The following is a 115,343-nucleotide window of genomic DNA, read 5'->3' on the forward strand; positions in this document are numbered from 1 at the left end:
ATGCCTACAAGGTCGCTGACACAAATTATTAATCTCAAAAGAGAATTATCAGATAAACAACGATTGAAATTATTACCAATTTTGATGAAGTATGGTTATAGCGAGACGTTTAATTTAAAAGCTACCACAATTGCTATTGCTAATAACAAAGGTGGGGTTGGTAAAACAACCACAACGGCTTATTTAGGAGAGGCGTTATCAAATAGAGGGCTGAAAGTACTTTTAGTAGATTTAGATTCTCAGGGAAATTTGAGCCAAATTTTTAATGTAACAACCGATGAGGGGCAGGTTTTCAATTCGTTGATTAATTTTAATGAAACCCTCCATATCAAGCCAATTACGGAAAATCTGCACATTGCTCCATCTGATTTAGAATTGCAAAAGGCCGAGCTCTCTCTGCTCTCTGCTCCTGCCAATCAACAACGTTTACAAAGAGCTTTAGTGCCCTTTTTAGATGTGTATGACTTTATTTTAATAGATTGCCCCCCTTCCCTATCTGTTTTGACGTTAAACGCGCTAAATGCGTCTAATTCATGCATTGTAGCCATGCAACCAGAAATGAATGCTGTAAACGGGTTAAATTCTTTGTTTGGAGTAATTCTTGAAACACAAATTTTATCTAATCCAGGACTGAGAATAGAAGGTATCTTGTTTACGATTGTTGAAAAGAATACTGTTCATATTGGCTTGAAAGAAGCAGTTCGCGAAACGTATAGCAGTGTAAATATTTTTGAAACAGAAATTAAAAAAGGCATAGAAATCAAGAAAGCACAAGCGCTTAAATCACTGATTTTTGACTTTGATAAGAACTCAGCTGCCGCTAAGTCTTATGATCAATTGGCAGTGGAGCTTCTTAATAACTTGAACAATAAAAAGTAATCAGGGAATGGCAAAAAAGATTGATTTTAAAACACAGATGAAATCTAACGTGACGCAGACAGTAACTTCTGGATTGATTTCTAATGAAACGATAAAACAAAAAATAATTATCTTAGAAGAGCTCAAAAACCTTATTGAGCCATTGCAAGAGGAAGAACTACAAGGTTTAGAAAGCAATATCCTTGCAAATGGGTGTAAAGATTCTTTAATAATCTGGCAGACTACTGAGAAAATAATCAATCCTGAGGCTATTACTGATACAGAACGTTTTGTATTAGTAGATGGACATAACCGGTATAAAATTTGCACCAAACATAACATTTCTTTTAATGTTATGCTGATGTTTTTTCATAGCTTACAGGATGTCAAAAACTACATGCTTGACCTTCAGATGGGTAGAAGGAACCTAAGCCAAATTCAGATGGCATATTATCGTGGGCTAAGGTACAATAATGAAAAGATTACGAGCAAAGCTGAAAATTTCAGCAAAGACGCAGGTGAAGAAAAAACATCTCAAAAAATAGCCAAACAATTTAATGTAGATGAAAAAACTATTCGCCGTGATGGTGAATTTGCGATTGGGTTAGAAAAACTTAGTCCTGCTTTTAAGAAGGAAATTCTTGCTGGAAAACAAAAAGTTTCTAAAAAATCGGTACAGCAATTAACGAAAGTAGCCGTAGATAATTCGATTGAATCTATTGAAGATTTAGAAAAGGTTTTGTCTAAGAAAGATAGTACTGAAGCAATGCTTGGGACGGAAAGAAAAATAAATAGAGAGACTATTCTTACTATTCAGCATATGTTAGAAAGAGTATATCAAACGAATAGTTTAGATGATTATCAATCACTAAAAGTAAAAGTAGAAGAATTAGGGAAGGTTCTTTTTGAAGCTTAATCGCAATATTTTCCCAAGCGGACATAATGTCCACTTGGGAAAATGTGAAATATTCCAAATGTTATAATCAAAAAAAGTGGGTCAGAAAATTAATTTTCTGACCCACTTTTTTTGATTGATGAATAGCAAAAGGTTATTCCAAATTTTTATTTCAATACAAAAGTGAGGGAAGAGAACAATCCCCAAAACGTCTCAATTGACTATTGATATTTCAGTTAAAAACGAATAGTTGAATCATGTTTCCCAAGTGGACATTATGTCCGCTTGGGAAAATAAAGCATTTAAATAACTACTATAAATAGGAGGGAAGAGCTGTTTTATCAACCCCTCAAAGGTGATGTCGTATATATTAAAAAGTTAACCTCATCCAGTGAAAATGCTTTATTTCTCAGATGGGATTATAAGAATTTTTTCAGGTATTTAAAGTCTTTTTTTACATACCTAAAATCACCGTTGGCATCATGTGGAGTGCTGTTTAGATACCTTTTTAAATAAGATACTATTCTTTAGATAAATATATGTAACTTCCGAAAGAATCAAACTCGCATAGAAATTTAGTATATACTAATCACTTTGAACCTAAACCTAATAATGATAACACATTTATTTACAAGTGTTTATATACTAAATACATCAAAGGATAAAATTGCTGTAACAGTTTTGTTAATACTCTTATCAGTCACAGCTTTAACAAGCATGGGGCAATTATTCGATAACCTAGAAAGCCAGAAATATTTATCTATCACTGGTAGATTTGAAGCTCCCCAAACCTAGTATAATACAAAGGGAATGTCCAATTGTAACCAAAGTAATGCCTATCTTTTTCGTGGTTCGGCTACCATCAATATTTCTAATCTTAGTATCCCAATTTTAGCTATATACAGTCTAACAGTCCGTTCTTTCAATTAGCCCTTTAATCATCAGTTTGGTATAAGTCCTATTTATAAATAACTTAAAGATGCCTGCTTTTTACTTGGAATAATCCCACGCCAAGGTTATCACAAACAAGCTATACCTAATTAAGAAATGAGATTACTTACTTATTTAACTTTTAACTGTATGAAAAAACTATTACTTAAAGGGTGCCTAATCTGTCTGTTGATGGGTTTGTTTACAAGTTCTTTTGCACAAATTAACGTTAGTGTACAAGTGCTTCCTCCATATCGGTACCGTATAACCGACTATGCGTCGCACCCTGAACAGGTTATGATTACTGTGATGAACACTAGTACTACCGAAAGACGCATTCAGCTTTTAGCAAGTATTGCGGGTGATAACGGCGTTGAAATTCATAGCAGTTTGTCTTTCCGAAGTGGGAGCCCAATCGTCGTGCCAGCTGGTGGATTAGTAGTGCTGAATGCAGGTGACATTTCATCATTCTTAGATTTCGAAAACCTCATTTATACAGGCATCACGAAAAATGAAGCCATCAGGGGCAATGGACTTCCTGAAGCGAATTATAGGTTGTGTGCACGGGCCTATGATTATGATAATAACTTACCATTGAGTGCTGACCAACCAAATGGTTGTAGTAATTCTTTTAGTATAACCAGTCTTGAACCGCCAACGCTTATTTCTCCGTACAACGAGCAAATTGTGTTAGCATCAGGTACACAGGTACTTACTTTAAATTGGAGCACGCCCCCAGGGGCACCGCCAACTGTAATGTACCGTCTCAGGCTAGTAGAGATTGTAGGAAACTTAAATCCTAACGCTGCAATGCAATCTGCTTCTACACCATTCTTTTTTGAAAAGGAAGTGATGGGGAATATGTACATCTATAATCCAGGCGACCCGATATTAGTGGCAGGACGAAGATATGCCCTTATGGTACAGGCTTTTGACCCTACTAATGCTATTACTTTCCGTAACAATGGACAAAGTGCCGTTATCGGTTTTACATACAGTGTACCAATACAATACGGTACAACTCCTACAATTAAAACTCTACCCACTGCTACCGTTGCTACTAATGTTCAGGTTAAGATAGGAGGAACCGTTAACTGGGCTTTCGATGCCACGGAAGCGACCGATGAAACAGGAGGGACACCATTGGTATCCACCACACCAATCATTGAAACCTCACAAGAAATTGTGCCATCGTACAAAGCAGATAGAACTCAGTATCCTTTAAAGGGGGCTGTGGTAATTTTGTATGTGCCTCATTTAGGCTCTCGTTTACAGTCTAGTCCGCTTGGAAGAGCTATGACAGATGCTGAAGGTAAATATGTCATGCCTCCTATTTCAAGTAAACAATGGGAGATAGTAAGAAATCCTTATATAGAAATTTCATCGCCCGAAGGTTTTTTCAACACTATCACTAGAGAAATCGAAGTTCCTAAAGCGGGAGTAGTTGCTATGAATGTTGGGCTTGATGTAGTAACTGCTAATACTATGCAGATAGCAGCAAACGTAGTTAGGCCAACCCTGACTGGAGCGGATCAGGTGTCTGTTAATATCTTATTGAATACTGCTACTTGGAACAAATACAGTTTTTTAAAGAGTGTAAACGCTAGCCTTGAGCATACACAATACAACGGTAAAGATTATGTAATTCTAACTACGCTAAGGTCTGGGAATGCTTATAAAAAGTTGTTTTTAGGTCAGGATGATATAAAATATGTTGCACAAGTAAATGTTACCAATAAGCCACCTGTTTATTACCCAATACAGCAGGTAAGAAGTCTCTATGCTCAAAAACGTATTGTAAGTATTAAACGCAATTTCGCCTATAATCTTAATAACACGCTTGACGGTACTATCACCTTCAAAAACAAAGGGAGAAGTGGCGTAAGGATTACAGCTACACTAAACCCTTCGGATGTATCAGGGCCTTTACCTAACCAAGCTTTAGAAACTGTAACAGACTTTTTTGGATATTACAGCTTCAATTTGCCAGATTTGAAAAAAGGGTCTGTTATTAAGTTAAGTATTACAGACCGCACCATTCAAGATATACCTTTTTCTGAAGAAACAATATATAATGGCACTACGCCTTTTACCAAGAACATTGTGCTGAAAAATATTTACCAAAGTGTGGTAGGGCGATTGGTTGACAATAATAATTTCCCAGTAGCAAATGCCATGGTAAAGGTTATTGGTACTAATATAAGTACTAAAACCACGGCAGAAGGAATATATTATTTGACAACGCTGGCTGCTAGTTCTTTAGCACTGGAGTTTTCTGCGGATGGGTATAACAGTGGCAATGTCACGGTTAATATGGGTAGTCAGGATGGGCTAAAGACCTCTGGTTTATCTCCAAGCGAATGGCAGAGCAAAATGGCTGGAAAAGCTAGTTTAAAAGATTGGATGACCCTTAAAAAAATCCAAGACCTTACTGCCGATAACTTAGGTATTGGAAGTGGGAATCTGTTTGACGTATATAGTTTATTATTTATAGAACAAACTGATATACAAAGAGTTGTTGATAGCGGAAACAATACTATTAGTAATTTGAATGGTATTGTTAGGCTGAATATTAAACTTAACGGACAGGCTATTAAGGCTAAAATTAGCATCAATAGTACAGTCAATCAGGATGTTCCAGTAGGAGCCCCCTTTCAGTATAGCAATACCCCAGGCAATTATAAATTTGCCATTACAGCATTGCCCGACGATAAGCCTTTTGTCCCGTTCCTTGGAGAGTTTAATTTAATAAAGGGAGGTTTAAATGATATTAATATTCAGTTGCAGGATGGCGTGAGGATAAGTGGTAAGATTGCGAATAAAAAAACAGGGATTGGACTAGATTCGGTAGTAATATCGGTGGTTGGAATGCCCTATACTAGTAGCACTGATAAGAGTGGACAGTATGTGCTTTATCTGCCTAAAAACGAATCTTTTACGTATAGCTTTCAACGTAGAGGTTATTATAAATTAGATAGTGTAGCTAAAATTACAGAGTCATCTACGTTTAATGTAGGATTGGAAATAATCGACCTTTCTATTCCCAAAATCACCACTCTTGCTGGCTACCCAGTAGTAATTACCAAACAATTACGCACCGCAGATGCTAATTATAGCATCACAGGTACTTTAACCGTCGCTTCAAACGCATTATTTAGGATTGAAGGTAATACTAAAACACTGACTTTTAAAAATGTAAACGTTAGGATGGGAGCAAAGACAGGGAATGCAGAGCCTATTGCCGATATTAATTTTGAAGAAGCAGTACTCAAAACAACCATGTTTGGTTTTGCACCCGTCGAAGTACAAGGGATGCCCTTTCTACAACTAAAAGCTAATGCTCAGGGTAATTATTCATCAGGTATCATAGGGGGCAATCAACTAGTATTGAAATTAAATGAAAGTAGCGTTGTCAGTAAGTTGCCTGTTAAACTAAATGATGCCATAATAAAGGATGGAGCTAATACTAATAATATTTTTAATGCTGTATTTTCAGCTCCAAGTACAACCGTTAGTGAATTAACTACCGAAAGAAGCTTTAAAGTCAAGTTTTTGGATGCAAACTATGATTACAGCACTATTGTATCTTTCCTTACAACTAGTAGTACTCCAACCAGCTATGTAGAATCAAAAGTAGGTAGTATTAGTAGTCTTTTTATTGATAGAAACTTGGCATTGTTAACTAAGGCTGGCATAGATTTAAACGGATACTTCCAGTTTCCGAAGACGATAGCCATTGATTTGGCAGATGGCGGAAAAATAAAGCTAGAGAAATTCTTAATAAGCTCCGACTTTTCTCTGGGACTGATTAAATTCCCAATAAGTGTAGAAAAACCGCTGGTTGCAAACATGCAAAAGGTTGTGTTGAAACTTACGAAGTTAGAACTGAGCGGTCTTGGTTCAGCCAATGTGGGTGTAACAATGGGAGGCTCAATCGCCTTGAAAAAACAAGATGCTGCTGGAAAAGATGATGATGGTGTACTTACCATTAAAACTTTATCTATCATTAATATGAGAGGTGAGCAAACACTTTCTGGAAGTTTCAACCTGCCAGCAAAAGGGTTAAGCATCAAATCGTTGGTATTTACCACACCAGGTAATACGTCTATCGATATGAGTTATAGTTCGGCAGACAAAAGCTTTAATTTTGCAGCTTCTGGTTTGTTAGACTATAAAAAAGACGGTGCTACCAGTAGTAACTCTTCGCTAACAAGTATTTTTCCCGTCGAAATTCAGAAATTTCAGCTGAGTACCAAAGACTGGGCCGTATTTATGGCCGTTAAGCCAAATATTAAAATTGATTTGAAAGCAGTTAAGATTAGTGTTGACCGCTTTTTGGTAAATATCGGCTATGGCATGACCATGGATAAAATGAATAGCTATTTGGTTAATACTTCTGCTAAGACAGAGGTATCTACTGGACCTGCTAGTACCCCATTCGATGAAGCACAGGGTTCGTGGGCTGTTGGTATCGCTGGGGGTGTGGAATTTCCTATCAAAGGCTTTAAAGCAAATGTAGCAGGGTCTATCTTGGTGGCAAATACAGGAAATGGAATCGATGTAAGGTTGAATGAAATAGCCCTTGCCATCGAGAATCCTACCTTTAAACTAACATCCACCATAAAAATAGCTTATAGTGGGGATAGACAAGGCTTTGAAGGTATTGCTAAAATGACGACACTTAACAAGGTCTTCGATGCAAACTTCAAGTATTATAGCCTAAGTAAGGGTGGATTTGAATTAGGGGCAGGCATTAAAGCAACCGCAGGAATCATTACGGGGCCAATTCAATGGCATAGCATAGGTGGTGGGTTTGATTTTAATACTGGTACAAATATATACAGTGTATATCTGACTGGTGATATTGGCCCAACTGGTACACCTAAAGATGTAGCTTACCTCAAGGACACCAAAATCAGTGTATTGTTTGATGCCAATAATTGTGGTGGCACTCCTGTAATTGAAGGAAGAGCTACCCTAAACATGGAGAAGAAGGATTGGGGTAATATGACCATGAAAGTTGACTTCTGTAAAAAACTGTTACTAGTAACGGTTGATGGTAATGTTCCTTTAATGACAGGTTTAGGCAATGTAAATGTAAAAGGAGTATTATTTGGCTTAGGACCTCAATCAACATCAAGTGGTGCATTATTCTTGGCAGTTAATGCTAATTTAAGCACTTTGGGTGATATGCTCAATGGCAATGCTTTTATAGCATTAGGTATTAATTACAATAATACAGATGCTGATTCTCCTGCTGAAGCAAGAAATATGTTCGGTAATATTAATACTTCCGCTTTAGAAAATGTACAAACAGGAACAAAGGATGTAAGCATGCCTGTATATAAAAATGTAAACTTAGGTTTTATTACCATCCCAATGTTTATGGGGTTTGATATCGTGAAAGTACCTACTTATACGCCTTATTTTAATGCAATTTACGTTAAAGGTTCGTTAAATATGCCATCAAAAAGCGGGGGCTTTAATGTAGGTATAAGCGGTTTCAAAGCATTTGGTTTCAATTATGGTTTCGGGGGGTCAGGTAAAACCGAAATGTACTATAAATACAATAATAAAACGCTGTTTGCTACCGCATCAATCTCTGCTTATGCTAACGCTTCGGCAAGTATTATGGGTTTCTCTTTATATGGAAATGCAAATGCTAACATTAATATAACAGGTGGATACGACGGTAGCTGGTATTTAAACGGCAATGCTAGCCTAGGCTTTAGTTTGTACAATGATAATAGTGTGGGTTGTAATAGTATAAGAGCTACATGGGTGGAATGTTGTTGCTCAACATGGCATCATCCTTGTTGTGGCAACCCCTTTAGAAGTTGTTGCTACGATTGGAGCTGTACTAGCTCAGTGTGTCTTGGTTATCCAAGTGTAGGATTTAAAGTTTGTAAAAATCTTTCAGCATCTTTTGCTTATCGCCAAAATAAAGGGACACAAGTTAATTTCAATTTATTGTAATAGTTAATCAGACATGAAAATATACATATATTTCTTCCTAATAGCCATGTTTGCTCTTTGTCAAACAGGAAAGGCTCAGGCTATCGAGGATGCTGGTCATAGGTTATCGACCGCTACTTCTCCAGCTGGTAATTACATTTATTTACTTGGCTCGGAAGACTTATTTTCTAAGGATTCATCATTGCTTCAAAACATCGATTATTTCATTATTGAAAGAACCGCCTACGACGCCCAGAACCTTGGTAAATCTGAGAAGCTCTTAAAAAAGATAGGTACTGCACAGGCAGTATCTTCCGAAAAAGAGTTAGGAAGATTGCTCTCTCCGTCGGCTATTGATGAAATGAAAAAATACTATAATCTAGCTTCAGATAAAGAGCTGGTTACTTATTTTCAAACACATCAAACCGCAGCATCTTATTCGCTATTTTACAAAATTATTGAAACTCGTATAGCTGCTGGGCAAGTATTTTTTGATAAAGATGTTAATAAAGATGACCTTGTGATTTATAAAGTAACACGTGTTGACAAGGATAAATCTCAACGACCATGGGGATACTCCATTGTACAAAGCAAAGTAGGTAATTATACTTTAGATTATGTAAAACCTATCAAAAAAGGAGTGGTTGTAGCTGATAGCTCTGTTGCTATTACTTGGCAAGTACCAGTTGATGACGATAGGGTTACGATGCTTTTCAAACCAAAAATAAAACTTACTGTCGATGTAGACGGTACTGTTTTTAAAATGCCATTCCCCATCAAAGAATTACGTGCAAAGATACATTTGTTAAAAAATGGAGAATATGTAGATGAACAACAAATGTTCCCTGTATTAAACAACACAGGCGACAGTATTTCTTTCACTTACTATAAAAAAACAATAAGTGAAGAACAAATAAGTGCCTATATTACTTTGCAGGATGAAGTCTATAATCAAGGTTTACCATCGGATACCGTGAATGTATTTTCCATTACTGAAAAAATTGTACCCCTTATTTATGGGATCAATGTAACTGATATTACAGAAGGTATCAGCGTTTCTTGGAAACAACTTCCCGAAAAACCATATTTAACAGGTATCGAGATTATTCGTTATGATAGTCAGGATAAGGCAGATTCATTAGGCGTACTTTCAGTTAGCGATACCTTATTTACTGATTATGCCATACAGGTTGGTCAACATTATCGCTACCAAGTAAAAGCTTTATTTTTACCTAGTACAGGAGTACAACAGCGGATAGCGGCACAAGGTATTGGCACTTACACAAAGTTTTCTAAACCTACAACGCCTTATAACCTTACAACATTGCCCGAAGGCAAAGATGTACGTTTAACTTGGGATGCTTCAGATGCCACGTCATTTTTTGGGTATTATGTTTACCGAGGAACATCGCCTAAGCATATGGGAATAATTGCAGGCCCTATTAAAACCAAGACCTATTTAGATACAGCTCAGTCATTAAGTGGTCGAAGTCGATATTATTATGCTGTTTTAAACCAAAATCTTCGTCAAGATACGAGTGCTTACAGCAATGTAGCTGATATCCGACCACTTCGTAAACTTAATATCACGCCCCCACCAGATTTGCATTTTTACTGTGTGAATGGCAAACTGGATATTAGTTGGAAGGATACTCGTACTCAAGATAATATCGTAGAATCTTATATCTTAGAAAAAAAGAAAAAAGGAGATGACACGTTTACACCCCTTAAAGTATTGCCTAATAGCGTTAGCTATACTGATAGTGATATACAAGCAGGTATTATTTATGAATATCGAGTAGCCGCCGTAGCAGACAACAGCGAAATCAGTCCGTTTAGTGATACAGGAGAATTTATGCTTCCTAAAAAAGAGGTGGAGACTGTGAACGTATTTTATGTACGAGCGGTGCCAGAAGGAGTGGTAGTAAGTCTACCTCAAATGGAATACCCTAATCGTAAAGCCTATAATATTTATAGGCGTGAGGCAACAGGAGGGACATTTGTAAAAAAAGGAACGATAAGTTCATCCACCTTTTCTTTTACGGATGATAAGGTGACACCTAATACTGTGTACATATACACGATTAGTGTAACTGAAATTGACGACCGTGAAAGTGCATTTGGAGATTCTATTTCAGTAAGAAGTAATGCTAAATAGGTAAGTTAAGCCTCTGTTTTACGTATTTATAGTTGCTAATTTACAATATACAAATAAGCATTGGAAATAGAGTAGGGGATGTTAATTTATAACTTATCCTTAGCGAGGGACTTAAGTCCCTCGCTAAGGATAGTGGGGCTATTTTTATATGATGTTTTCTTAAAATGAAGAACTTAATAACCCTGTATAAGATAGTAGCAATAGAGTAGGGGAGAGGGACATTATTGTAATCCTTCTACTACTATTGTACCTTGGTTGTTACCTCAATATTTAGTTGAGCCATCAATTTCTTTAAATATTCTTCGAAACAAGCAGATGTTTTGAAACAGTCATCCGCTAATTCCCAACCTCCAACGGCATAATATTTAATGGGTGTTCCATTTTTTACTTTCAACTTACCATAATAGCTCAAAGCAAAAGAACCAGTTTTAGGTGATTCGCCATAACCTTGGTAAGTTTCTAGCGGTAAAATAATGGCTAGGCCTACAATAAACTCTTTGTTATAAGTTTGGGCATCGTGTGTGTACAAGGCCACAAACTTTCCTTGCTTGATTTCAGTTACAGGATGATTAGTCGCTACTTTGGATAGGCCAATTACCAAGGTTTCATCACCTTTGAGTCCAGCAAACTTAACCGTATTTTGGTAGGCATACATCCCTGGCCAGATAGTCGGATTTTCTAATAATTGGTATGTTCTATCAGCAGTTGGCTTCCAATTATGATAGTTTAAACTAATTTCAGACTTTACTGCTCCTTCACTAACAATTTTAAAATCGGTAGCTTCAATATTATGAACAGTATCATTGGCAGTTACACCAACTCTGTAAAGTTGATTATTGATTAATAATCCCACGCCACCAAGTCCAACAGATAATCCTTCTGTATTACCAGCAGGCAAAATATCGCGTCCCCAGTCTTTCAATACATGGTAATTATCTTGTACAGCACCTGTTTCAGAAATACCCACATTTTCAGGGGAAATAGCAGACGTCCTTTTTCCAAATAAATCTTTAGCGTTTCTGCCATCTAAATAATGTCGAAAAGCTACTTTATCATTTTCCCATGTTGGGCCATCTGTTTGATAAGGCTGATAGCCAATTAATTTTGGTAATTGATTAGCATAAAAAGTATCGCTAGTTTTAGGTTCAACAGGAGTGTTTTTTGAACTTCTTTTCCCAAAACGAACGCTTGTTTTGATAGGGTAGCTAGGTTGACTAGCAATCCATTTTACAGATAGTTTCAAGGTTGTTTTTTGAGGAATATCAGCCACAAAAAATAGCTCATCCCAATTTCCATCTCCATCTAAATCATTTAATTGTGAAGGAATTTCCTTTCCTTTTGCATTGATAATTTGTGGAAAAAGTTGATTAGCAATTTTAGCAGTAAAACTCTTGCGCTGAATACTAATAGGTTTCTCGACTAAATCTGTAGTTGATGGATTCGTTAAAGATATATTATTTATATGCTTATTATGCTGGGCCAGTGCATTAAAAGTAATAATTGAGGTAAGGGTTAATACAAAAAGTCTTTTCATATATGTTGTGGATTTTTATAATTTTAATTTTATCGGTAAAAATAAATCCATTCGCTTTATTTCCAACATCATTTCAAACTATTTAATCCTTACAGATTTTTGTAATAGGCTTTTACTTGTATAAAGTAGATAATTAATGTTTTGTATATTACTTAACATAATAATAATTATATGACATAAAATTTTATTTATTTTTCAAAGCTTTTGAGTAAGTTCATTGTAAATTCAAAGAGATTAAAAAAGAGTAGTCTATCGTATATACTATACCGTTTATGTGTTGGTATATACGACAAACAACTCTTTTTTAATCCAATTATTCCGAATCAGCTAACACTACATTCTTATTGAGCATCACGTATTCAGATGGAGAGATATTGTATTTTGCTTTAAATGCTCTGGCAAAATAATTTGGGTTAGAAAAGCCCACAGAGTACGCAATTTGTGAAATTTTTATATCGTTCTTTTGCAAAAGCGTAATTGCTTTCTTCAATTTTTGCGACCTTACATATTCTACAGGAGTCTCACCAGTAAGGCTTAAGACCTTACTATAAAGTGTTCCTCGGCTAACAAACATCGCTTTACTCAATTCTTCAACGGATAGATTTGGGTTTTCGATATGTTCTTCCACATAACGCGAGAACTTCAACAAAAACTTCTCGTCTTCAGAGACAAACTCTGTTTCTGGAGTTTCCAATTGAATATGTTTGCTATAAGTATTTTTCAATAAACTATTCAAACTAAGCAAGTTCTCTATTTTAATGTTGAGCAAATGAAAATTGAATGGTTTCGATAAATAATCACTCGCACCTGACTCCAATCCTTTCATCTGGTCTGTTTCATCAGATAAAACAGTCAACATAATAACAGGGATATGTTTTGTACGGCTATCACTTTTAATTTTGCGAACCATCTCTACACCGTCCATCCTAGGCATATTAACATCGCTCACTATTACCTGAGGATGGCATGACAATGCCTTTTGCCAACCCTTTATACCATCGGCAGCTTCTATTATTTTATATTTTGTTTTCAAACTTTCAACTAGATAAGCTCTTAAGTCGTCGTCATCATCCACAATCAATACAACAGGCATATCAATTTTAGGAGGCTCGTTTTTAGCAAACTCCCCAATTAAATCAGAAGTTTCATTTGAAACTATTGGAGAAGTAGATTGCTGGAAAGTAATAGGTAAAAGTGGTAGAGAGATGGTGAAAGCACTTCCTATATCTTCCTCACTTTCTACTTTAATGGTTCCGCCATGAAGTTTGATAAACTCCTGAGCGATTGAAAGCCCTATGCCACTTCCCTGATTTAATATGTCAGCATTGTTATTTACTTGGAAAAATCTTTCAAAAATCTTGTCGGTCATATCTTTAGGTAATCCAATTCCAGTATCCCGTAGAATCAACCTAATCCCTGTTTCGCCATCGCCTGCAATTTGAAGGCTAACACTTCCGCCTTCATTTGTGAATTTTATAGCATTAGAAAACAAGTTGATCAGCACCCGCTCTAACTTATCCTTATCAAAGGAAGTATGATAGTTACTATATGAACTTACAAAATGTAGCGAGATATTTTTCCTTACAGCAATGTATTTGAACGAATCTACTATTTCCTGCGTGAAGGTAACCAAATCGCCTTCCGTTTTATGCAAGGTTAATTCATTAGCTTCTACCCTTCTAAAATCAAGCAACTGGTTCACCAAATTCAAAAGCCTTTTGGCATTACGACCTATCAAATTAAGCATTTCTAGTTTTTCAGTACTTTTCTCTTCAAACATCAAGTTCTCAATCGGATTCAAAACGAGCGTTAATGGCGTTTTTAACTCATGACTCAGATTAGTCAGGAATTTAACCTTGATTTGTTCTAGTTCTATTTTCTTCTCTGCCTCGTGTCGTTCCTTTTCAATCATATGTTTTACCTCCAAACGTTCCTGTTCTCTGGCAAATTGATTCTTTAATTTTTGGATTCCTCTTCTTCTAATCAACCAAAGAGAGATTACCAATGTCATTAAATAGAAAAAATAGGCATAATACGTCCGCCAAAACGGAGGTTTTACAATGATATCGATAACTTTTTCGGGTGTCTGCCATGAGCCATCTTCACTGTATGCTTTTAATCTGAAAATATATTTTCCTGGATCAAGATTTGTATAAACGGCCGTATTAGTCGTTCCTACTTGGTTCCAATCTTTGTCAAATCCTTCTAGTTTATAAGAATACCTGTTTTCATGCGGAGCCGTGTAATTGAGGGCTATAAAGTCTAAAGAAAAGTTTTGTTTATAGCTCAATACCATTTCTTTTGCTGTCGAGATATGCTCTGTTATTTCAGCATTTTCACCAGGGTTTATCTGTTTATTATTAATTTTCAGACTAGTAATTACTAGTGTGGGAACATTCTTTTTATGGAAAATAGTAGCAGGATTGAAGTAGTTAAAACCTGCCAATCCACCAAAAAACAATTGCCCATCAGAGGTTTTCAAACCAGACAAGATATTAAAGTTGCTCTGCTGAACCCCATTGTAATGTGTAAAATTTCGAAATACCTTCTTCTCAGGGTCAAATGAACTAATTCCTTTATTGGTACTTATCCATATTTTTCCTTTTTCGTCTTCTAAAATTTTATAAACAACATCATTGGACAAAGAATTGCTTTCATCAAAGCGTTCAAATGTTTTTGTTTGAGGTTTATATAAACAAAGCCCACCGCCCCATGCTCCAACCCATATTTTGCCAGAACGGTCACAGTAAATACTTTGTACTTTGTCCATTGGAAGCCCATTAGTACCGTGATTTAACACTTGAAAACGTTTCTGAGTTGGGTAATATACGGCTATTCCTGAACCGTTTGAGCCAATCCAGATATTCCCCATTTTATCTTGCTCAATAGTGGTGATGAAACCGTTCAAAGGAAATTTCTGGGCAGATGCTAATTGAAAAACTTTATCAGAAGATTCCATAACATCCCGCTGTGGATCATACAAATAAACCCCATTACCGTTTGTCCCCAGCCAAATTTTACCATTCCTATCTGCTTTTATACAATTGATAGGTACGTTTGCAGCGTCCGTTGTGTTTTTGGGAAGGTGAAAATGTCTTAAAGCCCCCGTCGTCATATTAATGCTATATAAGCCAACCTGATAGGTTCCTACCCAAAGGGTGTTACCCACTGATTCTAAAGCGATTATAGAGGCTGTATTTGCTTTTTTGTCTTTTAAATCATAACGTCTTATTAAGCCCGTTTTTCTGTTAAATACATTTAGTCCTGCTCCTTCGGTTCCAATAAAGATATCTCCAGAAGGACTTTCGGAAAAGGACATTATTGAACTGCCCGTCAATCCGTTAGGATCAAAGGGATTAAATTTTTTATAGTTAAAGAAAGTTAGATTAGTATCGTATTTATTTACGCCACCTTGATGAACACTTATCCAATATACACCATTATCATCAATGTAAATATCCCTAATTGATCGCCCAGAAGCACTAGGTGTAAATCCATCTTGTTCTACAAGCGAACTTTTTACACTGATTGCTTTCTCTGTTTGCGGATTAAATATGTCGATGCCTATTTCTGTACCTACCCAAAGTTGCCCGTCTTTATCAAATACTATCTTAATTATATGATTGTTCGAAAGTGAATTAGGGTTGTTTGAATCATGTTTGTAACTACGGAAGGTGCCTTTTTTTATGTCCATTACATTTATGCCACCTTCTTCGGTACCAATCCAAATTTTACCATACTTATCAGCAGTGATACTCTTGATATTATTCCATGAAATACTTGCTGGATTATTCGGATTGTGTAAAAATCTTGTAAATCGTTCGCTCTTTCTGTCATAAACATGTAAACCATCGTTAGTACCAACCCACATGTTGTTGTGACTGTCTTCAAACAGGGAGCGAACCATATTTGAATTTAACTTTGAAGGGTTGGAAGGGTCAGCTTTGAACTCTTTCGTTTTTTTAGAGACAGGGTCAAAAACAAATAATCCAGAATAGGTTCCCACCCAAATTTTACCCGAATGGTCAGCATACAAACATATAATCCACCCGAGATTACTAAAGTCATAATTAATAAATGAGTTCAAATTCAGGTTATAAACAGACAAGGTCAAATTCGTTGCCAACCAGATGTTGCCAGCTTTATCCTGAGTCATTGCTGTTATTGGTCCACTTCCGATACTTGTACTATCATTTTCTTTATGGCGATATTCAGTGAAATTTTGACCATCAAACCTGTTGAGCCCATCTTCAGTACCAAACCACATAAAGCCATTTTTGTCTTTTATAATGGCATTAATAGAATTGGAGGTGAGACCATTCCTGCTACTGAAATTAATAAATTTATATTCTTTCTGTTGCCCATGAATCCAGTGAGCAACAAAAACAAAAATTAATAAAAAGTAACATTTCTTCATTTTTATATTCTTTAACACATCAACCATCGCTTAAATATTCTCATTATAGTAATTACCTAATTCAACATAATGTTGTTTTAGGTCATATCCGATACTACCATTAGTAGTCTCTATAAAAGCTAATTATTCTTAAATCTTACTGATAATACAATGTTTTGTTACAATCTCCCTCAAAAATAAACACAAGAATTAAGGTAAGAACTTATTATTGCATTTAACAAATCAGCTTAATATTCCTTGATTTTTTTAAAAAGTAATTAGGTAAAATACTCATGCCCATTTATTGAAATAATCCCTAACAAATTGCTAGGGATTATAAACAAGTGGTTATATATTAATGGATAGGGTTATATAGTAAATAGGTGCTTATTTTTAAAGGATAAACGCTTTTCCTTATTATTTCATATTTGCTTTGATAGATTCAGCTACGTAAGAATAAGCTACTTTTCTTACATAATCTTTTGTCCAAATACCAATCGGCTCGTCAGTTCTCCAGCTTGAATTCGCAGGACTATCTAGTGGACTCCATATAGTGATACCATATCTTTGTGCAGCAGGTATAAGCTCAAAATATTTGTCTATCACATATTTATACATTTCTGCCTGTGCCTGATACTGTGCTTGTGTTGCATTGGCAGTTTTCACGCTACCTAAACCAATATCCAACTCTGAAATTTTAATCACTTTTCCTGTTGCTGCTAATAGCTTAAACATATCTGCTATCTTGGTTTTATCCGACTTGATGTCAATGTGCATTTGAGTACCAATACCATCAACCTTTACACCTTTTCCTTCGATATAGCCTACATAAGCGATTAATCCACGACATTTATCCAGACTGTATTCCAAGTTGTAATCATTGATAAAAAGTATATCACTAGCATTCCCGTATTTTCTAGCTAACTGGAAAGCAGTTACAGCATAGTCTTTCCCCATGTAATCTTGCCAATAAAACTCATCAGTGGCTAAAGTTTTGCCTACGCCTGTTTTAAGTTCGTAAGGTTTTCCATCGTCCATTGGTTCGTTTACTACATCCCATGCTTTTACATAAGATTTGCTAACGCCTAACATCCCTGACATCCAAGTATCTAGTGCATTGGTAACAAGAATGCTTTTTTCTTGAGCTGTTTTTTCAGCAATTGTTACTGCACCTCCAGTTGCTTTTGAGCTTTTCAGCACTACATTATCGATATACACCGTTCCTGCAAATTCACCATAGCTAAATACAAGTTTATTTCTGTCAGCGGCAGTTGCTGTAGTAGAAACATCAACTAATTTCCATTCTTTCGTTACGGCTATTTGACCGAAGCCATTCGAAGCGTAACTTGGACTTTGAAGTTCTGGTCTAATGATTCCTTCTGCTGTTCCTTTTACCCAAAATGATAAACTGTATGATTCACCATTATTAAGATTTTTACCTAAATCAAGAGCAGTCTGAGCATCCCAATAGTTTGCTGTCTTTGCAGGCATTGTTACATAAAATGCCTTGCCTTTGTTATTATATCCTAGTCCATCAGCAGTGACACCTCTACTTGAGTTACCTCCATAACCTCCCCAGCCTGAACCTGTTTCAAAATCACCATTGGCTACAAGGTTAGTAACAACGGCTGTTCCTTGTGTATCATATACATACAGATTGTTTACATCTATATAGTAGTTTACATTAGGTTTGTACCCTAAGTCAAAATTAAGCTTGATAGACGTTCCCGTAAAATCACTTACTTGAAATCTTACTTCCTTCCAAGAAATACCTGTCGTAAAAGTAGCTGAGGCTTTTCCAGTTTTCATCCAATCTACTTGAGGAGTATTATTGGTTAAACCCTCAAAAGAAATTCTACCTTCTCCTGCCACATCTGATTTAATGTAGCATACTATTTCATATTTGTGTCCAGCTACAACATTAATACTAGGACTTACCAATTGTAAAGCCGTCGCTGACGAAGAGCCAGCGGCAGCAGTCAGTTTTATAGCTTTTGTTCCAGTACCCATTCCAGTATTATTCGCTACCGAAATACCTGCACCATTGTTGGTTGCATTCCAACCCGAAAGTACTCCGCTTTGCAGAGCGGAAGTATTCAGGTCATTAGGAAAAGAAGGAGCCGTAACTGTCAACGGAGCAATCACTCCTTTGAGATAATTAGCATTTTGATTAGCATGCCAACATAATGTATGTCCATATACAGCAATACCACCATCTTTTGCGGTTGCTAATAATTTACTGACGTTATCTAGCGCTAGGCTACCATCGGCTTGTACTACTGCACCATGCTTCATTTCATAGCCTAGGACTATTTCATCAAAGTTTTTATTGGCAAGTCTGTACATTACGCCCTTGTTAACATAGTCAGACAAGGAAAGAGCAACCCCAAATTTAAAATTGGGGTATGTAGTGCGATTGATATAAGATTTTAATGCGGGATAAGCATCAATATCTTCCTGAGCAACAGCGCTTTCAGGTTTGGTGACGCTGAACTCTAGCGCCTCATATTTGGTACAAGAAGTCACCATCAATGTGGTCAGACCTAGTACTACTTTATATAAATTATTCATAAAATAACGGTTCTAGTTAGACAAATTATTATTTTGCCACTGGCGAAAAGGTTTCCATTGTTACTGTACGGTCACGCATTACGAGTGTATCTGTTGAGGATACATTCATACCTGCAAGATTCACTTCATACTTTAGGTATAATGCATCTCTGTCCTTATTCCCCCAACTGTTTTTCTCTCCTTTTTTCACAAATGTGCCACTACCAGTTGCAGTATAACCACTCGTTAATGAAGAAATCGTACACTTGTCGCTTTCAAATTTTAGTGATAGTGTTATATTGATGTTCTTACCATCTTTATCTTTGAAAACTACTGGAAACTCAAGTTCGCTTAACGATTTGGTAGAAAGTTTGTTAACTTCATCTTGCTCTACGTATTGTGCATGGCGAACTATCGTTTTATTCACAGTACCTGTAACAACATCCTTTCCACGTCTAAGGTAATTTCCATGCCAAGTATTCACATATTTGATAGCATACAAAATAAAGTGTTTGCCATATAGTATTGAATCGGCATTAGCTACGCTAGTCATCGTTAAAGGAATGACATAGGTATTTTTGATTGATTTTGGGTCTGCAAAAAATGCATCTGTCAATTGTACATCTACTCCACCTGCTAAGGTCCCTTTAGGAATAATAATCTTATCTGACCCTAATGAATAGTAACTATTAGGCATAGGAAGTACTTCGTCTTTTCCTGTTCCAAACAGTAAACCGCTTTTTAGTAGTGAATTATCAACGGCAATTTTTATTGTTACGTCTTTTCTACTTTCGTAAACCCCACCTGTTGAAGCATAAATCTGACATTTATGTTTATTATCCAAATCAGTATTCACATACGTATCCTCTCCTAAAGTAATGGTTCTTACAGGATACTGATAAGCGAAATATACAGTTTGGTATTTGTAATCCGGGAACTCATTTTCCGTATTGCAGGAAGCAAGTCCAATCAGGATTAGTACCGACATTAAAACTAATTTCTTCATAAATATTAAATTTTGTCAATAATAAAATTATAGCTGATTATTAATTCCACCCTTCATTTTGCTCAAGTGCAGGGAACTTCAGTATTTCTGAATAAGGAATTGGGCCGTATTTCATATAACTCTGGAATACTCTGTCTTGTACAACAGGAATTAAAGTATAAACACCATTTTGGATACTCACTCCTTTTGCTGGTTCGGTAAGTCCTGCATTCCAGCGACGTAAATCCCAGAATCTAAATCCTTCAAAACAAAGTTCTAAGCGACGTTCATTACGAATCAATGTTCGCATCGTTTCCTTATTACCTTTAGCACTTTCCAGATAAGCATCATTGTTGGTTGTACCAATCCCAGCTCTTCTACGGATAGCTCTGATAATATCATAAGCTGAATAAGCATTTGTACCCGTACCCGTAGGTCCCCAAGCCTCGTTAGCTGCTTCTGCATAAGCCAACGCAATTTCTGTATAGCGAATATGCGGTTTGTAATGACGCTGATTGGTGGCAGATGTAGGGTTAAGGTTTACATCTTGACGTAACAGTTTTCGCAAATAATAACCCGTTCTTGTCGAAGTAGCTACTTTGTTAAGTGCATCGTTGGTTGGGCCATTAGCAGTAGTGTTGATGGCCGTATTATTTACCCCAGCGGTTGCACCATTCACCAGCACAAACATTTTCAAGCGTGGGTCACGATTAGTATATGGGTCGGCAGGGTTATAACCACTGTTAGCATCATTAATCGGATACCCATTCAGCATTGGAAAAGCATCTACAAGGTTCTGAGACGGGTTGATACGTCCGTTACCAAATAATGTTGGTGGAAAATTAGCTTGCTCTAAATCTCTATTTTCTCCCCAGTTATTTCTCCACAATATTTCAGGAGGATTAGCCCCGTCCTTAATATTAGCAATCTCTGTAGTATTAGCATACCAAGTAAGACCACTCGCTGCATTACCTGTTACGGCATTCAACCCTCCATTAGAATTCAATACATTGGCGGCATAGTTGGCGGCATCTGTCCACTTACTTGTATTGCCATTATTAAACGATGGGCTGGCTGCCAGCAATGCAGCTTGTGCTCTTACAGCTTTAGCAATACGGCCAGTAAATAAACCACTGAAAGTAACCCCGAATGCACGGTTATATTGCTCAATTGTTACCTGACCATACTTTGTTGGTATCAGAGATTCCTGCCCTAGTGAAAAATTCTGATAGTCTAAAGGAAGCTTGACATCAGCACTGTCTAAATCCTGATAAATTTGTTTCATACAATCCTCAAAAGAAGCTCTTGGAAGATTATAATTATCAGAAGTTGTCTGTGGCTTAAGTAAAATAGGTACGCCAAGCATCGTTCCGCCTACCCCTTTACCTGCGTGTGTAAGCAAAAGATGGTACATCAATAAAGCACGAAGCCCATAAGCTTCACCTTTAATTCTAGTAGTAAACAATCTATTAGCAACAGGATCAGTCACCCATTGAACTTTGTTTACTTCTCCCAACATAATATTTAAGTATTGGATTCCAGCAAAACAATTTGTCCATTGGTTAGTAGGATTATTGTTTGCCGTCCATTGTCCCGTTGCCATTTTTAGATAGCCATTGTCTTGGTCATTACTTACGGCATCATCAGTTGCCACATCATTAAAAGACCATGAGTTCGTCGGAATTCTATTATATCCATTCAGCAATATACCGAATGGAAATCTTGAGTCGCTTGGTAAATAAGCACTAGGGTCTAACTGCCTGTTATTCTCAATAGCAGGCTCTATTAGGTCTTCACATCCGGTCAGCAATACAGCAACGCAAACCAGTAGTTTTAATATTCCTTTATTCATATAAAACATAGTATAATATTCAAAATATAATATTTTCAAAAACTTAGAAAAGGGCTTTTACACCTAAATTGAACAAACGTGTTTGTGGTGCACTTCCCACACTAAGTTCCATGATTTCACGATTGTCTGACACAGTTAGCAGGTTAAAGCCAGTGACATACAATCCAAGTTCACGTACAAAAGATTTCATCTTTAATACATCCGTCAAATCATACGTTATCTGTACTTTACTCAAGTCAAAACGATTCGTTTTATAAATCCAGAAATCAGATGAACGGAAGTTATTATCACTTGTCAAAGTGGTAAGTCTTGGATAGGTGGCTGTTAGTTTTGTTGCTTCTGTCCATCTATCTCTCACTACTGCAGAATACTTATCTTCACCATCCACCCAGAAATAAGAGTTATTACGCATTCCATTAGCCCCAAAACGACCAACACCCATTGCGAAGAAAGTAAGCTTTTTCCACTGAGCAGTAAGGTTTATACCTAAAGTAAGCGGAGCACCGAACCAACCACCTTTTCCTAAAGAGACTTCGTCTCGGCTATTAATAATACCATCACCGTTTTGATCTTTGTATTTAATATCGCCTGGTTTTACTTGTCCGTATGTTTGTGTTGGAGAGTTTGCTATATCGTTTTGATCTTGGAATAATCCCAAACTTTGTAAGCCCCACAGAGCATCAAGTGGTTTTCCTTGACGATTTTGATAAGCATCTTCGTATAATTCTGCTCTTTTAGTAGCAGTAGTTTGGTAGTATGTACCATTCACGCCCAATGTCCAATTTACTTCACCATATTTTTTATTCAAACTAGCACCGAAGTCAAAGCCAACACGTTTGTCTTCATTATAATTTACATAAGGAATAAAAGAAGATACTGGAAAGCCAGTTGTGAAATAACTTGGAAATAAAACAGATGCTTGAATGATATTTCCTGAAATTGTATTGGCAAAGAATGTTCCGTTTAAGGTTAATAATCTTTTGAAAAACGAACCTTCGAATCCAATACTAATTTCTTCTCTTTTAGGAAACTTCATGTTAGGGTTATCACCTCTTCTCGATTCAGTAGCTTGAATACCCGTACCATCTTTCCAACCATACCATGAACCAGCACCAGTATAAACACCTTGATATAAATAGTAATTTGGAATATCAAGATCTGTATGTAAAATACTAGCAGATGCTGTCAACTTCAAATCGTCTACGATATCTGAATTTTTAAGAAACTCTTCTTCACTTAATCTCCAGCCTAAAGTAAGTGACGGAGAAAATGCTTGACGATTACTTGGAGGAAGTTTTGCAGAATGGATATAAGCAGCACTAAAATCCATGTAGTATTTATGCTTGTAATTATAGCTTGCTAAAAAACCTAAATTCGCATTACTGGTTTTATGGTAAATCGCAGATTCTGATTGTTGAAACCCATTAGCTAATAAAATAGCCGATAAATGATGGTCTTCGTTAAAAGTTCTATCATAATTTAACTGTCCTGAAAATGCAATCGTTTGGCGATATCTATTTCCTGATACATTCTGCGTGCCAGATTTTGCATCTTGGCCATACACTGTAAGACTACTAATTAAGTCGGTTCCGCTATACTTATTCCAAGTAGGTGCATAAGTAGCATAAGAATAATTATAAGCCAACGTATATTCTGTAGCATAATCAACAGCAAAACTAGATTTAAAACTCAAGCCTTTCAACACATTTCTAAGGTCTGCTTTAATCCCAGTATTAAACTGGAATTGGCGATTAGCAAATTGGTTACTACCTCCAGAATAAATGGTAGCGATAGGATTCGTTTGGTCTAATTGAGTACCTCCAAGTAAATATTGTCCATCGATAATATTATTACTGTTTTTGATTAAAACCTGTGATGCCGCATCTTCTTGTTCAATCAGACTAAGCGGAATAAGTGGTGAAAAACGATTCGGACGAACTGTTGTTGCACTACTCCAAAAGTTAGCATTTACCCCACGACCAGTATAAAAAATAGCAGTAGCATCAGCATTCAGACTGATAAACTCATTCAAGTTTACATCGATATTTCCACGGAAGTTAAGACGGTCTGAATTATTGTTATTTTTCGCTTCTCCAAAGTTCAACAGTGAGCCTGATGTTGCAAATCCTAAATTTGTATAATATTTAACTCTTTCATTTCCACCTGAAATTTCGGCAGTAGCGTCATAGCTACCATAGCTACTTTTTAGGTATTCTGATGAGTAAAAATCTATATTAGGATAACGATATTTATTGATTCCTGAAGCATGGTTGTAAATATCAGATTCAGAATACAAATTCGTTAATCCGTCATTTCTACGTGCTTCATTATATAAAGTCATATATTCCGCTGAACCTAAGTAACGTGGAAAAGCTTTAGGAACATTTACACCACTGTTAATTCTGAGGTCAAATCTACTTTGACCTGCTACACCTCTTTTTGTAATTACATTCACTACGCCTTTGGCACCACGGCTACCGTATAGTGCCACAGCGTTAGCTCCTTTCAAAAATACGATTTGCTCTATCTCGGTCGGCATTACGTTTCCAGTCTCACGAGGAACACCATCTATCATGAATAGATAACTTCCCATTCCCCAGTTACTGTTTCCATTAAACCCTGGGACTAAAGACTCCATACCATCTAATGGGTAGGTAAAGTAATTCTTCTTAAGAAGCTCCTTTACATTTACAGATGCTACTCCACCAAGCAAATCTTGCTTATCAACATTACGGAAAGGAAGAGCTACTTGTTCTTGGTTTTCCTCGGGTGCGATAATGATTTCACTGATTTGTTGGTTAACAGTGATGTATTTGGTTTTAAAACCTTTCGCAGCAATTGATAATACCTCGTTTTTAGGAACTTCAATACTGAAAGTACCCAAAGCATCTGTGGTGACAGCTTTCCCGATTTCTTCAGAGCTACTTACAATAGCGCCAATAACGGGCTGTTTATTCGAGCCAACAACGGTGGCTTTAATTTTAATCGTCGAGGCATTCTGTGCCATTATCGTAGCTTTTGAAAAAGCCAGTAATGCACATAAAACCATAATTATTTTTATAAACTTCATTTCTTGTTCGTTTATCTATTGATTATCTCATTATATGATTTGCCTCCCATTACCAGCCAGGATTTTGAGCAAATTCCAGATACAAATTCACGTCATTAACCTTTAATGGCAACCAATTATGCTTATCAGTGAACTTGCGCTCTAATATGACAGACTCTCTGATGTTCAAAACTCTATTGTCTTTAGGGTCTTTCGCTGGATCCAATGTAGCTGCTCTATCAAATTCAATTGATTTCTTAAGCGTATAAGGACTTTTAGCAATCATTAACCAACGACGGAGGTCATTGAAGCGATGACCTTCAAAAGAAAGTTCAACAGAACGTTCACGTCTTAATTCTTCCATATAAACATCCAAAGAACCTAAGAACTTAGCATCTACATGTCCTACTCCAGCTCTATCTCTAATGACGTTGATAGCATCTACAGAAGTTTTAGAATAACTTCCTGCTTTACCCATAGCCGAACCATAGCCCTGTGCAGCAGCTTCAGCGTACATTAGATAAATATCTGCCAAGCGCATATATGGCAAGTGAATGTTAAGACTTTTATCATAACCGTATCCTTGGTCATACTTGTTGGCTGTTCTTGGAACAAACTTAAAGAGCAAATATCCTGTACGGCTACCTGTTGAAATATCACGATAAGAACCTCCAGTATGTAAATTGGCATAACGGTTGTTCACTTCAGCGGCATTTGGAATACTTCCTGCTACCATTCTCACGCCATCGAAAATAATATCATTGTAAAAACGTGGGTCTCTTCCTTTCCAAGGATATTCAGGATTATAACCAGACTCTGTGTCAGCTTTTGTAATATCCTTAATTGGTAATCCATTAGCCATTCCGTAGTTGTCAACATAATTGGCTGTTGGCAAAAACTTCACATCGCCTTCACTGATAATCTGTGGGCTATATTGTTTACTCGTTCCCCAGTTTGAATTATTTGCACCATAGTATGGCCCTCTGAAAATGGCTTCAGTTCCACCTGGCATTTGCCAGTTCTGACCAGTCGTATAGAAGTTAGTATAATATTGTGCAAAAGGAACTAAGCGGTAAGGAGCTTCTCCACTCTCACATAAATTAAGTAATTCAGCAAATGCATCAGCCGCCTTTTTGCAATATTCAGCATTGTAAGTAGTACCGCCGCCTGAGACAGAATTCATCAATGGACTACCAGCCCAAAGATAATTTTTCCCCAAATAGCCAAGTGCCATAATCTTGTTGATACGCAATGTGTTTTTGCCCAATGTTCTTTTACCTGCCGTTGTGTTGTCCCAGTTTGTAGGTAATAAGTTGGCCGCTGCTCTGAAATCCGCGGCTGCTTTATCGGCACATTCGCTGTATTTAAGACGAGGTAAGGTTAATTTCTGATCTCCAGGTAATACTTTGTCAATATATGGAAGCCCTCCAAAATACTGCATAAACATAAAGTGATACCAACCTCTAAAAAATAGCAATTGACCTTTAATTAAATCTTTTTCTTCTTGTGTGGCATCAGTCAGTTTGTCTATGTTTTCCAAACCTAAATTAGCCTTACGTATACCGTACCATCCTAGCCCCCAAAGTGATTTTGCAAAGCGGTCATCGTTGGTTACATTACTGTTACGATCCATCCAACCAGCTTGCCAGCCGTCAAAATTGCGTTGCCAGCCCCAAAAATCACCATTATCAATTTTTACACCAAAGTGAAAGTTTTGAGCTGTAGATTGGATTTCATCCTCTCCCCAGTTAAAAGAGTTGGTCCAGTAACCATTAGAAAAGTCTGGAATAGTATGATAGAGTTCTTCGGTAAATCCTTGAAAGTTTACAAAGTTTTTAAAAGCATCTTTTTCAGACACAAGAGATTGAGGATCACGATCCAAAAAATCTGAGCATGAAGTAACTCCAAAAGTCATAGAACAAACTACAGCTACACACAAAAGTTTTATTCTCTTTTTCATGTTTTTATTAATTAATTAGAAAGTAATGTTTAAACCTAAATTATATCTCTTTACTGTTGGGTAAGCTCCTTGTGAAGCCCAACCAGTACCAGCAAAATTAGACTCCCTATCATCTGGCATTTTGCTCCAAGCAATAAGGTTATTACCATTTAGGTAGATTCGCAGACTACTAAGTCCTAATTTTCTACTAAGCTCAGGATTTACAGTGTATGCTATTTCAGCATTTTTTAATCTTACATAAGAGCCATCGTACATATACTGTGTACCTCTATAGTCCCCGAATGGTGTTGTTAACCAACGTGGAATAGGCGTTCCGCCAGTATTCGTTGGCGACCAGTATGCTCCTTCCTGATAAACTGTATGGCTTTGTGAACTTAAACTTGTGAAAACCACTTGACGAGTAGCATTATTCACCGCATAGAATTGTACAAAAGCTGAAAACCCTTTCCAATCAAACCCTAAAGTAGCGTTGTAGGTATTCTGTGGCCAGCCAGTGTGTCCATAAGGAATTCTATCTTGCGTGTCAATAACTCCGTCTCCATTATAATCAACCAAGTAGTAGTTACCTAATAATTTTTGGTTGTCATTTACATTGTGCATTGCACTTCCATACAACTGATCCCAGCTATTATACATCCCTTTGCTTACGAATGAATAAGCTTGATCAATCTGCATTCCTTCTGGTTTCTGATAATCTGGTAACAATTCTGGCGTAGCACGTTCAATAATTTTGTTTTGCGTATGCGTCATGTTAAGGTCTGCCCACAAACGGAACTTCCCTACATTTTTATTGAAATGAAGTTCTAATTCATAACCGCTTGCTTTAACAGCACCTAAGTTGGCAACTGGCGGAGATGCTCCAAAATAGCTTGGTACATCGGCTCTTCCTGTTAACAAAATTTTACTTCTATTATCCTGAAAGAAGTCAGCCTTACCTTTCACAAAACCTCTGAAAAGTTCAAAGTCTAAACCAAGATTGAATTTCTCTGATTGTTCCCATTGAACGGTTGGGTTACCTACTGTAGACTGCGAGTACCAAGTATATGGGCTTTGTTCAGCTCCTTCACCACTTACACCTAATCTTGATGTTCCACCATAAGACCATTGCTCAAGATACGGCCATCTTACACCTAGGTTATCAAACCCTGTTTGTCCGTAAGACATACGAAGTTTCATAGAATTGATGAATTTCACCGAATTCATGAATTTTTCGTTCGATATTACCCAGTTAGCACCCCCAGAAGAGAAAAAGGCAAAACGGTAATCTTTTGCAAATTGCTCAGAACCATTATAAGCACCATTGTATTCTACTGTGTACTTATTGTTGAATGTATAAGTAGTTCTAAATACCCAGTCTTCTCTATATGAAGGAATTGTACTACCGCTGGCATAGACGTTTCTGTTTGTTAAACCCATCAAAGTTACATTGTGTAACCCTGCAAACGTTTTATTGTAATTAAGCTGTAACTGGTAAAACAAACGACGCTGGCTAGCTCCGATAGTCCCTGCTGCTGGAGCCCACTTGATACCTTCTTGAAAATCGAACCCTGTAATACCATCAACAGCGGATTGGTACGTTTCAATGCCCGTTTCAGGATTTACCCACTTACGTTGAGTTCCATTATAAAGGTCATTCACTCCACGATCTGATTCTACAAAAGTATTATCTAACGAGACAGTACCCGAAGCTCTCAAGCCTTTCACAAGCATATCCAAATCTTGGTCTAGCGTAAAATCTGTCGTTATACGGGCAGTGGTTTGATATTGCAGACCACCAATGGCAAGACTTAATGCAGAGTTTTCTGCTTTAGCTTGGTTTGGATAGTAAAAGCCCCATGAACCATCAGAATATTGTGGTAAAAATAAATCTGGAGCAGCATTATAAGCATCAATCCATGGCCCGTACTGACTTCCAGAGAAGCCCCATGGGCTTTTTCTAACGCCATAAGAACCCGAAAGGTTGGTTTTAAAAAGCGTAGTAGGCGTTAATTGAAAATCTAAATTACTACGGACATTCAGCCTATTAAAGCCAAAGCCTTGCTTGTACCCTCTTTTATTATCATAAATTTTAAATAAATCGGCTTCTTGTAAAAAATCTGCACTGGTAAAATATTTCACAAGATTTGTCCCCCCGCTGATGTTCAAATTAGCATTATTAGATATCGCATACGGCTTAAACAATGCTTCTTCCCAGTTAACATTTGGATAACGTTCTGCTTCCGCTAAATTTGCTGGATTACGATACTTATTAATAATCTGTTGAGGTAAGTAATCTCTCCACCCTTCTGGTCTTGTCGCAAGTTCATACTCAATTGCTTCATTTCTAATTCTTAAAGCATCATATGAATCATACTTTTCGGGTAATTTAGACGGAGCTTTTACAATGGTATTTACGACAGCTCTGATTGATGCCTTTCCCATTTTGCCTCTTTTGGTGGTAATTAAGATTACCCCATTCGCACCTCTTGAACCGAAAACGGCTGTAGCTGATGCATCCTTAAGTACAGTAACTGTTTCAACAGAACTGATATCAACGCTGTTCATAGGACGCTCAACGCCATCTACTAGAATTAGTGGGTCTGAATTGTTCCAAGAGCTACGACCACGAATGATAATCTGAGGGTCTTCTGCACCTGGAAGACCAGTACTTGCATTCGTAATTAAGCCTGGTACATTTCCAGTCAAGGCTGCACCAATACTTGAAACACCCCCTGCTCGCTCTAATTCTTTATTTGTTGTTTGGGTAACAGAAGCTACAACACCTTCTTTCTTTTGTTTTCCATAACCCACAACCACTACCTCATCTAATGCAGATTGAAATTCTTCTAATACTACATTAATACTTGTTTGGTTACCTACTAAAACCTCCTGTGTTTTATAGCCAACCGAACTGAAAACCAAAGTTGTCTTTGGCGTAGCAGCAATGGAAAATGCTCCATCTTTACTCGCACTAACTCCACGAGTAGTTCCCTTAACACTAACGGTTGCTCCAGGTATTCCTTCTCCTGAAGCGGACTTAATAGTCCCTTTTACTGTTTGAGCTTTTAATGAAAAGCTCGAAAAACCAATTAAAAGCGATATGCACCATACAACTAAGTACAGCTTTTTTCGCGTAATTGGAATAGATAAGTCAAATTGCTTCATACGACGATAAATATGATTCATTTAATAAATAATATAATATTTTCGTACAAAGTAAGAGAGTAGTATAAGAATACAGTAGCATAAATCTTTAAATATCTATACCAAATGTTCAGCAACGTAAGAAAGTGCTAATTTCACACGATAATTTTCTAAATAGTATACGTACTGATAGGCTTTTGCCAAAAAAAACGGAGAATTGCACGTCTAAAAGAAAAAATTTGAAAGAATTAAGAACTCTCTAAATGAGCAAAAATTCATTGTTTAGTAGATTTTACAGAGAAAAATTGTATGTTTTTAGTACTCTTTAAGTGTTCTTAAGGGGATAATTAGCAAATTTTTGAATATTTTTTGATTTAAAAGTATTATATAAGTAACTCACTAAACATTACTACACATAATGTATGCGTTTGTAGCATAAATTCTCAAAAAGACATTATTGTTGAGCAAATAATTATTTTAAAGACGATATTTAATTCATAAAAAGTATGAAATATATTACTAACACCAAGTAAAAAAAATCAATGGCCAATTAAAAAGTGTATTACCTGCATGATATTTTAGTACTATCTTGTTTTCTTCTCTACAAGCGTTTCATAAATTAAGCATATTGGATGCCTCTTTTGTTGCCCATCATGATTCGATTTTTCATTCAGTTATTCTAGGTAAATACTACCAATGTTTTTCTGAGTAGGAATTTTTTGAAAAAAAAATAGCAATAAGCTAGCCTTAAAATACAAAATAAAAGCCACCCAAAATATGAGTGGCTTTTATGACAAAATAAAAACAGATACTATTTTTTACAAACTATTTTGAATTAAGTAATTCCTTTCTTTTGATGGCAATGCGTACTTTTTCTACGATACTCTGAGCATTCAATCCGTATTTTTCCATTAATTGAGCAGGCGTTCCACTTTCACCAAAAGAATTATCTACACCAATCATTTCAATAGGGGCTATATGATTTCGGCTGAGTAACTGACATACAGCATCGCCCAAACCACCATTCAATTGGTGCTCTTCGGCAGTGACTGCACAACCTGTTTTCTTCACTGAATTCAAAATAGCTTCTTCGTCCAATGGTTTAATCGTATGTATATTGATGATTTCTGCATCAATGCCTTCTTTTGCTAATATTTCACCAGCCTGTATGGCTTCCCATACCAAATGTCCAGTAGCAAAAATGCTTACATCTTTCCCTTCATTCACCATCCACGCTTTACCTATTTCAAACTTTTGGTCAGGGGCTGTAAATACAGGAACGACGGGTCTGCCGAAACGAAGATAAACAGGGCCTTCGTATTCAGCAATTGCGATAGTCGCTGCTTTTGTTTGATTATAATCGCATGGATTGATTACTGTCATGCCTGGCATGGCTCTCATCATCGCAATATCTTCCAAAATCTGGTGTGTTGCTCCATCCTCTCCTAATGTTAATCCAGCGTGTGACACACAAATTTTTACATTACTACCTGAGTAAGCAACACTCTGTCTGATTTGATCGTATACTCTTCCCGAACCAAAATTGGCAAAAGTAGTAGCATAAGGAATATAGCCTGCAATAGCCATCCCTGCAGATACGCCAATCATATTTGCTTCTGCAATACCACATTGAACAAATCTTTCAGGATTATCTTTAATGAATGCATCTAATTTTAAAGATGCTACTAAATCTGCGCAAAGTGCGACAACCTTTGGATTTGATTTGCCCAATTCTGCCATACCTGCTCCAAATCCAGAACGAGTATCTTTTTTTTCTGTGAAACTGTATTCTTTCATCTCTAAAAATTATTTATTAGTAATCACCAATTGTTTCCTCTAATTGCAATAATGCTGTGTTCAACTGTTCATCATTAGGAGCAGCACCATGCCATTTATGCGTACCCATCATGTAGTCAACGCCGTATCCCATTTCTGATTTCATTAGAATCATAATTGGTTTTCCTTGTCCTTTCAACTGTTTAGCTTGGGCTAATGCATCTAATGTTAATTGCATATCGTTGCCATTTTCTAACGTAATCGTAGCCCATCCGAAAGCTTCATATTTTGCTTTCAAATCTTTATTGCTCATTACTTTCTCTGTTGGACCATCTATTTGCTGCTTGTTCCAGTCAATAATAGCAATCAAGTTATCAAGTTGATAATGTGCTGCAAACTGTGCTGCTTCCCATACTTGCCCTTCTTGCTGTTCGCCATCACCCATCAATACATATATATTACGGTCATCGCCTCTTAGTCTCTTGGCTTTTGCTGCTCCAGCCGCTACCGACAAACCTTGTCCTAATGAGCCAGAGGCAATACGAATACCCGGCAAATGTTCATGTGTAGCTGGGTGTCCTTGTAAACGAGAGTTTATTTTTCTGAAAGTAGCCAATTCTGTGGGAGCAAAATATCCACGATGTGCCAAAACAGAATAGAATAATGGAGAAATATGTCCGTTCGATAAAAAGAATAAGTCTTCATTTTGTCCCGCACGAGAAAACGTCAGGTATCCGTCAGTCCCCTTTTCTTCATTAATAGTCATTTCATGAAAATAAAGTGCTACGACCAAATCAGCACATCCTAATGAACCACCAGGGTGTCCTGATTGACAAGCATGTACCATCCGTACAATATCACGGCGCACTTGCGAAGCTGTATTTTGTAATTGTTTTAATTCCATTTTATTTGTTATTACGTTTTCTTTGAGTCTTAGAAAAAACAGGCATTGTCTATAACGGATAGGTATAAACGTTTATGTTCATTTTATCATACTGATGTTCAATACTGAAAGAATTCATGGTTAAATTTTTTTTGCTAAAGTCTTAATCCTAATTACAGTAAGAGACATTGCTGGAGCAGGATAGTCAAAAACTTTGTTTACTTTAACCGTTGAATATACAGGTACAATGTTCTGTGGATGCTCTAAAGTATTTTCAGCATTGGCGTTTCCAGATAGTACAATTTGCGCTGCGTCACTCATATAGTTTTTGAATGTTGAAAGATTTACTTTCATGTTTTTTGCTACATTGCTGTTGTTGACAAATTTTAAAATAATATCCCCCGTCTTGCTATCTTGTACACATGAAGCCGCAAGAGTACTGTCTTTAACATTTTGAGCAATAATATTATCATAATAATAATCACCCTGATTGGTAGTAAACATCTTCTGAACATGATAATTGGGCGTAAGGCTGATTTTTGAGTTATCAAAAAATATCATGTCTGTATTCCACTGAGTATGATTTTTCTTTGCCAATAATGGAGCATACGATGCCATTCTTACGATATCTCCGTTGCGTTCTAGCCCAGTCATATAAGCAGCTTCCGCAATAGCATTATACAATTTATTTCCCCATGAGGCATATTCGCCTAAATAAACGCCAGATTTTTTTCTGTCATAAGAGTCGTAACGATTCATATTTGAAAGAAACCATTTTGGGTCTTTATAATAATGCTCATCAATCATGGGTACATTGCTATTACTAGCAACTGTCCATCCCTTATCAAAATCTTCTCCGTCAGAAAATGGTCCAGAAGTACCAATAATCGTAATTTCTGGATACTTCGCCCTTACAGCATCATAAATCATTTTAAAGCGTGCCTCAAATTCTGGCGTAATTTTATCTTCATTCCCTATGCCCACAAATTCAAGATTGAAAGGTAGTGAATGACCAGCAGCCACACGCTTTGCTCCCCACGTAGATGTTGCAGGACCATTCGCCCATTCTATTAAATCCAGCACTTCCTGAATATATTCCTGCATTTCGTCCATTGGCAGGGCTTTTTGTCCTGTACCACCAATACGCCAAGTACCTCCTGAGTTCTGACAACTAACTGCTGCGGGCAATACGGGAAGTGGTTTTGCACCTATATCTTCGCAAAACTGAAAATATTCATAATATCCCAAACCAGCCGTTTGATGATATCCCCAGATATTTTTTTGTTCTACACGTTGTTCTATAGGACCTACTGTATTTTTCCAACGATACATATTTCCTAGTCCATCGCCATGTGCAAGACAGCCCCCTGGGAAACGGATAAAAGATGGTTTCATATCTGCCAATAATTGGGCTAAGTCTGCTCGAAGTCCATTCTGACGATTCTGGAAAGTCTTCTCAGGAAAAAGGGACACAACATCTAAGGCTAGTTTTCCTTTTGTTGTAGCCAAAATAACTAAGGAAGTACTGTCGTTACTCGCTGAAGCGGTAAGCGTAGTAGTATATTTATTCCAATCTTTAGCGCTAACATTTATTTTACTTTCGGCTACTACTTTCCCTTTTGGGGTTTGCAGGCTAATTGTGATAGCAATGGGGCTTGATGAAAGCTGACGTGCAAACATTGAAAAAGAATATTTGTCACCTTGCTTCATTACTATATTTTCAAATCCATGATTTTTTATGCCAACGCCTGCATCGCCGACGTGCTCAATATTCAATACTGCATAATGTGGATTGTTAGGATGCACTGGAGTGCTAGTCTCAACATTAAGCGAGCCATACGAATACCCCGGAATAGTGTATTCCCAGAAAGAAAGTGAATGCCAATCTGTTCGGTCAGTTGGACTGTATTCAAACGAGCGATTTTGTATTAATTCAGCATATAATCCTCCATCAGCGGCATAGTTGATGTCTTCAAAAAATAATCCGAATAAATAAGGACTAATTTTTTTTCCTGTTTCTGTCTTCTTTTTCTGCGATTGACCAAAACTAATTATCGCAGAAAAAATCAAGAAAGACAACAAGCTTACTCGCATATATTTATACTTTTTACTGTGAGATATCTTTGTGTTTTTTTTCATTTTTAACTAAAAAATTATAATAACCAAAACAAAATAAATGTATAACACAGTAGAACTGTTTAATCAAAAAAAAACGCCTTTCAAACTGTTCTAAGTCAGGCGATAATATATCTCAAAACCTATAACAGACTAGAACAGTATACGCAAAAAAATATTTTTAAAACTCCATCATCATAGATGATTCTCTCTATTTACTAGTGACTTTTTTAGCAAGATATTGAAAAATAAAGTCTAATATATAATAAAATAAATTTATGAACAAACAATATAACTAAAACAAGATAAGTCTATAACACAGTAGAACACATAAAACAAAAAAATATTTTTTTTCAAAGGTAAAAATTAAGTGGTTTTAAATCGTGTTAATTATACACAATTTCTATCGCTTAAATTAACGTAGACAAAGTTATCAATAAAATATAACTTGAACAACTTAAACTTTAATAAATTCAAGAAAAAATAAAAATTTATTAAAGGAAGTACACTTCGCAATTTTATAGAACTGATTATGACGCAGTTCTCTTCAAAATTTCCGTTTTTATATCTTATAAAATAATCCAAATTCCTTTCTCCGCTACATTAATCGTAAGCTCCTCTTTGAGGATGCTTATTTTTTAAAAAGTTTTCAGTGCGATATAAATTACCGATTCGGACGTATGGTGTCATGAAAGTACATGATGGGAAATAAATATACTACAGATATTCTTGTAGGTAGAGATTCAAAAAATGAATTAAATAGCTTAATAACTAAACAAAAATTGTCCTTATATATGCAAATACCTGTTGCGAAGATATAAAATCCTCATTTTCACATTTTTACTATAATTTATGAAGACATTAAATGAGCATTAAAAACATATATTTTCTCATTGTAATGACCCATTAAGTTAGCCATTTAACAATAATGTAATGATAAAAAGAATAATCAACATCAGCAATGTTATTTTATTACTAACCCCTTTTGTAATACTTGCTCAAAACCCTACTTTATCTAACAAAAAGCTTACTATTCTTACTTTAGGAGATAGCAATGGTACATTTCCTATGAGTTGGCCACAACAACTAACAAAAGCATTCCCTAACGCTAAAATTTGTAATATAAGCAAGTCGGGAAGAACAATAGGTTTTCTAAATTTAGGAGATAGTACCTTAAATTCTCTTTTTGTGATTGACCAGAATCTAAAAAAGGCAGCAGCATTTACAGGGAATACACCGTATGATTTTGTGATTATTGAACTTGGTACGAATGATGCGAAGGCAGTTTTTGACAATCAACAAAAGGAAGTGCCTCAGAACCTTAATAAACTAATCAATAAGATAAAAGACTCTCCATATACAACGATAAAGCATGCGAAGATTATCGTCATCTCTCCCCCACCTTACGGAACCAAAGCAGAAAATACTGTTAAATATGCAGGAGGAAATCAGCGGGTGGAAGTAATGAGTAAAGCATTTAAAAAAGTAGCTAACCGTCAGCATTGCTTTTTTGTGAATGGTTTTTCGACACCAGGGCTTAATATCGAAACCATGACTACTGATGGGATACATTTAGACTCGCTTGGTTCTAGAAAGTTAATTGAACCTGTCATATCGCTGCTTGCTAAATAATATGAAAACGTACTAATTAAAAACAACTCATAACTCATGAAGAAAACTTACAAATACCTGATTTTTATACTAATACCTATGATATTTTCTTTTAAAAATGAAGAAAATAAGCTTACTATTACAAAAATAAAAGTGAAAGCTCCTTTCAATATGCCTGTTATTAGTGTTCCTGATTTCAGTCGTTGTAAAAAATTATCGATTGTTGATTTTGGTGCTGTGGTTGGGGATAAAGAGAGAAATGCTACGGCAATCGCCACGGCTATTGAGGAAGCAAATAAATTGGGGGGAGGAACGGTAGTCATTCCCAAAGGAGAATGGTTAACTAGCAAAATACATTTTAAAAGTAATGTAAACCTACACTTAGAAAAAGGAGCAACTTTGGTTTTCTCAGGAAATCCCTCTGACTACCTGCCTGCTGTAAAAAGTACATGGGAAGGTATGGAATGTTATAATTACTCTCCGTTGGTTTATGCGTATCAGTGTAAAAATATTGCCATTACTGGCGAAGGTGAACTCAAGGCTGTCATGGATGTTTGGAAACAGTGGTTTGCACGTCCTAAAGCTCACATGGAAAGTATAAAAAGGTTGTATAATCTAGCGACAGAATATAGCCCGCTTGAAGATAGAAATATGGTCAATGATACGGCTAATCTTCGTCCGCAATTTATTCAATTCAACAGATGTGAAAATGTTTTGATGGAAGGTGTTTCAATCCAGAACAGCCCATTTTGGACTATCCACCCTTATTTGTCAAAGAATGTTGTTATCAAAAATGTTAAAGTGTATGCGCATGGTCATAATAACGATGGGATAGACCCAGAAATGAGTCAGAATGTATTGATAGAAGACTGTGTTTTTGACCAAGGAGATGATGCAATCGCTTTAAAATCAGGACGTAATCCAGAAGGGTGGCGTTTGAAAACGCCGTCTAAAAATATCGTCATTCGTAATTGTTTAGTAAAAAATGGACATCAATTATTAGCGATTGGGAGTGAACTATCTGGCGGAATAGAAAATGTATTCATGGATAACTGTACCGTTGTTGATGGGGCAAAACTAAATCACTTGGTTTTTATAAAAACAAATGAACGAATGGGTGGCTATGTGAATAACATTTATGTCTCTAATATCAAATCAGGCAAAATAGACCTAGGAATATTGGGCATTGAAACGGATGTTTTATACCAATGGAGAAATTTAGTGCCTACTAAAATCCGTAAGCTTACCCCTATCAAAAACATTTTCTTGACTAACATAACAGCTACAAATGTGAAGTTTATATCAAGAGTTCTGGGACAAAAAGAGCTTCCTGTTGAAAATGTATCATTACAAAAAGTACATGCTGATACAATTCTTGAAAAAGAAATGATACATGAGAACTTAATAAACTTTAAAAATTTAAAGTAAACGATTTCAGTTAGGTATGAAGAAGACAGTTATTATTTTAATAGTTACTTTCGTAAAGGCTTTTGGCTTGTATGCACAAACACAAAATGCTATTTATTCGGGTGTTTCTTGGTTTGATAATCGAGGGGAGGTCGTGAGTGCTCACGGAGCCAATATCGTAAAAGACAGAGGGCGTTATTACCTTTTTGGAGAAAAACATACGGATACCAGTAATGTTTTTGTAGGCTTTAACTGTTATTCTTCCAGCGATTTGTATAATTGGAAATTTGAAAGTTTGGCTCTACCAATTCAAAATTCAGGAAAGTTAGGCCCTAATAGGGTTGGTGAACGCGTAAAAGTAATGAAATGCCCAAAAACGGGGGAATATGTAATGTATATGCATGCAGATACGATAAGCTACAAAGATCAATTTGTGGGCTATGCTACCTCAAGCACCATCACGGGGCCTTATACGTTCAAAGGACCATTACTTTATAATAATAAACCTGTTCGCAAATGGGATATGGGTACTTTTCAAGATACGGACGGTACTGGTTATGTATTGATACACGGTGGTGAGATTTATAAACTTAGTGATGATTATAAAAGCATTATCGAACAAACACATAAAAACATGGTCGCAGGGTTTGAGTCACCTACTATTTTCAAGAAAGATAATATTTACTATTTTCTTGGCTCACACCTAACGAGTTGGGAACGAAATGATAATTATTATTATACAGCGAGTGCCTTGAAAGGGCCATGGACTTATCGAGGAATTTTCGCACCAGAAGGAAAACTTACGTGGAATTCACAGACAACATTTGTGTTGCCGATTACGGGTTCAAAAGATACTACGTATATGTTTATGGGTGACCGTTGGTCTTTTCCTCATCAGGCTTCTTCGGCTACTTATATATGGCAACCACTCTCTATTTCAGGCACTTCTCTCTCTATGCCTACTTATCAAGAAGCATGGGAGGTTGATTTGAAAACGGGAAAAGTTTCATTGCCAATCAGCAAGGGAAAAGTAATTGATAACATGGATAAAGATAAAATTTCTTATTCGGGACAATGGCAACAGATCTCTTCAGATACTTTAACCATCAGTAGCTCGAATGTTAAGGGCGCTACGTTCACAATCCAATTCACTGGAAAACAAATAAGATTACACGGGCTTTTAAGACCAGACGGGGGCTATGCAAAAGTAATATTGAAGAATAAGCAAGGGAAAATAGTTCTTTATACCTTAGTAGATATGTATTGCAAATATCCTGTATCGTCCCTTATTTTTATTACACCAGTTCTTGCAAAAGATAATTATACGCTCTCGGTAACAGTTGCGGGAGAACACGGAATGTGGTCTGATAAAAAGAAATCAAATTATGGAAGTACGGATGATTTTGTTTCGCTTGATAAAGTGTTAATTGACTAATTAAATAATACTCGTATTTACAAGATAATTTCCTCTCTAAACGATTGACTTCACTAAGCCAATCGTTTAGAGAGGAAATTGCTATTTTTGTACTCATCTACTAAAAAGGACTTATCAAATAATTAACTGCACAAATCAAGGCTATTTTTTATAACCAAAATTATTCAGAAGCGTATTCAGTCATAAAATAAGAAGAATCTCAAATTTTATCACATTTCTCTTGGCTTGTAAAGAAAGTGGGTAGTATATTTGCTTAATTTATAATTAGTCTAAATAAGGTGGTGTGTGAAAATAGGTAAAATAAAGGAAGTACGAAAGTACGTTACAAGCTTATTACAAGTAGAAATGATAACAATACCAATACTCAACTGTAAAGCTATAATTGTGAGAAAAACGTATAGTATTAAGCGTTCATATTTCCAGAACTTGGATGTCATTTTATCAAGCTAAAATTAGCCATTGATAACACCAATATTTAGTATACACTAAACCTTTTGCTTTTTAAAAAATCTAAAGATTTAGTGAAAAATTTAATATCAATTATAACTACATTAATTTAACATTATTCATTATGAAAAAACTATTTATTGTGGCAATAACTTTATTGACGTTTGCTGCAAAGGCTCAACAAAACACATTGTTAGATCAATCGTTTTGGAGAAATAAACCAACAGCAAGTGCAGTAAAAGCAGAGGTGGAAAAAGGGAATAATCCTGCTCAACTTAATGGAGCGAGTTTTGACCCCGTAGTAATGGCTATTAATGCAAAAGCGCCCAATGAAACAATTTTATATCTTCTGTCTCAGCCTGGCAACGATATTACAAAGATAACGCATGACAGTCGTACCTATTTACACTGGGCAGCTTATGCGGGTAATGTAGAAATTATGGAGTATTTAATAGGCAAAGGTGCAAAAGCTGATATTGAAGATAGTCACGGAGCAACTCCTCTTAATTTTGCAGCTTCTGCTGGTCAGACGAATACACAAATTTTTGACCTATGCTTGAAAGCAGGTGCTAATTTAAAGAAAGACTTAACCAACGACGGAGCGAATGCTTTATTATTAGTGGTAGCCAATGATAAAGACTTAGCATTGACTAACTATTTCATATCAAAAGGACTAGATTTAAAAAGCACTGACGCTAATGGAAATAATGCTTTCAGCTATGCCGCCAGAAGTGGAAATATTGAAATCTTAAAAGCGCTTCTACAAAAAGGAGTACCTGCTACAGACAATGCCATGATTATGGCGGCGCAGGGTACACGCCAAAGTGCTAATACAGTAGAGACATTTCAGTACTTAGAGAGCTTGAAACTAAAGCCGACAGCGACGAATAAAAGTGGAGAAAATGCGTTGCATTTTATTGTTAGAAAGCCGAAGCAACACGATATTATTCAATATTTTTTAAGCAAAGGGGTTGACGTTAACCAAGCAGATAGCGAAGGAAATACCGTATTTATGACTGCTGCCCTTGGTAGCCGTGATACTACAGTATTAGCCTTGTTACTTCCAAAAGTAAAAAATCTCAACCAAGGGAATCAAAAAGGTGCTACAGCATTGGCAATGGCTGTGCGTAGTAACTCTCCTGAAGTAGTTCGTTACCTTATCAATCAAGGAGCTTCTGTACAAGTAGCAGATAAGAGTGGCGACAATTTGGCGGCTTATCTTACTCAATCATATAGCAGTGGAGAAGGAAGAGGTCCGAATGGCCCTAAACCAGAAGATTTTGAAACAAAATTAAAACTATTACAAGCAAAAGGATTGAACGTATTGGCGCCACAAAAAAATGGAAATACACTTTATCACTTAGCCGTAGCTAAAAGTGACTTATCACTTTTGAAACGCCTTCAACCTTTAGGTATTGATATCAACGCTAAAAATAGCGAAGGAATTACAGCATTACATAAAGCTGCGATGATTGCCAAAGATGATAATATCCTTAAATATTTGGTATCAATTGGAGCAGCGAAGGATGCTCAAACTAATTTTAAAGAAACAGCTTTTGACTTAGCAAGTGAAAATGAAACACTTTCTAAGGCTAAAATTTCCATTAATTTTCTTAAATAAACTATGCAATTATTTCGTAAAGCAACCTTACTCGTTGTGATAATGTTTTTTGTTTCATTAGCAACGTCGGCACAAAATACTGGTACCAGCAAGTACAAATGTATGATTCAGATGACAAACTATATGGGTGAAGGAGCCTATTTAGTTGTTTCGCTTGTAGATGCGAAAGATAGTTATCAAAAAACCTTGTATGTACTTGGTTCTGACAAAAAATGGTATCGAAATTTAAAAGAGTGGCATAAAGCTTTTGCTAAAAAACCAACTAATATTAGTGCCATTACTGGAGCATCAGTAACGGGTGGTGATAGAAGTGTGGTAGTATTAGAACTTGACAATGCCACTATTAATTCAAACTATAAATTACGCTTCGAAACAGCGGTGGAAGATAAGCCTTATTATGTAAAAGACTTAGAAATTCCCCTGACAACCGAAAGCCTTTCTGCTAAAAGCGAGGGTACTGGATACATCCGTTACGTGCGTTTTAGCGTTAACCAATAGTAGATATTTATGATAATTTCTCTTTGGAGATACAGCCACTTAGTATTGGCTGTATCTTCTTTTCTATTTTTAACCTTAGCTGCTGTGACGGGTCTTATTTTGGCCTTTGAACCCGTAGTCAATCCTACTAATACCTATCGGGTCAATGATTTTTCACAGATTACGCTTGCTCAGACACTTCCAATCCTTAAAACAAACTATCCAGACCTTATTGAACTAACGGTCGAACCCAATAATGTAGTAAGCATCAATGGTAGCGATGTGGATGGCAAAAATATCCATGCTTATATAAATCCATTAACGGGAAAACTGTTGGGTGATTACCAAGAAAAGAATGCTTTTTTTCAATGGACAACTACCTTACACCGCTCTCTTTTTTTGCATGAAACGGGTCGTTTAATAATGGGCTTTACCGCATTTATCCTATTATTAATTACGCTTTCGGGACTGATGTTATTAATCCAACGACAACGCGGTATCAAGCGGATATTTACGCGTATTGTCCGAGAAGACTTTGCTCAATATTACCACGTAGTACTAAGCAGATGGGCTATTATACCGATTATTATCATTGCCTTTACAGGAGCACATCTATCCCTGAACAGATTTGGAAGCAAAGAGGCTCCTAAAGTAAATCTTGACGTAAACCTTGACGATATCAAAACTCAGCCAGTACAAAAGATAGCAGATTTTACTTTATTTAAAAATATCAAACTTTCAGAAGTAAAGAGTATTGAATTTCCTTTTTCGGAAGATGTAGAAGAGTATTATGTTATCAAACTTAAAGACAAAGAACTTGCAGTAAATCAAATTACGGGAGATGTACTTAGCCAAGTAGTATACCCTACCTCACAGCAACTTGCCGACTTAAGCTTGTTGATACATACAGGTAATATCAATATTGTTTGGGCAATTATTTTAGCCTTGGCGTCTGCCAATATTCTCTTTTTTATTTATTCAGGATTCTGTATTACTTGGAAACGAAGAGCTACGTCTATTAAAAATAAACATTCAGCCAAAGAAAGTAATTTTATCATCTTGGTTGGTTCTGAGAATGGTAGTACTTTCCGCTTTGCTCAAGCTATTTATAATGAACTAGATAGTCAGGGGAAAACAGTTTTTATGGGCAATATGAATCATTATGCTCTTTTTCCTAAAGCTGAACAACTACTGGTTATTACTTCTACCTATGGACTAGGAGAAGCCCCGAGTAATGCACAAAAATTCAAATCATTGCTCGAACAATACCCTCAGAATCAGTCAGTACGATTTTCAGTAGTAGGTTTTGGTTCGCATGCCTATCCAGATTTTTGTAAGTTTGCCTTCGAAGTAAATCATTGGCTATTGCATCAGCAGTGGGCTAAACCATTGGTTGATATACATACTATCAATGATAAATCTGAGCAAGAGTTTAGTATTTGGGCTGAGGCTTGGTCGCAACAAGCAGGCATTCCTCTTTCGCCTAAAATGGTAAAAGCAGAACCAGCATCATTGGAGTCTTTTGAAGTGATGGACACTACTGCTGAGAAGTCTGTTGATGAGACATTTTTAATTCGTTTTGAAGCTAAAAGAAAATTGCGTGCAAAATCTGGCGACTTACTAGCAATATATCCTGCAAACGACCATCGGGAAAGACTTTATTCTGTTGGTGTATGTGAAAAGCAGATACAGCTAAGTGTAAGACTTCATCCTGAAGGACTAGGCTCTGGCTTTTTACATAACTTGAAGCCAGGGGAAACTATTCAAGCACGGGTTATTCAAAATAAGCATTTCCATTTCCCTAAAAAGGCCACTAGCGTAGTGATGATTTGTAACGGAACAGGTATTGCCCCTTTTTTAGGAATGATTAGCCAGAATAAACGAAAGGTTCCTTGTTATCTTTATGGAGGTTTTAGACAGCAAATATCTTTAGAAAAATATGCTCCCATTTTAGAGTCATCTTTAGAAAATAAAAGTCTGGTTCAACTTCATACTGCTTTTTCACGAGAAACGACACTTGATAAACAATACATTGGTGAGTTGATAGCTAGAGACAGTGATTTCATCGCACAAACATTATCTTCAAAAGGAGTGATAATGTTGTGTGGGTCATTATCTATGCAAAAAGGTGTTATTGAGATTATTGATGAAATCTGTCAATCACAACTTGGTAAGGATGTTAGTTTTTATCAGTCTAGAAGCCAGATACTAATGGACTGTTATTAAATAATTGGAAAGAAAGTATGAGAAAAATATTGATATGTCTTCTCCTGATAAATTTTAGTACGACAGCACAAGTGTTGCGAAAAAGGACGGTAAAATTGATGGGAGGTCGATTTGATATTACAATAGTAGCCAAAGATTCCCTATATGCTGAAGAAAATATAGATACTGTTATTGCTGAAATAACACGGATAGAGAATCTTATTTCAGACTGGAAAAGCGATACTCAAATTTCTGAAGTAAACAGAAATGCAGGGATTGCACCAGTAAAAGTTAATCCAGAAGTATTTCGATTGACTGAACGAGCTATCCATTTTTCTGAAATAACCAATGGCGCTTTTGATATTAGCTTTGCAGCGATGGATAGAATCTGGAAGTTTGATGGCTCAATGACACAAATGCCTACTCCTGAAGCCATTAAGAAATCAGTTGAAAAAGTTGGATACCATAATATTATATTAGACCCCAAGAACTCCACTATATTCCTAAAGCTAAAAGGCATGAAAATTGGCTTTGGAGCATTAGGAGAAGGATATGCTGCCGACCGTTGTAGAGATATGATGCTAGCCAAAGGCATTAAGGCTGGTATAGTAAACGGCTCTGGCGATATGAGTACTTGGGGGAAACAACCCAATGGAAAACCTTGGGGCGTAGGGATAACCAACCCCATCCATAAAGACACGATATTTGCTGTTATACCGCTCTATAAAAGTGCCGTAGTCACTTCTGGGAGTTATGAAAAATATGTAATTTTCAACGGCAAGCGATATGCTCATATTATCAATCCCGTTACGGGATATCCAGCTACTGGATTATGCAGTGTAACAGTTTTGGGGCCTAGTGCTGAAATGGCCAATGGTTTTAGCACATCTGTGATGGTGTTGGGCAAAGAACTTGGGCTTACTCTTTTAAAAAAATATCCAGCCTATAAAGCCATACTTATCACAGATAAAGGCAAGATATACTCTACTCCTAATATCGATATCAATAAGTATAAATTGGAATAGGTATTTATATTAAAGTAGAGAGTGAAACTGGTTAAAATAATCCTCTGAATAAGCTAGTAAATAGTCTATTCAGAGGATTTCTTATTGTTATCTAGCCAAAATAATCATTCCTAATCCTAAGAGATAGAAAAGTAACATTATATTGAGTAAAACATTAGTGCTTTTACTCGTATTCTTGAATTCTTTCCAAACATAAATCCCCCAAATAGCGGCTACAATAGTTGCTCCTTGACCAAGTCCATAAGAAATAGCAGGCCCAGCTTTTCCACTAGCAATAATATTGAATGCCATCCCTAAACACCAAATCGTTCCACCCAAAACTCCGATACTATGATTTTTGAAACTCCCTTGCCAATATGCCTTGTAGTTGAGCGAATCGCCCACAAACGGACGATAAATCAATGCTGTATTGAATATAAAGTTGCTTAATAATATTCCGATGGCAAAAAAGAAAATAGCCGTATAGGGACTCAATTTCCCAACTTCTGGTACTTCAAAATCTGGAAACATGGCTTTGGCGACGTATTTATAAAACAAGCCCATCAACAACCCACTTATGACTGATAGCACCAATCCCTTCGTTGAGACCTTAGCACTTTCCGAAGAAGTACGATACACTTTTGCATTGAGCAAAATTGCCAAAGTGATAAACGCTACTCCTATTGCCAAAAGAATTCCATTGCCTAGGGGATGGTCTAAATAATTCACAATTACGCCAATGACTAATGCTAAACCAATGCCTACAGGAAATGCCACCGACATTCCAGCAATGGCCATTGCGGCAGTTAGTAAGATATTCGCAGCGTTAAAAATAATACCGCCAATAATGGCAGAACCAATATTTTCGTTAGAAGCTTGTTGGAAATCACTCAAGAAATCCCTTCCTTTTTCACCGTGACTACCAAGGGTAATTGCCAAAATAAAAGATGTTAGTAGAATCCCTACTACATAATCCCAATAAAAAAGCTCGAAACGCCAGTTGTTTGCCGTGAGTTTTTGAGTATTTGCCCAAGACCCCCAGCAGAGCATCGTAATTAGACAGAAGAATACAGCCGTGGAGTAATTTTCAATGATAAACATGTTTTCTAGTATTGAGTGGTTTATTGTTTTGGCTTGATAGGCTGACCAAATCTAAATACATTTTCATTAGCTGTACTACTAGGTTGATCGCTATAAATTAAAATATCTGTTATCCTACAATCTTGTTCAGCAGAAGGATTCAATAATTTTAGCAATACAGTATGTTTTCCTTTTGGAAGTTTGTACTTCCATGTCAACTCATGTCTTCTGGTGGTAAATGAAGTGGGTAGTTTGGCTGTTTCGAACAATTTCCCGTCGATATATACTTCCATCTCAAAAACATAATTACTGGTTGATGCCCATTTGGCTGTTTCGCCTTTTACAACAAAGCCCGTTCCTTCAAAGTCAAAAGAATATTCATCTTTCAAAGATTTGTACACATACTTTCTGTCGATAGGATAAGTGTTGTCGAAACTTTTTTCAAATGGTACTGCTACTGGAATTTGTAATGGAATAGTTACAGATTCTTTCAAAATCTTTCCTCCGTTGCGTTCTATATTTAAAAGAGCATGTTTGTATCCAACTTCATAAACTTTGTTCAAAGACGTAGAAGTATATTTAAAGTCGATGTCTTCCGCTTCTTTCAAACCCATTTTCCAATAAGCTGGAATGGCATCGTAGCCCAAGATTGTTCCTAAAATTCCTCCTGCCGACGACGGATTGCAATCAGCATCTTGTCCACAACGAGTAGTAATTTCCATGGTTTTGGTAAAATCTCCATTGCCGTACAATAGACCTACTACTACATAGGCAGAATTAATGGTAGCATCAATATTAAAAGGGGCAAAAACGCCATCTGGACAGCCTACGTCTTGCGACCATTTATTTTGAATTTCGTACCAAGTTCTTTTCCAGTCGTTCGGATACATTTTATGCCATTTAATGACATCCGCAATGCATTTATAATAATTGCTTTCTTTCGGAACAGTTTTTAACGCTTCCTGAACTACATAGCGAACATCTTTCGAGACAAAAGCCAAAGCATAACAAGCACCTAAATAAACCCCACCATAATAACCATCGCCATAATTCATAATATGCCCGATTTTATCAGAAATTTTAGAGGCTGTATTTGGCATGGCAGGAGACATCAAGCCTGCGAAATCACATTCGATTTGATAGTCTATACAATCAGCATGTGGGTTGTTTTCCCAATAGCCTGACTGTGGGGGCATGATTCCGTTCAAAATATTGCTTCTTCCTACTTGATTAGCATGCCAAAGAGCATAGCCTGCATTGGCATAAGCTTTGGCATGAGCATTTACTGGAGCATCAAGTCCTTCTTTTTCAAATACTTCTACAAAGGTTAAATCCATGTATAAATCATCGTAGAGTCCGGGGTTTTCTAACATCATTTTTTTGAGATAACCATCATACCAAGGCACAGGTTGGTATTCGTTGATGATTGTCCCATTATATTTGAATTCCATCGGTCCTCCAAAGGTTACGCCAATGGTTTGTCCAGCCCAACCGCCCTTTATTTTATTTTTAAGGTCTTTCTGAGAGAGGGTAATTGTTTTTGCCGTCTGAGCAATGCTACAGCATGCGGTTGAAAGTAAAGCAATGAATAATAGTATTTTTTTCATGTTTATAAATCTGATTTTCAATAGTTTTACGATTAAAGTAGTCATGGAAAAACTCACAACAATTATTAAATCACCATTCACTAACTCACAACTAATTCCTTCCGATATGGAATAGAAGACTGTGCTCCCATTTTTTTCACCGAGGCTGCTGCTGCTTTGCAGGCAAATTGTACTGCTTCTTTCAAAGACATTTTTTCAAATAGTCCTACTGCCAAAGCACCGTTAAAACAATCTCCTGCGGCGGTCGTGTCAACGGCTTCTACCTTTACTGAATCGACCATTCCTTCAAATTCATCAGATAAAATATATGCTCCTTTTGAGCCACGGGTAATCACTACATGCTTCACCCCTTTTTCTCTGAGAATATTAGCGGCTTTTCTGAGTCCGTCTTCATTGACAACAGATATTCCAGTAAGGATTTCTGCCTCCGTTTCGTTAGGAGTGATGACTGTTAAGTATTTTAAAATTTCCTCTTTGAGTGGAGTCGCGGGAGCAGGATTGAGGATAATAGTAGCTTCGGTTTGATGAAATTTATTAACCACGTATTCCACCGTTTCAAGGGGTGTTTCTAATTGCATCAAGATTAAATCATCCTTTTCAAATATGGCACTAGCTTTGTCTATATTGGCTGGTGATAGAAACGCATTTGCCCCAGGAGCAACCGTAATGCAATTTTCTCCTTGCATATCTACATTAATTAAGGCAACACCCGAAGGTTGTTCTGCATCAGTAAACACAAAATCTGTCTGAATACCTTCTTTTTCAAATTGCTGTAAAGCCATTTTACCAAAAACATCATTACCGACTTTGCAGATAAAAACCGTCGGACAGCCTAATCTAGCAGACGTAACTGCCTGATTTGCGCCCTTCCCTCCTGGATTCATCAAAAATTTTCCGCCCATTACTGTTTCTCCTGGCAAGGGTAATTTTGGTGCTTTTATCACCATATCTGTATTTGAACTACCAATTATAATAATCTTACGCATTTGTATTCTTTTTTTTATACAAAAATACCTTTTATTAGTTCAATTAAAAGTAGAATTTTTATCATTTCTAGTTATGGCTAAAATTAAAAATGATAACCTTTATTTGTATTTTTAACATTTAAAGCTAATAATAACTATACAATATAAATATGGCTAAGTCTGAACTCTTACTTTTATATAAATTAATACAATCTTTATCAAAAGCAGAGAAAAGGTATTTCAGGTTAACGACACAGATACAGGAAGGGGCTAAAACTTTTATGCAACTTTATGATATTCTGGATAGTTGTTCAAATTTTGAGGAAGAAGTAACTCAAAGAGTAACAAATGAACTCACATCGAAATCTATAGAACCAGCAAGAAAGTATTTGTATGCCAATATTTTAAAAAGCCTGAGATTATTTGAAGAAGAAAATTCGCTTGAAAGTCAACTTTTAAACATGATTCAGGAATGTAAAATCCTGTTCAATAAAGGGCATATTGATTTGTATAATAAGCGATTAGCCAAAGCGATTCATCTTGCTGTTAAACATGACAAACATCTTTTCTACTTATTACTCAGCAAATTAGAATTACAAAATTTGGTAAGTCTACAGTTTGCAGATATCACGGAAACAGCGCTTATACGTAAGCAGGAACAATTCAAGACCTTATTAAAACAAGAAAATATCCATCATGAGCAAGCGATGCTTTATGAAATCCTCTGGTTTAGGTATCTTAAAAACGGGATGGTGAGAAGTTCGGCAGATATTGAAAAGCTCAATGATTTATTGTTGGAAGAAAGTCAGATTTTACAGCAAGCAAGACAAAAAACATTTGAATCAAAACGATTACACTTACAATTTCAGTCTACGTACTTTTTGGCAGTAGGCAATTCAAAAGGGAGTATCGCTATTTTTTATGAATTGATAGATTTATTTGAGCAACATCAAATACTCTGGATAGATAACCCAATGTATTACATCTATTGCATTGAAGGTATTTTAACCGATTTGAGGGCTATGGAAAAGTGGGAAGAGATGACTTTTTTTATAGAGAAACTCCGAAACATTCCTTCACTCAATGAGAGTACCAGATACTATTTACAAGTACTTATTTTTTCATATCAAGTTAACCTTCATAACGATTTAGAGCAAACCCAACAAGGACTTGAATGGGTAAACAATCAGCTAAACGAAATTCAAAAAAGCATAGTACAAGTACCTGCCAAGCTTCAAGTCAAAGCTTATTATGCCTTGGCTAGGCTTTACTATTTTACAAAAGATTATACCATAGCACTGCAATATGTGAACGAGATTCTAGCTTCTTTTCAAGAAGACCTTGGCACATCATTGTATGCAGAAATCAGGATATTGAATTTATTGATTCATCATCGTTTGGGTAATTTTGATTACTTGAGTTATGATTTGGTATCGCTAGAAAGAAAATTGAAAATAGAAAAGAAATACCATGCTCTTGAAAAAGTAATCATTCTAGTGTTCAGAAATGTATTTACATTGAATGGTCGTTCTCAAAAACTATGGAATACGTTTAATGACCTCTCAAAAATGCCTTATCATCAACCCATTATCAAAAACCTGAAATTAGATAAATGGGTATATCGTCAATTGTTTGAGAAGCATCGAAACGAATAAATCTACCACCAATTAAGCGTTATATCTCTCTTTCAACAAATTCATCATAAACACATTTATTTCCCATTGGTTAGCTACAGGCATTTGGGTATAAGGCAGCACGGGCATATAAGTAGCTGGGCCAAACTCTGTAGTGATAGTCAGCTGTGTTCCTTGCTGTCGATGTGTTGCTACAACTTTGTCCCACCAAGATAAATGTGCTTGTAGTACTTCTTCCCATTCTGGAGCACGTGGGTCATTTACCTGTGGCCCTTCTGGATGACCGACTCTACTATGAATATGATTGGTATGAGCAATGGCCTTGGCTACAGCTTCTTGCTGATCATCTAATAATGATTCGTGGACGTTGCACCAATGAGAAATATCTAAACAAATCCGCAAAGCTGGGATTTGAGTTAGATATTCCTGCGCAATATGGGCTGCAAAAAGACTTTTACCTCGATGAGTTTCATGAATAATTGTAATGCCTGTTTCCTCAGATATTGTACTCGCTAAATCAAATAACTGCTTGTTCTGTTCAAAAGTAAAATAATCTTTCCCTGTTTGGCAGTTAATGAAAATAGGTTTGGCCGAAATAAGGTTTCTCAAATGTTTCTCATAGTTCTCAGCATGTTCGCCTAAATCTTTTTCATGAGATTGCCAATATTGCCCGATAAGCTCAAGCTCAAAATCATTTAAAGTAGCCAGTATTTCAGCTTTTTCTTTTTCATCAAAAGGGAAAGCCATTTCTACACCGTCGTATCCTGCTGTCTTTACATTTTGACAAAAAGTTTCAAATGGAAGTACATTGCCCCATTGAGGAGCATAAAATTTAATATTCATGAGTGATGGTTTACACGTTACTGCCGTTAATTTAGTATTATATTTACTTCAAAGCAACATCTGCTTCTTTTACTAAAAATTCAGCTTCATCTTCCCTCAATCCAGCTGTTTGCCAAGTTAACAATGCTTCATCTGGCACAATATCAATTGGAGTAATGCTCGAATTAGAAGATGCCGAATCGTTATAAGGAATATTAGACGCACGATTATAACAAGAAATCATTGACCAGCGGGGCTTATCTGAAAGGTTAGCTTCTGAACGATGTAAAAGGTTACTATGAAAAAGCAACACATCTCCACCTTGTAACTCCACATAAATTAATTCCATCGTTTTTAAGGCTAAATCCACATATCTTTGCGATGCGCCCACTTGCTCACCCGAAAAACCATGTTCCACTCTCCCCATTTTATGGGAGCCTTTGATAACCTGTAAACAACCATTTTCTTGATTGGCATCTGTAATGGCAACCATTACCGACATCATTTGGTCGGGCAATAAAAACTCATTTTTATACCAATAGCCATAATCTTGGTGCCACTCCCAAGCCCCTCCTACTCGTGGTTCTTTTTGCATCAGCTTAGAATGGAAATGACAAACTGATGCGTCTCCGTCAAGTAATTTATCTACAGTATTAATCAAACTATTGCCTCTGGTTAGCAATCCATATACGTCATCCCCTGGTTTGTACCATAACGAAAGCTTACTCCTTTTTCCTGAACTATCATTTACATTAATAGCATTTTTACTCATTATGCTATCCTCTATCGCTATTTGGTATAGTTTTGAAACTTCCTCTTGGTTAAAGAAACCTTTTAGAATCAAGTATCCATCTTGATTGTATTGCGCTATCTGAGTAGCCGTTAATGTTTGTTTTCCCATGTTCTTATTTTTTAATGTTCCTTTATTGCTTAATTACTTCAAAAAGTTCTCCGTTATATTTTTCATTGATTTTCACCTTAAATCCAATAGAGGATAATTGACTACCTGTCATCTGAGTGATTTTCTTGCCAGAAATTGCTTGTTTGATAAGGTAAGTTTTTTCAGGTTGTAAGAGTGTGATGAATATTTGCCTTTCGGTTTCTAAACTACCATGCTTAAATACTCCGATTATTCCTCCTGATTTTGTTTCTGTATTGATGCGCTGAAATCCATCCCATTGTCCTTCTTTCGGTTCACCCAAACCTGCTAAATCTTGCCTATAGCTCATGATTTGATGTTTGTTTTCCATCAATTGTAACCAATCTGCATAAGTTCTATATCGCTTAAAGTCTGGAGCTGACAGTTTTCTTGGGTCACCTAACATGATGGGCAAAGCACCTGCAAGCGATTTTATGTGCATTTCCCAACCTGTATCTTGCATCTCGGGGTTTCCAATAACTAATGCCGTGGCTGGAATAGCAGGCGAACGCCACCACGCCATATTTCTTACTCTTAAATCGACATTTTCCTGAGGCGGGCCATAAAAATTAGATAGCCAGTTTCCTTCAGCATGTTTCAGCATGGCGTAATCTATCAATTGTAAACCACCCATTGTTTCAAAAGTACAATCGATAAATAGGCTTGGCTTGGTCGCATGCAATTCGTCAAACAACTTCCAAACACGTTCATAGTTTACATAAAATGACTCATGTTGGTCTTTGTGATTAGCGTGATTGGTAGCATAACAACCTGTATTTTTATGACCAAATCTGTAGGGACTGGTAACAACTGTAAAATCGAGTTTTAAATATTCTAGTCCGTATTCTAAGGATAATTTCATCAAAACGTTTTTGATATAATCGTACCAACCTGTACTAAAGCAAGCCGTTCGCATTTTTAAATCATTCTCATGCAAATTGGCAGGTTGTTGATTTTCATCTAATACAAACCATTCTGGATGTTCTTGATACACTTTGCTATCTGGCGAAGCACTACCTACACTTACCCATAAGCCGGGTTTCATCCCTAACGATTTGATGTAATCGAACACAGGTTTTAAACCGTTAGGAAATTTTTCCTTGTCAATAATCCAATCTCCATAGTTATCATTCCAGCCATCATCTATCACAAATTCTTTCATTCCCGCATCAGCGGCAGCTTTTGCCAGTTCCATGACCAATTTCTCATTAATGTCCTTATGAAAAGGTACCCAAGTATTATATACGAACGTTGGCTTTTGTGATAATTCAGAAAGACGCGTGCCTAAATGTTTTCGCACAAAGTCTGGCACAGCCGTATTCAGTATCTCGTCGGGGTCTTTATGATTATTATACACCATCGTAAAGACCTGTGGAGACTCAAAGCTTTCTCCTTGTTGAAGGTATTTTCTGAAAGGAAACTGTGCATCTTTATGGGTCAACCCACTACAAATAGTGGGTTCTTGCCAAAAGACAGATGTATGTTTAATTACTCCAGCAGCTTCATTGCCAATAACCATCCCTTGTTGCCAATCGCTATTATGAACCGTCAGCAAAGCATCTTGCATATTACCATCATAAGGACCAATAGAACGCCTTCTTCCATAATCATGGCAAATCCAACTAAAGGTTGTGGCAAAATACCCCGTAATATTAAACTTCTCAACATCTACAGATTCTAATGAAACACTTTTGGTTGATAAGTTCTTAATAATTAAATTTTTACGAATGACAGGTAAGTTAGGATACAACAAATAGTTAATCGTAAGTTCTACTTGTTTATCTTCACTTAACAACCTGACCGCTACACCCTCGCCTTGTTTAGTATCTGTAATTTTTTGAATACTTCCCAAAGTCCAATTATCTGTACCCGCATAAACTTTGTTATTAACCTCAAATTGAAACTCTGGATTATTTTTTTCGAGGTACTTAAATTCCCCTATTACAGGCTTATAAGAGGTAGTGCCAAAACTGCCTGATAAAGTAGGTAATTTTATATTTCTCTGGACAAATCCATTGTTTAATACCAATTCATCAGTATTCCACTTTGCATACGATTGTTGTGCTTTTACAAAACTTGGGTTGAAAACGTTAAATAGTATTATTACTAACAAGACAGTAATTTTAAGTACGTCGTAATGAACACAATAAGTGTTTTTAGTTCGCTGAAAGCTGTATTTGCTTAAATCCATTTCTTATTTTTGTATATAATATTTTTATATTTTATTGATACAAAATTCGTTTTTTCAAAGAAATAATAACTAAACAATTTTATTAATTACATGGATTATTTTACTTTTATCAAAACTGACTAACACAATATATTTATGCAAAAAAGTAGAGGCTTTGAAGGAGAATTAATTATAGAAATTCCAACACTAGCAATTAATAAAAGTAGAGCGTTGCCCTTAATTCATTCGCTTTACATTACCCGTATGGGATTTTATCCCAAAGCTTTGCACCATTATTACCAACGTCCGCTAGGTATTTCAAAAGTCATTCTGATTTACTGTACTCATGGAAAAGGACGAATTCAGCTTCAACATAAAACAATCAGTATTTCGGCAGGAGAAATATTTGTTATTCCTAAAAACGTACCTCATTCTTATGTAGCTGATGCTCAGAACCCTTGGACAATTTATTGGTTTCATCTCGACGGAAATAATGCCGATGATGTCGTAAAAGCTATTATGAATGATAGTGCCGAAAGTGTTCAAGTAGGCTTTTCCAATGAGCGTAATGACTTATTCAAACAGATTACAAATGCATTATTAAAGGGCTATAGTGCCAACAATCTGCTTTTTGCCAACCTTTCGCTATCTTATTATTTATCTACTTTTATTACGACAGAACATTTTCAGCGTGTAAACGATACTTATTCCGTGGTTAGTTCTACCGACAAAGCCATCAAGTTTATGCAAGAAAATCTTGCTAATACGCTTACCCTTGAAGAAATTGCTCAATCTGCCCATCTTTCTATCTCCTTTTTCTCTAAAAAATTCAAGGAAGATACTGGCTATGCACCGATTGAATATTTCAATCATTTACGCATTCAAAAAGCTTGTCAATTGCTTCATTTTACGGCTTTGCGTATCAATGAAGTAGCCTCAGCAATTGGTATCGACGACCCATTTTATTTTTCAAGGTTATTCAAACAACAAATGGGTGTTTCACCTGTTCAGTACCGTAAAGGTGAACCCAATCATTGATAAATAACATTTAAGCCAATGTTGATACTTCCACAATTTCTCCTGTATCTTTCTTCTTTAAAATCACCTTTTTATCTCCATTAGGGAGTACTTCTTCTTTTACCAACCAATGGTCATTGTCATACTCTTTGTAAACAGAGGGCTTTGTTTGTCCAGTCAATCCTCGCCAGATAGGTAGTTTCACTGTTTCCCATTGCTTGCTTTTTGCAGAGATAAAGGCAGCATCTACAATGGCATTTACTACGTATCCATCATAAAATGTTTCCTGTGGCTCTCGCTGGTTTTCAATCGCATCAAACATATCGGTAAACATATTGGGATAGCCCAACTCGTGGGCTTCGTCGCCTACTGGAAATAGCCATCCATTATTTACTTCTGCTTTTTCAGCTACATAGCCTGCTCCTTTGCCTGTGCTAAAAACTTCAAAACCTGTACGTAAAAAGCTATTCAGCCAAATAGAACCCTCGGTCCCCACTACCTCATCTCGCAAATCCATTCCCCCTCTGAAAGTCCAGCTTACTTCAAACTGACCAATCGCTCCGTTTTCAAATTTCACTAGACCAATGGCATGATCTTCCGCTTCAATTGGATGTACCTGAGTATCAGCCCAGCACATTACTTCAATAGGTTTTATATCTTTTCCAATAAAATTTCGACTGATTTCTACACAGTGACAAGCCAAATCGATGATGGCTCCACCACCAGATTTTTCTTTATCCCAGAACCAATCACTATGTGGACCAGGGTGTGCTTCTCTGGATTTTGTCCACAATACCCTACCAATACTTCCCTGTTGTACACTAGCTACTGATTTCAAAAATTTGGGGGTATAGCATAAATCTTCAAGGTAACCTGCAAAAATGCCTGCCTCTTCTACTAAATGTAACATTCGTTCAGCCTCGGCTGCTGTTCTGCCCAAAGGTTTGGTACATAATACATGCTTTTTGGCTTTGGCACAGGCACTTACGGCTATTTCATGCAAATAGTTTGGTAACGAAATCAGCACAACATCTACCTCTGGATGGTTAATGGCTTCTTCCATATTATCAGTAAAATGCTGTAAATGATAATCGTCAGCAAAGCGTTTAGCTTTGTCAATATTACGAGAGTAAACCGTATAAATAAAGTCTTTTCTTCTTTGGGCATGCAGTGAAGTAGCATAAAAACGGGCAATAAAACCCGACCCCAACATGGCAATTTTCATGAGCTAAATAATTATTTAAGATAATTTCATTTTCTCGGCATCCCAATTCAATGCCTTATTTTTTTCGGCACTAATATTACAAGCGATAGATGGCCCTGCTGTTCTTAGTCCAAAAGTAGCATCTTCTAGAATAGGCTTATTTGAGCGTATTCCATTAAAAAAGCAAATCATGTGGTCTAATCTGTCATCATAATTGGCAGGTGCTGTAAATTCAATGGTTTTTCCCATGTCAAAACCTCCCATAGTATTGCCATATTTTTCTTTGTACCATTTTTTATAGTCTTCTTTTTGTTGAGCTGAAAAACTATCGAAAGAATCATATCCTCCGAAACCAGGGGCTGCACTTCTTTTCAATGTTCTTACTTTAAAGTCGTTCCAACCAACATCTATTGCACCTTCTGTTCCAATGAGTTTTATGCCAAAACCATTTTTTCCTTCGCCACTTGCTAAGTTGATACGGGTATATAATTGAAAAGAAGATAACGTAGGCGTTTGAGGATAAGCCATAAATGAATTGATTAAATCATAGGCATCTCTTCCATCTTTCCAATAATTTACTTCTCCCAACGCAAATATCTTATTTGGTCCTATCGAACCTGTGATGGTGTGTAAGCCTGTTAGTAAATGAACGACTAAATCTCCTGCTGACCCTGTACCATAGTCTTTATAATTTCTCCATCTAAAAAATCGCTCTGCACTGAAAGGAACTTTAGGGGCATTGCCTAAAAACTTATCAAAATCAATGGTCTCTGGTGAAGCATCCGTCGGAATAGAATACTGCCACGCCCCTTTGGCATCGGTTCTATCGCAATAAGCCTCTACATAACTCAACTCGCCAATTGCTCCTTTTTCAAAGTGTTTTTTAGCTTCTAGAATAGCTAAACTACTTGCCCTTTGGCTTCCTACTAAAAAAACCTTTCCTGTTTTCTTTTGAGTTTCTATAATAGCATGTCCATCTTCTATTTTCTGAATCATTGGCTTTTCACAGTACACGTGTTTGCCTGCATTCATCGCATCAATCGCCATTTTTTGATGCCAATGGTCTGGTGTACAAATCAATACAGCATCGATATCTTTTCTGGCTAATATTTCTCTGTAATCTTTGGTGGTGAAAATGCCATTACCCCATTTTTCCTTGGCTCTATCTAATCTGCCTGTGTATAAATCACAGACAGCTACTAATTCTACACCATCAACTTTGAGGGCGGCATCTGTATCGTAATGACCAATAATGCCAGAACCAATCAATCCTATCCTAATTTTATCATTAGCACTAATTTTAGTAGTAGGAATCAGCTTTTTGTGTAGTACTTCTTCATGAGCATTTACACCAGTAGTACCAATGGATATTGCGGCTACTGAGCCACCCATATTCTTTAAAAATTTTCTTCTTGAATTTTCCATTTTTGTTAAATAAAAGTTTTACTAAATAGAGTAATGTTAAACGCTATCCTAAGAATGTTTCTTTAATGGCTGAAAATCCTTTGATATGAGCACTGACTACATCCATTGTATTGGGCGAGTTGGGTTCTAAACATTGTTCTATCACGATGTGTGGATGAATATTTATTTTTGAGAGTTCTTTTGCTAACCTAATGTAATCAATATCGCCTTGAGCAGTGAAAGCTTCAGACCAAACACCGCCAATAGATTGTCGGATGTGTAATTCAGCTATTCTTTTTCCATATAGCTTCAATACATCAAATACGGCTACTTCTGAATTATCAGAACCTCTGTAAACCCAGTGTACATCAAAACAAAAGGAAACATTTTGGGGAGTAGTATTTAATAGTATATGATGAAATTCTCTTGCTCCTGCTTTTAGCTCAACGTCGTGGGTATGATAAGCCAATGTTAATCCTCTTTGTCGCAGTTCCTTACCCAATGTTTCCATAGCCTGTGCTTGAAGACTCAACTGTGCATCGGTTTTTAATTCGTTCGAACCCCACTTTATCGGACTTGGATTGGTTACAATAATTTTTGTTCCATAGTTTTTAACGACATCGGCAATGGCTATTATGGTATTGATAGAGGTTTTGATGGCCTCTTTTTCATGTAAAACACTGTTGACATAAATAGAAGGTAGGGCAATACCGTATTTATTAAGCACAGGAATTAATTCTTGAGCCATTGCTGGACTTTCAATATTTGGTTCATAAGCTTTGATGCCTGTTTTGGCAAACTCAGAAAAGTTTTGTGCTAGGTTGTCGCCCCATTTTTTATGAACTCTATTATAGAAAGTAATCCAATTATAGCTGTTACAAGAGATAGGCAAATGATGATAGCTAGGCTTTGCCAAAGCCGTTGATGCTATGGAAATAGCAGGGATAAAAGCTAAAAAATTACGCCTGTTTAATACATTTTTTTTCATACTTAATAAGTAGGATAATATCGTTGTTGATTATTAACATAGATTAATACACAAAAAAACAATAAATAATATTATATTGCCACCATAAAACAACTTTTACCGATACTATTTTGACTAGTTTAAAAATATCTAAGCATGCAGTCTTTCAAAAGCTTCCTTTGAACACAGGAAGTTCGTTTATTATTGGGCGTTATGAGTCGCCAAACTTTGAAACGCCTTGGCATTTTCATAAGGAATACGAATTAGTTTATTGTGAAAAAGGCTTTGGAAAGAAATTTATTGGAGATAATTTTTCCTCTTATCAAGAAGGAGAAGTAGCATTTATTGGTAAAAATGTACCTCATTTATTCAAGGCTGACGATTGTTTTTATCAAGATGATAATCCTATAAAACCTTGCTCAATAGTGATTCAATTTTCAGAAGATTTCTTAGGAGGAGATTTTTTTAATAGTCCTGAAATGACAAACATGAAGAAGGTATTGCTATTATCAATGAATGGTTTGCTTGTCTTGGGAGGAGCTAAAGAAAAAATTAAGCAGCTCATGATAGAAATGCTTCATTTAGGGAATGTGGGGCGACTCAGTAAGTTGATTGAAATATTTGCTATCCTTTCGAATGGACAGGAATTACAACCTATTTCTGTAAATACTATTAGTGGTATCAATATCAACGATAGTTTAAAAATGAATAAAGTGTTAGAATATGCTTTATTACATTTTAAAGATGACATCTCTATTACAGAAGTTGCGGGAATAAGTAATCTTTCAGAATCAGCTTTTTGCAGGTATTTTAAATCTCGGACACAAAAAACTTTTTTGAGTTTTGTCATCGAAATGCGCCTCAATGAAAGTTGTAGAATCTTGCAAGAAACCAATAAATCTATCCTTGAAATTTGCTATGAATGTGGGTTTAAAAATCTGTCTAATTTCAATCGCCTATTTCGAAAGCAGTTTAAACAAAATCCGATGGAATATAGAAGACAAGCGGGAAGATGATTTATTGATAAACTATTTTTTAATGCCAATCAAGGATTTATCAGCAATCAATATCGGAGCATCATACACTGGAATATCATTAAAAATGTATTTATTTCCTATCTTTTTCCACTGGTTATCAGGTATTTCATAAACAATTCCTGTAAGAATATCTACATAAACAGGTTGGTCAAAATTACCATTGAGGATAGTAAAATTTATATTTTTTGTCAAATTGGTATTAGTTGGAATAGCTTCATCTAGCCAGATAGTAAATACTTGCTTTTTAGATTGTGTATGTTCGTAGCCATATACAGCCAAACTCCTGTCGGTTCCCTTATTATATTTTACCTCATCTACTTTTAATTGAGTTTCAGTATTATGAGTAGGTTCCAAGTTTTTAATTCGTTGGAGGGTATTATCAAAAACAGAAGCAACATTTTGCATGGCGTAATAAGCTATTTTAGGGCGAACAACCCTGTTTAAAGAATCTGCTTCTATAATACCTTTTACATTCTTTTTATTAATTGGCCCATTCATCACGCCATAATTCATTTCGACAATCCCTAAAATACTCGACTCTATATCATGTCCTAAATCTCCTAACATTCTACGTACATTCCATTTAGCTTGTGAGATTTCAGTCCAATCATAATCTCCTAATGCTCCGCGACCATATCCACTTGACGAAGGTGCACCATTTTCACCCTGACGCAATTTAATAGTTGGGGCATATTTATCTAAAATCCGTTTCAACTCTGCTACATGAGCATAATTAGCATCAGGATTATAAACATAGTCGTGGTACGTCATATTATCAAAAAGCTTCATTTTGCCTTTTTGATGTATCGTTTTAAAAAAAATATCAGCATATTTTAAATCAATATGTCCTATCGCCAAGCCAGAGATTTTAGCTGTGGGCTGATGCTTTTTGATAATCTCTGCCGTTCTAATATTCAATTCGGCTACTTTTTCAGGAAGATTAATTTCATTATCTCCAAAATTGGGTTCATTCCAAATTTCCCAGTCGCTTACTTTTCCCTTGTAACGTATAACCAAGGCTTCTACCCACTTATCCCACGCTTCTAGGGCTTCGGGCGAAGTAGGTATTCCTGCACTTAGATTAATACCCCCACCTCCTTCATATATTGGATTACCATAGGATGTTTCTAACCACGGTTGAAAACCCTGTTTGTGGGCATCGTCAATGATTTTATCCAGCCATTGCCAATCATATTTGCCTTTTACTTTTTCAGTTTTAGCCCAACCAGCTTGCATTCTTAATCGTTTGATACCTAGAGGAGCAATATAGGCTTTATATTGGTCATAATCAGCCATATCTCGATCAAGGGTTTCACAGCCAATTATCCAGTTTGAAAAGATTATTTCCTGCGTGCTCCTAGGTCTTAATACGCCCTTTTTTATGAATGATATTTTCAACTCGGGCATGATGTTATTCTTAGATGTCTCTATTTTTTGAGCATCCACAGCAACCACACTAGCCATCAAATAACACACTATCAGCAAACGATTGAAGGTATTCATAAAAGTTTTTACGTTATTAAACATGAATGTTTAGAAGTCAGTATTATGAGGTAATACCGACTTCATCACACTACTGAGAATCCTAGAAGCTATATTTTACTTTCCTTTTAGTTTTTCTTGTAACCAATTATTCATTTTTTCTCCTTGTTCTGGATAGGTCCAGTGCCCTGTATCAAGGGCTAGAAATAATTCTTTGGGTGCAGTAATCACATTATAGGCTGCATACATTGACGTTGGTGGGCAAGTTTCGTCATTAAATCCCCATGAATACATCCCTGGCACTTTTACTCTGCGAGCAAAATTCACTACATCATAGTATCCAACTGTCGCTAATTTTTCTTTCGTTTCATTATAAGCTCTACTCCATTTGTCAAAAAAATGTGGCCAGCCTCCAGCTCTGCCTTTTAAATAGCCTGTTACATCTGCCAAGGCTGGATAAAATGCTCCAAGCCATTTTACTCTGCTATCTAATGCTGCCGTTACGATAGATAAAGCTCCGCCCTGACTACCGCCTGTAACTGCTAGGTTTGAACCATCATATTGTGGGAGACTCGTTAAAAAATCATTGGCTCTTACACAACCCATATAAACTCTTTTATAGAAAAAACGATTTTTGTCGTCAAGGTTATAATTAGGATAACCATTCAAGATACCAGCACCTAAATCAGTATAAACAGATGGCTCCATCGTAACAGGAATGCCATGAATCCCTATTTGAAAAGTAATGATTCCTTTTTCAGCATTATTGATATCACCTCCATAAGGACGCACACCTGCCCCTGGCACTTGTAATAAAGCAGGATATTTTCCTTCTTTTTTAGGAACACATAATATGCCGTAAAGCCTTGCTCCTATTTTGAAATTTTGAAGATTAACATGGTATACGTTTACCTTTTCTGTACATCGTTCTGGCAACAAAGTCATTTTAGCATCTATCGGAATTTTTGCTAGTTCATCTTTCGCTTCTCGCCAGAAAGTATCAAAATCAACAGGATTTTCAACGGTTGGACTGATAGTCAGGGGTTCAAAAGCCGCCGTACTTAGATTCCTGTATTCTTTTCCATCAATTTCTGCAATAGCAATACAGCGTAGAAAGCCTGACGTTGTCATTGTTCCTCCATCAATAATTTGTGAGCCTGTGACTAAGCTAATGGCTTCCTTTTTAGAAGGTTCTTGTTTTTCAGGACCTATCTCATACCTTACTTTTGCATCTTTTACCAGATTCCCATTTTTAAAAACAGCAATGGTAAATTTCACTTTTTCTCCTACCTTATAGGTCCAATCAGCGTGGTCGGCAGCTACTAATACTTTTACAAACTTCTCTGTAGGTTGAGAGAAAGCTATTGGTAAACACAAAGCCCAAATAAGGGACAATAAAGCGGTTTTCTTGAACATAGGAATTGTTTCTTTTTTAGCGATAAAGATATATTTCATTGAAATATACTTGTTATTTCAATGTATACCGATACAGCGCAAAGCTATTTATTTCGGGTAAATTGATAATAACATTTCCCTCTTCAAGTACCTGACTTTCAAATGATTTACCTTGCCCTGCTATTAATTCTAGCTTCACTTTTTTTCCTGTGGGCAACCAAGTTTTTACTGCCTTCTTAGTATCTATCGTATTTTCTCGGAATACTAGCAAATATCCCTTCTGTTCATTTGTAATTGATTGTAAACCCGTCCATGACTTGCCATTTGGCTCATTCCCTATCGGGAATATTTGCCCTGCATGAATGTTAGTATTGTGCTGTAAATAAGTTTTAATCAATTTGCTGGTTGCGAAAGCTTCTGTAGGCAAACCTGTACCTTCAAACCAAGCTAAAGGCTGAGCAAACATCGTAATGGCAAAAAGATAATCAAACGAGTAGTTCTTTGGCGCAAAAATATCGTTAGTTTGATATTTTTCTTGATTTCTCCATTTGTTCAAAAATTCAATTTGTAGGTTTTGAGCAGGCACATATTTCGATAACATCCATAAGTTTCGCAGGGTGGTATAAGGGTAATAATTTGTCCAGTCGGTATAACGGTTTTCCAAGAAAATATTCCCATATTCATTCAAATAATGATAACCACCCCTTCGGTGGGCTGTTACATCGAGGTTGAAAACTACTTTATGATTTGTCTCGTTACTGACTTTATCCAAAAACTTCCTAAAGTTTACTTCTGCTAATTTATCTGGTAAGTTTACGCCGTCTATCTTAAAAGTACGAATACCATATTTTTTATAAATAGCAATTAAAGCATCAGCATCTTTTTCCCAATACTCATTGCTGTTGTCTTTGCTTGGATTAAACCATAAACAAATTTCTATACCGAGTTCTTTTCCTTTTTTTACGATAGGTGCTAGTCCATTCGGAAATTTCTCAGGATGTGGCTCCCAATAATTTTTATTATCCCAAATATTACTCAGTGAGCCACCCTTAAAAGCAGAGTTTGAAGAACGTCCCAATTGCCAGCCATCATCTAACTGAAAGTGAGTAATCCCTAATTTAGCACCTGCCTCTAATTCTGCCAAGGCAAACTTTTCTTGAATACGCGCATCTTGTCCTCTGTCGCCCCAAGTATTCATCAAAATCATTTCGTCTCTGCCCGTTTGGTGAATTCTGATGCGTTCTTGATAATTTCTTAAGACTTTATATCTATTTTTCTCATCGCCCGTATATACCCCCGTTACAAAACCATACCCTCTACGCCATTCTGTTGGGTGTAAATCACTAGGATTCAACCCTGCTCCTATTACCCTAAAAGCGCCATACTCTGTGATAAAATCACTGCTTGGATAAGCCAATTGCACATTAGAGGTAGGTGCTTCTTTCAATATAAAAACGCCGTTATTATTTATATTATCGTGAGCAAAAAGCAGATTGCCCCGATAAAAATTCGGTCTATACGACAAGGCTTCTACCTTGTTCACCAAATTGTTAAAACGGTCTGTAATATCAAAAAACTCTACCGCTTCTATCTGCCAATGTTTTCCTGAGAGTTCTAATTTTTCGATGACTGGAGTATTACTTCCTGCATTACTGGCACTAACCTTTTCAAGGTTTACCATATCAGCAAGATTGATTCCTTGTTGTAACCAAATACTTTTAGAAGTTCCTTTAAAATACAAATCACAAGCAATTACGGCGCACTCTGGATATAAACGAAACACTCTTTTAATCAATAATTGCTCTAGGCGATAACTAATTTCTATAGCTAAATGTGCTGGAGTAACTTCGTTCTCTGGAATGTTTTTCACTGTAAAAGTAGCATCTTCGGCTTTTTCAGATTGTTCAGGAAAAGTCAAATCAGGCTTACTGCTATTCATTTTCCACACATTAGCACTAGTTTTATCTGTTAAAGATTGCGTAATGATATTACCATTATTCCATTTGTATGTTCTCGCTATTTTTGTGTTTTCAATGGTCAGGGTATCATTTTTCAAACTAGCACGACAGCTCTCTATACCTTGTGTAAAGCCTGAAATACTTAGCGAAAGAAAAGTAAGAATAAGGAATGTGTTTTTCATAATAAAATAACCTAGTTAGATTGCTGTATGTGTTCGGTAATATCCAACGAGAAGCCAGCTTGCGCCCCATCCAAAAAAAAATATGTATTGTTTTCATGAGTAAACAACCCATTGCTTGAAATTTTGTCCCTTGGTTCACCTCCTAATAATATGGTGTTACCTCGAAAAACGAGCGTGTTTTTTTGAGGTGTTCCTCCAGCCCAATCTATCAAAGTTTTCCACTTTGTTCCCTTAGGAACCATCACGGTGTTGTTTTCAAGCCTGAAATTTTGGACGTCAGCTTTGAACTTACTACCTAAATGAAAGCAAAAACCCCCACTATTGACGGAAACGTTGTCTGTTACAGTAATACTTCGAGCCAAGCCACCTCCTATCTCTAAAAACCCCAGACAATCTTCTGCATAATTATGATGCACATAAGTACTATCGCCATTGGTATATACTTCAAAAAAACCACCATCAGCTCCGTAGTCATAGCTTGGTGCGCCACATCGTACGGCTCGATTATAGGCAATTTCATTGTGTGGTGCGAATACCCAATACGCCACTGCCCCGTAATCATCATCACCCCCAGGAGTATTTTTTATCATAATAAGATCATGAGCATAATTTTGCGTAATTAAATTATAACTTCCATGTGCCATCACTCCACCACCACAATTTTCAATTTCACAATTTCTAATAATATTGTGGTCGGCACCCTTTGCCAAAAATATTCCTGCTAAACTGGCATTTTTTGCGGAAAACCCATCAATAATTACCCACTTTGCTGTAATATTAATGGCTTTTGACATTTTTCCTGAATTACTAAAAATAGGTTTTGCGCCTTCTCCAATAGCTTTGTAAACAATTGGTTTAGAGGACGTTCCACCATTATTTATTTCAAGACCTGTTTGCCAAGCAGAACCACATTCAAAATTAATAGTATCACCAGGCATAAACTTCATCGCATGAACAGGCGCAAGCGATTGCCAAGGGGTATTTCTATGAGTCCCTTTATTAGTATCATTCCCTTTGACACTATTGACAAAATACTGTTTGGCTATCGCCTGATTACCTGCTATTTGAAAAGCAAAAAAGAGTGTTAGTCCAACATAAATGAGCGATTTTTTCATAGTTATTATTGATCTATTTTAACTATCAATGCCCCTCCTTTTCTACTTAGAGAATATTGCTGTTGAACCTTCCGTCCTTTATATTCTACTGTGATATTATAAGTGCCATTGAAGCCTCTAATGGTGTAAACACCATTTTTGTCAGTTTTCCCGTTTTTATTTGTAAGCCAAGTTTTGCTTACCAGTTCGGTGAATACTTTCCCGTGTGGACGGACATTCCAATCTTTGTCCCATAATGCCCCTGCGGGTATCCAGTGGGCCTTTTCCCAGAAACCCCATTGTACTACTCCAATAGTGGAAGGATGGCTAAAAATGGCTGTCATAAAATCTTTTAGGTAACGTGCTTTAAAGTCATCATCATCACTAGTAATATCAAATTCAGAAATTTGAATGGGTAACCCCAACTCAGAAAAATGGTCTAGCTTGGCGATGATAAATTCAATACCGGGCGGTGTTCCTCCAATATGCCCTTGCTCGCCAATGGCATCAATAGGCGCGCCATTTTCTTTCAAAAACTTTACATAATTATAAAAGCTTTCACTTCCTGCTCCTTCGCTATGGAACATCGTATAATCATTCAAAAACAGTTTTACACCTTGGGTGTTTTTCCTAGCTGCTTTAAACCATTCTATCATTAGATTTTTTCCTCCTAAGGAATCCATGATATTATGATGAGCATAAGGTTCATTGACGACGTCCCATTCTGTAAATTGATCCTTCATGGTAGTAGTTTGCTCCTCAATTTGTTTGAAGATAGTATTGCTTAACGCTTCTTTATCATTTTTCAAATGAGCTAAATGAGGTGAATGTTGCCAAGATGGCCACACCATTACGTGTCCTCTTACAGGAATGTGATGGTCTTTAAACCATTTTACTCCTTTTTGTGTCTTCGATAAGTTAAACTTATACCAGTTTTTAGACTTCATTTCATTTTCAAGGACTACTTTATTAAAGTACCTCAACAGTGTATCACGGTATTTCTGAGCGTCGGGACTAAGGGTATCCAGAATAATGGCTGAATCAGTAGCTGTACCCCAAGCAAAATCACTTTTTGTTTGGCTAATACTAACTTTTACACGAGGAATAGGTTTCCCTTTTTTGTCTAAAACCTGTACGCTTAAATCGCCCTTCCTATACCGCTCAATTCGCTCATTAGCAGCTTTTCGCCACGGAGCATTTGCTTCATCGCCATCATAGTGTACGATAGTTTTTGGCAAGTCTTGTACCTTTACAGCCTGTTTATAATTGACTAATGAAATATTCCCGATTTCAAATATTTGCGGAAAATTGCCACACTTTATTACCAAGGCTAATTCTCCTTTAGCAACTTCTTTTCCTGCAACAAAAGGAATTTGCGTAAGTGCCCATTTTGAACCAAATGAAATTCCTCTTTCCAACAATGGTGGCCATGAGTACTTGCCTTCAACCATGCGGTCAAGAGATATTTCTATAAATGATTCCCCTGTTTCTTTTTTACTTTGTAGAGAACGCGTATAAAAGGAAAATAAAATAACGTCTCCTTTATGTACCAAAGAATCTATTTTATAACGCAATACAAAGCGTTCATTGCTATTTTGATTAACGGTAGAAATGTGATAAGTCTTATTAAAAGACTGCTCTTTCACTGTTGTCAATTCAAGGATAGCTCCCCCTTTGCTAGTTGGACTAAAAATTAATGTATTATCGTTCGGTAATAACGATACCCCTTGTTTACTTTGTCCATGCGTATTATTTGCGATGATACTCACTAGTACTAATATCAGCAACTTGACTTTATTTAACACGGCGGTCAATATTTTTTTCATGATTATCAATGATTTAATAGTTTAGACACAATGCACGGCCAAACAGGATAGCAAAAGAGTTTTTTTTAACTCCTTTGCTATCCATAAGCACTTGAACGGGTTACTAATTACTTACTTCTTTAAGCTTTTTAAGTAGGCTATCGTGATAGGTACTTGAGTAGCATAACTTGGACTTTCGTCTTCAATATAAAAATGTTGAATGCTTGATTTCTGAGCAGCTTTTAGTACCGATGGAATATCGATTTGTCCTGTACCTAATGCTACATCATTAACTACTGGCGTTCCTCCCGAAAGATTACCAACGATACCTTTTCTTAAATCCTTTAAATGCATCAATTTGAAACGTTTTGGATATTTAGCAACCAACGCTGCTGGGTCTGCTCCTGGAAAGAAAGTCCAAAGAATATCTATCTCAAAGCTTACATATTTAGGGTCTGTTTTTTGGATAATATAATCCATCAAAGTACCATCTTCATATTTTTCAAACTCATAGCCATGATTATGATAGCAAAATGTTAGTCCGAACTCATCATGTAATTGCTTCCCTATTTTATTAAAACTTTCTACCGCTTTTTCAGCATCAGCCAACGTAAAAGGAGGCTTCTGCATAATCCATGCTACTCTGACGAAGCTAGCTCCTAGTGTTTTAGCATTTTGTCCTACCTCAGCAGTTTTGTTTTGAGCGTCATTATAGCTCACTCCGAAAGAAGAACATTTTTGTCCACGTTCATCTAGCAATTGACGAATTTCACTGGCTTTTCTACCAAAAAGGTTTGAAAATTCTATGTCGGTAATGCCTAAACTTTTCAACGTATCTAAAGTAGCCGCTACATCTTTGGCAAAGCTATTTCTGAAAGTATAAGATACCATTCCTGGTTTTTGAGGAAGCAATGTTTTGCTCTTTTGCCCGAAAAGAACAGCAGTATTCATCAATAAAATGAATACCAATAAATGTTTAATCTTGAACATAATTATTGTGATTTAAATGAGTCTACGGATTAATTTATGGTTAGTATAAGTGCTTAGCAATACTACTTTTTTAAACTTTTAAGCGAGTTCCAATAATATTGTTTAATGTTACTTTCGTCCATTTCAGTATATACTTTAACCAATCGTTGTGTGTTTTCTGGGGGTGTTAATACTTTTTTAACGGTTACGAACTTTGGCTTCTGGTAGGCCAATACTAACGCTACATCCCATAAAGTTCTGATAGTACTTTCAGGATTTGTTTCCTCCCATCTTTGTTTTAAATGATTCAAAACAGGATTTTTATCTGTCAATACTGCATATAAAGCGTCTCGTTCAAACCTAAATGGCTGGGCCGTGCTAATAGGCATAATGATAAGTTCTACGTTGGGATTGTTCAATAAATAGTCGAATGCATTCAGGTCGTTTCGGATGTTAAATTCACTTTTATCCCAATATTTTTTCTGATAATTGTATTTTGCTCCCAATAGATAACATTCAATATGTTTAGCGATAGAACTATCCAAGGCGATCGCAGATGCAATATTGGTCAAAGCTCCTAAACAAATAACATGGAGTTTTTCGTTAGGTGCTAGTTGTTTTACTGTAGCAATAATTTGTGCTGAAGCTTCTGAAGGTCGTGGTTCTTGATTGCCCCAAGCTCTTCCCATCTGCCTATCTGCCCCTATTGGATGAGCAATATTCGTTTTGCCCATCAATTGTAGTATTTCTATGTTTAATTGCTGAGAAATATTTACTGTATTGATTCCTTTGGTTTGATATTGATTCCACTTTTCGAACGCAATTAAATCTGCATTATTAAAATGGGCAGCACTTAATCCAACCAAATCAATAGAGTTATCCATAAGCAACTGTACAATAGCATAAACATCATCTGTTTCATTACCCGTATCTGCATCTAGCCAAACCTTTTGTTTTTGGCTAAATATATTATTGTCAAAGCTAAGGATGAGCGCAACAATAAGTATGTATTTGATTTTGAGCATGTTCATGATTTAAAATCTAATTTATTTTCTGTTTGGGCCATAAGGCTAAATCTGCTACGTTTGGTATCTTCTCATTTTGTGCATTTTCAGGAATAAGGAAAACATTTAAGGCATTTTTAGTATTAGGAGGAAGCTTCATTTCAAAGCCAACAATAACAGTATTGGGATTTGAGGCATCGTATGAGGTAGTAGGAACAGTACTCCAAGTGCTAAGTTTTCCAACAACGGACACTTGAATTTTTAACATCATTTTCTTGTTGTTCAAACTTAGCTCAGCTGTGCTATCATCGATAATTTTAACTGTTGCAGGCGTTACCATGCTCCATCGAAAAGTGGTGCTATCTGCCAGTGTTTCTATTTCATCTCTGACTACTACATAGTTTTGATTGACAATAGATACACCTCGTATTAATTGCTTAACACTACTTGCATATACAGGCGTTAAATCTGCAATGGCATTTAGGTTATTAGGTTTTGTACTATGCTGTTTGATGGTAGCATTTCCCTTTACCTCTTGATATTTACCATTAATAGTAATCGTATTATGAGCAAGGTTATTATAACGAAATACCTGCCACCGTTGTGAATTTTGTTGCATATTCCATAAATCAATTCCTTTTGATTCTAGCGATTCGTAGTCTTGCATGCCAAAGTCCATTGCCCATCTTTCACCGTCGGCATCCATTACAAAAGAGCCTACATCCATGTGTCCGTGACTAGCCGAAGGCGAACCTGCTTTAAACCCAACAAAGATACCTTTTGGATTTGTCCATGATGTACGCAACAAAGCCACTTGATTTACGCCTTTTCCTACCCATACATTTTGTATAGGGGCTTGTACTCTATTTAAATCAACTCCTTTACTCCAAATAAAAGTGGCTGGTAATAACCTGCTTTTTGGAATATTGCTAGCCGTTAAAAATGATTTTTGTTCCCATAATACTGTGGCATCTTTGCTATAATTAGCAAACCAGAAGACAGCAGGACTAAACTGAGCACTATTCACACAATCTCCATAGTTAAATGGTTTTCCCGTAGTACCAGAAAGATGTTCTAAAAATGTGGCTGTTTGCGAAAAACCAGCCTTAGAGGCTAGTCCGAAATCACTTCCAAAAGCCTCTTGTAAAGCACTGATAAACATTACATTGAAAGAGGTGCCGTATTCCCAATACATATAACCTTCTGGATACCCACCGTCTGGTGCGTATTGTTGCATCGGTAAAGCCATTGATGCAATGGCTCTATTAATGATTTGTACACTTAACTCAGGATGGTCTTCGTAAGTAGCGATAGCACCATAAGCAATGCCTGCATTACAAACTTGGTTCCAATTGTTTGTTACTTTTAACCAACCATTATAACGACTATCCAACGAAGGCTCTATACCTTTTTTCAGAATGGCATCTTTGATAATGGTACGTGAGTTTTCGGATAAATCGTTATGTAACCAATCATACCCTATTGCTAAAGCCATCGTCATTTCGCCAACATCCAAGAAATGTGAGGGATTCCAATCGGGGAAAGCGGCGGCGGCTAACATCTCAGCTTCAGCTCTTTTCAAATATTTATCTTCATGTGTAAGTCTATAAGCATACGACAAATAAAAAACTCTTTGTAAACAAGTCCTAGATTTATCGAGTAATCGTTTGCCTATTTTTATGGGTTGAACTGTTGGTTGATCTATTATTCTATCGCATTCTTTAATGATTGTTTGATGCAATTTTTCCCAAACTACATCTGATTTAATATAAGAAGCTATTCTTTTTTCTTGTCCATTCAAGCACAATAACCTTGGATGATTAGGAAATTTTGTCCTGCTATCCAATTGGGTTTGCTGAGCAGTCACCGCAAAACATATCGCTATTAGTATTAAGGTAAATATGTGTTTGCAAATTGTCATAATATTTTTCTGATGATGGTTTTTGGTATCAATAGCGTCTTAATGTTTTTAAGGCTAAGTTTGTGTAATTTTCAATAATTTCTTCACCTTTTTATTATGTACTATGCTTATTTGTTTGATAAGTACTTAATCTAAAGCAAATTCTTCAGGAACTGCATATAGAACAAGTGTTTGAGCAAAGCTATTAGCTAATAATAAAAAGCTAAGTAGGAAAGAAAGTATCTTTTTCATTAAGGGTTGTTTTTCAGTCCTTTTAAGTCGGAATCTACATGGATTTTTCCAGCACCTTGATTCACACTAGCTGAAAAATCTTTTTCAATGGCCATATTTCCAGACGTTTTTAAATATATTTCCTTCCTTGGACTATTATTGTTTATCAACGTTAGATTACCCGCACTTTTGAATACGCAATTAGAGATATTAATATGTGTATCAGGATATTTGTCGTAGTCTTTGGCATGACCAAAATCTATGCTATTGGCTTTTAAAGTACTATTTTTAATCGTTATTATATCACAGGGTGTAGTAATAGAAATAAGAGCCCTTTTATGAGGAGACAATACATTCACGTTGTCAAGTGTTATATCTCCTTGAATGGGAAGCCTAGCTCCTGGATAATACGAATGTGCCCATTTATTACTGTAGCTCATCAACTGAAAAGGAACACGGACACTATGCAGATTAATATCTCTGAATATTACATTGCGCACCACAGCCGTATGAATAGTATCAGTTTGAAACATTAACCAGTTAATGCTATCTAATACCGCCATGCCTTTATCAAAGGTCGGTTGCGTTACAGATTTATAGACTTTATTATCAAGATTGGCCACAACCCGATAAATTTTTCCATTTGATACGACGGCATCTCCATGCTTTACCTCAATATTAGGATGCCAATCTACCCAAGCAGAGGCTACAATTTTAGCGAATCCGCCTTCCAGATAATCATCTGGAATATCAGAACAGTTTTCGATGATACCATCTTCTAAATTACCAAATTCTGGATTGGCACTTACCCAGTCGCCTGGCACTAAGGCGATAGCATCATCACCTGTTTGAAAAACACAATTACTAATTTTAAATCGCTTACCCCCACCTAAATGGATGCCGTCTTTTTTCCCTTTTATGATACCATCATCAATTAACAAATCCTCAAAAGTACATACATGTACAGCAAACTGCCCGTTGATAAGTCCTGAGATACGGAAGCGTTCTATTTTCAAATCTTTTACATAAAAGAAAGCGACGTGTCCTCTCAAGCCATAAATCATGTCGATTGGTTTATCAACACCATTTACATTTAAGTTAAGTCCTGTAATCGTAATGTTGTAATTATAGGTTCTGGTAAGAGCTCCTTTATTTAGAAAAACGTGTGTAAAACGACCATTTTCATCTGACTTTTCTAAGATTACACCATTGCCAAATACAAGCGATGTATTATCGCCAATATACGCGGTACCCGAAAGTTTGTATTTCCCTGGTTTGCTTACAATGATTGTTCCGCCCTTATCCAAAGCCGCTTGTAATACCTTTACGTTGTTTATTCCTGTTGCTGTTGGCGAAAACCCTAAATCTACCAAATCTAAAAAACCTTTATTAGATGCTATATTTGGAAGATTATTTTTGTTAGCTTTTGTCTGGGCTAACAAACTATTCGTGCTAACAAACAGCATTATTAAAAAAGAAGAAAGTAAAAGTTTGATATTCATTTTCATTCAGGTTAAACAGTTTATTTATTGGTATTTGAATTATCGACAATTAGTGAACATATCAGCTTTAGGGTTTTCAATCAATTACTCTGACGTCCTGACTTTTGTCTTTTACCACTATCTTTTTATTATCCACTAGCTTTTTTTCATTGATGAAAACACTCCTTAATTTTATATTCTCCACATCATCAAGGTAAAAAGCGGGACGAGCATCATTGGCAAGGTAAGTAACAGAAACATCGGTCATTGTTATCCCTCTAGCATGCTTTATATAAAATGCACTGGCTGGTAGCTTAGTACCAAACGTAAGTCTGTTTTCAGGATAACCTTTTAAGTCTTCAGTAGGGCTTGTCGGAAAAGTTCTTAGCAAATCGTTTTCAACACCTATCGGGACAGTAATATGTATATTAGATAGCTTGATAACTTCAACAGGACTGTCTTCTAATCCTGCAATAATTGATGGTATCACACTTCTGGTTTCGGCTCTTACATTACTGATACTGATGTTTTTCATGAATGACGGCTTATTTTCAGGATTCATAAATCGCTTGCCTACCCTGATGAAAAAAGGAGAAAGGACATCCGTCATTACGATATTTGAAAAATGGATATTTTCCATCACTCCTCCATCAACAACCAAAATAACAATGCCTGTATTCACACTCTGAATATCAGGATTATGCACAATTTCTGGGGTCATTTTCCAATGCCTATAGCCATTGAACGAGCTCTTTTTAATCACACAATTATTTACAGTGATATTTCTAAAGCCTGTACGAGAACCTGTTCCTAGTTTAAGTCCATTACACAATGAAGCAAGTACGCAATTGCTAACAGTAATATTCTCACAGAATTTATCTAAGTATTCACTTTTAAAACAAAGCGCATCATCTTCTGAATCAATAATAACATTATTAACTACCACATCTTTTGCATCAATATCAATACCGTCGCAATTCCAGTTTACTAAACTTCTTACATAAATCCCATCTACTAAAACCCTTTCACAACCAGAAATTGAAATAGTTACCTGAGCTGAATTAAGAATGTCAACGTCTTTCAATACTACATCTTTGCAAGAGATAAAAAAGATATTTTTAGGTTTTCCGTCTTTGTTTAATCCTAATTGAAAAGTCGCCCCATCTCCTGCTCCTTTTAGGGTTCCTTCTCCTATTATTCCTACATGCTGTGCATTATCGGCTATCACTAAGGCTTTCATCGATTCTACATAAATACCATCATGCGTGATAGTCCCAAACTTTTTAGCGGATAAAATATTATGGGCTGGATAATCTGTAGGATGATAACTTCCCTGTAAGATTGCTCCTGCCGAAAGCTTTAGATATACATTAGATTTCAGAAAAATAGTCCCTGTAATATACTTGCCTGCTGGAACAACTACTTCTCCGCCACCCTGACTATGGCATTTATTTATGGCCGATTGAATCGCTTGAGTATTGAGGAAAGTAGTATCAGTTTTTGCGCCAAAATCTAAGATATTATAGTTTTGTGCAAAGCTTGTTCTGCTTAGCAATAAAGTGATTAAACAAAAAAACCATTTATACTTATTCATTTTATTTATAATCAATTTTAAATTTCGTAATATTCTTTAATTTTATCTAACGATGTACAACATACGTTGACTGTTTAAAAACTATCTTATTCATTCAATACTAGTCTATACGTCTTTAACTGATATTGATTAAAATTCGCTTTCAGCATTCCTTTGTTGGGTGTTAATTGTTGTTCATTGGTTTCCACATGTGTAGTTTGCCACGCAGTACGGATAGGTTTAAAAAGTTTCACCACTGGACTAACAGGTCTACTATTGAAATTCCAAAAACGAGTTATCAAGCCATTTTCAATACCCTCTTCAGATGGCTTTAAAGACCAGAGCAATACATTAGGGTCATTAATGGATAGAAGGGAAAATATATTCGCACTTTTTTCAACATCATTTCCTTCAATCTTTCCAGCAACTAATGGGTTTTGGTGTTCCAAAGCAAACTTCATCGCAGTAGTTGGGTTAAAAGCATTTTGATGGGTAGTCAATGCAAAATTATAGTAAAATGATTGCTGACCATTTTGTTTAAAAATACCCATCATCCCTCCATCTTCTCTTTTTTTATCTACTTGTCCGCCTGCTAAGGCATGTAATTCTGAAGAATCCTCCCAAAGCGAGTCAACGGTACTTTCTCCTAATTTAAAAAAACTACAATCTTGATTAGATAATGTGATACCATAATTAGATTCACTCATATCAACAAAGTGATTGAAGGTTTGCCAATCTAAACGAGCGTTTTGGGCAGCATAATGCCCACCTCTCGTTTCTTTTTTAGCGGTAATAATGGCTCCTAATTCTTCGTGACGAGTAGTTTGTTTTTTTAAGTTAAAGGCAAAGTCCCAAGTTTTTACATCACCAAAATTTGCCTGAATACTATCTTCAATTTGTATTCTCGAATTGTTTGCAAAAAGTGTAATGCTTACGGTATGTAGAATAGGTTTTTGAGCAACAGCTTTTAAGGTAACAGAAACAGGACCAGCATTTTCTATAGTTATTGTTCCCTCTTGTGCTGAAATATTATTCTCTAAAAGATTCAAATACTTTCCATCTAAAACAACTTGTTTGTTTTTAGCAACAATATCATACAATTCGGTAATAGCGCCCGATGGACTTACTTTTATTTTATAAAATGGATTACTAATATAATTACCAGAAGCCTTTACCTTGTTTGGAAAGGTTTTACCTTTTTCAGGTCTGATTTCAAACACTTTATAGCCTACTGAAGGTACATTATCTGCTTGAATGCGGAGATATTGTTTCCCGTTTTTATGAATCAACTGATTAGCAACCTCTTGATTCGTGGTTAAATCTATCACTTTCACAGGGTATTTACCCTTATATTCAAAGTCGGCAACATCATTTCTTGTCCAGCTCAAAGGATTAAAAACATAATATCTAACATTGGTCAATTGCTTCATTTGCTTACCCAATGCTTCAGAAGCCAATTGAAACAATGAATCAACATAACTACTCACGTGAGTTTGTAATTTAATTTGCCACTCTGCTCGAATATTACGTTTAACTGGGCCATCAGCCGTCCAGTTATGTTCCCAATAAAAACCCAATGCTTCCCAAGCCTGTTTTTTGGCATTCTCTAAAGACATTGCAAAGTGTTTGTCCTTTAAAGAAACAATAGACGCTAATGCTTCGGCAGTACGTAATTTCTCAACCGAGCGACGAACTTTAGCAGTGGTCTCGTTCATAGAAGCACAATAAATGTCCCATTCATTCCCATAACTCAGCGATTCTGATGGTAAATTAGGATAGGTTTTAGCAATATCTTCAAAAAAATCTGTCTCATTAGATACCCTTACTTTACGTGTATCCGTCGTTTTATGTTGTGCGGCTTCTATAAAAGGTTGTGAGATAAAATTAGAGAGGTCGTCCCAACCATAGCCAAAAGCAGCTGCAATGCTAAAAGGATAGTGAGGATTATTAGTATATTTATCCAATTTATCAATCACCTGTTCAATCTCAACTGTCTGACTAACAAGTCTTTTATTAGGATACATTCGACATTCAGCATATCCTCCAAAAGGAGCATACTTTTTTTCATTATAATCATACCATTTTGTCAAAACACTTGTGCCATCCAATCCAGTGTAATGATACAACTGTTTTCTTCTGTTGGCTCGGTATTCGTACGTCATTTGGCTACCGTATCCACCAATGCCTTTATAACTATATTTTACTCCCGACCCTGCCCAAAGGGAACTCAACCCCAGTGGAATAGTATTATTTTCCATGGCTTGTGCCAACGTAAATCGCAGGTTATAAGCTCGTTCTAAACTACCTGCATAGTACATTCCTCTCAGCACAGCCTCAGTTGGTTGGGCACCATAAGTACTTACTAGACTATTATAAGGGCTACTGATATGTCCTGATTTAATAGCATCTATCAAACGATTAAACTGAGTAGGTGAACGAAATTTTTGATAGGCTCTTAACCAATAACTACCATCACAATTGAATCTTGCCTGAAAATCGGGTGCATTATTTTTAGTAGAATCTACCTGATTTAGGTAAAAATCTAACATTTTCACAAAAGAGGAATCATATTTAGCTTCATCTGCCGTCCACATATAGTCAGTGTGGTCGTCATTGGCAATGTACAATCGCTTGACGGCTGTTTGTGCCTCAATGTTATAAAAAGAGCCAATAATGATAAAAACTAACACTATATATTTCATGTAAGTATCAATAAACATTAAGCTTTATTTTGCAGTCAATTGTCAAAAATGTGTAATTGCTTATTCCAATCTCAACTAATCTATTACTTCTGTAATTTTTCCTCCCACTGCAAAAATCTCCTCAATCCCCAACTTTTGCGATAGATAATATGCCATAAAATTGAAAGGAATAATATTGTGTAAAATAGAAAAATGTTCTTCCACTACTGGTTCTTCTACCTTAAAGACGATACCGCCAGCGTTTTCTATTTTTTCGGTTAAAGCTAAGGCTCTATCATAAGATTTTCCTCTGGCTAAAATTTGAATGACAATACTATTTTGAGCCGTTTCTTTAGGCCCATGGTCGTATTGAGCCATTGGTAAACCATGAAAATTTAGCTTGGTACTCTCGCTCAAAATCAGTGCTGCTTCTAAAGCCGTGGCAATATTAGGGCCACTGCCTGTGATATATATTCCATGGATTGTATGTTGTTGTAATATCTCGAAAACCTTCTCTGCCAAGCTTTGTCCAAGCTCCTCATACCTTTTCATTTTGCCAACTAGTAATGTCACAGCATCTTTAGGATGATAGCCAAAGCCTTTGAACAAGACCAACAGTGTATTAACAAATGTTTTGGAAGAAGAATAATGCTCTTCACCAGCTTGCATCAATACTATTTCTGCTACATTTTTTGCATTACTTAACTCGTTTTCGGGATAGTTAGAAATAGCAAAGTATTTTTCAAAAAGATGTGTACACCAAATCGCTTCACTACTTTTTCCTGACTGTGAGAGAATTACTGCTAATGGCTTTTTCGATTGAGGTGACAAATAATTAAAATACTCTGAAGCAATTTCAGGATAAATATCAATCCCCATGTATTTAAAAGCCAGTGGTGCAAAATAAGAAGACCCCATGCCCAAATAAGGTACTTTTAGGGGCAAAGGCTGTGTTGGGCTTGCTAATAATGCCAAAGCTCTTTCAGGGATTTCAAGTATTTCAGCGTACATTTTATTCATACAAGCAAGGTTGAGCCATCAGGGCTATTTTTATTTTCTTGAGATAATGCCAAAGCCGCTACAATGGCGATAGCAATACCAATAATTTCTATATAAGAAATACGCTCTGCCAAAAAAGCGATTGCTAAGACAATGGTAAAAACGGGTTGTAAAGCCCCTGCTATCGTAGTTACTTGAGAGGCTTTACCTTCAGCTTTATAAGCAGCAAAACTGCATAAAACGCCTAGTCCGTTCAACATACCTGAGAACGACCCTAACAAAAAAGTGTTTCGAGAAAATGTGAAATACACCTTTCCCGAAACAATAAATAATAGTGATAAAATAATACTTGAACATATAAAAGCGGTGTATGCCCATTCAGCAGATATATAATTAGTAGTTAGTTTTTGTGATGCACTAAAAACACCCCAGAAAAAGAGGGCGATTAACGAAAATAATATCCAAGTATTCAATCCTAAATTTTTAAAAAAAGTAGCAGGGTCCTCGAAGATTAAGGTTTGTCCAGAAAGCATAATTACCGCAGGAATAGCCAATAGAATACCTATGCCATTGATTATGTTCAGTTTTTCTTTGAAAATCAAAATGGCTATCAGAATCGTAACGAGTGGGTATAAATTAGTGAGAGGTATAACAATAGCTGCTAAACCTCCTTCTGAAAAGGCTTGAAAAACAGCCACATTACCAATTACTGCCAATATTCCCGAGACAAGCCCCCAAATAATGCCTTTGGTATTAGGCTTTTCTTTTCGGATTTTATTCACCACTAAAGGAAGTGTCAAAAGCATACCGATGGTAAACAAAACATGATTTGCAAAAGGATTTACATCTTCTGAAATAAGCTTTGCCACCACACCCCATACTCCCCAAAAAAGAGCGGCTGCCATTGAGTAGTAAATCCAATATTTGTTTTTCATATTCCGTAAAATAGAGCCGCACTTCCTAGAATTCCCGAATGCTCTTCAAGTTCAGAAATCTGAATATTTGTTTTGTATTTTTTATAAGGCCCTAATAATATTTCGTGTTGCAAAAGTGATAAATAAGGCTTTAGTCCTTTAGCTACGCCACCTCCTAGAATAATGGTATCGGGTGCATACAAGTTGATATAATTTGAAACGCCCATTTTTAAATGAAAAAGAAAAGCGTCGACTATTTGCTTGGCTTCCACATTATCCCTTTGACTAGCTTTAAAAATACTTTCTACCGTAAAAACAGCATCAGGGTATTTTTGATGCCAATTCAATCGCTTAGCGGTATTAATTATTCCCGTAGCCGACACCAATGATTCCAGACAACCAATTTTGCCACAATAACAAGTTACCTCGTTTTGAATAATACTAATGTGCCCACCCATGTGTCCGTAAGGCAGTTTACCATCCAATTTTCCGTTGATAGTAAATCCTAAACCTAAGCCTGTACCTAAAGTAAGTACCAACACTCTTTCAAAGTCTTTCCCTTTTCCAAATAAAGCTTCTCCTAAAGTTACTAGTCGAGCATCGTTATCTACCTTACAAGGTAAATGATGTCTTTCTTCAATATTGTTTGCTAGTGGATAGTTTTCCATAAAGTCCATAAAACCATAGGTAGAGTCCACTACACCATTATCAAACACAAAACTTGAAACGCCAATACCAATACCAACTAATTGTGCATTCATATCACTTGCTCTTGATTTACACCTATCAATTGCCTCAGCAAGCATTTGTTCAAATCTTCCTGCATCTTTAGTTTCAGTACGGAAAATCGTTTTTTCTATTACCTGCCCTAGTGTCAAATCAACCAAGCCAATTTTAGTTCGAGTACCTCCTACATCTATACCAATAGCGAGTTTATTCATGGCGTTTTAAGCTAAAAAACATTTTGCTATTTATACTTTTCATTAAGTATTGTTTTCAAATCATCTGTACGGCTTTCATAAATTATAGCAACTTTATCCAGACTTGTTTTTAGTTTTACTTTGGCTCTTTCATAATCTTGCCAAACTTCTCGCAGGCGGTCGGCAATTTGTTTACCTGTTGTATTATCTATTTCAAAAACCCAATCGTTGAAACCTAAATCGTAATACATTTGACCCTTGATGGTATCTTCGGGCTGACGCAAATAAAAGCATGGTGTTCCGTTGGCAGCAGCTATAATAGGTGAATGACATTCCAAACTTAAAACGCTATGTGCTTTTTCATAAATTGAGGCGGCTTCATCTGGAAGCCAATAACCCCTTTTTACGATAAATGGTTTTACATCTTCGGGTAATGGATTAATGAGCAATTCATCCATCAGTTCTACTGCATAAGTCATTTCAGGACATACAAGCACTTTGTTTCCTGTTTCCCTTACCCAAGCAATCATTGCTTCTCGAAGCTTTGCATGATCAACTTCTTTATATTTTTCGTTGATACTTTCTACTTCTTTTATTTTTTCAGTACTCCAACCGTTGTTGTTGGGGTTAAGTTTATGATAGGGTGTATATCGTAATCGTGGAACGGCACAGATAAACTTTTTAGCTTCTAATCCATTTGCTTTTAAGAAAGTAAAACCCTTTTTATCATCACGAATATTGATAAAGAAAGTAGCATCAGGAGCAAATTGTACGTGATTTCCAGTGATACCAACTTTTTTCAATTGTTCGATTGACTTAGTTTCTCTTGTATAAATGAATGATGCTTTCTGTAAAATACTTTGGTGATATTGGCTCAGGTTTTCAAGCGTTGTACCAAATACTCCAAAAGGTTTGGTCGTATTTTTCATCCAACTTGCCAAGTTATCTGCTCCTACTAAAAGTGGCCCCGAACCGTGAATCATTAAATCAGCTTTTTTGAAAGCCTCTATAATTTCAGGATTATCTACACCTTTATCTTTATTTACATCCCCATAGATAATTTTTACTTTCGGAAAGTTCTTGTTGAGCAACTCCTTCACCTGTTCACTATTGCTTCTTTTCCATAAAATAACTGTTGCCTTTGGAATAAAGGTTTCTAAAATATGTAGAAGTCCCGGTGTATGTCCAATGTCTCCAATATTTACATCTTGCCAGCCCGAAACCAATAATATGGTTGGATTAGCCTTTTTTATTACCGTCGAAATAAAAGAGGTAAAGAACAACCCTGTTGAAAATAGCCCCGCTTGCTCGATAAATTTTCTGCGTTTCATAAAAATTATCCTTAAAGCATATTAACAAATTATATGCTTATTTACATTTTGTACTATTGCACTTCATAAGCACCACAATCAACAGTTCCACCTTTTGGACGGCTTACTCCTTTAATATCTTTGGGTGCAAAAATGCTTTGAGTTCCCCCATCAATGGCTGGGCTTCCACTTTTCAAAGAAAAGTTTGCAATACTTGGATTGGTAGAAAGGTTGACAAACATTGGATCCATCACCTTATCGTTAGGTCCTTTTACAGCTACTTTACCTACAAAATATACATTGTAGTCGTAAGTAACATTGGTGTTTTTATTGTTCGAATTGCAGTTTCCGTTGGGCTTTGTATAAATAATGTTATTCATGATTTTTACATCATTACAGGTATTTGCATAAATATCAGCATACGTCTCCATAATTTGCGCATTGTTGTAGGCTGTGTTATTGATAATATCAATATGAGCCGCATCAAAAGCATGAATTCCAGAACCACCGTTATTATAGCTTATATTATTTTCAACCAGTGTTCGCCCTTTATAAGGTTTGTCTGTAGCAGTTGAGTTATAAGGACGTAGGTTTACGTCGATAATGATACCATTCCCATCGCTTAATCGTTGTTGACTAATCCAAGGAATAGTTGTTCGGTTGTTGTAACAAATATTGTTGCGTATAATGTTTTTATACCCTGTGTTAGCATCGCTGTCAAAAGGCGTTAGAATACTGATACCACTACCTCCATACATCATATACCATGCATTATTATACACAGTATTGCCTTCAAACGTTGTATAATCTGCTTGAATAGAGCTAAGTCCACCCCCCGGAAAATCATGAATTTTGCAGTTGCGTATAATAACATGATGAGGAAATTTAGTGTCAGTATTGGGTCCTCCTATGCTTATCCCATTCGTATTATAGATAGCATATAAATTATTATTAGTACCGCCCGCCAATTTATCATTATACGATGCTAAAGCATCAGCATAAGTAAGGTTTTGATTATTTCCTTGAAGCTCAATTCCTTCTAATACAATATAAGAACCGTTGATGGTAATGGCGTTCCAGATACTCCCAGAAAAGAAAAACTTAGGTTTATGATTAGCATAAGCTTTGTAAGTAATATATTTATCAGCCGTTCCTGATTTATTCAATTGGATAGTAGCAGCAGGAATATAATTACCATTCATGATAAAAATGGTATCGCCAGGAGAAGCTAAATTTTGTCCCGCTCCAATTGTTTTCAACGGAGCAGAAATAGATAAGCCACTGTTAGCATCTGACCCTAATTCGTCAGAAACATAATAGCCTTTAAAAGAAGCTACTACTGGCCCAGTAGGTTTTATAACTACATCAGCAACCTCTTTTTGATCACAGCCAAAAAGCGAAGTACTGAATAACAACATACTCCATAGCATTAGTTTAAATGTATATTTCATAGTTCAATTTTGATATTGTTTATCTTAATCTGACTATGAAACACTGGTGTATATGATTTTTCCCGTTTATTTTTTAACTATATTTCTAAATTAGTTTTACGATAACTTAATCAGGTTTTACCATTCTAATCTTTGTTTATCCTTTAGCAGAACGGCTTTTAGTTTATGATAGGATAACTGTTGAGGAGACGTTTTATCAATGATAGCAAGCACTGCTGCCGTTGCTGCTGATTGACCCAAAATCATAAAAACAGGTTCCATCCTGATTGAACCGTAAGCAATATGGCTACTTGATAAACAAACAGGCACTAATAGATTGTTGCATTCTTGTTCTTTTGGTAAGATAGAACCATAAGCAATAGCGTAAGGCTTGTCGGGATGTACGCCTATGTCTCCTTCGTTTTGTACAAAGCCATCTTTTGTTATATAGCGTTGGGCATTATGAGCATCCAAGGCATACGAGCCCATTCCGATTGGATTAGGCACTTGTGTTTTTCCTAAGGCATCCGCTTCTTTCATCACAAATTCCCCAATCATCCTTCTTGCCTCACGGATATAGAGCTGATGAGGCCAATTGCCATTATCTTTAAATTCATCTTTAGGTAAACCCCATTCTTGCATGTTTTGTCGTACATCAGTAGGTACACTTTCATCATTTTGCAAAAAATACATTAAGCCTTTTTGATATAATTCATGTTCCTTGATTATTTGTCTGCGTCGTTCATAAGTTGCTTCTGGATAATCATAATTTTTGCCGATGTAATCCGTACTAAAAGGTCCATGATTATTAGTATCCGTTTTGCGATTAGGAATCAGGTCAAATTTATCAAAGGTTTCACGCCAACCTGTAGCAAAAACTCTTGCCAATAATTCATATCGTGCAGGGTTATACCCCTCTGGTTTTGTAAAAGGGATTCTATTCTCTGGATTACTGCTCAAACACATTCTGAAACAATAAGCCTGAATCTTATTATCACCAGAACCATATACAGCTATTGGTTCAGAAGAAATTTCTGGTAAAAGTCCACTATTTGGGTTATTTGCGACTTTATAGGGACTAATCTTCGTTTTAAAATGATGACCGTGCTGAAAAACTTCTGGTTGAACACCATTCCATTTTTCACCGTAAACACTATTAGCTTCACGACCAATATGATACTTTACTCCTGCTAATGCCATTAGGTCGCCTTCGTAAGTAGCATCAATAAACATTTTTCCCTGATAAACTTTTCCGCTTAGGGTACGAAAAGAACGAATACCTCCAGAGCTTTTTATTATACTTGTTGGTGAACGATTTAACCATTCATTCCGATAAACAATCAGTTTGTTTTCTTTTACTAAATCTTCAAATATTTTCTCGGCAGCATGTGGCTCAAATATCCACATGGTTCGGTTAGCACCATCAATAGCGGGTGTTCCTTGCCCTTTATTGCCATATTCTTCTCTCTTTTGCCATTTCCAAGCATTATTATTTTGATAGTGTTGATACAAACGTTGGTAAAATTCACGTGCTAAACCAGCTATTACTTCCTTGTTACCTGTATCGGTAAATCCTAAACCTCCAGACGACAAACCTCCTAAATGTATATCAGGCGACACAACGATAACCGATTTGCCCATTTTCTTGACCTGTACCGCAGCAATTATTGCAGCAGAAGTACCTCCATAAATAATTACATCGGCTTGCCTAATTATGGGTGTTCTAGCAATGAACGTCTTCGGAATGGACATGAGAAGAACCAATGATACAACAAAAAATATGTTTTTTTTCATAGTTTGAATCTGCTTAATATTTATTTTAATATTGTTGGTTTAGCGTAAATAAAGAAGCTATGATTCATTAAAAGACTAAAAGATGGCAATGTGTATTGAAGTTTGTGTAAGTACATTCTTCAATAATTGTTAAGTGCTACTTCATCAAAGCCTTATAATAAAAATACGCTATCTCTGAAATATTCAAAAATAGCGTATTATATTTTATGCAATAATTACGATTAATGAAATCTTCTATTTCAAGTTAGCTTGAAATAGAAGAAGAACTATCTGCTCTTGGGGTAGTTTCTTCTTGAAAACTTAATTTAATTATACCTTTACTTCCCAGCCCTTTTCGTATTCTCTAGCCCAAAGTTTATTAGCATCTTTATCGTTCAAGATATGACCATTTGTAGGGTCACAATTGAGTGTTCTGCCTACTCGATAAGCAATATTTCCCAATTGTGGCAACAACGTAGATTTGTGTCCTTCTAAGATTGGAGCATTCAATTGCTCTTTCCCACGAATAGTGTCGCAGAAATTTTGAAGGTGTAAACCATCTAATAATTCTGTCGGACTGACTGCATTTTTAGGGTCAAAAGGAGTATCATCTTTTACTTCAGATACTAATTTATTAGCGGCATCAAATATTTTGTAGCTATTACTTCCTGGATAGACGATTGTGCCATTGTCTCCATAAAAAATTACGCCTCTTCCACTGCCTTCAGAATTGTATCCATTAGAGCTACGTCCTTCCCAAGTACAGGCGGTATTATTGCCAAAATTAAAAGTAATTGTCTGAGTATCTGGCGTTTCCCAATCATCTGTAAAATGGAATCTTCCACCACTAGAAATAACTTTAGTTGGATAGTCAACTCCTAAGCCCCAACGAATTACATCTAATTCATGTGTGCCATTATTAAGGGCCTCGCCTGTTCCCCAGTTCCAAAACCAATGCCAGTTATAATGTATTAAATTATCCTTGTATGCTCTACGTGGAGCAGGTCCTTGCCATAAATCATAGTTTAAATGGTCTGGTACTTTTGCCACTACGCCCTTCCCTATTGATTTACGACTATTTACATACCACCCACGTGCAAAATATACTCTCCCGATAGCACCTCCATGCAATTTAGCAATCATGTCTTTCACATTGCTAAATGTACGTCTTTGGCTACCCATCTGCACAAATTTTTTATACTTGTTCGTCGCCTCAACCAATAATTCTCCTTCTCTTGGATTATGGCTACATGGCTTTTCAACATAGATATTTTTTCCAGCCTGCAAACCCATGATGGCTGCTGGCGTGTGCCAGTGGTCTGGTGCAGCGATTGCCAAGCCGTCAAAGTCTTTTTTCTCAAGCATTTTACGAATATCTGTAAACCCTTGCGGTTTTTTACCAGAGATTTTCTCTATTTCAGCGATTGTTTTTGCTAAAACATTCGCATCTGTATCACAGATATATCCAACTTCAACATTTGGTAAGTTCGCAAACGTTTTAGCTAAGAAAAGCCCACGACTGTTTGTGCCCATCACACCTATTACTACTTTATCATTCGGCTTTCCATGATAAGCAAAAAGGCTTGAAGAAGTAAGTACCCCAGCCGTAGCCAAAGTTGATTGTTTTATAAAGTCTCGTCTGTTTGACATAATAGTGATATTTTAAAATTTGTTGGAAATATTATTTAATAAAAATAGGTGCAGAACGTCAAAAAAATGGGTTTCTATTTTATGAGATACCCGAACAATAAACTATGGGAAATTCATCAATTGTTTAATCGAAGGACTATTTTTTTATCTTTCAAATCATCAGAAATTTTAGATTTTTTAATCATGGATGTCAATCTTTGATGCCACGCTATATCATTCCACATCCCTTTAAACTGAGGTCCACAGAAATTACTCGTGGCAATTGCGACCCATTGCTGCGTTTCAGCAGCTTTACGTACACCTAATTCACATAGTTCTTTTATCCAATGCCAGTTTAACATTGGATAGTCTTTATAATTCACCAAAGCCCAGCTTTCGGTAGTGATAAGCGGTTGACCCGCAGCCTTGGCATCATCAGCAAGTTGTTTAATACTACTTACCAAAATATCATCCCAGTATGCTTTATCTTGGGTGTATATGGTTTCTGCCTTTGCAACTAGCTTTTTATAATCTCCAGTAGAAAAACCATCCCAGTCTATACCCAATTTGTTATTAAACTCTCCATTTTGCAAACTCGCCATCCAGAGATGTTGCTCAATAAAATCAAGATAAGGGATTGGATTATTCTTTAAAATACCTTTCTCATAATGGTCAAATGAAAAAGTAAAAGGCAACTGCGGATAATTTTTGCGCATAATAGATAGTGAAGTTTTCATCCACGCTACAGAGCTAGGAATACTCCAATCATGATTTTTTCGCTCGGCTTTAAAATAGGGTGTCCATATTTTTGCAGGCCATTCGTTGCACATATCCACATAAAGAATAGCATCTAGCAACTTTTCAGCGTCAATTATGTCCAATACTTTTAACCAGTTAGCAGCCATTTTCTCTGGCGAATCTATTTGCATCCGTGTATTATCCTCATCCTCTCGGTACCATGTAGATAAAGCGACTTTAATATTTCTTTTAGCGCATTTTGCAATAAATTCTATTAATGCGGGTCGTATTTTAACTTTTATCAGCCCCGGACTTCCCCAATCATTTTGATCCCAAACTGGCTTTAATGTCCATTCTTTATCAGGACTAGCCCCAAGAAGATGTGGGTAAGCATCTATCCTAACCGCATTGTATCCTCTTTCAACTAGTTCATCTAATATTTTGTCCCAATCTTCATATCCACCGCCTGCCCATCTTCTTTCGAGCCAACTAAAATCCCACATGGTAATTGCAAGAGGATGAGCAGCTTTAGAAGGAAGAATATCTATTGTAGCGTTAACACCCGAATAAGTTGCAAAAAAAGCAACAGAGGTTAATGAACCTAATTTGATAAATTCTTTTCTGTTCATTTTACACGTTTTCGGTAATATCCAAAATTTATGATCGTAAATACAGGTGATTTAACTAATAGCAATTAAACATCTTTAATCTGATAATTGCTTATTGTCTATTCAGTTTTAAGGTAAAATCTTGAGAGTGAACATCGCACATAAAATACCATAATGCACTATATTTTTGCTTGATTAATAATCCTATTTTATTTCAAAAGCACCTCTAGTGATACCTTTGCCAATTTTGCGAGCTTTGCCCGTAATATCTTTCGCTTGAATAAGTTCTGTAGTGCCTGATGTTACAGCAGGACTATTTTTAAGAATATTAAAATTTCCTTGGGTTGGGTTCAATTGTACATTAATAAATTTCGGGTTAGCTACAATATCATTCGGACCAGCAATAGCATTTTGTTCTATCGGATACAAATTATAATCCCAACGTATATTCGTATTTCTGTTATTTGACGTTACTTTACCTGCTGGTCTAGGAACAATAATATTATTAAGAATAACGACATCTTCTGAACGATTAGGAAATAATTCCTGATAGCCCACTGTTTGTCCATTCCAATAGGTCGTATTATTGATAATATCTACATGCTTTGTCCTGAAAGTATGAATCCCCGAACCTCCATTATAGGCACTTAAATTATTCGCAATCAGTGCTCTTCCTTTCCATTCGGGGCGTTTTGGTTTCTCTGGTGTTTTGTTCTCTGTTATCGTATTTTGAGTATTATTCGTTTTAATAACGGCATCAGCATTCGGATTTGTTGCTCCTTGTGCATCCGACTGATCGGTAACATCTAGCAATATTCCATTTCCATCACTCAGCTTTCCAATTTTTTCCCAAGGCACCATTGTTTTATTATTCCATACATAGTTTCGTTGAATAATGATATGATAACCCGGAGCATCATCATAAGCCCAGTTATTTAAAGTTGTAATGCCCGAACCTCCATATCGCATAAACCATGCATTATCAAATACTTTACAGTCTTCAATAGTAATATAGTCTGCTTCTATCGCAGTAATTCCACCTCCCGGACATTTACTAACCTCTGAATTACGAATGATAACATGGTGTGGTTTTTGGTCTGGGCTATTATTTCTACCATTTACAAAAATGCCGTTCGTATTGAAAGAGGGGTTAGGCGTTACTTTCTTAGCATCTTCCTGTGCATGTGCTAATACGATTGAATCATTACTTCCTTTTACCGTGATACCTTCAATAATATGATAAGACCCTGACACTTGAATTCCCGCCCAACCCATAGGACGGATTTCAGGTTTATGCCCTGTTCGGGCTTTCCAAGTAATCCAAGCATTGGGTTTCCCAGATTTTGTGATGGAGAGCACGGCACTTCCATTAGACTTATCAGCATTGGAATAAATACCATTTCCAATCAAAACAACATCGCCTGGTTGTACTAAATTTGCTACTTTTTGTAAAGAACGAAAAGCCTTTTCGGGCGACTTCCCATCATTGGAATCATTCCCATCCCCCGACACATGCCAAACTTGCGCATACATCGTTATACCTACAGAAAGCAGTAATACAATAGTTAATACTAATTTTTTCATCGGCTTACTTCAATACTTTTAATGTTATTTTTATAATTCTCTGATTTTAATGTTTCTAAAAAACTTTCCCAATAAAATAGATAAAATTGCGAGTTTATTAATTTAATAACTCTCGCAATTTTTCTTTATGATAGTGGTAGGGTTATTGCAGGAGGGTTTATTATGATTGCGTTATATTTACCAAAGAGGATTCTGAATCAATTCTTTAGAAATATTCAAGTCGCTTTGAGGAATAGGATACAAATACATTTTTGGAGTAAAAACCCTATCTTCAACCTTTACGGGCGTATATGAAAATGTATTGTCAGCATTACGTTTTACATTCACTCCCATTAATGGTTTACCAAAATACTCAGGTCCTTGTAACCATCTGCGAACATCCCAAAAACGGTGGTCTTCAAAAGCGAATTCCACTCTTTTTTCATTACGGATTTTCTCTCTCATGTCTACTTGTGATAAATTAGCAGGTACTGGAGGCATGGCTACTCCCGTTCTAGTCCGAACGATATCTACATATTTTTTAATGTCAGCATTCCCCGGACTCCATTCATTTAAGGCCTCGGCATAATTCAGGTAAATCTCTGGATAACGGAAAATAATCCAGCTATGTACCCCTGTATTACCATTCAGTAAGTTCAAACTTTCTATCTGATACTTACGCAAATAATACCCTGTTTTAGACGCATTAACAATGGGTTTGGCATCTAGCCCACCTGGCCATAATTGTACGTTTCTACTCGGCGTACCAAAAGCAGTATTGTTTGTCACTATCGAAAAGCCTAAACGTGGGTCACGGTTAGCATATGGATTCGCAGCCATAGCAGGATCGTTCCAGTTGAACTTAACGGCTGTTGTCGCATTTACTTTTACTTCATAAGCATCCACTAAGTCTTGAGAAGGCGTGTTGCCACTCTGCCCCAAGTTATAACCAATAGGGGAATTATTTTTTTCAAATTGATTCCCTGCCGCCGTACTTCTGGTAAAAATAATTTCCCCATTGTTAAATGTATTGAACAGAGACTTATAAGCACCTAAAGTAGGCAATGAACCTGCATCTATTACAGCTTTGGCAGCATCCGAAGCTGTTTTCCAACGAGCAGCACGGTCGCCAGCAGGGAGTGAAATTAATTCAGGGTTTGGATAACCGCCCGCCCATGATGGATTATTGAATAAATCGCTGGCTGCATATAATAACACCCTACTTTTTAATGCCAAGGCAGTTAATTTTGTTACTCTTCCCAAATCATTGGCTGCTACATAAGGTAAAGTAGAAGCATTTAAAGGTAATTTAGATGCCGCAGAATCACATTCCGACACAATAAACTGGATACATTCATTTAAACTATTACGCTTTATTTTAGAAAAGTCTGCATCCAAATCAAGGGCATTATTTAAAATAGGTACTCCTCCATAACGCTTTACCAATTCGAAATAAAAGTAAGCACGCAAGAATCTAGCTTCATAAGTCCAACGCTTAATGGCCGCAAGATTGGTGGTATAAACTGCCTGAGCAGATGCCGAGGGGTCTAGTTTCCAAGGATCAAGGTTTATTTTATCGGTTGATAATAAAAACTGATTTACTTTACGAATACCTCTATAATAATTACCCCATACTAAATCTGGATTATTAATAGCATTCCAGCTACCCGTATTAAAGCTTTGTATGGCATTCGTTTCGCTAGTAAATTCAGATTCATCCGTAGCCGAAGCCATCATTGCTGAACCTCCAATGTATAAAGTACCATCTGGAATATCAGCATAAATGGCATTTAATAGGGATTGGACATTACCAAAAGATTGTTCTATTTCATTTCGTCCGATAGTCGTTACAAATTCACGGTCAAGGTCTTGGCAAGCACTTAAGGCAAGTGCTACACAAACTATTAACGAGTATAAATATTTTTTCATTTTCAGCATTGTATTTTAAAGAATTACAATTGTATTTTAAAACCTAGTGTCAGTGTTCTGGTTACTGGATAACCCGTTAAAGATTCTGGATCGCCATATTGGATTTTATCCCATGAAAAAAGATTTGTACCATTCACAAAAAACCTAGTTTTACTTAACCCAACCTTATTTGATATTTTAGCAGGAAGTACATAGCCAATCTCGGCACTTCTCACTTTTATGAAACTGCCATCGCGTTGCCAGAAAGTAGAAAACTGATAGTTATTAAGGTTATCTTTTGAAGATAATCTCGGATAATCCGCCGTTTCTGCACTTTCAGGAGTCCATCGATTCAAAGCAATTGGGGCAACTTGTCCATTAGACTGAAATGCTTGAAAAGTATTACCACCTAGATACACAGTACTGCCCGTAGAGCCTTGAAAAATTATATCAACATCAAAATTTTTGTATTTCAATCCTGTATGCAAACCTGCAGTTAAATAAGGCAAGCCTGTATTACCAATAGGCAATCTATCATTTCCGTCAATAACGCCATCTGGTTTTCCTTCGGGACCACCTATATCTTGGTATTTAATATCACCAGCCTTGATAACCTCTGTTAATACTCCAGGAACGCTTTTAGGGTCTAACAATCTTTTAGCAATATCCTCTTGGGTATAAAACCCGATAGCTTTTAAGCCTATTGGCTGACCAATTGCTTGTCCTGTACTATATAATTGCGTGTTTAATTGTAGTGCTTCAGCATTGAATATCACTTTGCTTTTTGAATAAGAGAAGTTTGTTTCTACAAAAAACTGTAAATCTTTCTTGGCGCTATTATGATAGCGCAATGAAAAATCAAAACCTTTGTTGTTGGCTTTACCCTGATTTAGGTTTTGGGTACTTATTCCCAGAAACAGCGGAGTAGTACTGTTTGAAGCTACTAGAATATCATAACGGTCACGGTTAAAAACGTCAAACGAAAGATCTAAGTTTTTAAATATACTAGCATCGATTCCTATGTTCTGTGTTTTTTCTTTTTCCCAAGTAATGTTTGAATTAGCAATAACGTTTTCGGCATAACCTCCTACTGCAGTATTACCAGTTCCAAAGAAATATCCACCCCCACCAAACGTACCAGTATAAGCATATCTTGTCGATAAACCTTGTCCTGCAATAATATCATTGCCAGATAAACCATAAGATGCACGCAGTTTTAGGTAATTAATATTTGCATTAGTTTTTAAGAATTTCTCATTTGAAAGTACCCATCCGATAGAACCTGCTGGAAAAAACCCATATCTATTTCCTGGGGCAAAAATATCGGTACCCATGTATCCAAATGAAAACTCGGCTATATATCTATTATCAAATACGTAAGTAAAACGTCCAGCCGCACTATTGTGCTTATAAGCGTCTGTTGAGTTAGCCGTTGGGGTAGATATATCACCTGTTGGTCCAAAGAGTGTAATATTGTCAGCATTAAGCATTAACATACTAGCAATATCACTTTTGCCAAATGTTCTTTTATAATTCAAAAATGCTTGAACGACAATACTTCTATACTGATCCAACGTTTCTTCTGCTCCGCTCAAGGTTGTCAATTGACCAATCGCTGGGCTATACAAGGTATCGCCTGCTACGCCTTTTGATATTGAGTACCGAGGATATTGTTTCGTTTTTCTAGACCCCGATTCAAAGTAATTATTGATTGAAGCAGAGGCAGAAATACTCAAACCCTTCGTAATCATATCAAGTTCTTCCGTAAGTTTCAAAGAAGACAAAATAGTACGTGTATTATTTTTGTAAAGACCTGTACTTAGTAAATTAGCCACAGGGTTTGAATACAACGCATTTCCTCCAAATGTTCCATTCGGATTATATACAGGAAAAGCATTAGGTGGTAAAGAATTCAATAAGCTAAAAGTACCACCAGTAGTATAATTATTAGGATTACTGCTTTCTTCAATAGCTCCAGCTATTCTAAATTCAGCAGAGAGTCTATTCGATAATGTAATATCCAAATTAGTTCTGAAATTATATTTTGAATAAGAAGAATTTGAACTTTCTTCGTTCATATCTCCATATTTTTTGAATAATCCTTGGCTGTTAATAGCATTCAGCATTACAAAATACCTTACAAATTTATCTCCTCCATTAAATGTTAAATCATAGCTAGAAACTGCCGCAGTAGGTCTTAATACTTCATTATACCAATTTACATTCGGATGGAAATAAGGGTCGGAGCCATTCTGATAGGCTTCTAAATCAGCCGAAGTATATCTTGGCGCTAAACCGTCGTTTGTTAATGCTTCATTGTACAAAGCTGCATAGTTATATGAACTCAAAAATTTTGGGATATACTGAGCCTGATTAAAGCCCTGTTTCATGGTAAATGATATTTTCAATGGGCCTTCTTTACCTGTTTTGGTAGTCACTAAAATAACACCATTGGCTCCACGAGCTCCATAAATTGCCGTAGCTGAGGCATCTTTTAATACTGAAATAGATGCGATTTCTTCGGGTAATAATTGCATAAAAGCATTTGCAGTTCCTGTGCCATTGCTGACATAGCCATCAATTACATAAAGTGGTGAGTTATTAGCCCCTCCAAGAGTATTTATACCTCTGACATATATATTGGGCGATGCTGCTCCTGGTTCAGCTCCACCTTGGGTAACTGTTACACCAGCCAATCTGCCATAAATCGTATTTCCTAAGTTAAGTGAGAAGTTTTTTTCTAAGTCTTCACCATTTACTGTTGAAATAGCACTCGTGATATGATTGGCTGATTGTTTCCCATAACCAATATTTTTTATATTTTGTTGGTTAAACACTTTTACGGTATCGGTTGGCAATGCCAGCCCATACTTCCCTTGTTGTGCGAGTAAAAGATTATTTACAAGCAAGCTGAAGAGCAATATGTAATAAAGCTTTTTTGTATTTTGTATTTTCATGATGTTTTGTCAACTGGTTAAATTGTTAATCGAACAAACATTTAACAATTATTCATTGATGATAAAAGATTAATAACCACGATTATTCTTCTACCATCCAGGGTTTTGTATCAGGTTTCCTTTTAACACTTCCGTTTGTGGAAATGGATGCAAATACATCGCTTTCTTAAAGCTTCTTGTTTCAAAAGTATATGGCACCCAGCTATATTTGAAATTCGGAGATGTACCCGTTCTATTGATTTGTAAGCCTTCAAACTTCCCGTTCATTACCCCTTCGTCTTCAGCAATTAACCAGCGTTTTACATCCCAAAAACGATGGTCGTCATTAAGCATCTCAATCGCTATTTCATTTCTTACTCTTAGTCTGAATTGTTCTTGGCTAAGTCCTGTTGGTAAATTGGGCATCCCTGAGCGATTTCTGATAGCGTTTATGGCATCATAAGCTGCCTGAACAGGACCAGAGGCTTCGTTCAGTGCTTCTGCATAATTTAAGTACAACTCATTTACCCTGAAAATCACATCGTTCATGACAAAGTTGGCACTTGTCGCATTTCTTGGTATATATTTACGCAACCATACTCCTCCTTTGCAGTTAACGTAATCTTTTCCACCATTATAAATTAAAGAGATTGGGTCTCTTGCGGTATAATATGAATTAGTATAAGCTACAGACTGCTTGAAGCGTGGGTCTAACTCACCATATTTAGCGATTAAGTCTGTTCCTCCTGTAGCATCCCATGTTTGTGGAGTACCATCAATTTTTTCATATTTCTTTATAAAATTCAACGGCATTGTGATACCACTCCAAAATGAACCGTAACAAGATGCATTCCAAAACGTCAAAGGTGGGTTTCCGATATTTGTAATACCGCCAGCCTGTGTACCCCCTCCCTGATATGTCATTATCAGTTCCTTGTTATTAGTAGTCTCCCACGATACGCGATAATTTCCTAAAGGACCTACTGTACCATTATCTAATTCCTTAGGATTTCTATTAGCAATTTCATCAATCAATCCATAACCATTTTCTAATGCAAAATCTAAAGCAACTTTGGCGGCATCAGCCGCTAATTTCCAACGGTTTGCATCATAATTTCCATAACAAATCAGCTTGTTATCACTAGCGTTAACCATGGGAAGGACGGGTGTCGCAGTATTATATTGTGGACTAGCAGCATATAATAATACTTCCGACTTTAAAGCCAAGGCCGCTACAGATGTTGCTCTTCCTACCTGTGAGGCAGAATAAGATACAGGTAAATCTGGGATGGCTTCTTGCAAATCTTTTAAGATAAATTTGATACAGTCGTCAAAAGAGCTTCTTGGAATATCTACTTTAACGCCTGCTTCAAAAACCTTATCAACAATAGGAACACCGCCATATCGCTTCACCATTTCCATGTAGTTTAAGGCTCTTAAAAACTTAACTTCAGCTAGTACTTGCTTTTTGTAAGTTTCGTCGGCATCTGGCACTTCCTTACCTCTTTTCAATACAAGGTTAATTTGTCGTAAGGCTATCCAACGAATATAATACCTGAAGTCCTCAAGGTTGACGATATTGCTTGGTAAAACAACCCCTTCGTTCCATCTATTAGAGTGGACAAAAGAGGCCTCAGAAGCATCTCCTTCATCACTTATGCTTGAGCTAGGATGGATACAATCTGTATTGTTTACTTGTGAGAAAGGTAAATCTCCTTGAGTTCGGTAGCGAAAGTTTGAGTGCATACTGTACTTATAAACAGTTGCCATAAAAATTTCTAAACTTGCTTTATTAATAAAGGCATTATCTTCTGTTAAATCAACACCGGGTGCTTTGTCTAAAAAGGATTTATCACACGATGAAGAAATTAAACAAAAAACTAACGTAGCTAAGTAATATATTTTTTTCATGTTAGGGTTCCTTAAAAATTAATGTTAAGACCTGCGTTCATTGTTCGAACAAGAGGATAAGGTTCTGTATTGGTATCTCCCGTAGATGTATTTTCAGGGTCAATACCTGGCAATGTTTTTTTCCAAGTAAATAGGTTATTAGCATTTACGTAAATACGACAAGAGCTGATGCCTAATTTTTTGAGAATGCCTTCACTAAATCTATAGCCTATTTCTGCATTTTTAAGACGAACATAGCTTGCATCTGCTAACCAAAATGACGACCCTACCTCATTTGGATTACTACTTACTGAGAAACGAGGGAAATTAATGGGTAAACCAGCGTCATATCTCTGTTGCGTCCAGCTTTCGTTCATGTAACTTGCAGAGCCTTCTGGAGGAGCTTGCCCATATCCTGTTCCTCTTTGAAAACGAGTATAATAATGTGATACATTCCCTACGCCTTGAAACAATATTGAAATATCAAAACCTTTGTAATTAAGACCTAATGAAGCTCCAAATGTTTTTTCTGGTAAGTTAGAATAACCCATTGGCACTGCATCAAAATCGTCAATGATACCGTCTCCGTTAATATCTATGTACCTAATATCCCCTGGCTGTATTTTGTTTTTTGAATAAGAATATACAGGTCGCTTAGGGTCGTTTACTTCTTCCCAAGTATTATATAATCCATCGGCAATCAATCCGAAATTTTGTCCTAATCGTTGCCCAGTTCTATTTTGATAAGCATATTTATTCGGAACTTCATCTCTGAAAATCACTTTGTTACGTGCAAAGCTGTAGTTAGCTGAAATTCGATACCCTACTTCTCCTACTTTGTTTGTATAAGTAATATCTGCTTCAAAACCTTTGTTCTCCATTTTCCCAAGGTTGGTAGCTGGCTGAGATAATCCTACGATAGCAGAAATGGTTTGTGGAGTAGCCAGAATGTCACTGCGTTTCTCATTAAAAACATCTGCTGTAAATTTTATTTTATCTCTCAACATCGACATTTCTAACCCAATATTCTGTTTGATAGCTCTTTCCCAAGTGACATCTGGGTTACCAGTAGCTCCTTCACGAATACCTGTAAAACCAGCAAAAGTACTACCAACATTACCAAAATAATATATGCTGCCGACTGACGAGTAACTAGTTGGTCTGTAAAGGAAACGAGTTCCCCCAATGTTATCATTACCAACTACGCCGTACGAACCTCTTACTTTTAGTAAAGAAACAAATCCATTTTTTGGAAAAAATGCTTCATTTGATGCTACCCAACCCAAAGAATATGCAGGGAAAAATCCGAATCTTTTGCCTGGTGCAAAATTCTCTGTTCCATTATAGCCAACATTCACTTCTGCTAAATAACGTCCATCATAATCATACGTAGCCCTTCCTACAAAACTCTGATACCCTTTTGGTACTAAAAAAGCTAACGATGGGTCATAAGTCTTTTGTTGGTTATATAGCAATAATCCTGTTACATTATGTTTGTTGGCAAAGCTTCTTTTATAATCAATCCCAAACTCCCCTGTAATTCTTCTGTTGTAAGTCCCCGTTTGACTGAATCCAAATTGCGCCTCTGTGGTAGATGGAACGTAATTAATCGTACCGTCTGGAAGTCTTACCGCTAAATACGTAATCAATGTTTTAGTATTTACAATTTGCTGGTCATTATACGTTTGAAGCGCAATATTTGCGTGCGTAGACAACCCTTCTGTTAGAAAACCTAAATCAAAATCAAGGCGTAACGAACCATTCAAATAATTACGGTAAGAACGCTTGAGACCTCCTGCTAAATTTGGATATAATAATGAGATATAAGGGTTGTTTTGTGAGCCTGTAAAGATATTTACTACTTTGCCATCTACGATTCCTGGGGTAGATAACGGACTCGCCCTGAACACATCCCCTATTACTCTTTCAGTATTAGAGCCATTATTACCACTTCTTATCTCTGTCTGAGAAGACAAATCTAAGGCCATTTTCAAGCGACTAGTTAATTCAAAATTAAAGTTTGAACGTATATTATATCGATTGAAGACTGATTGTGGCGAGAATGCATTGGTAATATCTTTGGTGTCTTTAAACTGCCCTTCCTGACTGAAATATCCTGCTGACACAAAGTATCTTACCTTATTTTGCCCACCACTAATACTTACATTGTGCTGTGATTGTTTAGAAACCTTTTTAAACATTACATCAGCCCAATTCACGTTAGGGTGAAAAATAGGGTCTTGTCCATTTTTATATAATTCAATGTCCTGATCACTATATTTTGGTACATAAACAGAACCCGTCACATAGGCATCCGCTTGGAGCGCATCATTGAAATGTGTAGCATAATCTGCACTATTCATCTGCTCACGCATACCTGTAAACGTATTGAAACCTTGGTTAAAAGTATAGCTAATTTTGGGCGGTCCTGCCTTTCCTCTTTTCGTAGTAATAATCAATACACCGTTAGCCCCTCTGATACCATAAACCGCTGTTGAAGAAGCATCTTTTAAAATAGTAACAGATTCAATTTCATTTGGGTCTATGTTATTATAGTTGTCTACCTGAATACCATCTACCAATGCTAGAGGGTCTGTGTTCCCCGAAAAAGTTCCTACACCTCTAATCCTGATTTTTGATCCATCGTTACCAGGCTCACCGCCTGACTGCGTAGCAAAAAGCCCAGGCATTCGCCCAACTAATGAATTACTGATGTTCGCTACTGGTGATTGTACTAGTTCTTTTGTTCCTATTGTCGAAATAGCACCTGTTGCGTTTATTTTCTTCTGCGTACCAAAACCTACTACTACTACTTCATCCAAGGCTTTGTTATCTTGCTTTAACAAAATATTGATTTGCACCCTATTTGCTACGGGAATCTCCTGACTTAAATAGCCCACATAGCTAAACAACAATACTGAATTTTTGTCTGGGACAACAATCGAAAAATTACCATTAGGGTCTGTAATTACGCCTGACTGCCTTCCTTTTACCAGAATATTTACTCCCGGTAATGCTTCGCCTGTTTCAGCATCCGTTACTTTACCTTTTATCGTAAAGTCCATTGAAATAACATTTGATAAGCTTGTAGTAATCGGATGTAGGTCTTTTTCTTCTAAGAAACTGACAGCAGCTTTTAATTCAGTAGCTGATTTTTGATAATCATTCTGAGAAGAATTAGTTTTCAAGGGCTTGATAGGCAAGATAGTGTAGCCCCCTCCTTTTAATTTTTTGAATTTAAGATTTAACGGTGGGAGTATACGCTTTAAGATACTTTCTACCCTATCGTTTTCATTAATCGGGATAAGTACTAGCTTGCCTGCTACCAATTCTTGTTGATATACAAAGCTAACTTTGTGAATCAACTCCAATTTATGAAGTAGGGAAATGACACTGTTCGCATTTTCTTGCGAAGTTTTTGGCTGTAAGCTTTCATTATTACTGGAAGCATATATCAGCTGAGAATAAGACTGTTGGGCTCCACAAAATGCAAACAGCGTTATGGTAAAATAAAAGAGAAAAAGTTTTTTCATAGTCAAAACAAGAATTAAGATATCAACGACTCATCTAACTGTTAAACAACCTATTCAAGCTTTTTCCCGTTTTTCTATAATTTTTTTTTGATTTTTTTATCTTTTCTAAATGTTATCTAAAAAAATACCCTTTTTCTGTCTTTTCATATTCAGCATCAAGGATGGTTGCAAAGTTTTGAATAAATTCTTCTGATGACTTTATACTCAATTTCCCGCTCAATTTTTTATTTAAAATAATGGGGTTTTCAAATTGAATACTTATGCCATAATTATCTTCCAATATCTCCAATACTTCAGAAACTGATTTATCATTTAACACAATGATCGATTGTTTCCAATATTCATACTGCTCTGGTTGAACAATTTTTAGTTCTATTGCCTTTCTTCTATCTACTATCGTTGCCATATCACCCGGCTTCATTACTACCGCTCGAATACTATCGACAGACAATTTTACTTTTCCTTCATGCAAAATAACTTTTGTCTTTTTACGACGCGTATTTACATTAAACTCTGTTCCTAATACTTCTATTTCAGCTTCCGTAGTATGTACAATAAACTTTGCTCCTTTCAGTTTGGCAATATCAAAATATGCCTCTCCATCCAACCACACTTCCCTGACTTGCAGTTCATCAAGATTTTCAGCAACTCTCAGCGACGAATGCGCATTGAGGGTAACTACTGAACCATCCTCCAAAGATATTTTCTTGATTTGTCCAAAGGCTGTTTCATACATGGTTGGTTGATTATTTCTCCAATATATTCCAACAGATGTTATTACAAAAATTGCAGCGGCGGCTGACCAATAGCGAGGATTCTTCCACCAATTTATTTTAACGACAGGCTTTTCAATATCACCCCAAATACGGTTTCTCAACCTTGTAAGGTCTTCTTGTTCTACTTCAACTTCTTGAAAATGAAGTGTTTTTATGTATTCTCTAGCAATCTGTATGTCTTTGGATTTACTTGGATTGGCGATTAAGAAAGTATTCCAAAACTGATTCAATTCGTCTGTAGGTGAAATTACCCAGCGAATAAAATCAGCATCTTCACAAAATTCTTGTACATCGAAAACAGAATAGTTCATTTCAATTATTGTTGTTTATTGTTAAACAGTGTATGTGTATATTTTTCCCGTTTTTATGCTCAAAATCAAGCAAATACTATAAAAATACTTGAGATAATAAACAGGAATAATAATAACCCTTCTCTCTTAAAACTTTCTTGTAGATATTTTCTTAATGTAGCCAAAGCTACATTAACACTATTATAAACACTTTTCATAGTTATATCCATCACTTCTGAAGCTTGCTGATAGGTCAGTCCTTTCATATAGACTAAATACAAAATTTCCTTCTGCCGTTTTGGAAGTTTATTTAATTCTGCAATTACAATTTCCCGCTGTCTTTCAACTACTTGTTCCTCAATCAATTGACTTTCATAAGGCTGAATCAAAAACTCAGCTCTATCAAATACATATTCCTCAGAATCTAATTTATTAAGTTTAGAGATGGTATCTGTCAGACGCCTTCTCAAAGCCCTATACAAATAGAACTGAATATTATCAGTTGGTCCTAGCCGACTTCTGTGGCTATGCAAATGCAGGAAAAGTTCGTGTAGGCAATCTTCAACGACTTGTTTATTCCTTACCAAATTGTAACCATATCGATACAAGTCAGCAGCAAACAGTTCGTAAAGACGAGAGAATGCTTCATCGCTCCCACCACGAAAACTATCCCACAAAGTAGCATGCTCAAGAGGCTTCAATTTATCTTTGCTCATTAAATTAACTGGAAAATATTACGAATTTAATTTAAAAAGAAACTAATCCAATATTTTTACTGAAATTCTGAAAATTAGGTTAAATCATTTATACTTATTTTCTACGCTAAGTAACCGTTATTTCGACTTGAAATACAACTATTGTTTGTCAATTTCATAAAATACCGAACTCATTATAAAATATTTTAGATGCCTATAAATTACTATTAAGTTGTTTTTATGCCTACTATTTTTCATTTTTATGGCAAATTTACGGATACTAAAATTTATAAAATGCATATAAAGAGAGAAATAGACAATGTTTTGCTTGATTGGAAGAATCAAAAAAATAGAAAACCCCTGATGCTTCGCGGAGCAAGACAAGTGGGTAAGTCTACGGCCGTTCAGGAATTATCAAAACATTTTGAATATTACATTGAAATAAATTTTGAAGCTCAGATAGATATACAAACTTTTTTTAGTGGAAACCTTGACCCTAAAACCATTTGTGAAAATTTATCTCTATACTTCAATACGCCAATCATTCCTGATAAAACATTACTGTTCTTTGATGAAATCCAAGGGTGTGTTCCTGCGCTATCATCATTGCGGTTTTTTTATGAGAAAATGCCTGAGCTCCATTTAATCTCTGCAGGTTCTTTGTTAGAATTTGCCTTAGAAGAATTGCCCTCCTTTGGAGTGGGTCGGGTGCGTTCTATTTTTGTGTATCCCCTTTCTTTTGATGAATTTTTAGGGAGCTTAGGAGAGCAAAAACTCATTGATTTGAAAAAACAAGCAAGCCCAACGAAGCCATTATCCTTACCTTTTCATCAAAAGTTAACAGAATATTTCAAAAAATTTCTTATTGTGGGAGGGATGCCAGAAGCCGTTGCATTATATGCTAATGGGAGTAGTTTATTAGAAGTACAGGCCGTTTTAGATGATTTAATTATTTCCATTAAAGCTGATTTTGCAAAATACAAGAAAAGAGTACCGCCCACGAGAATCTCAGAAGTCTTTGATGCTGTCATTCAACAAACAGGAGGGAAATTTATCTATACAAAAGCGGCTACTCAAACAAGTTTGGTGCAAATTAAAGAAGCTGTTCAATTATTAATGATGGCGGGTTTGGTGATACCTGTCACACATAGTTCTGCAAATGGTATTCCATTAGGGGCAGAAATCGATGAAAAAAAACGAAAGCTTATTTTTTTAGATACAGGGCTTTATCAAAGAATTTTAGGACTAGATGCAGGGAAATTACTAGCACAAAACGATTTTGATGCGATTAATAAGGGAGCCATTGCTGAAATGTTTGTGGGTTTGGAATATTTAAAATATGGCAATCCTTTCCGACATGAAAACCTTTATTACTGGCACCGAGAAAGTGCTAATAGCAATGCAGAAATAGATTACGTGATTCAACAAGGAGAGCAGATAATACCGTTGGAGATAAAAGCCTCTAAAAAAGGAGCGATGCAAAGTATGTTTATGTTTCTAAAAGAAAAAAAACGAGATTTAGGTATTCGTCTTTCTTTGGAAAATTTTGCTACATACCCGCCAATCGAGGTATATCCAATCTATGCTATTTCTACGATTAGAGTAGATTAAAATCAAAAAAGCAGTAAACTATATCCGTTTACTGCTTTAAAAACTAACTGTTATTTTTCGTAATTATTATTTGAATAGAAGGTTTTTTACATTTAATGCTTTACTATTGCCAGTTGGGAATTTCACAAACACATCGTGCTGTCCTGAAATGCCTTTTATTTTCTGGCTAATGTTTTTCCAGCTGTTGGCACCCGTTGGAGAAAAAGGAATAGTTGCTATCAATTTCCCCGTTTTTAAATCATCCAACCAAATTTCTATTTTACCTGTCACACTTGCAGAAATTTGTACTTGTACTTCTTTGGTTTTTTTGTCGCCCAATTCTACCCCAGACAGCATAAACCATCCACCTAAATCTGAATTATTCGTAACGACGTCTTCTGTACCAACCTTTACTTTTTCAACGCCATAGTAATTACTATAACCTACCGCAGGCAGTTCAGTAAAGCCATCTTTACACACGAAGAAATCAAAATCAGCAGGTTTTTTTTCAGTAAATAGCCCTACGCTCGTCCCTACCCATGAATTATAATTTGGTTGGGTTCTATCAAGGTTTTTCAAATTGATACTCTCCCCTACCTGTTTCCAGTTTTTGCCATCTCCACTACAATACGCTACCAAGTTGTGTAGATTTCTTACAACTTTTAGCCATACGATATTCCCAAAGGTATTTGAAACAGACTGAGTGTGTTTTTCAAAACTAAAAAAGATTTTTTTGCCCTTTTCAAAACCACTATACAAGCGTACAGTCACTTTTTGATTACCACTACTCAGATAAAGTCCTGCTTTGGTTAGGGAATCGGTCGCGTTAAAATCCACTTTTGTAACGGCTGAATAATAGTGGTCTGTTTCTTTTTGAACAACACTAGTTCTGGTACTATCTGAAACAAGATGTAGCCAGCCTTTTCTGCTTGAAAGTGAATATCTATCTGCATATTTTTTGCTCAAAAAATGCCAGTCTAACGCAAGGGTTTCTTTATCAAAATAATCAGTCGCAACACTTCTCCAATGAATATCACCTTTAGGAAGATTGGGGCTTTCGATAGGAGAAGTAGTGGGAGCCATTCCCCAAGGACGGTCGCCTTCCCAAATAACAGGATAAAGTGATGTTTGACGACCCGTACCTGACCAATCATCACCATCATACTTTTCATAACTTTGTCCAATTGTCCACCAGCTTCCATCCGCCAATTGAACAGGAGCAGAAATATGATTAGGACGACGGAAACCTACTTTTGGGTCGGTGATAGGTTTAAAAAACTCTCCTAATCGTTCCCATTTTGTTGAATCGCCTGTCAAAGCAGTACCTCTCATTACATATTGTCCACCTGATACATCACCTGCAGGGAAGTAATAATAATAACCATTTCGCTTGCACATAACAGGTCCTTCTGCCCAACTATATTGTAATTTTGCATTTACCCAGTCCATATCAATCACTGATGATGTCAGTTGACCATCCTTGCCTAACTCTTGCAAACGGTTTGTTTTTTGTCCGTTCTTGATAACCATATAAGGTTTGCCATCATCATCTACAAAAATGGCATTGTCATATCCCAATGGACCTGTTTTCGGATTTGATTTTACCTGTACTGGTGTAGACCAAGGTCCTGCTGGTGAGTCTGCCTTACTAAACCATTGTCCGTTAGAAGAGAAATATATCCAATACGAGCCATAGAAATACGTGATAGCACCCTGCCAAATTCCTGCCGATGGATTATCTGATACAAAGCTACCTATAGTTGGCGGTACAACACGGCTAATAACTTTCCAATGTACCATATCTTTTGAATGATAGATTGGTAAATAAGGGGTAAAATGAAAGCTTGAGCCACAGTGATAAAAATCATCTCCTACTTTTAACATCGTTGGGTCTGGATGGTCGCCTGGCAAAACAGGATTTACGTATGTTTTTACTTCATTGAAAAAATCTTGTGCAATTACAGATACTGAGCTAGTAAAGCATAATAAGCCTATTAATATAATGTATTGATTTATTTTATATTTCATATAAAGTTTTCTTTAGTGAATAATCAAGAGGATATTAGTTAAAATCGGTTCAGAAGTTATTTAATCGTTAATGTACCTGTATCAGGAAGATAGCCAATGGTAGGGTCAACTCTAAACCAGTCAATATCTCAATGACTGAGTAGCATGGTTAACCATCACTAATAGGTATCTCCTTTCATTTTTTGGGCAAAGCTTTTACTTACAAATACTATACAAAGAATAGCTAAGAAAAAGAAAATTATTTTTCTCATTTCCTAGTTTAGGACAACACTGGTAAACCTTATTGATAACTCGTTTATCTATCTTATTTACCCTTTGTACTTATCACTGAGTAAAAAGCAGGCTTAGGTTGATAGTTACGGTCGAACAATAATGGATAGTTTGTTCTACCACGCACGGGCCATCCATTCAACCAACTTTGTCCATCATGTACTCCCCAAAAAGTTACTCTTGAAATCTTGTCTTTATGTTTCAAAAACAGGTTGAAAAGAGCTTCATAATCCATCGCTAATTGATTTTGAAGGCTATCGGGCAATCCATTTGCATAAGGATTTAATGATGGAGAATTTTGCATGCGTTGATTCACATCCGCTCCTTGAAAATCACGTTTCAGTACCTCAATATCTAGTTCTGTAAAAGCTACTTTAACACCCAATGCAGCATATTGCAAAATACTTTCTTCAATCTGTTTCAGCGGTATTTTACCCAAATGCCAATGTCCTTGTATGCCTACTCCATCAATTTTTACGCCTGCCGCTTGGATTTTTTTAATCAATGCAATACATCCCGCTCTTTTGGCAGGTTGTTCGTTATTATAATCGTTGTAATAAAGTTCCGACTTTGGTGAGGCAAGCTGTGCTAGCCTAAAAGCTTCTGTAACAAAGTTTTCTCCAAGCTTATTCAAAAAAATAGACCTGCGCATAGTTCCATCTTCATTGAGTGCTTCATTGACAACATCCCATGTTTTTACTTTCCCGTCATATCTTTTAGCAACTGTTGTAATATGATTCTCAAAGAAAGTTTTCACAGAATCAGCATCTTTTATCTGACGAACAAAATTTGGTAGTTGGCTATGCCAAATTAACGCATGAGCATTGACTTCAAGATTTAAGTTCTTGCAGTAGGCAATTAACTTATCGGCTGGCTCAAAGTTGTATACATCCCATTTTGGATGTATAATCTGAGCCTTCATAATGTTTTCGGGCGTTGCTGTATTAAATTGCTGAGCAATTAAGCTTGTAGCCTGTGGGTCTTTATCGTCTATTTGATAAATACTTAAGGCGGTGCCAATCACAAAATCTTTTTTAAACACCTTTTTCAGGGAAGGAATTTCTTTAACAGATTTCGTATGTTTTATCGGAGGTTTTGCCGATACTTCTACCATGCCACACAGTAAAAGTGCTAATAATGTTTTGCTATTTATCATTGGATAATGTCTATTTATATAATTTATTGAACTATCTAGTAATCAAACAAATAATACGTTTTTTTGCTATTTATAAGCAGTAATCGTTTGTATAGTTCCATCTGGATTATAGTGCAATTCTGTCACTTTTACATTGCGTAAATGTGTTTTTCCAGAAAGCTGAATATCATGATAAAACAAGTACCATTTTCCTTTGAACTCAACAATTGAGTGGTGGCTTGTCCAACCGTCAACAGGATTTAATATTACGCCTTTGTAGGTAAAAGGACCATAAGGAGTATCGCCAACGGCATAGCAAAGATTATGAGTATCACCTGTTGAGTACGAGAAGTAATATTTGCCTTTGTATTTGTGCATCCATGAAGCTTCAAAGAAGCGTTTGTCATTATTATCTTCTAAAAACAGTTTCCCATTTTCATCCAAAATTTTTATTTCTGTTACTTCACCAGCAAATTGCTTCATATCAGCCGTCAACTTTGCCATTCTTGGCAAACGAGCAACTTCGCCTTTCTTTGGATTATCTGTTACTCCTAAGTAGGTATTTTTGTCATAACGTTGTAACTGACCGCCCCAAATGCCCCCAAAATACATATAAAAGCTACCGTCAGTATCTTTAAAAACACAAGGGTCTATGCTATAACTACCTTTGATGGGTTCTTTTTCTGCTTTAAATGGTCCAACTGGACTTTTACTAGTTGCTACGCCCATTCGGAATACGTCTTTTTTATCTTTCACGGGAAAGTACAAATAATACGTACCGTTTTTGAAGGCTGCATCAGGTGCCCAAAGCTGGCGACCAGCCCAAGGAATATCTTTAATAGAAAGCCCTACCCCATTATCTTTCACTTTCCCTCCAATTTTATCCATCGATAAAATGTGAAAGTCTTTCATATCAAAATGCCCTCCTTCATCGTCTTGAGGTACACCAGATTCAATGTCATGCGAAGGATAAACATAGATTTTTCCATTGAAAACATGTGCAGAAGGGTCTGCTGTATAGATTTCCTTTATTAAGGGTTGGGAAATTGGTTGCTTTTTTGAATCTTGCGCTATTACCGATAATGTGATCATTGTCATTGAAACAATCATCAAAAAAATAGACTTGTTTTTCATTGCTTAAAATTAGTTTTGGTCATTTCTGCGACCTACTTGTTTAATATTTACTACAAAAATCATTTGTACTATATTTGATTATCACCCTAAACCAAAACTCAGTATCATCCTTTAAAATGAAGGTTAATAGTTTTTCATGATGCCTAAATCATAGGGAATTATTCCATAGTCTGCATAATTGCCATTTACTACGCCCTGAAATATTACTTGACAATGATTGATATCTTCTATTTCACACATTTCATCTACACCTGAACGCAAAATTTCGCCATGCGATACTTGGTCTGTCCAATGCTCATTCGTTTCAATTAAATTAGCGTAATCAGCCCATTTTTCATTGAGCTTTGTCCAAGTGCCATCAAGACTTGATGCTTGCCATATTTCAAAATAGCGTCTTATATCTTCTACCATCATATAGTATTTGCCATCTGCCTTATTTTTATATACATGGGGTGCTTCAAAAGTATCTGTAGCAACTACCACAGGATTAGACCATTTATAAGGGAAATCTGTAATCAGCGTACTTCGTTTTTTAATGGTAAAAGAGCCATCCTGAGCTGAATAAAAACAATGTATTTTCGTGCCATCTGAGATACACCAGAAATCAATTCCATCGGTAAAACCCATGGCTTTACCCGCTGACCAACCTTGAGGACTATTGATATCTGTATTGGTTGAAAAAGTTGCTCCTAAACCACTTTGGTAGATTAAATACCAAGTTTTTTTTGATTTAAGTTGAAAAACCTGTGGCGCACAAAAATAAGATCCTCCATTTAAGGAAGTCATATAATTTCTATCGGCTTTTTTCAAGTCTGTTAGTTCTTTGCCAGCAATATAACCCATGCGCCATTTAGTAGCGTCTCTTCCTGTATAGAACACATGCCATTTTCCGTCAACATTTACAATGGTTGGATCTTTTACCGAGACGTCGTCAAAAGTTCCAGTAATGCCTTCCAAGAAAATCCTATCTCCAGTTCTCCAAATAGGATTTGATTTCATCGTATAAGGAGGGTTTATTATCGTAGGGGCTACTTCTGTCTTTTTACAACACACAAGCGTTGAAAAAACGAATAACCATAGAACTGTTTTAAGACTGTATTTATTCACTACGCTTATCATTTAAGATTGGATATTTAATTGTTTTGGATATTTAAGTTGATAACCGAAGTCAATAGATTGTCTCCAAATTTTAGACATCGCAAAGTAAAATAATAAGTAAAAAAACATGTAGCACAAATTAATATATCTGTATTCCAAATGTTCAAAGGAAAATATAAAATGATAAAATCAAGTCTTTTTTGTAATAAAATAAGTTTTTAAAAATGATAAATGAAGAATTAATCATAAATAAGCCATAAAGTAATGAGCTTTATGGCTTGGGTAATTGTCTGTATTATCTAATTATTTAATAAGCTTTTTAATTACTAAAATGCATATTTTTGAGATTGAATATTGTGTGTTAGTGATAATATTTTTCGACTGTATGCTGATAAAAATTCGTCACCCTATAAAATTATTTCTAGTTCATATCATTTGAAAAATCTGAAAATTTCAAATGATATAAACTAGAAATGCCGAGACCTTACTATTAGTTTTTTGTGATTGATTTTTATATTTATCCTATATTAAATACCATAAAAATAGACAATATTACTAACCATTAGCAATATACGTAAACTACCTGTTTTGTTATTTTGATTAGCCTTTTACATTTTAAATAACGCTATCCTAATTGTTGATTACTATTGTAGTTATACTACTTGGAGCTACGTCTAATTCAATAATACTGCTTGTAACAGTCAAATTTCGCTTTGTTAAATTTTCTTTTTCTGTAGTAGTATAAGCAATCGCAGTAGTAGCAGATAATCCATTTAGCTGAACGTTTTTAACTGAAAAACTTTCAGGGTTTAGTATTACCACAACCGTCTGTGTCCCTTTTTTATAGGCTGTTATTTTTAAATAAGTATTCGTACTGAAATCAGTACCAATGCGAACAAACCCTGGGCGAACAAATTTTGAGAAATGCGAAAAGCCATATCCACGCTTAAGTACCTCTCCATTGGTAGTACCTTCTTCTCCATCTCCAATAAATGAATAATAGCGTTGTAAATACCACCAAATATAGGCATTCCAATTATTAGTCATTGCATCATGGACAGAAACAAGCATTTTCATGCTTTCAGCCCATTTGGCAGTTTCTGAATAAGTATTCCATTTAGCAGCCCCTGTATTTCCTGTATCCAGATTCAATAAAAATTCTGTCATCCAGATTTCTTTTTTCTTTTGCTCTGCCAAAGGGAACTTCGCTAAACCACCACCATAAAGGTGACCCGCCACGATGTCAAATTTTTGAGAAGCCTCTTCATTGGATAACAAAGCATTGGTCATGTTCTGGTTGAAATTCAAAGATTCTGGTGCGGCAACTTTAGCTCCAACAATCTCACCTGGTGCCTTCAAGAAATTAATCATGTCGTCGGCAGTCCAATCACATGATTCATAAGTAGCTTTCCAATCAGGTTCATTTTGAATAGAAACCACATCTACAGGAGCGCCGTTTTGAGTCATAAAAACGATAAATTCATTGATATAATCTTTAAATGCTTTGTAGTTTTCAGGTAATAGCCGCCCTCCTATATCGCTTTTATTACTCTTGAGTGCAGCGGGAGGCGACCAAGGACAAGCCAATACTTTTGTCCCATATTTTTTTGCCTCTTTTACAGCTTCCACAATAATAGGCCATTCATTTTTATTAGAAGATAATCTTACCCTGAAAATGCTAAGACCCAATTGGTTTTCATCCATCCCAAATGCTTTTGTGGCTTCCGTAGGTTTCAATGATTGCGTCCCCCACATTCTGTTTGCAGCACCAAACCCTGTGATTGTCTGATAGGTTGTCTGAGGATTTATATTAATTTTAAACGGTGTGGGCTTAACCACTACAGGATTGGCATCAACAGCTTTTTCACAAGAGGAACAGCTAACTATTAACGTGAATAAATAGAAAAAAGATTTGAACAAATTTTGCATAGTTATAGTAGGTTTATTTAATATACGACAATAAAGATTCTCACCAAGCCGTCTGAAATCAGCTTGATAATTCTTAAACGCCAAAGAATAATATAACCACTATTCATAAAAAATAGTGGTTACGATTGGGATATATTATTTAGTAACTCGTTCGTATTTTAACAGTTTACTTGCCCAAGGAATAAAAAACTGAAAGTTAGGAGCATCCGTATGACCGCCATTGTGTTGGCGCCAAGCTAATTCTCCGTCGAGTAAGCCAGAAAGTACGGGAGGCATATTTTCAGTGTTATAATCATTGCTTACCCCCAAATCTCTTGCCCCTAACAGCTTAAATACTGTTCCCGCCGCTATGGTAGCTTTATAACTCCCCATTTGATCAAGCCATTTAGCATCTCCTTTTTCTGGGATACCATAACTCACAAAAGTAGGACGTGGTGCACAAAGTGCAAGAAGTTCGTGCGAATCTACAGGAATATCACAACCTGTTTTACTCCCAAAAGAAGATTCAGCCGTAGCATATTTCAAGTAATTGCCAGCCAACCAATGATATCCTCCTGAATTAGCCAGACTTTCAACTGCTTCACCAAAAACTCGTCTTTGTAGTGTTACACCTCCTTTACCCGATGAGCCAATTAATCCTAAGCCGAAACGTTGGTCAAAAGCCATTGCTACTAAAGCTGCTTTTCCATATCTTGAAACACCTTCGATTCCTACTTGTTTGGCATTCACTAATGGTTCCGTTTCGAGGTAGTCTAGTGCTCTGGATGCACCCCAACCCCATGCTCTTAACGCACCCCAATCTTCTGGCTTTCTTGGTTGTCCTTTATTTACTAAACCAATAATTCCGCGGGTTAGTCCTGCCCCATTATCAGCCTGTATACTACCCGTTTCTAATGTACAATATCCCCAACCAGCCGCTAACAATTGCTCGGTAGGTGGAGAATCACCCGTGACTGGCGGTGCAAAGAAGCTAGGTGCGGGCAGTCTAGTAATAGGCGAATAAGCAGGATATTTATCAAAAATCTGCTTTAAATCTGGGTTGGCCTTTATCATCATTTCCTTAAAAGCCAGATTTATTTTCTCCATATCGCTCGGGATAGGCTGAGCAGGTGCTGGCAAAGTAGGAAAACCAAACATGATAAGTACTGGCACTGGACCTTTTACATTAGTCGGTAACACCACTACCATGTTGATATTTACATCAATCAAAGGATAGTCTGTATTATCTACATGACCAATCAGATGTTTAGCCACTACGGGAACACGTCCTACAAATTCGTTATCGGTAACTTTTACTGTCCAAATTACTTTAGGTACATTCTTAGGAATCCGCCCGTACATTTCTTTTTCAAAGTCTTCGGCTATTTCTGGGCGACGTTGATTCCACCACTCTGTGGGAGTAGTTATTTTTTTGCCATTTTTGGTCGTAAGAATATCTGGTAACAAAGGGCAAGGGTTGGCCAATTGCTCATCGTAATTAGCATGATTTGGGTCGGCTTCACTAGCACTTGGTCCTGGTCTTAGTTTTTTAATACCCAATTGCTGCATCATATTAGCTTGGTCTTGCTGTGCAGTAAATGTGGTAAGGGGCGGGTATTTGTTACTATCAATGATAGTCTGTTGCGATAAGCCTAAATAGCTTAGGCTCATAGCTCCAATAAATATTAAGTATTTTTTCATAGTATAGGAATGTTAAACGTAATGATTATTTATCGGTTCTGAATGGAGAGGCTGGTAGACCTTCTTTGTTATATAAATTAGGATTCACAGGATTATCAGCCCATGCGTATCGTACATACAAAGGTTTCGTTACTTCATCACTCCACACAATTATTTTATCTCCTTCAATTGTTGCTTTTGCCCATACGAATTTTTTATCTTCCCCTGCAATGGCAAAATCTCCCAGTTGTTCGCCATCATTGGTTGTTAAGCCCGTTCCTACATTTGTAAAGCTGATAACAATTTTATTGCCTTCTATTACAGAAGACTCAAACAAAGGCCCTGAACTAACTAAGTTTTCGTGATAGCCCAATTTCATGGCTGTTAGAGACAAGCGTTCGCCTACATCTTTTTTATTATCTGGATGAATATCGTTCCATTCACCAAGGTCAATGGCAACGGTCATCGCAGTATTAGGAACTGATAATGCTTTTAGCTGAGACTCCCTTAATAAAGCCCAACTACTTTCTGTAGGTAGATAGCTATATTCCATAAAATTAGGCAGTTGCACATACAAAAATGGTAGGGAATCCTGCATCCATTTAGTACGCCAGTCGTGAATTAAGGCAGGCAATAACTTTTCGTATGCTTGTGGCTGACCCGCATTGCTTTCTCCTTGATACCAACAAAAACCTTTAATCGCATAATTGATAGTTGGCGCAACCATGGCATTAAACAAAGCCGTTGGTTGATTTTGAGCATTGATTCCACCGCCCCAATTACCGCCGGTAGCAGGTTTATAGACTAATCCCACCTTGTATTGCCAATTACCTTTGAGGTCAACGGTATCTGACCCTGAAAAAATACAATATGGTTTGTCTGGTACAAATCCTCCTTTGCCAGCCGTATTGGTTACACGGATTACAAAAAGATTTTTGCCTGATTTTAATACATCTTTAGAGACTTTATACCTACGTTGTGGATAGAGATAGGAAGTACTGCCTATCCTCTTACCATTAATATACAGCTCGTCGGCATCTACGATTCTGCCTAAAAATACTTGCGCTTGCTTGCCTGTCATAGTAGCAGGAATATCTATTTCTCTTCTATACCATACTACGCCATTAAGGTCTTTTAATCCTTGGTCTTCCCAATATCCAGGAATGTTGATATTTCGCCAATGCTTAGGCGTATAAGTAGGTTCATACCATTTTGAAGAACCTGATAGGCCTTCGTCCACTACTTGTATTGGTTTATTGATGCTTACAGTTGGTCTTCGGTTCAAACTGTTGACATAGGAAGTATCCTTATTTTTCTCAATAATCCCTTTGATAGCCCCAAAATCTTTAAAGCCTTCTTCACTCATCCATGCTTCTATAGGTGTACCACCTACACTAGCATTGATAATTCCCACGGGCACTTTATATTTTTCATGTATTTTCTTAGCAAAAAAATAGGCAACTCCTGAAAAGGGTCTTACATCTTCACTCACTGCGGATTTCCATTGACCATCTGGAAGGTCGTTTTGAGCGCCTTGAAGATTAGTAAGAGTAGGTATCCAAAACTGTCTGATTTGTGGATAGTTGGCTTCAGCAATCTCTTTTGCATAGGTTACATCATGGATATTCAACTGATGAACCATATTGCTTTGTCCGCTACAAAACCACACATCCCCAATAAGAATATCTTGTAACTTGATTTGAGTTTGTCCCACAATATCCATTGTAAATGGCCCACCAGCTTCCATAGCAGGTAAAACAATTTGCCAATTACCCTTAGCATCAGTGGTAGCTTTGTAATTCTTATTTTTAAACTTTACGGTAATTTTCTCGTTAGGAGATGCCCATCCCCATATTTTCAGGTTGGTATTCCGTTGAAGTATCATTCCGTTGCTAATTAATTTCGGCAATCGGAGTTGTGCCTGAGCTACCAAGCTCATCACAGCCATTAAACAAAAGAGAATTGTTTTTTTCATAATAAAATTTCAATGCTAGTGTCTAGCATAAAAGGTTCTCAAACTTTTAAATCAGAGAATCCGTAGGTTATTTTTTAGTGTTATTATTTAATGTTTCTTCAGGGCCAAGGTAACTTTGTGCTATACCTCCAAAATCAGCCACTAACTTTTGTAATACTACTCCTGGCGTTACCAACCAGAATTTCAAGGTATGCTTTCCTGCACTAGCGATATTATGCTTACTGGTTTTAATAATAATATTTTCTGATACCCATTTATTCCATATTCCCTTATCACTTGTTTTATCTTCTTTGTTTAAACTAATGATTTGAGGAACCTCGTCATCTACAGAAACTGCGTATTGTAACCCATTCTCATCTCCATTAAAATTTAGACTAGGAGAAAAATAGGCATCTATCGCAAAATCTCCCTTGCTATAAGTATAGATTTCGTATTCCAAACGAGGGGCATTGCCTTCTGGCTGTTGTTCTTTCCCAACTACTGGGAAAGCAGTAATAGCCGACCCTGTTCTGCCGTGGTCAGGAAGAATCGTCCATTTTATGCCATTTGTATTGATTGTTTTTGAATAATGATTAGCATCAATAGACACCCCTCTTTGCTCATCTTGGTAAAAAATATTGCCTTTTAGTCCTGTAGGAATCTGGGCTTTTTTTACGGTTTTAACCCCCAAGTCCTTTTGTTCTGCCACTGAATCCGCTAATACATACTTCACTGTTGGTATTTTCTGTTTAACTGGTTGTTGCCAGTAAGTATATCCAATGTGCGTCTGGCTCATCATGTGGTTCCACTTGCCGTTATTCAATTGG

General features: G+C 36.4%; 70 protein-coding genes (1 of these 70 running past the window's edge). 16 read left to right on the forward strand and 54 right to left on the reverse strand.

What is annotated here, in order from left to right:
* The 5 genes from AC1RNE_RS21580 to AC1RNE_RS21600 all read left to right on the forward strand — a co-directional run.
* Positions 1 to 879, forward strand: an 879-nt coding sequence (locus tag AC1RNE_RS21580; RefSeq protein ID WP_492804081.1) for a ParA family protein, incomplete at its 5' end; no start/stop codon positions are given.
* 7 nt (positions 880 to 886) lie between these two features.
* Entirely contained in the window at positions 887 to 1,774 is an 888-nt protein-coding gene (locus AC1RNE_RS21585; RefSeq protein WP_492804083.1) for a hypothetical protein, read from the forward strand.
* 591 nt (positions 1,775 to 2,365) lie between these two features.
* Positions 2,366 to 2,548 carry a hypothetical protein gene (locus AC1RNE_RS21590; protein ID WP_492804084.1) on the forward strand — a complete coding sequence of 61 codons (183 nt, stop codon included), beginning with the start codon at positions 2,366 to 2,368 and terminating at the stop codon, positions 2,546 to 2,548.
* 285 nt (positions 2,549 to 2,833) lie between these two features.
* Positions 2,834 to 8,659, forward strand: coding sequence for a carboxypeptidase regulatory-like domain-containing protein (locus tag AC1RNE_RS21595; protein WP_492804086.1), 5,826 nt, complete (start codon positions 2,834 to 2,836; stop codon positions 8,657 to 8,659).
* Positions 8,660 to 8,672: 13 nt separating this feature from the next.
* A complete protein-coding gene (locus tag AC1RNE_RS21600) occupies positions 8,673 to 10,796 on the forward strand; it encodes a fibronectin type III domain-containing protein (protein WP_492804087.1) in 2,124 nt (707 codons plus the stop codon).
* 241 nt (positions 10,797 to 11,037) lie between these two features.
* On the opposite strand, the gene AC1RNE_RS21605 is transcribed toward AC1RNE_RS21600, so the two are convergent.
* From AC1RNE_RS21605 to AC1RNE_RS21655, 11 genes are all read right to left on the reverse strand, one after another.
* Positions 11,038 to 12,330 carry a DUF4861 family protein gene (locus tag AC1RNE_RS21605; protein ID WP_492804089.1) on the reverse strand — a complete coding sequence of 431 codons (1,293 nt, stop codon included), beginning with the start codon at positions 12,328 to 12,330 and terminating at the stop codon, positions 11,038 to 11,040.
* 313 nt (positions 12,331 to 12,643) lie between these two features.
* Positions 12,644 to 16,747 carry a hybrid sensor histidine kinase/response regulator transcription factor gene (locus tag AC1RNE_RS21610; protein ID WP_492804091.1) on the reverse strand — a complete coding sequence of 1,368 codons (4,104 nt, stop codon included), beginning with the start codon at positions 16,745 to 16,747 and terminating at the stop codon, positions 12,644 to 12,646.
* 396 nt (positions 16,748 to 17,143) lie between these two features.
* Positions 17,144 to 19,297: an endo-1,4-beta-xylanase gene (locus AC1RNE_RS21615; protein WP_492804093.1), complete on the reverse strand. Its 2,154-nt coding sequence runs from the start codon at positions 19,295 to 19,297 to the stop codon at positions 17,144 to 17,146.
* Positions 19,298 to 19,325: 28 nt separating this feature from the next.
* Entirely contained in the window at positions 19,326 to 20,282 is a 957-nt protein-coding gene (locus tag AC1RNE_RS21620) for a DUF5627 domain-containing protein (RefSeq protein WP_492804094.1), read from the reverse strand.
* A 40-nt stretch (positions 20,283 to 20,322) separates the two neighbouring features.
* Entirely contained in the window at positions 20,323 to 22,113 is a 1,791-nt protein-coding gene (locus tag AC1RNE_RS21625) for a RagB/SusD family nutrient uptake outer membrane protein (RefSeq protein WP_492804096.1), read from the reverse strand.
* 43 nt (positions 22,114 to 22,156) lie between these two features.
* Complete coding sequence (locus AC1RNE_RS21630; protein ID WP_492804098.1) at positions 22,157 to 25,183, reverse strand: SusC/RagA family TonB-linked outer membrane protein; 3,027 nt, start codon at positions 25,181 to 25,183, stop codon at positions 22,157 to 22,159.
* 49 nt (positions 25,184 to 25,232) lie between these two features.
* Positions 25,233 to 27,122: a RagB/SusD family nutrient uptake outer membrane protein gene (locus tag AC1RNE_RS21635; RefSeq protein ID WP_492804100.1), complete on the reverse strand. Its 1,890-nt coding sequence runs from the start codon at positions 27,120 to 27,122 to the stop codon at positions 25,233 to 25,235.
* Between the two features lie 15 nt (positions 27,123 to 27,137).
* Positions 27,138 to 30,287, reverse strand: coding sequence for a SusC/RagA family TonB-linked outer membrane protein (locus AC1RNE_RS21640; RefSeq protein WP_492804102.1), 3,150 nt, complete (start codon positions 30,285 to 30,287; stop codon positions 27,138 to 27,140).
* Between the two features lie 783 nt (positions 30,288 to 31,070).
* On the reverse strand, positions 31,071 to 32,042 hold the full coding sequence (locus AC1RNE_RS21645) for a transketolase family protein (RefSeq protein WP_492804103.1): 972 nt from the start codon (positions 32,040 to 32,042) through the stop codon (positions 31,071 to 31,073).
* Positions 32,043 to 32,058: 16 nt separating this feature from the next.
* Positions 32,059 to 32,925 (reverse strand): transketolase, encoded by an 867-nt coding sequence (locus AC1RNE_RS21650; RefSeq protein WP_492804104.1) that lies wholly within the window; start codon positions 32,923 to 32,925, stop codon positions 32,059 to 32,061.
* A gap of 120 nt (positions 32,926 to 33,045) precedes the next feature.
* Entirely contained in the window at positions 33,046 to 35,043 is a 1,998-nt protein-coding gene (locus AC1RNE_RS21655) for an alpha-L-arabinofuranosidase family protein (protein WP_492804105.1), read from the reverse strand.
* A gap of 909 nt (positions 35,044 to 35,952) precedes the next feature.
* On the opposite strand from AC1RNE_RS21655, the gene AC1RNE_RS21660 reads away from it, so the two are divergent.
* The 7 genes from AC1RNE_RS21660 to AC1RNE_RS21690 all read left to right on the forward strand — a co-directional run bounded on the left by AC1RNE_RS21660 (position 35,953) and on the right by AC1RNE_RS21690 (position 45,247).
* Positions 35,953 to 36,651, forward strand: a complete 699-nt coding sequence (locus AC1RNE_RS21660) for a GDSL-type esterase/lipase family protein (protein WP_492804107.1) — start codon at positions 35,953 to 35,955, stop codon at positions 36,649 to 36,651.
* Between the two features lie 36 nt (positions 36,652 to 36,687).
* Positions 36,688 to 38,058 carry a glycoside hydrolase family 28 protein gene (locus tag AC1RNE_RS21665; protein WP_492804108.1) on the forward strand — a complete coding sequence of 457 codons (1,371 nt, stop codon included), beginning with the start codon at positions 36,688 to 36,690 and terminating at the stop codon, positions 38,056 to 38,058.
* A gap of 16 nt (positions 38,059 to 38,074) precedes the next feature.
* A complete protein-coding gene (locus AC1RNE_RS21670) occupies positions 38,075 to 39,472 on the forward strand; it encodes a family 43 glycosylhydrolase (RefSeq protein WP_492804110.1) in 1,398 nt (465 codons plus the stop codon).
* Positions 39,473 to 40,043: 571 nt separating this feature from the next.
* Entirely contained in the window at positions 40,044 to 41,540 is a 1,497-nt protein-coding gene (locus AC1RNE_RS21675) for an ankyrin repeat domain-containing protein (RefSeq protein ID WP_492804111.1), read from the forward strand.
* 3 nt (positions 41,541 to 41,543) lie between these two features.
* Positions 41,544 to 42,038, forward strand: coding sequence for a DUF2271 domain-containing protein (locus AC1RNE_RS21680; RefSeq protein ID WP_492804112.1), 495 nt, complete (start codon positions 41,544 to 41,546; stop codon positions 42,036 to 42,038).
* A 9-nt stretch (positions 42,039 to 42,047) separates the two neighbouring features.
* Positions 42,048 to 44,243 (forward strand): PepSY domain-containing protein, encoded by a 2,196-nt coding sequence (locus AC1RNE_RS21685; RefSeq protein ID WP_492804114.1) that lies wholly within the window; start codon positions 42,048 to 42,050, stop codon positions 44,241 to 44,243.
* A 98-nt stretch (positions 44,244 to 44,341) separates the two neighbouring features.
* Positions 44,342 to 45,247, forward strand: coding sequence for an FAD:protein FMN transferase (locus AC1RNE_RS21690; RefSeq protein WP_492804115.1), 906 nt, complete (start codon positions 44,342 to 44,344; stop codon positions 45,245 to 45,247).
* Between the two features lie 87 nt (positions 45,248 to 45,334).
* Here AC1RNE_RS21690 and AC1RNE_RS21695 read toward each other — a convergent pair whose 3' ends face one another.
* The 3 genes from AC1RNE_RS21695 to rbsK form a co-directional block, all read right to left on the reverse strand.
* Positions 45,335 to 46,327: a GRP family sugar transporter gene (locus AC1RNE_RS21695; protein ID WP_492804117.1), complete on the reverse strand. Its 993-nt coding sequence runs from the start codon at positions 46,325 to 46,327 to the stop codon at positions 45,335 to 45,337.
* Positions 46,328 to 46,347: 20 nt separating this feature from the next.
* Positions 46,348 to 47,913, reverse strand: a complete 1,566-nt coding sequence (locus AC1RNE_RS21700; protein WP_492804119.1) for an ADP-ribosylglycohydrolase family protein — start codon at positions 47,911 to 47,913, stop codon at positions 46,348 to 46,350.
* A gap of 80 nt (positions 47,914 to 47,993) precedes the next feature.
* Positions 47,994 to 48,899, reverse strand: a complete 906-nt coding sequence (gene rbsK, locus AC1RNE_RS21705) for a ribokinase (RefSeq protein WP_492804121.1) — start codon at positions 48,897 to 48,899, stop codon at positions 47,994 to 47,996.
* Between the two features lie 149 nt (positions 48,900 to 49,048).
* Between rbsK and AC1RNE_RS21710 the strand changes: the two genes are divergently transcribed.
* The gene (locus AC1RNE_RS21710) at positions 49,049 to 50,533 is read left to right on the forward strand and encodes a hypothetical protein (RefSeq protein WP_492804123.1); all 1,485 of its coding nucleotides are present in this window, start codon (positions 49,049 to 49,051) and stop codon (positions 50,531 to 50,533) included.
* Between the two features lie 12 nt (positions 50,534 to 50,545).
* On the opposite strand, the gene AC1RNE_RS21715 is transcribed toward AC1RNE_RS21710, so the two are convergent.
* The 3 genes from AC1RNE_RS21715 to AC1RNE_RS21725 are packed head-to-tail and all read right to left on the reverse strand — an operon-like array spanning position 50,546 to position 54,444.
* Complete coding sequence (locus AC1RNE_RS21715) at positions 50,546 to 51,355, reverse strand: sugar phosphate isomerase/epimerase family protein (protein ID WP_492804125.1); 810 nt, start codon at positions 51,353 to 51,355, stop codon at positions 50,546 to 50,548.
* Between the two features lie 43 nt (positions 51,356 to 51,398).
* Positions 51,399 to 52,235, reverse strand: coding sequence for a phytanoyl-CoA dioxygenase family protein (locus AC1RNE_RS21720; RefSeq protein WP_492804126.1), 837 nt, complete (start codon positions 52,233 to 52,235; stop codon positions 51,399 to 51,401).
* A gap of 22 nt (positions 52,236 to 52,257) precedes the next feature.
* Positions 52,258 to 54,444 carry a glycoside hydrolase family 36 protein gene (locus AC1RNE_RS21725; RefSeq protein ID WP_492804127.1) on the reverse strand — a complete coding sequence of 729 codons (2,187 nt, stop codon included), beginning with the start codon at positions 54,442 to 54,444 and terminating at the stop codon, positions 52,258 to 52,260.
* A 135-nt stretch (positions 54,445 to 54,579) separates the two neighbouring features.
* Between AC1RNE_RS21725 and AC1RNE_RS21730 the strand changes: the two genes are divergently transcribed.
* Positions 54,580 to 55,461, forward strand: coding sequence for an AraC family transcriptional regulator (locus AC1RNE_RS21730; RefSeq protein ID WP_492804128.1), 882 nt, complete (start codon positions 54,580 to 54,582; stop codon positions 55,459 to 55,461).
* Between the two features lie 10 nt (positions 55,462 to 55,471).
* On the opposite strand, the gene AC1RNE_RS21735 is transcribed toward AC1RNE_RS21730, so the two are convergent.
* From AC1RNE_RS21735 to AC1RNE_RS21745, 3 genes are read right to left on the reverse strand one after another with little or no spacing between them, the layout of a single operon-like run.
* Positions 55,472 to 56,665, reverse strand: coding sequence for a Gfo/Idh/MocA family protein (locus tag AC1RNE_RS21735; protein WP_492804130.1), 1,194 nt, complete (start codon positions 56,663 to 56,665; stop codon positions 55,472 to 55,474).
* Positions 56,666 to 56,680: 15 nt separating this feature from the next.
* Entirely contained in the window at positions 56,681 to 58,069 is a 1,389-nt protein-coding gene (locus tag AC1RNE_RS21740) for a Gfo/Idh/MocA family protein (RefSeq protein WP_492804132.1), read from the reverse strand.
* 43 nt (positions 58,070 to 58,112) lie between these two features.
* Positions 58,113 to 59,036, reverse strand: a complete 924-nt coding sequence (locus AC1RNE_RS21745) for a sugar phosphate isomerase/epimerase family protein (RefSeq protein WP_492804134.1) — start codon at positions 59,034 to 59,036, stop codon at positions 58,113 to 58,115.
* 158 nt (positions 59,037 to 59,194) lie between these two features.
* Here AC1RNE_RS21745 and AC1RNE_RS21750 point away from each other — a divergent pair, with 158 nt between their 5' ends.
* Positions 59,195 to 60,031 (forward strand): AraC family transcriptional regulator, encoded by an 837-nt coding sequence (locus AC1RNE_RS21750; protein WP_492804136.1) that lies wholly within the window; start codon positions 59,195 to 59,197, stop codon positions 60,029 to 60,031.
* A gap of 12 nt (positions 60,032 to 60,043) precedes the next feature.
* Here AC1RNE_RS21750 and AC1RNE_RS21755 read toward each other — a convergent pair whose 3' ends face one another.
* From AC1RNE_RS21755 to AC1RNE_RS21880, 26 genes are all read right to left on the reverse strand, one after another.
* Complete coding sequence (locus AC1RNE_RS21755; RefSeq protein WP_492804137.1) at positions 60,044 to 61,579, reverse strand: GH39 family glycosyl hydrolase; 1,536 nt, start codon at positions 61,577 to 61,579, stop codon at positions 60,044 to 60,046.
* Positions 61,580 to 61,651: 72 nt separating this feature from the next.
* Positions 61,652 to 62,989: an acetylxylan esterase gene (locus tag AC1RNE_RS21760; protein WP_492804139.1), complete on the reverse strand. Its 1,338-nt coding sequence runs from the start codon at positions 62,987 to 62,989 to the stop codon at positions 61,652 to 61,654.
* A 13-nt stretch (positions 62,990 to 63,002) separates the two neighbouring features.
* Positions 63,003 to 65,069: an alpha-galactosidase gene (locus AC1RNE_RS21765; RefSeq protein WP_492804141.1), complete on the reverse strand. Its 2,067-nt coding sequence runs from the start codon at positions 65,067 to 65,069 to the stop codon at positions 63,003 to 63,005.
* 11 nt (positions 65,070 to 65,080) lie between these two features.
* Entirely contained in the window at positions 65,081 to 66,184 is a 1,104-nt protein-coding gene (locus AC1RNE_RS21770; RefSeq protein ID WP_492804143.1) for a right-handed parallel beta-helix repeat-containing protein, read from the reverse strand.
* A 5-nt stretch (positions 66,185 to 66,189) separates the two neighbouring features.
* Complete coding sequence (locus tag AC1RNE_RS21775; protein ID WP_492804145.1) at positions 66,190 to 67,989, reverse strand: endo-1,4-beta-xylanase; 1,800 nt, start codon at positions 67,987 to 67,989, stop codon at positions 66,190 to 66,192.
* A 111-nt stretch (positions 67,990 to 68,100) separates the two neighbouring features.
* Complete coding sequence (locus AC1RNE_RS21780; protein WP_492804147.1) at positions 68,101 to 68,958, reverse strand: sugar phosphate isomerase/epimerase family protein; 858 nt, start codon at positions 68,956 to 68,958, stop codon at positions 68,101 to 68,103.
* Between the two features lie 62 nt (positions 68,959 to 69,020).
* Positions 69,021 to 69,968, reverse strand: a complete 948-nt coding sequence (locus tag AC1RNE_RS21785; protein ID WP_492804149.1) for a nucleoside hydrolase — start codon at positions 69,966 to 69,968, stop codon at positions 69,021 to 69,023.
* Between the two features lie 10 nt (positions 69,969 to 69,978).
* On the reverse strand, positions 69,979 to 71,862 hold the full coding sequence (locus tag AC1RNE_RS21790; protein ID WP_492804150.1) for a heparinase II/III domain-containing protein: 1,884 nt from the start codon (positions 71,860 to 71,862) through the stop codon (positions 69,979 to 69,981).
* 230 nt (positions 71,863 to 72,092) lie between these two features.
* Entirely contained in the window at positions 72,093 to 73,574 is a 1,482-nt protein-coding gene (locus AC1RNE_RS21795) for a glycoside hydrolase family protein (RefSeq protein WP_492804152.1), read from the reverse strand.
* A 76-nt stretch (positions 73,575 to 73,650) separates the two neighbouring features.
* Complete coding sequence (locus AC1RNE_RS21800; protein ID WP_492804153.1) at positions 73,651 to 75,147, reverse strand: glycoside hydrolase family 28 protein; 1,497 nt, start codon at positions 75,145 to 75,147, stop codon at positions 73,651 to 73,653.
* Positions 75,148 to 75,233: 86 nt separating this feature from the next.
* Positions 75,234 to 77,828 (reverse strand): glycosyl hydrolase-related protein, encoded by a 2,595-nt coding sequence (locus AC1RNE_RS21805; RefSeq protein ID WP_492804154.1) that lies wholly within the window; start codon positions 77,826 to 77,828, stop codon positions 75,234 to 75,236.
* Positions 77,829 to 77,903: 75 nt separating this feature from the next.
* Positions 77,904 to 78,827 (reverse strand): SIS domain-containing protein, encoded by a 924-nt coding sequence (locus AC1RNE_RS21810; protein WP_492804156.1) that lies wholly within the window; start codon positions 78,825 to 78,827, stop codon positions 77,904 to 77,906.
* Entirely contained in the window at positions 78,824 to 79,741 is a 918-nt protein-coding gene (locus AC1RNE_RS21815) for an EamA family transporter (RefSeq protein WP_492804157.1), read from the reverse strand. The genes AC1RNE_RS21810 and AC1RNE_RS21815 overlap by 4 nt, the downstream gene beginning before the upstream one ends.
* Positions 79,738 to 80,661, reverse strand: a complete 924-nt coding sequence (locus AC1RNE_RS21820; RefSeq protein ID WP_492804159.1) for an ROK family protein — start codon at positions 80,659 to 80,661, stop codon at positions 79,738 to 79,740. Before AC1RNE_RS21820 ends, AC1RNE_RS21815 begins: the two co-directional genes overlap by 4 nt.
* Before the next feature lie 26 nt (positions 80,662 to 80,687).
* On the reverse strand, positions 80,688 to 81,971 hold the full coding sequence (locus tag AC1RNE_RS21825) for a polysaccharide pyruvyl transferase family protein (protein WP_492804161.1): 1,284 nt from the start codon (positions 81,969 to 81,971) through the stop codon (positions 80,688 to 80,690).
* A 53-nt stretch (positions 81,972 to 82,024) separates the two neighbouring features.
* A complete protein-coding gene (locus tag AC1RNE_RS21830; RefSeq protein ID WP_492804163.1) occupies positions 82,025 to 83,401 on the reverse strand; it encodes a right-handed parallel beta-helix repeat-containing protein in 1,377 nt (458 codons plus the stop codon).
* 117 nt (positions 83,402 to 83,518) lie between these two features.
* Positions 83,519 to 85,132, reverse strand: a complete 1,614-nt coding sequence (locus AC1RNE_RS21835) for an FAD-dependent oxidoreductase (protein ID WP_492804216.1) — start codon at positions 85,130 to 85,132, stop codon at positions 83,519 to 83,521.
* 351 nt (positions 85,133 to 85,483) lie between these two features.
* Positions 85,484 to 86,803 carry a Gfo/Idh/MocA family protein gene (locus AC1RNE_RS21840; protein WP_492804165.1) on the reverse strand — a complete coding sequence of 440 codons (1,320 nt, stop codon included), beginning with the start codon at positions 86,801 to 86,803 and terminating at the stop codon, positions 85,484 to 85,486.
* A gap of 116 nt (positions 86,804 to 86,919) precedes the next feature.
* The gene (locus tag AC1RNE_RS21845) at positions 86,920 to 88,149 is read right to left on the reverse strand and encodes a cellulase-like family protein (protein ID WP_492804166.1); all 1,230 of its coding nucleotides are present in this window, start codon (positions 88,147 to 88,149) and stop codon (positions 86,920 to 86,922) included.
* Positions 88,150 to 88,332: 183 nt separating this feature from the next.
* A complete protein-coding gene (locus AC1RNE_RS21850; protein ID WP_492804168.1) occupies positions 88,333 to 89,712 on the reverse strand; it encodes a right-handed parallel beta-helix repeat-containing protein in 1,380 nt (459 codons plus the stop codon).
* A 177-nt stretch (positions 89,713 to 89,889) separates the two neighbouring features.
* Positions 89,890 to 91,620 (reverse strand): RagB/SusD family nutrient uptake outer membrane protein, encoded by a 1,731-nt coding sequence (locus tag AC1RNE_RS21855; protein WP_492804170.1) that lies wholly within the window; start codon positions 91,618 to 91,620, stop codon positions 89,890 to 89,892.
* Between the two features lie 23 nt (positions 91,621 to 91,643).
* A complete protein-coding gene (locus AC1RNE_RS21860; RefSeq protein ID WP_492804171.1) occupies positions 91,644 to 94,556 on the reverse strand; it encodes a SusC/RagA family TonB-linked outer membrane protein in 2,913 nt (970 codons plus the stop codon).
* 90 nt (positions 94,557 to 94,646) lie between these two features.
* Positions 94,647 to 96,446, reverse strand: a complete 1,800-nt coding sequence (locus AC1RNE_RS21865; RefSeq protein ID WP_492804172.1) for a RagB/SusD family nutrient uptake outer membrane protein — start codon at positions 96,444 to 96,446, stop codon at positions 94,647 to 94,649.
* Between the two features lie 11 nt (positions 96,447 to 96,457).
* Positions 96,458 to 99,958, reverse strand: a complete 3,501-nt coding sequence (locus AC1RNE_RS21870) for a SusC/RagA family TonB-linked outer membrane protein (protein WP_492804174.1) — start codon at positions 99,956 to 99,958, stop codon at positions 96,458 to 96,460.
* Between the two features lie 112 nt (positions 99,959 to 100,070).
* Positions 100,071 to 101,045: a FecR family protein gene (locus AC1RNE_RS21875; RefSeq protein WP_492804176.1), complete on the reverse strand. Its 975-nt coding sequence runs from the start codon at positions 101,043 to 101,045 to the stop codon at positions 100,071 to 100,073.
* A 65-nt stretch (positions 101,046 to 101,110) separates the two neighbouring features.
* Positions 101,111 to 101,740 (reverse strand): RNA polymerase sigma factor, encoded by a 630-nt coding sequence (locus AC1RNE_RS21880; protein WP_492804177.1) that lies wholly within the window; start codon positions 101,738 to 101,740, stop codon positions 101,111 to 101,113.
* A gap of 273 nt (positions 101,741 to 102,013) precedes the next feature.
* Between AC1RNE_RS21880 and AC1RNE_RS21885 the strand changes: the two genes are divergently transcribed.
* Entirely contained in the window at positions 102,014 to 103,330 is a 1,317-nt protein-coding gene (locus AC1RNE_RS21885; protein WP_492804179.1) for an ATP-binding protein, read from the forward strand.
* A 66-nt stretch (positions 103,331 to 103,396) separates the two neighbouring features.
* Here AC1RNE_RS21885 and AC1RNE_RS21890 read toward each other — a convergent pair whose 3' ends face one another.
* The 8 genes from AC1RNE_RS21890 to AC1RNE_RS21925 form a co-directional block, all read right to left on the reverse strand.
* A complete protein-coding gene (locus tag AC1RNE_RS21890) occupies positions 103,397 to 105,337 on the reverse strand; it encodes a family 43 glycosylhydrolase (protein ID WP_492804181.1) in 1,941 nt (646 codons plus the stop codon).
* 304 nt (positions 105,338 to 105,641) lie between these two features.
* Positions 105,642 to 106,721, reverse strand: coding sequence for an endo-1,4-beta-xylanase (locus AC1RNE_RS21895; RefSeq protein ID WP_492804218.1), 1,080 nt, complete (start codon positions 106,719 to 106,721; stop codon positions 105,642 to 105,644).
* A 108-nt stretch (positions 106,722 to 106,829) separates the two neighbouring features.
* Positions 106,830 to 107,840, reverse strand: a complete 1,011-nt coding sequence (locus AC1RNE_RS21900) for a glycoside hydrolase family 43 protein (RefSeq protein ID WP_492804182.1) — start codon at positions 107,838 to 107,840, stop codon at positions 106,830 to 106,832.
* Between the two features lie 159 nt (positions 107,841 to 107,999).
* The gene (locus tag AC1RNE_RS21905; RefSeq protein WP_492804184.1) at positions 108,000 to 108,875 is read right to left on the reverse strand and encodes a non-reducing end alpha-L-arabinofuranosidase family hydrolase; all 876 of its coding nucleotides are present in this window, start codon (positions 108,873 to 108,875) and stop codon (positions 108,000 to 108,002) included.
* A 729-nt stretch (positions 108,876 to 109,604) separates the two neighbouring features.
* A complete protein-coding gene (locus AC1RNE_RS21910; protein ID WP_492804186.1) occupies positions 109,605 to 110,903 on the reverse strand; it encodes a glycoside hydrolase in 1,299 nt (432 codons plus the stop codon).
* Positions 110,904 to 111,038: 135 nt separating this feature from the next.
* Entirely contained in the window at positions 111,039 to 112,583 is a 1,545-nt protein-coding gene (locus tag AC1RNE_RS21915; RefSeq protein WP_492804188.1) for a glucuronyl esterase domain-containing protein, read from the reverse strand.
* Between the two features lie 25 nt (positions 112,584 to 112,608).
* The gene (locus AC1RNE_RS21920; protein WP_492804189.1) at positions 112,609 to 114,537 is read right to left on the reverse strand and encodes a sialate O-acetylesterase; all 1,929 of its coding nucleotides are present in this window, start codon (positions 114,535 to 114,537) and stop codon (positions 112,609 to 112,611) included.
* A gap of 67 nt (positions 114,538 to 114,604) precedes the next feature.
* Positions 114,605 to 115,343: the 3' end of a glycosyl hydrolase 115 family protein gene (locus tag AC1RNE_RS21925; protein ID WP_492804191.1), read on the reverse strand. It continues 1,817 nt past the right edge of the window; only the last 739 of its 2,556 coding nucleotides appear in the window; its start codon lies off the right edge, out of view; it ends in the stop codon at positions 114,605 to 114,607.

The organism is Arcicella sp. GW822-FHT02H01 (assembly GCF_058802005.1).

Bases quoted from the DNA above. Each gene is read 5' to 3' on its own strand.
- AC1RNE_RS21700 (WP_492804119.1), bottom strand. From the start codon at position 47,913: ATGAAAAAAATACTATTATTCATTGCTTTACTTTCAACCGCATGCTGT.
- AC1RNE_RS21735 (WP_492804130.1), bottom strand. From the start codon at position 56,665: ATGAAAATTGCCATGTTGGGGTCGGGTTTTATTGCCCGTTTTTATGCT.
- AC1RNE_RS21605 (WP_492804089.1), bottom strand. From the start codon at position 12,330: ATGAAAAGACTTTTTGTATTAACCCTTACCTCAATTATTACTTTTAAT.
- AC1RNE_RS21905 (WP_492804184.1), bottom strand. From the start codon at position 108,875: ATGAAATCAAATCCTATTTGGAGAACTGGAGATAGGATTTTCTTGGAA.
- AC1RNE_RS21675 (WP_492804111.1), top strand. From the start codon at position 40,044: ATGAAAAAACTATTTATTGTGGCAATAACTTTATTGACGTTTGCTGCA.
- AC1RNE_RS21795 (WP_492804152.1), bottom strand. From the start codon at position 73,574: ATGAATATCAAACTTTTACTTTCTTCTTTTTTAATAATGCTGTTTGTT.
- AC1RNE_RS21665 (WP_492804108.1), top strand. From the start codon at position 36,688: ATGAAGAAAACTTACAAATACCTGATTTTTATACTAATACCTATGATA.
- AC1RNE_RS21825 (WP_492804161.1), bottom strand. From the start codon at position 81,971: ATGAAACGCAGAAAATTTATCGAGCAAGCGGGGCTATTTTCAACAGGG.
- AC1RNE_RS21745 (WP_492804134.1), bottom strand. From the start codon at position 59,036: ATGAAAAAAAATGTATTAAACAGGCGTAATTTTTTAGCTTTTATCCCT.
- AC1RNE_RS21800 (WP_492804153.1), bottom strand. From the start codon at position 75,147: ATGAATAAGTATAAATGGTTTTTTTGTTTAATCACTTTATTGCTAAGC.
- AC1RNE_RS21820 (WP_492804159.1), bottom strand. From the start codon at position 80,661: ATGAATAAACTCGCTATTGGTATAGATGTAGGAGGTACTCGAACTAAA.
- AC1RNE_RS21645 (WP_492804103.1), bottom strand. From the start codon at position 32,042: ATGAAAGAATACAGTTTCACAGAAAAAAAAGATACTCGTTCTGGATTT.
- AC1RNE_RS21885 (WP_492804179.1), top strand. From the start codon at position 102,014: ATGCATATAAAGAGAGAAATAGACAATGTTTTGCTTGATTGGAAGAAT.
- AC1RNE_RS21755 (WP_492804137.1), bottom strand. From the start codon at position 61,579: ATGTTTAATAACGTAAAAACTTTTATGAATACCTTCAATCGTTTGCTG.
- AC1RNE_RS21690 (WP_492804115.1), top strand. From the start codon at position 44,342: ATGGGAGGTCGATTTGATATTACAATAGTAGCCAAAGATTCCCTATAT.
- AC1RNE_RS21815 (WP_492804157.1), bottom strand. From the start codon at position 79,741: ATGAAAAACAAATATTGGATTTACTACTCAATGGCAGCCGCTCTTTTT.
- AC1RNE_RS21685 (WP_492804114.1), top strand. From the start codon at position 42,048: ATGATAATTTCTCTTTGGAGATACAGCCACTTAGTATTGGCTGTATCT.
- AC1RNE_RS21620 (WP_492804094.1), bottom strand. From the start codon at position 20,282: ATGAAGAAATTAGTTTTAATGTCGGTACTAATCCTGATTGGACTTGCT.
- rbsK (WP_492804121.1), bottom strand. From the start codon at position 48,899: ATGCGTAAGATTATTATAATTGGTAGTTCAAATACAGATATGGTGATA.
- AC1RNE_RS21615 (WP_492804093.1), bottom strand. From the start codon at position 19,297: ATGAATAATTTATATAAAGTAGTACTAGGTCTGACCACATTGATGGTG.
- AC1RNE_RS21850 (WP_492804168.1), bottom strand. From the start codon at position 89,712: ATGAAAAAATTAGTATTAACTATTGTATTACTGCTTTCTGTAGGTATA.
- AC1RNE_RS21725 (WP_492804127.1), bottom strand. From the start codon at position 54,444: ATGGATTTAAGCAAATACAGCTTTCAGCGAACTAAAAACACTTATTGT.
- AC1RNE_RS21875 (WP_492804176.1), bottom strand. From the start codon at position 101,045: ATGAACTATTCTGTTTTCGATGTACAAGAATTTTGTGAAGATGCTGAT.
- AC1RNE_RS21660 (WP_492804107.1), top strand. From the start codon at position 35,953: ATGATAAAAAGAATAATCAACATCAGCAATGTTATTTTATTACTAACC.
- AC1RNE_RS21590 (WP_492804084.1), top strand. From the start codon at position 2,366: ATGATAACACATTTATTTACAAGTGTTTATATACTAAATACATCAAAG.
- AC1RNE_RS21680 (WP_492804112.1), top strand. From the start codon at position 41,544: ATGCAATTATTTCGTAAAGCAACCTTACTCGTTGTGATAATGTTTTTT.
- AC1RNE_RS21600 (WP_492804087.1), top strand. From the start codon at position 8,673: ATGAAAATATACATATATTTCTTCCTAATAGCCATGTTTGCTCTTTGT.
- AC1RNE_RS21775 (WP_492804145.1), bottom strand. From the start codon at position 67,989: ATGAAAAAAATATTGACCGCCGTGTTAAATAAAGTCAAGTTGCTGATA.
- AC1RNE_RS21670 (WP_492804110.1), top strand. From the start codon at position 38,075: ATGAAGAAGACAGTTATTATTTTAATAGTTACTTTCGTAAAGGCTTTT.
- AC1RNE_RS21765 (WP_492804141.1), bottom strand. From the start codon at position 65,069: ATGAAAAACACATTCCTTATTCTTACTTTTCTTTCGCTAAGTATTTCA.
- AC1RNE_RS21830 (WP_492804163.1), bottom strand. From the start codon at position 83,401: ATGAAATATACATTTAAACTAATGCTATGGAGTATGTTGTTATTCAGT.
- AC1RNE_RS21805 (WP_492804154.1), bottom strand. From the start codon at position 77,828: ATGAAATATATAGTGTTAGTTTTTATCATTATTGGCTCTTTTTATAAC.
- AC1RNE_RS21790 (WP_492804150.1), bottom strand. From the start codon at position 71,862: ATGACAATTTGCAAACACATATTTACCTTAATACTAATAGCGATATGT.
- AC1RNE_RS21900 (WP_492804182.1), bottom strand. From the start codon at position 107,840: ATGACAATGATCACATTATCGGTAATAGCGCAAGATTCAAAAAAGCAA.
- AC1RNE_RS21920 (WP_492804189.1), bottom strand. From the start codon at position 114,537: ATGAAAAAAACAATTCTCTTTTGTTTAATGGCTGTGATGAGCTTGGTA.
- AC1RNE_RS21840 (WP_492804165.1), bottom strand. From the start codon at position 86,803: ATGTCAAACAGACGAGACTTTATAAAACAATCAACTTTGGCTACGGCT.
- AC1RNE_RS21845 (WP_492804166.1), bottom strand. From the start codon at position 88,149: ATGAACAGAAAAGAATTTATCAAATTAGGTTCATTAACCTCTGTTGCT.
- AC1RNE_RS21810 (WP_492804156.1), bottom strand. From the start codon at position 78,827: ATGAATAAAATGTACGCTGAAATACTTGAAATCCCTGAAAGAGCTTTG.
- AC1RNE_RS21710 (WP_492804123.1), top strand. From the start codon at position 49,049: ATGGCTAAGTCTGAACTCTTACTTTTATATAAATTAATACAATCTTTA.
- AC1RNE_RS21625 (WP_492804096.1), bottom strand. From the start codon at position 22,113: ATGAATAAAGGAATATTAAAACTACTGGTTTGCGTTGCTGTATTGCTG.
- AC1RNE_RS21715 (WP_492804125.1), bottom strand. From the start codon at position 51,355: ATGAATATTAAATTTTATGCTCCTCAATGGGGCAATGTACTTCCATTT.
- AC1RNE_RS21785 (WP_492804149.1), bottom strand. From the start codon at position 69,968: ATGAACATGCTCAAAATCAAATACATACTTATTGTTGCGCTCATCCTT.
- AC1RNE_RS21870 (WP_492804174.1), bottom strand. From the start codon at position 99,958: ATGAAAAAACTTTTTCTCTTTTATTTTACCATAACGCTGTTTGCATTT.
- AC1RNE_RS21865 (WP_492804172.1), bottom strand. From the start codon at position 96,446: ATGAAAAAAATATATTACTTAGCTACGTTAGTTTTTTGTTTAATTTCT.
- AC1RNE_RS21640 (WP_492804102.1), bottom strand. From the start codon at position 30,287: ATGAATCATATTTATCGTCGTATGAAGCAATTTGACTTATCTATTCCA.
- AC1RNE_RS21835 (WP_492804216.1), bottom strand. From the start codon at position 85,132: ATGTCCATTCCGAAGACGTTCATTGCTAGAACACCCATAATTAGGCAA.
- AC1RNE_RS21915 (WP_492804188.1), bottom strand. From the start codon at position 112,583: ATGAAAAAATACTTAATATTTATTGGAGCTATGAGCCTAAGCTATTTA.
- AC1RNE_RS21655 (WP_492804105.1), bottom strand. From the start codon at position 35,043: ATGAAAAAAAACACAAAGATATCTCACAGTAAAAAGTATAAATATATG.
- AC1RNE_RS21610 (WP_492804091.1), bottom strand. From the start codon at position 16,747: ATGAAGAAATGTTACTTTTTATTAATTTTTGTTTTTGTTGCTCACTGG.
- AC1RNE_RS21595 (WP_492804086.1), top strand. From the start codon at position 2,834: ATGAAAAAACTATTACTTAAAGGGTGCCTAATCTGTCTGTTGATGGGT.
- AC1RNE_RS21630 (WP_492804098.1), bottom strand. From the start codon at position 25,183: ATGAAGTTTATAAAAATAATTATGGTTTTATGTGCATTACTGGCTTTT.
- AC1RNE_RS21855 (WP_492804170.1), bottom strand. From the start codon at position 91,620: ATGAAAAAATATTTATACTCGTTAATAGTTTGTGTAGCACTTGCCTTA.
- AC1RNE_RS21760 (WP_492804139.1), bottom strand. From the start codon at position 62,989: ATGAAATATATCTTTATCGCTAAAAAAGAAACAATTCCTATGTTCAAG.
- AC1RNE_RS21895 (WP_492804218.1), bottom strand. From the start codon at position 106,721: ATGGTAGAAGTATCGGCAAAACCTCCGATAAAACATACGAAATCTGTT.
- AC1RNE_RS21910 (WP_492804186.1), bottom strand. From the start codon at position 110,903: ATGCAAAATTTGTTCAAATCTTTTTTCTATTTATTCACGTTAATAGTT.
- AC1RNE_RS21860 (WP_492804171.1), bottom strand. From the start codon at position 94,556: ATGAAAATACAAAATACAAAAAAGCTTTATTACATATTGCTCTTCAGC.
- AC1RNE_RS21585 (WP_492804083.1), top strand. From the start codon at position 887: ATGGCAAAAAAGATTGATTTTAAAACACAGATGAAATCTAACGTGACG.
- AC1RNE_RS21695 (WP_492804117.1), bottom strand. From the start codon at position 46,327: ATGTTTATCATTGAAAATTACTCCACGGCTGTATTCTTCTGTCTAATT.
- AC1RNE_RS21770 (WP_492804143.1), bottom strand. From the start codon at position 66,184: ATGAAAAAATCGCTCATTTATGTTGGACTAACACTCTTTTTTGCTTTT.
- AC1RNE_RS21730 (WP_492804128.1), top strand. From the start codon at position 54,580: ATGCAAAAAAGTAGAGGCTTTGAAGGAGAATTAATTATAGAAATTCCA.
- AC1RNE_RS21880 (WP_492804177.1), bottom strand. From the start codon at position 101,740: ATGAGCAAAGATAAATTGAAGCCTCTTGAGCATGCTACTTTGTGGGAT.
- AC1RNE_RS21650 (WP_492804104.1), bottom strand. From the start codon at position 32,925: ATGGAATTAAAACAATTACAAAATACAGCTTCGCAAGTGCGCCGTGAT.
- AC1RNE_RS21720 (WP_492804126.1), bottom strand. From the start codon at position 52,235: ATGGGAAAACAAACATTAACGGCTACTCAGATAGCGCAATACAATCAA.
- AC1RNE_RS21635 (WP_492804100.1), bottom strand. From the start codon at position 27,122: ATGAAAAAGAGAATAAAACTTTTGTGTGTAGCTGTAGTTTGTTCTATG.
- AC1RNE_RS21890 (WP_492804181.1), bottom strand. From the start codon at position 105,337: ATGAAATATAAAATAAATCAATACATTATATTAATAGGCTTATTATGC.
- AC1RNE_RS21780 (WP_492804147.1), bottom strand. From the start codon at position 68,958: ATGTTCAAGATTAAACATTTATTGGTATTCATTTTATTGATGAATACT.
- AC1RNE_RS21740 (WP_492804132.1), bottom strand. From the start codon at position 58,069: ATGGAAAATTCAAGAAGAAAATTTTTAAAGAATATGGGTGGCTCAGTA.